Source organism: Streptomyces sp. NPDC042102 (assembly GCF_055582305.1).
In genome coordinates this window covers 964,894-1,080,236 of the sequence record NZ_JBVJDL010000003.1, presented here as the reverse complement: position 1 = coordinate 1,080,236, position 115,343 = coordinate 964,894, and the positions used below count along the sequence as shown (strand labels likewise).

Below are 115,343 nucleotides of genomic sequence, written 5' to 3'. Positions count from 1 at the left end.
TGCCCAGCGAGCGGAAGGCGAGCAGCAGGAGCACGCAGCCGAGGGTGACGACGACGCCGACGAAGAGCGGCAGCTTGCCGATGATCACCTCGGCGAAGTCGTCGTAGCCGGCGGTCGCCCCGCCGACGTGGACCCGCATCGTGCTGCCCTGCTCGGCGCGCGGGATGACGTCGTGGCGCAGCCGGTCGACGAGTTCGCTGGTGGCCCGGGACTGCGGGGAGGATGCGGGGACCACGGTCAGGACGGCGGTGTCGCCGCCGCGGTTGACGGTCGCGGGGCCGGCGCCGGCGACCCCGGCGGTGCTGCGCAGGCGCTCGCCGAGCCGGTCCAGGGCGACCCGGTCGCCCGGGTCCTGGAGGCGGGCGACGAGCGTGAGCGGGCCGTTGGTGCCGGGCCCGAAGCCCGCGCCGGAGCCGCCGTCCCGGGAGGTGTCGGCGGCCAGCAGGTCGTAGGCCTTGCGCGTGGTGGAGTGCGCGGGGTTGTTGCCCTGGTCGGAGGTGCCCAGGTGGAGGGAGAGGGTGGGCAGGGCGAGGAGCACCATGACGAGGGTGGCGAGGAGGCCGAGCAGCTTGGGGTGGCGTTCGACGAAGGCGGACCAGCGGGCGGCGAACCCGGTGGGCCGCTCGGGCAGCGGGCCCTCCTCGGCGAGCCTGCGGCGTTCGCGGCGGGAGAGGGCGCGCATGCCGATGAAGGACAGGAGGGCGGGGAGCAGGGTCACCGAGGCGGCGACCGTGAGGACCACGGTGAGGCAGGCGGCCAGCGCCACGCCGTCCAGGAAGTCCAGCCGCAGCACCAGCATGCCGAGCAGGGCGATGCAGACCGTCGCGCCGGCGAAGACGACGGCGCGGCCGGTGGTGGCGACGGCGTTCCGGGCGGCGTCCTCGACCGTCAGGCCCTGTGTGAGGCCGGTGCGGTGCCGGGTGACGATGAACAGCGCGTAGTCGATGCCCACGCCGAGGCCGATGAGCGTGCCGAGCATGGGCGCGAAGTCGGCGACCGGCATGGCGTGGCCGAGCAGCGTGATGCCGGCGTACGCGGTGCCCACGCTGACCAGGGCGGTGGCGATCGGCAGCAGGCTCGCGGCGAGCGAGCCGAAGGCGAGGAAGAGGACGACGGCGGCCACGACCACGCCGATGGCCTCGGCGAGGTGGGCGCCGGGCGCCTCGGTGAGGCCGATGGCGCGCCCGCCGAGTTCGACCTGGAGGCCGCCCTGCTCGGTGCCGGCGTTCTTGGCGGCGTCGACGACCGCCCGGGCCTGCGCCCTGGGCACGGCGTCGGCCGGCCGGTCGAAGGTGACGACGGCGTACGCGGTGCGTCCGTCGCCGCTGATCCGGTCGGCGCCCTCGGGGCCGTAGGGGCTGACGACCGAGGCGACGCCGGGAAGTCCGGCGATGGTGTCCAGGGCCCGGCTCATGCGCTGCTCCACCGCGGGGGTGCGGGCGCTCTCGTGGGCGGGGGTGCGCCACACGACGGTGCCGCTGTCGCCGCCCTGCCCGGGGAAGCCCTCGCGCAGGAGCGCGTGCGCCCGGCCGGACTCGGTGCCGGGGACCTCGTAGTCGTTGGAGAACGCGGTGCCGGCCGTGGCGGCCGCGGCGGCGGTCGCGCCGAGGGCGAGCAGCCAGATCAGGACGGCGACGAGACGGTGCCGCAGGCACCACCGTGCGATTGCTGCCAACGGACGAGCTCCCTGGTGGTTCGGATCTTCACCGGGATACGGCCCGACGCAAAGAACGCATGAACGCTTGACCGGCGCCTGAGGGGGGTCGCCCCGGGACGGTCCACAGGGCCACCTTTGCAGCGTTTCGTGATCGTTGGCCCGTTTCGTGGGCACCGTCACAGGCCATCGGGCCGCGTGAGGACCTTCGGCCCCGACCGACGTCACCCCGGCGGCGCCGTCACAGGTGGTCGACGCGGTAGCCGGGGACGGAGGGCCAGCGGACCGTGAGGACCACGGCCTCCTCCTCCGCCTCCCAGGAATGGTCCACTCCGCGTCCCCAGATCACGTAGTCGCCCTGCTCGGCGAGGACGACGTCGCGGCCCGGGAACTCCATCCGGAAGCGGCCGCTGATCAGCACCAGCAGCGCGGTGCGGTCCTCGCCGCGCACCCACTGCGCGCGCCGCTCCCCCTTGGGGTGGACGCCCCACTTGATCTCGACGTCCTTGCTGTGCCGGGGATCGTCCGGCTCCTTGAAGTGGCCGAGCAGCCAGCCGCGGTCGACGGCGGCCTCGGGACCGGCCTTGCCGACGTACACGCCGTCGCTCGCGCCGGGGGAGGCGCCGGTGGTCGCGTTCTCGTTCATACGGCGGCAGATTAATGCAGTTGCGGCGCCGCACGACGCCTGCTGAGCTGCGGCAATGACAGATGCAGTGAACGTACGGGACGTGTACGACGCCCAGGAGCGCCGAGGAGCCGTCGCGGACGCGCCGGGGGCCCTGGTCGAACGGGTGGGGGACGTCGTACGGCAGACCGCGCTCGCCGACGGCTGGAACGGCGTGCTCTGGTCGCGGCTGACGGCGGACACGGCGGACGCCGAGATCGCGGCGCAGGTGGCGCACTTCGCGGGGGCGGGGGCCGAGGACTTCGAGTGGAAGCTGTACGACCACGACGGCCCGGCGGACCTCGCCGCCCGGCTGACGGCGGCCGGGTTCGTCCCGGAGCCGCCGGAGACCCTGATGGTGGCGCGGGTGGCGGAGGTGGCGGCGGAGCCGGTCGTACCGGAGGGGATCACGCTGGTTCCGGTCACGGACGAGGCGGGCGTGGACCTGATGATGGAGGTCCACCGCCAGGCGTTCGAGGTGACGCGGCCGCGTATCCGGGCCCAGCTGCTGACCCGTCTGACCGAGGCCCCCGAGACGATCACGGCCGTCGTGGCGATGGCGGGCGACCGCCCGGTGAGCGCGGCCCGGATGGAGATGCGCGCGGGCAGCTCGTTCGCGGGCCTGTGGGGCGGTGGCACCGTCCGGGAGTGGCGGGGCCGGGGCATCTACCGGTCGCTGATCTCGCACCGGGCGCGCGAGGCGGCCGCCCGGGGCATCCCGTACCTGCAGGTGGACGCCTCCGACAACAGCCGGCCGATCCTGGAGCGGCTGGGCTTCGAGGTCCTGGGCGTCACGACGCCGTACGTGTGGTCCGCGGGCCGGTAAGGGGATACGGAGGGTGCTGCTGGCCTGGATAGCGGAGATCGGGGACGCGCCGGTCGTACTGGATCCCGCCGACCGGTTGGCCGAGGCCGCCAACACCTGGTGGCTGAGCGCGGACCTGGCGGACCGGGGGTCCCGGTCCGTCCGCGAGGTGGTGACCGCCTTCGAGCGCACGGCGGGGGCGGTGCGGGCCCGGGTGCGGGAGCAGGGCTTCCGGGGGCCCGCGACGTTCTACGTGTGGCACGACGAACAGGCCGGCCAGCTGCGCTGCTCGACCCGCTCGGTCGGCGCGGAGGCGCTGCCGTTCAGCGCCCCGTACACGGCCACGGACGATCTCGGGCCCATCGTCGAAGCGTTCCTCGGGGGCGGGGCCGAGGGCAGGGCAGCCGAGGACAGGGACGCGGACAAGGCCGCGGGCGCGGGCGGGGCGGGGGACGGCGACGGCCGCGGGCCGCGCCGCCGCCGCGGACCCTTCCCGGTCTGGGTCAGCCGGGTCGGGTGAGGCAGGATCGGCGCATGGACGAACGCATCGGACCACCGCTGACCGGCGACGAGCGAGCGACCCTGCGCGGGTTCCTCGACTACCACCGCGCCACGCTCGCCATGAAGTGCGAGGGACTGACGGACGAACAGCTGCGGCGACGATCGATGCCGCCGTCGACGCTGTCCCTGCTGGGCCTGGTCCGGCACATGGCCGAGGTCGAACGCCAGTGGTTCCGCCGGGTCATCGGCGGCGAGGTGGACCTGCCGCACGTCTGGTCCGACACCCACGACTTCCAGGCGGCGTACGACGCTTCGGAATCGACCCGCGCGCAGGCCTTCCCGGCCTGGGAGGCGGAGGTCGCCCACGCCCGCCGCATCGAGGAGGCGGCGCCGTCGCTGGAGGTGACGGCGTACGTCCCGAAGTGGGAGGCGGACGTCTCGCTGCGCCTGGTGATGCTGCACCTGATCCACGAGTACGCCCGCCACAACGGCCACGCCGACTTCCTGCGCGAGGGCATCGACGGCGTGGTGGGTGCCTGAGGAGGTGTTCCGGTGGGGCCGCCCCCGGGACGGGGCGGCCCCACCGGAACATCCCCGGGGTCTAGGCCGCGCGCCAGTACCCCAGCGCGTTCACCCGCTGCTTGGGCAGGGCCAGGTCCTTGCGCAGGTACGACGTCAGCGTGCGCGTCGTCGCCGCGTCGCAGGCCAGCCAGACGTACGCCGACGCCGGGTCCGTGACCAGGGCCGGCAGCTGGGCCTTGACCTCCTCGACCAGGGCCGCGCCGCCGCCGGTGCGGCCGACGCGGCGGATGTCGTGGCGCGCGCCGTCGCTGCGCAGCGGAAGGTCGGCGTCCGAGTCGTGCTGGGTCTCGAACCAGATCGTCGCCGGGGTCTCGGGGTAGGCGTCCAGCAGCGAGTTGATGGCCGGCAGCGACGCCGGGTCACCGATCACCAGCAGCCGCTCGGGCGTCGGCGCGGGCGCCGTGAAGCCCGTCCCCTGGACGGTGGCCTCGATCGTGTCGCCCACCTCGGCGCCCCGCGCCCAGTTGCTCGCGACCCCGTCGTGCAGCGCGAACTCCAGGGAGAAGGTGCCGGCGGCCGGGTCCGGGTCGACGAGGGTGTAGGCGCGCTGGTGCGGCTTGCCGTCGTCCTCGAACCACAGGCGCACCCACATCGTCGGGTGCAGCGAGTCCCCCGCCGCCGCCAGCAGACCACCGTCCTCCAGGTGCACGCGACGGTAGTTCTCCGTCACGTCCTCCGCGCCCGTCACCGTGAACGTGAAGTCCTTGCCCCGCAGCAGTTTGAGGACCACGCCCTCCCAGCCCTTGACCGCGGCCATGTCCACCCCTTTCCCATCAACCTCTATAGTTAGGCCAGCCTAACCTAATGCACCTGGGGAGCAGTGTGACCAGCACAGTCAACGATGCGCGTACCGCGGAGCACGAGGTCTACCGGGACGCCTGGGGCGTCCCCCATCTTCGCGCATCCGGCCACCTGCCGCTCTCGTACGCCCAGGGCCGGACCACCGCCCGGGACCGGGCCTGGCAGTTGGAGGTGGAGCGGCACCGCTCGCAGGGCTCCACCGCCGCCTTCCTCGGCCCCGACGCCGTGGCATGGGACCGCTTCGCCCGCCAGGTACGCCTCGACGACACCGCCCGCCGCTGCTTCGAGGCGCTCGACGCCGACACCGCGGCCTGGGTGCGGGCGTACGTCGACGGGGTCAACGACGGGCTCACCGCCGGCGCCGCGCGTGACGCGCGCTTCGCCGCCGCGGGGCTCGTGCCCACCCCCTGGGAGCCGTGGGTGCCGCTGGGCATCTGGCTCTCGACCCACATCCTCTTCGCCGGCTTCCCGACGAAGCTGTGGCGCGACCGGGTCGCCGACGCCCTCGGCGACGAGGCCATCACCCTCTTCGCCACCGACGGCCCGGGCACCTCCGGCAGCAACGGCTGGCTGGTCCCCGGCGACCGGACGGCCACCGGTTCGGCGATCATCGCGGGCGACCCGCACCGGTTCATCGAGGACCCGGGCGTGTACCAGCAGATCCGGCTGGCCTGCCCCGAGTACGACGTCGTCGGCCTCGCCGTCCCCGGCGTCCCGGGCCTGGCGCACTTCGGCCACACCGGCACCGCCGCCTGGGCGATCACCAACGCGATGGCCGACTACCAGGACCTGTACGTCGAGCGGATCCGCCGGGACGAGGCCACGGACGGGACGGACGGGACGGGCGGGACCACCGCCCTCGGTCCCGACGGCCACTGGCACCCGGTCCGCCGCCACACCGAGACCATCGCGGTCGCCGGCGCCGACGACGTCACCGTCGAGGTCCTGGAGACCGACCGCGGCCCGGTCATCATCGACACCCCTGAGCGGACCATCAGCCTCCGCTACCCGCCCCGGGTCCGCTCCGAGCTCGGTTTCGCCGTCCTGCCCGCCCTGCTGCGCGCCCGTACCGTCGCCGACGTCGACCGGGCCGTCGACGGCTGGGCCGAGCCGGTCAACGTCGTCCACGCCGCCGACACCGAGGGCGGCCTCCTGCACCGGGTCGCGGGCGCCGTCCCCGAACGCGACCGCACCAACCGGCTGCGCCCGGTGCCCGCCTGGGAGGAGCGGTACGCCTGGCAGGGCTGGGCGCCGACCCCCACGGAGCCGGTACAGGGCTTCGCCGTCATGGCCAACGCCCGCGGCATCGCCTCCCCGCTGGGCGTGGAGTTCGCGCCCCCGCACCGCGCCAACCGGATCCGCGCGCTGCTCAGCGGCTCCGCGGACTGGACGCCCCAGCGGATGGCGGAGGTCCACACCGACACCCATCTGGCCTCCGCCGAGCCGGTCCTGGCCCTCCTGGCCACCCTCGACGGCCTCTCCCCCGCCGCCTCCGCGCTGCGCACCCGGCTGCTGGCCTGGGACCGCCGCATGGACGCCGACAGCACCGACGCCGCCGCGTTCGCCGCCCTGCGCACCGCGCTCGCCCGCCGCCTGGCCGCCGACCCGGCCTTCGCGGCGCTCGGCGACGCGCCCACCGGCCCCGAGGTGTTCCACCCCTGGCTCTACCTGCTGCCGCGCGTCGGCTACGCCATCGAGGGCCTGCTCACCACCGCGCTGCTACCCGGCCTGGACCGCGCGGCCCATCTGCGGGCGGCTCTGGAGGACGTCGCCGGGGACGCGCACGACACCCCGTGGGCGGAGCTCCACCGGCTGGCCCCCTGGCAGGCGGTCCCCGACCCCGACGCCACCTGGCCGGGGCTGGCGGGCGACCACGACTGCGTGAACGCCTCCTCCTCCGTGCCCGGGGTCACCGACCTCTGCGCCCGCGGCTCGGCCGCCCGGTACGTCTGGGACCTGGCCCGCCGCGAGGACAGCCTGTGGGTGGTCCCGCTCGGCGCGGACGGCGTCACCGGCACCCCGCACCACCACGATCAGCTCCCGCTCTGGACGCGGGGCGACCTCGTCCCCGTGGTCACCGACTGGACCGAGCTCACCAAGGAGTCGATATGACCGCCCCCGTGTCCGCCAGGACGCCGGTCCACAGCCAGCACGTCGACGGCTTCGGCACCGTCACCCTCACCCCCCTCGACCCGGCGGTCGACGCGCCCCTGCTGCACGGCTGGGTCAGCCAGGAGCGGGCCCGCTTCTGGGGGATGAACGGCGCGAGCCGGGAACTCGTGCGCGAGATCTACGAGGACGTCGACCGGCGCACCACCCACCACGCCTACCTGGTACGGCTCGACGGCGAACCGGCCGCGCTCTTCCAGACGTACGACTGCGCCGAGGACCGGGTCTGCGAGGTCTACGAGGTCCGCCCCGGCGACATCGGCGCCCATCTGTTCATCGCGCCCTGCGAGGGGGAGCCGCGGCCCGGCTTCAGCGGCGCGCTGATGGAGGTGTTCATCGGCTACGTCTTCTCCCTGCCGGGCACCCGCCGGGTGGTCGCCGAACCGGACGCCGCCAACGCCAAGGCCATCGCCCGGCTGGAGCGCTCCGGCTTCGTCCTCGGCCCGGAGGTCGTCCTCCCCGAGATCGACCTGCCCGAGGTCCAGCTGCCGGCCAAGCGCGCCCGCCTGGCCTTCCTCGACGCCCCGGGGGCCGCGGCCGGAAGCCGCTGAACACGGCTGCCCCGTCCGGCCGGAGGGTTCCGGCGGGACGGGGCCGTCGCGGGTGCGCCCGTGTCGTGCGTACGGGCGCGGGGCGCCGTCAGACGGCGTGCAGGTGCCGCGGGGCCGGGAGGACGGCGGGGCGGTCGAGGAAGGCGAGCACCGCCCGCTTCTCGGGCAGGTACACCTCCGGCAGGTCGATCTCGGGCAGGGCGATCTCCCCGTGCGCGACGAAGCCGAGGCGGTTCAGCAGCGCGAGGGCCTTGTCGTTGCGGGCGTCGGGCTCACCGACGGCGCGCAGGACGGCCGGGTCGCGGAAGGTGAAGCGGATCAGGGACCCGGTCAGGGTGCGGCTGAACCCCGGACGCGGCCGCCCGGCGATCGGGGCCAGCATCAGGTGGACACCGATGTCGCCCTCCCGGACCTCGTAGCACTCGCTGACGCGGTCCTCGGCCGGCTGGTACGTCTGGAAGAGCGCCACCGGCTCGCCGTCGAGCCGCACCATGAAGGCGTGGTGGGTGTCGCGGCGGTCCACGTCCTCGTAGATCTCCTGGACCAGTTCACGGCTGGCGCCGTTCATGCCCCAGAACTCCGCCCGCTCCTCGACGACCCAGGCGTGCAGCACGGCGGAGTCCGTGGCGGGGTCGACGGGGGTGAAGCGGAGGGTGCCGAAACCTTCGACGGTCTCGGTGAACACGTCCGCCCGCGGGGAAACGAGGTCGGTGGAGTCGGGTCTCATACGCTTCTGCACTCCTCAACTTAGGTATGGCTTGCCTAACTATAGAGCCTCGTGGGCTCTTTCCGGCCACACGTCACGTGCATTCAGGCCGGTTCCGGGTTCCCGGGCAGCACAGCGGCCCCGCACCACCCGTCGGGCGGTGCGGGGCCGCGAGCAGGAGCCGCCGGCGTTACTCCGAGACGCCCAGCTTCTCCAGGATGAGCTCCTTGACGCGGGCCGCGTCGGCCTGGCCGCGCGTGGTCTTCATGACCGCGCCGACCAGCGCGCCGACCGCGGCCACCTTGCCGCCGCGGATCTTGTCCGCGATGGCGGCGTTGCCCGCGATGGCCTCGTCCACGGCCGCGCCCAGCGCGCCCTCGTCCGAGACGACCTTCAGACCGCGCTTGTCGACGACCTCGTCCGGGGTGCCCTCGCCCGCGAGGACGCCCTCCAGGACCTGGCGCGCCAGCTTGTCGTTGAGCGAGCCCTCCGCGACCAGGGCCGCGACCCGGGCGACCTGCGCCGGGGTGATGCCCAGCTCGTCCAGGCCCTTGCCCTGCTCGTTGGCGCTGCGCGCCAGCTCGCCCATCCACCACTTGCGGGCGGCCGCCGTGTCGGCGCCCTCCTCGATCGTGGCGACGATGAGGTCGACGGCGCCCGCGTTGAGGATCGACTGCATGTCGTGCTCGCCGACGCCCCACTCCTCGCGGAGGCGGTTGCGGCGCACGCGCGGCATCTCGGGCAGGGCGGCGCGCAGCTCCTCGACCCACGCGCGCGCGGGGGCGACGGGGACCAGGTCGGGCTCCGGGAAGTACCGGTAGTCCTCGGCGTTGTCCTTGATGCGGCCGGAGGTGGTGGAGCCGTCGTCCTCGTGGAAGTGACGGGTCTCCTGCACGATCGTGCCGCCGGACTGCAGGACGGCCGCGTGGCGCTGGATCTCGAAGCGGGCGGCACGCTCGACCGAACGCAGCGAGTTGACGTTCTTGGTCTCGCTGCGGGTGCCGAACGTCTTCGTGCCGTGCGGGCGCAGCGACAGGTTCACGTCGCAGCGCATCTGGCCCTTGTCCATCCGGGCCTCGGACACACCGAGGGCCCTGATGACCTCGCGCAGCTCGGCGACGTACGCCTTGGCGACCTCGGGGGCCCGCTCGCCCGCGCCCTCGATCGGCTTGGTGACGATCTCGATGAGCGGGATGCCGGCGCGGTTGTAGTCCAGCAGGGAGTGGGACGCGCCGTGGATACGGCCGGTGGCGCCGCCGACGTGGGTCGACTTGCCGGTGTCCTCCTCCATGTGGGCGCGCTCGATCTCGACGCGGAAGACCTCGCCGTCCTCCAGTTGGACGTCCAGGTAGCCGTTGAAGGCGATCGGCTCGTCGTACTGGGAGGTCTGGAAGTTCTTCGGCATGTCCGGATAGAAGTAGTTCTTCCGGGCGAAGCGGCACCACTCGGCGATCTCGCAGTTCAGCGCGAGACCGATCTTGATGGCCGACTCGACGCCGATCGCGTTGACGACCGGGAGCGAGCCGGGCAGACCGAGACAGGTGGGGCAGGTCTGCGAGTTGGGCTCGGCGCCCAGCTCGGTGGAGCAGCCGCAGAACATCTTGGTCCGGGTACCGAGCTCGACATGGACCTCGAGGCCCATGACGGGGTCGTACGTCGCGAGAGCCGCGTCGTACGACAGGAGTTCAGTGACGGTCACGGTGAAACTTTCCCTCTCAGCCCAGCAGGACGTCGTCGTCGCCCAGGCGCTTCAGCTCGCGGTACAGGATCGCGAGGCCGGTGACGATGGCGGCGGCGGACACAACGGCGTCGACCAGCTGCAGCGTGTCGTGCTCCGTGCGGGCCTTGCGGGCCTGCTTGATCACGCTGATGGCACCGAACGCGGTGGTGCCGATCGACAGGTAGGTACCGGACTTGGACTTCTTGAAGCCCTTGGCCTTGGACAGTGCGCTCACAGCGACGGTGCCTCCTCGAGCAGCGGGTGACCCCAGCGGGCGACGAAGGCGGCCTCGACGGCCGCACCGACCTTGTACAGGCGGTCGTCCTTCATCGCCGGGGCGATGATCTGCAGACCGACCGGCAGGCCGTCCTCCGGGGCCAGGCCGCAGGGCAGCGACATGGCGGAGTTGCCGGCCAGGTTGGTCGGGATGGTGCACAGGTCCGCGAGGTACATCGCCATCGGGTCGTCGGCGCGCTCGCCGATCGGGAAGGCGGTGGTGGGCGTCGTCGGGGAGACGATGACGTCGACCTGCTCGAAGGCCTTCTCGAAGTCCTTCGTGATGAGCGTGCGGACCTTCTGGGCGGAGCCGTAGTACGCGTCGTAGTAGCCGGAGCTGAGCGCGTACGTGCCGAGGATGATGCGGCGCTTGACCTCGTCGCCGAAGCCGGCCTCACGGGTCAGGGCGGTGACGTCCTCGGCGGACTTGGTGCCGTCGTCGCCGACGCGCAGGCCGTAGCGCATGGCGTCGAACCGGGCCAGGTTCGAGGAGCACTCGGACGGCGCGATCAGGTAGTACGCGGCGAGCGCCAGGTCGAAGGACGGGCAGTCCAGCTCGACGATCTCGGCGCCCAGCTCCTTGAGGAGCTCGACGGACTCGTCGAAGCGCTGCACGACGCCGGCCTGGTAGCCCTCACCGCGGAACTGCTTGACCACACCGACGCGCATGCCGGCGACCGAGCCGTTGCGGGCGGCCTCGACGACCGGCGGGACCGGGGCGTCGATGGAGGTGGAGTCCAGCGGGTCGTGGCCGCCGATGACCTCGTGCAGCAGGGCCGCGTCCAGGACCGTACGGGCGCACGGGCCGCCCTGGTCGAGGCTGGAGGAGAAGGCCACCATGCCGTAGCGGGAGACACCGCCGTAGGTGGGCTTCACGCCGACGGTCGCGGTGACGGCGGCGGGCTGGCGGATGGAACCGCCGGTGTCCGTGCCGATGGCGAGGGGGGCCTCGTACGCGGCGAGGGCCGCGGAGGAACCGCCGCCGGAGCCGCCGGGGATCCGGGTGAGGTCCCAGGGGTTGCCGGTGGGGCCGTAGGCGCTGTTCTCGGTGGAGGACCCCATGGCGAACTCGTCCATGTTGGTCTTGCCGAGGATGACGACGTCGGCCTCCTTGAGCTTGCGCGTCAGGGTGGCGTCGTACGGCGGGATCCAGCCCTCGAGGATCTTCGATCCGACGGTGGTGGGGATGCCCTTGGTGGTGAAGATGTCCTTCAGCGCGAGCGGTACGCCGGCCAGCGGGCCGAGCTTCTCGCCGGCGGCGCGCTTGGCGTCCACGGCGCGCGCCTGGGCGAGCGCGCCCTCGCGGTCCACGTGCAGGAAGGCGTGGACCTTCTCGTCCACGGCCTCGATGCGGGCCAGGTGGGCCTCGGTGACCTCGACGGCCGTGAGCTCGCCGGAGGCGATCTTCTCGGCGATCTCGGCGGCGGTGAGCTTGATGATGTTGCTCATGGTGATTAGTCCTCCCCCAGGATCTGCGGCACCTTGAAACGCTGCTGCTCCTGTGCCGGGGCGCCGGAGAGCGCCTGCTCGGGGGTGAGCGACGGTCGGACCTCGTCCGCGCGCATGACGTTGGTCAGCGGCAGCGGGTGGGAGGTCGGCGGGACGTCTTGGTCGGCGACCTCGGCGACGCGGGCGACCGCGCCGATGATGTCGTCGAGCTGTCCGGCGAAGTGCACGAGCTCTTCGTCGGCGAGTTCCAGACGCGCCAGCCGAGCGAGGTGGGCGACCTCCTCGCGCGTGATGCCAGGCATGCAGCGATCCTCTGGGGGTGGTGAGTGTGTAGTTTCGGGCCCAATCCTAGGGGGCTGGCCCCACGCACCACGAAACGGATAACACCCCCGGGCCCTGTCCGGGGCCCCGGGGGGAGGGGAGCTCTACGTCACCGGGGCGTCGGCTTCGGCCGCCGCCAGGTCCGCCGGGCGGCGCCAGCCGCGTTCGCCGCGGGCCAGGAGCCAGGCGGTGGCCTCCTGCGGCGGCATCGCGGCGGCGACCAGCCAGCCCTGGACGGCGTCGCAGCCCAGGTCGCGCAGGCGCTCCCAGGTCTCGTCGTCCTCCACGCCCTCGGCGACGACCAGCAGGCCGAGGGAGTGGGCCAGGTCGACGGTGCAGCGGACGATCTCCGCGTCCTGCGCGTCCACCGCCAGCCGGGCCACGAACGAGCGGTCGATCTTCAGCTCGCTGACCGGCAGCCGCCGCAGGTGCACCAGGGAGGAGTAGCCCGTGCCGAAGTCGTCCAGGGACATCTTCACGCCGTGGCCCGTCAGGCCCGCCATGGTGTCGGCCGCCCGCTGCGGGTCCTCCAGCAGCACGTGTTCCGTTATCTCCAGCTGCAGGCCGCTCGCCGGGACCCCGTGCCGGGCCAGCCGCGCGGCGACCGCGCCCGCGAACCCGGGGGTGTGCACGTCGCGCGGCGAGACGTTCACGGCGACCGGCACCTTCAGGCCCTGCGCGCGCCACCGCGCGACCTGGGCCAGGGCGGTCTCGAGGACGTACTCGGTCAGGTGGGGCATCAGGCCGGAGGTCTCGGCGATCGCGATGAACTCGTCCGGCGAGACCCGCCCCCGCTCCGGGTGGACCCAGCGGACCAGGGCCTCCAGTCCCGCCACGTGTCCGTCGAAGCGCACCTTCGGCTGGTAGTGGAGCTCGACCTCGCCCGCGTCGAGCGCCCGCCGCAGGTCGCCGAGGAGCCCCAGCCGGTCGGGGGTGTTGCTGTCGCGCTTGGACTCGTAGACCTCGACGCCCGTGCGGTCCCGCTTCGCCTGGTACATGGCGACGTCGGCCCGCCGCAGCAGGCCCTCCGCGTCCAGGGCGTGGTCGGGGTAGACCGCCAGGCCCGCGCTGGCCTCCAGGACCAGGGTGAGTCCGTCGAGGTCGAGGGGGGAGCTGAGCTCGGCCACCAGGTTGCGGGCCACCCGCTGGGCGCTGGTCTGCGAGTCGGCGACGGGCAGCAGGACGGCGAACTCGTCGCCGCCGAGCCGGGCGGCCTCGGCGTCCTCGGGCAGGGCCTGGCGCAGCCGGTCGGCGATCTGGAGCAGCAGGCGGTCGCCCGCCAGATGGCCCAGCGTGTCGTTGACGGCGCGGAACCGGTCCAGGTCGATCAGCACAAGAGCTGACCGGGTGCCCAAACGTTCAGCCTCGTCCAGCGCGGTCCACGCCCGCTCCAGCAGCCACTGCCGGTTCGGCAGTCCGGTCAGCGGGTCGCGCAGCTGTTCCTCGGCCCGCGCCCGGGCGATCCACAGCGTGGAGTCGAGGGCGATGAGGGGGACGGCGAACAGCGGCAGCAGGACGGGCACGGTGACGGCGACGACGCAGATCAGGGGGGCGATGCCCAGCAGGGCGACGGCGACCAGGCCCTGCCGCAGCAGGGCCGTGCGGGCCACCGTCGGCAGTCCGCCGCCCCGCGGGGACAGCGCCAGCCACAGCAGCACCCGGGTGACCGCGAGGTACGTGACCGCCACCAGCGCGACCTGGGGGGCCGCCTCCAGCGTCCAGCCGGTCGGCCTCCAGGGGGTCTCCACCGAGGGGTTCTCGCCGAGCGCGGCGAGCAGCAGCGCCGCCGCTCCGATGCCGAGGATGTCGACGGAGCCGTGCAGCAGCCCCTGTCGCCAGCGGTGCCGGCGGGCGGCCCCGACCAGGGAGACCACCGCCAGCGAGACCAGGCCGGCGGGCAGCCAGCCGTACAGGAGCAGAACCCCGAGGGTGAGGGCGGCGCCCGAGCCGGTGCCGCCCCACCAGCGGTCGCGGCCGAGCGCGACGAGGTGGCCGACGATGATGCCGGTGAGCAGGGCCAGCGCCCAGCCCACGCTGCCGCCGGGGAACAGGGCCTGACGCTCGCTCAGTGCGCGGACGAGGCCGAGGGCGAGGACGAGGACGGACAGGCCCACGACAACCAGGGGCAGCACGGGGCGCGGTCCCGCTCCCTGCGCCCCCGTGCCGGTGTCGAGCGGGTGCGTCTGTGGAGCTCTGGTGCCCAGAATCCCGAACCGGCCCGTCCGCCACGACGGAACGTCCCCGCCGACATCAGGTGACGGGTCGGCGCTTTCGGTGGGTTTCATGCCCGTCCCTCTCACAGCCGGCGATGCCGATGTCACGCGATGGCCCCGATGTCATGCCATCACGACTCCGAAGCGCATCACGCAGCCGTGCACGACAGGCGCACCCCTCAACAGTAGGCCGCAGGAGGCTCCCAGGGGCAGCGGTCGGCGGCGGTTGCCCGAATGTGCCCCAGCCATCGTCATCAGTACGGTATCCGCCGAACGGGTGAGTTCGGACCGGGACCCCCCTGTCACCCATCCGATGATCCGACAGCTCACCGCCCTGCGGCTAGCCCCCGGCCGGCCCTTTGCGACCGGGTGCCGCGCCGGGCGTGCGCCCGCCCGTACGGCCGCACGCCACGCATCCGTTCGCCTTCGCTACTCCCCCGCGGGCGCCTTCGGCTCCTCCTCGGCCGCGCCCTCCACCGGAAGGGCGGCCGCGCGCGCCGCGTCCGGGCCCTGCTCCAGCAGGACCTCGAATCCGGCGTCGTCGAGGATGGCCAGCTTCAGCTGCACGGCCTTGTCGTACTTGGAACCGGGGTTGTCGCCGACCACGACGAAGGAGGTCTTCTTGGACACGGAGCCGGTGACCTTCGCGCCGCGGCTCTGCAGGGCGTCCTTGGCGCCGTCCCGGGTGTGGTTCTGCAAAGTGCCGGTGACGACCACGGTCAGCCCCTCCAGCGGGCGCGGGCCGACCTCCTCGCCGGAACCCTCCTCCTCCATCCGGACCCCGGCCGCGCGCCACTTGCGCAGGATCTCCTGGTGCCAGTCGACGGCGAACCATTCCTTGAGCGAGGCGGCGATGATCGCGCCGACGCCCTCAGTGGCGGTGAGCTCCTCCTCGCTGGCCTGCTCGATGCGCTCGATGGACCGGAACTCGCGGGCCAGCGCCTCCGCGGCCACCGGGCCGACATGACGGATCGACAGACCGTTGATGACGCGGGCGAGCGGGCGGTCCTTGGCGGCCTCGATGTTCGCCAGCATGGACAGCGTGTTCTTCTTCGGCTCGCCGTCCTGGTTGGCGAAGACGGTGACGACCTTCTCCTCGCCGGTCTTCGGGTCGCGCTTGGGCAGGCCGCTGTCGGCGTCGCGGACGTACGCCTTGATGGGCAGCAGCTGCTCGACGGTCAGCGCGAACAGGTCGCCCTCGTCGAGCATCGGCGGCCGGGCGGGCTCCAGCGGGTTGGTGAGCGCGGCCGCGGCCACCGCGCCGAAGTTCTCGATGTCCAGGCACTGCCGGCCGGCCAGGTAGAACAGCCGCTCGCGCAACTGCGCCGGGCAGGTCTGGCCGTTGGGGCAGCGCAGGTCGATGTCGCCCTCCTTCATCGCCCGCAGCGGGGTGGCGCACTCCGGGCACTCGGCGGGCATCACGAACTCCCGCTCGGTGCCGTCGCGCAGGTCGACGACCGGGCCGAGGATCTCGGGGATGACGTCGCCCGCCTTGCGCAGCACCACGGTGTCGCCGATGAGCACGCCCTTGGCCTTGACCACCTCCTGGTTGTGCAGGGTGGCGAACTCCACCTCGGAACCGGCCACCTTCACCGGCTCCACCTGCGCGTACGGGGTGACCCGGCCGGTGCGGCCGACGCCGACCTTGATGTCGACGAGCTTGGTGTTGACCTCCTCCGGCGCGTACTTCCAGGCGATGGCCCAGCGCGGGGCGCGCGCGGTGGAGCCGAGCCGGCCCTGCAGCGGGATCTCGTCCAGCTTGACGACCACGCCGTCGATCTCGTGCTCGACGGAGTGCCGCTGGTCACCGAAGTGGCGGATGAACCGGCGGACTTCGTCGAGCGTGGAGACCACCTTGTTGTGCTGGGCGGTGGGCAGGCCCCACCGGCGCAGCAGCTCGTAGGCCTGCGAGAGGCGGTCGATCTCCAGGCCCTCGCGGGCGCCGATGCCGTGCACCACCATGTGCAGCGGGCGGGTGGCGGTGACCTTCGGGTCCTTCTGGCGCAGCGATCCGGCGGCCGCGTTGCGCGGGTTGGCGAAGGGCTTGTCGCCCGCCTCGACGAGGCGGGCGTTGAGCTCCTCGAACTTCTCCATCGGGAAGAAGACCTCGCCGCGGATCTCCACGAGCGCGGGGACGTCCGGCCCCGCCAGCCGGTCGGGGATCTCGGCGATGGTGCGCACGTTGGGCGTGATGTCCTCGCCGGTGCGGCCGTCGCCGCGGGTGGCGGCGCGGGTGAGGCGGCCGTGCTCGTAGGTGAGGTTGACGGCGAGGCCGTCCACCTTGAGCTCGCACAGGTAGTGGTACGCGGCGGTGCCGGTGTCCCGGGCCACCCGCTCGGCCCAGGCCGCCAGCTCCTCGTCGTCGAAGGCGTTGTCGAGCGACATCATGCGCTCGCGGTGCTCGACGGAGGCGAAGTCCGTCTCGTACGCCCCGGCGACCTTCTGGGTGGGCGAATCGGGCGTGCGCAGCTCCGGGTACTGCTCCTCCAGTGCCTCCAGCGAGCGCAGCAGCTGGTCGAACTCGGCGTCGCTGACGACCGGCTGGTCGTTGACGTAGTACCGGAAGCGGTGCTCCTCGACCTGCTCGGCGAGCAGGGCGTGCTGCTCACGCGCCGCCGTCGGTACTGCCGTGTCCTGCTGTTCGGCTGCCATGCCGTGTCCTCCCGTGGCCCGTCCGGTCCGTCACTCAGGGTTGTCGGCGAGCGACTTCGCCGCCCTGACGCAGTGCGCCTGCACCGCGCGGGCGTAGCCGGGCGAAGCGCCCGCCAGTCCGCACGACGGGGTGACCACGACGGACTCCTCCAGAGCCCCCGGGGCCAGCCCCAGCCTGCGCCAAAGCTTCCTGACACCCATGACGCTACCGGCCGGGTCCGACAACGGACCGTCGGTGCCCGCCACCACTCCGGTGAAGAGCTTCGTCCCGCCCTCGACGGCCTCGCCCAGGGCGTCGTCCTCGCGCTCCGTGAGCAGCGAGAAATCGAACGACACGCCCGTGACGCCGGCCCGGCGCAGCAGGGCGAAGGGGACGGCGGGCGCGCAGGAGTGCACGATCACGTCCCCGTCGTGGACGGCGAACAGCTCGCGCAGGGCGGCCTCCACGACCTGGCGGTCCACGGCCCGGTAGGTGCGGTAGCCGCTGGCGGTCCGCACCCGCCCGCTGAGCACGGCGGTCAGCGACGGCTCGTCGAACTGGAGCACGACCTCGGCGCCGGGGATCCGTTTGCGCACGTCGGCCAGGTGCGCGCGCAGTCCCTCGGCGAGCGATCCGGCCAGGTCCCGGCAGGCGCCGGGGTCCTGGAGCAGTGCCTCGCCGCCGCGCAGCTCCAGGGCGGCGGCGAGCGTCCACGGGCCGACGGCCTGGACCTTCAGCTTCCCCTCGTACCCCTGGGTGAACTCCTCCAGCGCGTCGAGGTCCTCCCCGAGCCAGGAGCGGGCCCGCTTGGTGTCGCGGCCCGGCCGGTCGCTGATCCGCCAGCCGCTGGGCTCCACGTGCGCGTACATGTCGACGAGCAGGCCGAGCGAGCGGCCGATCATGTCGGCGCCGGGGCCGCGGGCGGGCAGCTCGGGCAGGTACGGGAAGTCCTCGAAGGTGCCGGTGACGACCTTCGCGGCCTCCCGGGCGTCACCGCCGGGCAGGGAGCCGACTCCGGTCGCGGTCATCGGCCCGGCCGCACGGTCAGGTCGTTGACCTCGGCGTCGCGCGGCAGGTCGACGGCCATCAGGACGGTCGTGGCGACGGAGGCGGGGTCGATCCAGGCGGCGGGGTCGTACTGCTTGCCCTCCTGGGAGTGGACCTTGGCCTGCATGGGGGTGGCGGTACGGCCGGGGTAGACGGACGTCACGCGGATCCCGTTCGGCTTCTCCTCCGCCCGCAGGGAGTCGGCCAGGGCCTTGAGGCCGTGCTTGGAGGCGGCGTACGCGCCCCACTCGGCGTGGGCGGTCAGGCCGGCGCCGGAGTTGACGAAGACGACCTGGCCCTGGGCGGCGCGCAGCGAGGGCAGCAGCAGCCGGGTGATCTCGGCGGGCGCGATCAGGTTCACGTTGAGCTGCTGGTGCCAGGTCCTGGGGCGCAGTTCGCCGACGGGACCGAGGTCGACGATCCCGGCGACGTGCAGCAGGGAGTCGAGCCGGTCGGGCAGCGCCTGGTGGGAGAAGGCCCAGGAGATCCGGTCGGGGTCGGCGAGGTCGGCGACGAGCGCGCGCGAACCGGGGTAGCGGGAGGTGAGCTCCTTGCCCCGGGCGGCGTCCCGGGCCAGCAGGACGAGCTCGTCGCCGCGGGCGTGGAGGCGGTCGGCGACGGCGGCGCCGATGCCGGAACCGGCACCGGTGATGAGGTGAGTAGCCATGCCGACCATGCTCGCACCCCGCCCGGGCCCGGCCGTGGCGAACCCCGGCGCGGAGCCGACGGCCCCGGCCGGTCCGGCCGGTGGCCCCGGCCCGCGCGGGCCGGGGCCACCGGCGGTCCGTCAGAGGCCGGCCTCGGTGCGCAGCCGGGCGGCGGTCTTCCCGGCCTCGTACCCGGCGGGGACGCCCTCGACGAGGACGACCTCGCCCTCCATGTGGCGGGTGCGCAGCGGCAGGATGGCCTGGTAGGGCTCGGAGGCGTACCAGGCGCGGGCGGCCTCCATGCCGGGGAAGGCGATCATCACCACCGTGCCGGGGAAGGGCCCTTCGAGGACCTCGACCTCGGCGCCGTGGACGAGGAACCGGCCGCCGAAGGGGTCCAGGGTCGCCTGGATGGCCTCGAGGTACGTGAGGATGTCCTCGTTCAGCTGCGTGGGGCGGATGTGGGCGATGGCGTACGCGGTCATGGCGAGTGCTCCCTCGGAGTACGTGGACTGCTTCGCGGAAACGATCCTGCCGGGCGGTGGCCCCGGAGGCGATGACCTCCGGGGTCATGGACCGGCCCTCAGTCCGTCAGGTATGCGCGGATCACGCTCACCTCCGAGCGGTTGCCCGCCGTGTCGGTCACGACGCCGCGCAGCGAGACCGCGCCGCCCCGCGCCGGGTTCTTCACCTGCGCCGCGCCGTCCTTCACGGTCAGCGGCAGCCACGTGTAGCCGTCGTCGTACGACGCGTACACGCTCAGCGAGCGCACCCCCGTGTCCGCCGCCGGCCCCTGGACGGTGACCGGGACCCGCACCGTGCGGCTCGCCGGAAGGGTGCCGGACAGGGAGGTCCGCGGCGTGAAGCGGACCGTGGAGGCGGGCAGCCGGGTGCGCTCCGCGCTCTCCTGCGAGCGGAAGGTCCAGCTCGCCAGGATCCGCGTGGAGGTCCCGCCCAGCGCCGGGTCGTGGTCCATCCGCGTCGTCAGCCGGTACGTCGCGGACGCGCCCGGGTCCGGCGGGACGGCCAGGGAGCCGCTCAGCGGCAGCGGGCGGTCGGTGCGCGCGGCCACGACACCGTTGCGGTAGAGGACGGTGTCACCGGTGACGCCGTACAGCTCGCCGATGTGGCCCTCGCCGTCGGCCAGCAGCGGCAGACCGGCGCCCGTGATCGTGTTCCCGGTGCGGTGGATCCCGAGGGCGCCGTCGGACCGCGGACCGAAGACGGCCGTGTTGAACCGCTCGCGGTAGTGGCGGCCGCCCTCGAAGGTGCGCGGGGCGTCCAGGGCGTAGAGGCTGCGGATCCGCGGGAAGCCGTTCTCGTCCACGCCGTCGGCCTGCTCGAAGGTCATCTCCCAGCGCACCCGGTCCACGGTGGAGAGCCGCAGCGTCGCCGTCGTGGGCAGCGGCCGCGGCGCCCAGGACCCGCTGGCGCCGTCCTCGGAGGGCAGCCAGCCCAGGACCGTCAGGATGCCCTGCTGGCCGGCGGCCGAACTGCCCTGTTCCACGGCCACGGTGGCCAGGTCGCGCGGGCGCAGGTGGCGGGTGTAGCCGGTGCCGAGGCGGTCCACCGGGCCGCCGAGGGCCACGTGGTACTCCTCCTGCGGGCCGTCCGACCAGTGGGCGTCCCACTGCTGGTTGAGCGTGCCGGGAGCGGCGTCGGGGCCCAGGTGCCGGGTGCGCAGGGCGGCGTAGGAGTCCAGGAGCCAGGAGAAGCCGTAGCGCGGGCCCGCGGTGCGCAGGGTGTAGCTGGGGACGGCGAAGCCCTGGACGGCGGTGGCCGAGGGGACGGTGATGTCCACCGGCCGCGCGGTGCGCGCGTCCACGGTCACCGTGGTGTCGCCGGTGATCTCCAGGCGGGGCTGGGCGATCCAGTCGACGCCCTTGTTCTGGTCGGCGGGGTCCGCGGCCAGGTTGGCGTTGAGCAGGTAGCCGCCGCGCGGGACGCGCACGGTGACGGTGCCGGAGGCGTCGTAGGGCTGGAAGCGGCGGCCGGCGGCGGCGCCCTCGGTGCCCTGGACGGTGGTCCGGTAGGCGCCGGGCGGGGCCCCGTCGCGGCCGAGGTGGCGGATCGTCAGGTCGTACGACTCGGGCTCGCGGTCGGCGGCGACGGCCGTCCGCACGCTCTGCCCGCCGCCGGTCGCGACGACGTACGCGTGGTAGGTGCCGTCCTGCGTGCCGCCGAGCCGGGTGTCCACGGTCAGCCCGACGCTCGCGCTGCCGCCCGCCGGTACGGTCACCCGCGCGGCGTCGAGCCCGAAGAAGCCGGCCGGGGCGGGCGCGCCGCCGGGCGCGGTGCCCTCGACGGCGAGGTCGAGGGTGACGGGGGTGTCGCCCAGGTTGCGGTAGGCGACCTGCCGGGTCTGCGGGGTGTCGTCGTGGTGCGGCCACGGCTGGACGCCGAACACCGCCGACACCGGCTCGGCCACGACGCTCTGGCCGAGCGCCCGGTCCACGGCGATACGGCCGCTGCCCTGCTGGAAGGGCGTGTGGGAGCCGGCGCGGGCGGATCCGGTGAGGACCCCCTTGAAGTCGGCGCCCGTCCACCGCGGGTGCTGCTGCTTGAGCAGCGCGGCGGCGCCGGCGGCGTGCGGGGCGGCCATGGAGGTGCCGGAGATGGTCAGGTACCCGGGCGGGTTCTGGCCGACCTCGCGGTCGATGACGCTGCCGGGGGCGGCGGCCGCGGTGATGTCCACGCCGGGGGCGGTGACATCGGGCTTGACCGCGCCGTCGCCGGTGCGCGGGCCGCGGCTGGAGAAGGGGGCGAGGACGTCGGCGTCGTCGACGGCTCCGACGGTGAGGGCGGCGTCGGCGCTGCCGGGCGAGGAGATGGAGCCCGCGCCGCGGGCTCCGCTGTTGCCCGCGGAGACGGCGAAGAGGATGCCGCGCTCGGCGGAGAGCCTGTTCACGGCCGCTTCGAGCGGGTCGGTCTGCGGGGTGTCGGGGCCGCCGAGGCTGAGGTTGACGATGTCGGCGCCCTGGGCGGCGGCCCACTCCATGCCGGCGAGGATGCCGGACTCGTAGCCGCCGCCGGCCTGGTTGAGCACCTTGCCGTCGAGGAGCGTGGCGCCGGGTGCGACGCCCTTGAAGGCGCCGCCGGAGCGGGCGCCGCTGCCCACGGCGATGGACGCGACGTGCGTGCCGTGGCCGACGTGGTCGAGGGGGTCGGCGTCGGTGGAGAAGTTCTGGGCGGCGGCGACCTTGCCGGCCAGGTCGGCGTGGGTGGCGTCGATCCCGGTGTCGAGGACCGCGATCTTCACGCCGGTGCCGTCGTACCCGGCGGCCCAGGCCCGGTCGGCGCCGATCTGCCGGGTGCTGCGGTCCAGCCGGGCGGTGCGGACGCCGTCCAGCCAGACGGTGGCGATCCCGGGGGCGGTGGTGCGCCGGCCCGGGCCTCCCGCGGCGGACGGGGTGAGGTCGGTGAGGGCTTCCCAGACGGCGGCCGCGTCGCGCGGGGCCGCGCTGACGGCGTCGGCGGCCAGGGTGTCGTACGCATGGGAGACCCGCAGGCCGGGGGTGGCGCGTACGCCGGCCCGGGCGGACGGGGCGGCCCGCGCGGCCGGGGCGGCGCTCTCGTAGCCGATGATCAGCTGGAGGTCGTCGCCGCGCCGGAGGTGCTCCGGGCGGCGCAGCTCCGTGAGGTCGAAGAGGCGGGCGTCGAGGCGGCCCTCGGCGATCAGGCGCTGGGCGTCGAGCGGGACGACGCTGATGCGGTCGCCCTGCCGCTCGGTGACGAACGGGACGTGTTCGCGGCCCCTGGCGCGTTCGATGCCGACGGGCCGGCCCGCGGCGTCGGTCGTCACCCGGTCCCCGGTGATGAGGGTGATGCGGGCCGGTCCCTGGCCCGTGGCCTGGCCGGCGGTCTGCCCGGCGGTCTGCCCGCCGGCCGGTAACGGGCGGGGCGGGGCGGCGCCGGCCGGGGTGGTCAGCCCCGCCAGCAGTGCCGCGGCGGCTGCGGCGGCGATGACCGCCGCACCCGCCCTGTTCGCTGTTCTGCGCACGGTTTCCCCCTGGGTGAGAGGTGGTCGTGTGCAGTATGAACACAGGGCTGACGGATGCTCAACTATGCGTCACAAGAAGAGAATTGGGTCGACTTGGCTGAAAGGTGCGGCGATAGGCGATCGGTGACACGCCGATGGCCGCCCGCATGTGCTGGCGCAGCGAGTTCGCGGAGCCGAACCCGGCGCGGTGTGCGACCAGGTCCACGGACAGATCGGTGGTCTCCAGCAACTGGCGGGCCAGCTCCAGGCGTTGCGCGGTCAGCCACTGGACCGGGGTCATGCCGACCTCGTCGCGGAAGCGGCGGGTGAAGGTCCGCAGGCTCATCCGGGCGTGCTCGGCGAGCTCGCCCAGCGAGATCGGCTGGTCGAGCCGTTCCTGGGCCCAGGCCCGGGTGGCGGTGGTGGTGGCGACGGTGGGCTCGGGCACCGGGCGGTCGATGTACTGCGCCTGGCCGCCGTCGCGCCAGGGCGGCACGACGCACAGCCGGGCGACGCGGTTGGCGGCGGCGCTGCCGTGGTCCTGGCGTACGAGGTAGAGGCAGAGGTCGACGCCGGCGGCCACGCCCGCGGAGGTGAGGATGTCGCCGTCGTCGACGAACAGGACGTCCTCGTCGAGCTTCACGCGGGGGAAGGCGCGGCGGAACTCCAGGGCGCTCTGCCAGTGGGTGGTGGCGGGGCGGCCGTCGAGCATCCCGGCCGCGGCGAGCACGTACGACCCGGTGCAGATGGACACCAGCCGGGTGCCCGGCCGGATCCGGGCGATCGCGGCGGCGAGGTCCGGCGGGAGCGGGGCGCCCTGGGCCAGCTCGGCCATGGCGTGGGTGGGCGGGATGATCACCGTGTCGGCGCCGTCGAGCGCCTCGGGGCCCGCGGTGACGGCCACCTGGAACCCCGCGTCGCTGGTCACGGGCTGCCCGTCGGCCGTGCAGACGGTGACCTCGTACAGCGGGCGGCCCTCGTCGTCGCGGGCGTTGCCGAAGACACGCGGGGGGATCCCGAGCTCGAACGGGGGCACGCCTTCGAGGGCGAGGACGGCGACGCGGTGGACCGGGCGACTGGAGGGCATGGCCAGATTCTGTCACATGGTGGCCGTCTGGCCATCGCCGTGCGGTGGCGTCCACGTCGATGCTGGTCACAGCCGCCGGTCAGGTCCGGCGGCGTACGTGAGCCAACGTCGAACCAAGAGGAGATCCCGATATGCGTGCCATCGTCGTCAGCGAGTGGGGCGGTCCCGAGGTGCTCGTCGAGCGCGAGATCGAGCGCCCGGAGCCGGGCGTGGCCGAGATCCTGGTGCGGGTGCACGCCACCGGCGTGAACCCGGTGGACTGGAAGACCCGGGCCAGCGGCGCCTTCATCCCGTGGCAGGAGGTCCCGGTGGTGGGCTGGGACGTCTCGGGCGTGGTGGAGGCCGTCGGCGGGGGCGTGACGCTGTTCCAGCCGGGCGACGAGGTCTTCGGCATGCCGCGCTTCCCGCACCAGGCGAGCGCGTACGCCGAGTACGTCACCGGGCCTGCCCGGCACTTCGTCCGCAAGCCGGCGGACATCGACCACGTCGCGGCCGCGGCCCTGCCGCTGGCGGCGCTCACGGCCTGGCAGGCACTGGTGGACACGGCGGACGTACGGCCGGGGCAGCGGGTGCTGGTGCACGCGGCGGCGGGCGGGGTCGGCCACCTGGCCGTCCAGATCGCCAAGGCGCGCGGTGCGTACGTGATCGGCACCGCGAGCGCGGGCAAGCACGAGCTGCTGCGCTCGCTGGGCGCGGACGAGCTGATCGACTACCGGGAGCAGGACTTCTCGGAGGTCCTCTCCGACGTGGACGTCGTCCTGGACGGCATCGGCGGCGACTACGGGCGGCGCTCGCTGAAGGTCCTGCGGCCCGGCGGCCACCTGGTGTCCCTGCTCGGCCTGGACGACGTCCCGGCGGACGCGGCGGGCTTCCGCACCGACTGGCTGATCGTGGAGCCGGACCACCAGGGCATGAAGGAGATCGCGGCGCTGGTCGAGCGGGGGCTGCTGAAGCCCGAGATCGACACGGTGCTGCCGCTGTCGGAAGCGGCGAAGGCGCACGAGATCGGCGAGCGCGGCAGGACGACGGGAAAGATCGTCCTGACGGTCGCATAACCAGTGGCAGCGCACTGCCCACCGGTCTGTACTGTGAGCGCACATTCGAGATCCACTCGAATGTTCGACAACACATGGGGGGCCGGTGCGTAGTCGCCGACTCGTTTTTTCCGCTGCCGCGATCGCGATCGCGGCCGGCGCCGGGATCATGCCGGGGGGCATGGCCCAGGCCGCGGGACCGTCCACCGACGGCGTCCACGGCGTGAAGTCCGCGGGTGACCCGTACAAGGCCGCCGCGAACGCCTACACCTTCAGCAGCCCTGCCGACCGTACGGCACGGCAGACCCCGCCGGCCGCGAAGAACAAGGCGGCGGGCGCCCCGCAGGCGACCGGCGCCACGGCCGGTGCCGAGCTCAAGGTCGGCCTCAGCGGCAAGGGCATCACCGCCCACGCCATCGAGCTGAAGTCCGAGATCACCAGCAACGTGGCCACGCCACTCACGGTCGTGATCGAGTGGGGCGACGGCAAGACCAGCACCGAGTACGCGAACGGCACCGAGACCAAGACCTCGCAGCACACGTACGCCGAGGTCGGCAGCTACAAGGTCAAGGTCACCGTGACCGACGGCGCGGGCGGCACGCCGGCGACCAACGAGGTCACGGTGGTCACCCCCGGATCCGACTTCGTCCCGCACGGCCCCAGCCGCATGCTGGACACCCGGGACGGCACGGGCGCGGCCCAGGCCGCACAGGTACCGGCGTGGGGCGAGGCCCGCGTGAAGATCGCCGGGAACAACGGCATCCCGGCCGGCGTGACCGCCGTGGTCCTCAACGTCACGGTCACCAACACCAAGACCGCCGGTCACATCCGCGCCTACGCCGACGGCTCCGAGCGTCCGACCACGTCGAACGTGAACTACGCGGCCGGCGACTCGGTGCCCAACCTCGTCATCGTGCCGGTCCGTGAGAACGGCTATGTGAACCTGTACAACCACGGCGGCCAGGGCGTCGACCTGATCGCCGACGTGACGGGGTACTTCACCCGGTCCTCGGCCAACGGCTACACGCCCGTGGACCCGACCCGCTTCGTCGACACCCGCGAGGGCCTGGGCACGTCCAAGGGCATGGTCCCCGGGCGCGGCCAGTTCGGCGTCCAGGTCGCCGGCACCCGGGGCGTCCCGGCCGGCGCCAAGGCCGTGGCGCTCAACGTGACGGTCACCAACCCGTGGGCGGCCGGTCACCTGACCGTGTTCCCGAACGGCCAGATCACGCCGAACACGTCCAACGTGAACTTCAGCGGCGGCCAGACGATCGCCAACTCGGTGATCGTGCCGGTCGGCGCGGACGGCAAGATCATCGTCCGCAACGGCAGCGTGTCCCCGGCCGACGTGATCGTCGACGTCGTGGGCTACTACAGCCCGGACGGCCGCAGCGCCTACCTCCCGGTCCGCCCGAGCCGGTGGCTCGACACCCGCGACTCCTCGCAATGGTCCTACGGTCCGCTGGAGGGCGACACCTACATCTACTCGAAGTTCGCCCCGGGTGACCCCGCGGTCACCGGCATGGTGCTGAACACCACGGTCACCAACACCAGCGGCGCCGGGCATCTCACGGTCTTCCCGGACCCGAACTCCGAGTGGCAGTACGACAACGACCAGGACATCTGGCCGACTCCGCCGAACTCCTCGGTCCTGAACTGGACGGCCGGCAAGACCGTGCCGAACCTGGTCCAGGCCAGCACCGGCGCCAACGGCATCGTCGACTTCTACAACCGCAGCGGAAGGAACATCGACCTCGTCGTCGACATCTTCGGCTACTACGACCAGGGCTGACCGGCGCACGACGCCGCGAGCCACAGCGCCCCGGGTACGGCCTTCGCGGCCGCGCCCGGGGCGCTCGTCGTACCGGGGTACGGGGCTAGACGGCCGCCGTCGCCCGGATCGTCGAGGCGATGGTGGCCGAGCCGACGACGCGGGTGCCGTCGTACAGGACGATCGCCTGGCCCGGGGCGACGCCGCGGACCGGCTCGGTGAAGGTGACCTTCAGCTCGCCGTCCACGACCTCCGCGAAGACCTCGGTCTCGCCGCCGTGGGCGCGCAGCTGCGCGGTGTACGTCGCCGGGCCCGCCGGGGGCGTACCGCACCAGCGGGGCCTGATCGCGGTGAGGCCGCTGACGTCGAGGGACGCGGCCGGGCCCACGGTGACCGTGTTGTTCACCGGGGAGATGTCCAGGACGTAGCGCGGCTTGCCGTCGGCGGCGGGGTGGCCGATCCGCAGGCCCTTGCGCTGGCCGATGGTGAAGCCGTAGGCGCCCTCGTGGGTGCCGAGCTTCGCGCCGGACTCGTCGACGATGTCGCCCTCGGCCCGGCCCAGCCGCTGGGCGAGGAAGCCCTGGGTGTCGCCGTCGGCGATGAAGCAGATGTCGTGGCTGTCGGGCTTCTTGGCGACCGCCAGGCCACGGGCCTCCGCCTCGGCGCGGATCTCCTCCTTGGTGGTGATCGTGTCACCGAGGGGGAACAGCGCGTGGGCGAGCTGCTTCTCGTCGAGGACGCCGAGGACGTAGCTCTGGTCCTTGGCCATGTCGCTGGCCCGGTGCAGCTCGCGGGTGCCGTCCTCGTTCACCACGACCGTGGCGTAGTGGCCGGTGCAGACGGCGTCGAAGCCGAGCGCGAGCGCCTTGTCCAGCAGCGCCGCGAACTTGATCTTCTCGTTGCAGCGCAGGCAGGGGTTCGGGGTGCGGCCGGCCTCGTACTCGGCGATGAAGTCCTCGACCACGTCCTCGCGGAAGCGGTCGGCGAGGTCCCAGCAGTAGAAGGGGATGCCGATGACGTCCGCGGCGCGGCGGGCGTCACGGGAGTCCTCGATGGTGCAGCAGCCGCGGGCGCCGGTGCGGAACGACTGCGGGTTCGCGGAGAGCGCGAGGTGGACGCCGGTCACGTCGTGCCCGGCTTCGACGGCGCGGGCGGCGGCGACGGCGGAGTCGACGCCGCCGGACATGGCGGCCAGGACGCGAAGCGGGCGGGGGCGCGGCAGGTTCTCAGTCATAGCGCCTTCCAGGGTACGGGGAACCGGGCGGGGTCACAGCGCGTTATCGGCAGCAGGGGGTGATCCACGTGACAGGCACGGGGGACGGCGGCGGTACGGCGGCCAAGGGCGACGCGTCCGGCAAGGCCGGCAAGCGCGGCAGAACGCGCCGGGCGGTGCTGTTCACGGGGCTCGGGGTGTTCGCGGCGGCCGCGGTGATCGGCCGCGAGGAGATCGCGCGCGGCTGGTGGCTGCTGCCGGGGGTGCGCAAGCCGCGCAAGGAGGGCGAGATCGACCACGTGGGGGCGAGCTGGACGGCCGCCTCCCCGGCGAACTGGCGGATGGCGGACCGGCCCGACGACTACCGGGTGGACCGGATCGTGGTCCATGTCACACAGGGTGGCTTCCAGTCGTCGGTGGACGCCTTCAAGAACCCCTGGCACAAGGCGTCGGCGCACTACATCGTGCGCCAGGACGGCCACATAGAGCAGATGGTGCGCGAGCTCGACGTGGCCTTCCACGCGGCCAACCGCTCCATGAACGAGCGCAGTATCGGCATCGAGCACGTGGGCTTCGTGCACCGGCCGCAGGACTTCACGGACGCGATGTACGCGGCCTCGGCGCGACTGGCGGCCGACATATGCAAGCGGCACGGGATACCCGTCGACCGCCGGCACTTCGTGGGCCACTCCGAGATCCCGGGCGCCGACCACACCGACCCCGGGGAGCACTGGGACTGGAACCGCTACCTGGGCCTGGTCCGCGAGGCCCTGAAGGCCGCGGGCTAGGCCCCGGGCCGCCCTCCCTAGACGAGTCCGGCGGTACGGGCGCGCTCGACGGCGGGGCCGATGGCGGCCGCGACCGCGGCCACGTCCTCGTGGGTGGAGGTGTGGCCCAGGGAGAAGCGCAGGGTGCCGCGGGCGAGATCGGGGTCGGTGCCGGTGGCGAGCACCACGTGGCTGGGCTGGGCGACGCCGGCGGTGCAGGCGGAGCCGGTGGAGCACTCGATGCCCTGGGCGTCCAGCAGCAGGAGCAGCGAGTCGCCCTCGCAGCCGGGGAAGCTGAAGTGGGCGTTGGCGGGCAGCCGGTCGTCGGGGTCGCCGCCGAGGACGGCGTCGGGCACGGCCGAGCGGACGGCCGTGATCAGCTCGTCGCGCAGGGCGCCGATGTCACGGGCGAACGCCTCGCGCCGCTCGGCGGCGAGCTGCGCGGCGACCGCGAAGGCGGCGATGGCGGGCACGTCGAGGGTGCCGGAGCGCACGTGCCGCTCCTGCCCGCCGCCGTGCAGGACGGGCACGGGGCTCTGGTCGCGGCCGAGCAGCAGCGCGCCGATGCCGTACGGGCCGCCGATCTTGTGGCCGCTGACGGTCATGGCGGCGAGGCGGGAGTCGGCGAAGGAGACGTCGAGCTGACCGACGGCCTGGACCGCGTCGGCGTGCAGGGGTACCTCGAACTCGCGGGCGACATCGGCGAGTTCACGCACCGGCATGACGGTGCCGATCTCGTTGTTCGCCCACATGACGGTGGCGAGGGCCACGTCGGCGGGATTGTGGGAGAGGGCTTCGCGGAAGGCCTCGGGGTGCACGCGGCCGTAGCGGTCGACGGGCAGGTACTCGACGGTGGCGCCCTCGTGCTCGGCGAGCCAGTGGACCGCGTCGAGGACGGCGTGGTGCTCGACGGGGCTGGCGAGGATCCGGGTACGGGCGGGGTCGGCGTCCCGCCGGGCCCAGTAGAGGCCCTTGACGGCGAGGTTGTCGGCCTCGGTGCCGCCGGCGGTGAACACCACCTCGCTCGGCCGGGCCCCCAGCGCGTCGGCGAGGGCCTCACGGGCCTCCTCGACGGTGCGTCGGGCCCGCCGTCCGGCGGCGTGCAGGGAGGACGCGTTACCCGTCGTGGCGAACTGCGCGGTCATCGCCGCGACGGCCTCCGGGAGCATCGGAGTGGTGGCGGCGTGGTCGAGGTAGGCCATGGTGAGCCGATTCTATGGGGCCCCCGTCCTCCCGCTGCCGCCGCGTCTCCCGATCCGGCCGCGACGCACGGGGCGGCGGGCCCGAAGACCTGCCCGGACCGACCCGTGCACCCACCGGCCCACCCGGCCCCGAAGGCCGGGACCGGCCAGGCGACGGGTGGCCGGCTACGAGCGGGGGGAGCGGGCGAGCTGGCGGGACTGGGCCACCAGGCGGTCGGCGCTGTCCCAGACCTCGGCGTCCTCTTCCAGGAAGCCGCCCGCCAGGTTGCGCGTGGTGATCGAGACCCGCAGCGGGCCCGGGGCCGGGCGGTGGCGGATATGCGTGGTGAGTTCCACGGTCGGCGCCCAGCCGATCAGGCCGAGGTCGAACGCGGTCGGCGGCAGCGCGTCCACCGCGAGCAGCAGGGACAGCGGGTCCGCGTCCCGGCCGTCGGCCAGTTCGAACCAGGCCCGCATCTCGCCCTTGCCGGAGGGCGCTCCCAGCGCCCAGCCGGCGGTGGCCGGGTCCAGGCGCAGCCGCAGCCGGTCGACGATCTCGGAGCTGCCCGGGATCGGGGCGGGTCCGGCGTCGGCGCCGATGCAGTCCTCGTACGCGGGCATGGCGGGGACCGTGGCCGTGGTGCGGACGTCGTCCGGCAGGGCGGACAGGTCGCCGTAGGAGGCCAGGACCCGGATCCGCTCGACCTCGGTGCCGTGCTCGTCGTACTGCAGGAGCGAGGCCTGCCCGGTGGAGAGGGTGCGGCCGATCCGGACCACCTCGGTGCGGATCACGGCGGGGCCGGGAACCGAGGCGCTCAGGTAGTGCGCGGAGACGGTGAAGGGGTCCGGGTGCGGCAGGGCCGCCGACAGGGCCCGGCCGACCAGGGCCAGCAGGTAGCCGCCGTTGACGGCGGTGATGATCGTCCAGCCGGCGGAGAGCTCCGCGTCGTACACCCCCGGCTCCCCCGCGCGCGGGGTGACGGTGGTGTCGCGGTCGAACTCGCTGTCGCCGATGGGTGCCTTGGCTGCTGCGTGTGACATGGCTCGAAACTACACCTCGTAGCTACTAAGCGGTAGCTTTTTCGAGGTGCAGCGCCCCACCCGCAGCCCTACGGCTCCTCGGCCACCGAGGAGCGCCGGTTCCAGGCCAGCGGCGCCCGCAGGTGGTACCGGATCGCCAGCAGCCGCAGCACGAAGGCCGTGACCACCGCGAATCCGCTGGTCATCGGGTTGAGCACGCCCAGGCCGATGAAGACGGCCACCATGGAGGCGCCGACCATCGCGGGGACGGCGTACATCTCGCGGTCGCGCAGCAGCGAGGGCACCTCGTTGGCGAGGACGTCGCGCAGCACACCGCCGCCGACCGCCGTCACCACGCCGAGCGCGGCGGACGCGGTCAGGCCGAGCCCGTACTCGTAGGCCTTGGTCGTGCCGGTGACGCAGAACAGGCCGAGCCCGGCCGCGTCGAAGACGTTGATCGCGCGGTTGATCCGCTGCACCTCGGGGTGGAGGAAGAAGACGAGCGCGGCGGCGATCAGCGGGGTGACGAAGAAGCTCAGCTCGCCGAAGGCGGCCGGCGGGACCGCCCCGATGACCAGGTCGCGGAAGAGTCCGCCCCCGAGGGCGGTGGCCAGCGCGAGCACCGCGATGCCGAAGACGTCGAAGTTCTTGCGTACGGCGAGCAGCGCGCCGGCCGTGGCGAAGACGAAGATGCCCGCGAGGTCCAGCGCGTGCTGGATTTCGGGCGGGAAGAGATCGTGGAGCACCCGGCCATTGTGACCGGTCACGCCCGGCGCACCCGCACGGGCGTGCGGGCGTGCACCCGCGCGGGTACACCGGCGCGGACGCCGACGGGCACGGACACCGACCGGCACGGACGCCGGCGGGCGCGGACGCCACCCGGCGACCACGCCCGCTCCCGGCCCGCACGGACCCGTGGACCCACAGGGGTCCGAAGGCCCGCGATGCGCAGCGGCTAGTCGGTGACCACCGCCGCCGCCTGCGCGGCCTCCGGCAGCGCCGTGTCCCCCGGCGCCTGGTCGGGCGCGTTCTCCGGGTGGTGGCAGGCCACCTGGTGGCCCGTCTTCAGTTCCAGCATCGGCGGCTCCTGCGTGGTGCAGATCTGCGTGGCCTTCCAGCACCGCGTGTGGAAGCGGCAGCCGCTGGGCGGAGAGATCGGCGAGGGCACGTCGCCCTTGAGCAGGATCCGGCCGCTCTTGGCACCGCGCCGGCGCGGGTCCGGCACCGGTACGGCCGAGAGCAGGGCCTTGGTGTACGGGTGCATCGGCGTCGAGTAGAGCGACGTACGGTCGGTGAGCTCGACGATCTTCCCGAGGTACATGACCGCGATCCGGTCCGACACGTGCCGGATGACCGACAGGTCGTGCGCGATGATCACGTACGTGAGGCCGAGCTCCTCCTGCAGGTCGTCGAGCAGGTTGACCACCTGCGCCTGGATGGAGACGTCCAGCGCCGAGACCGGCTCGTCGGCGACGACCAGCTTCGGCTTGAGCGCGAGCGCGCGGGCGATGCCGATGCGCTGGCGCTGGCCGCCGGAGAACTCGTGCGGGTAGCGGTTGTAGTGCTCGGGGTTGAGGCCCACGAGCGACAGCAGCCGCTGCACCTCGGCCTTCAGACCGCCCTCCGGGGTGACCCCCTGGAGCTTGAACGGGGCGCTGACGATCGCGCCGACCGTGTGCCGCGGGTTCAGGGAGCCGTACGGGTCCTGGAAGATCATCTGGACGTCGCGGCGCAGCGGACGCATGGCCGAGACACCCAGGTGCGTGATGTCCCGGCCCTCGAACTCGACGGTGCCGCCCGTCGGTTCGAGCAGCCGCGTGATCAGCCGGCCCATGGTCGACTTGCCGCAGCCGGACTCGCCGACGACGCCGAGGGTCTCACCGCGGCGGACGTCGAAGTCGATGCCGTCGACGGCCTTGACCGCCCCGGCCTGGCGCCGGAGCAGCCCCTTGTTGATGGGGAAGTGCTTGACCAGGCCGGTGACCTTGAGCAGCGGTTCGGCGGTGCGGGCCGCCTGTGCGGGGACGGCCGCGGCCGTCTTGTTCATGTCGGTCACAGCTTCGGCGCAATCTCTTCGGTCCAGATCCGGGTCCGCTCCTCCTGCGACATGTGGCACGCGGACCAGTGCTCGGCACCGCCCCGCCCCTCGTCCACGAGCGTCAGCTCGGGCCGCTGGGTGCGGGTGATGCCGCCCTTGGGGACGTCGGCGTACGGGCAGCGCGGGTGGAAGGCGCAGCCGCCGGGGATGTTGATGAGGCTGGGCGGCGAGCCCTTGACCGGGATGAGGCGGTCGGTCTGCTCGCGGTCGATGCGGGGCATCGAGCCGAGCAGGCCCCAGGTGTACGGGTGGCGGGGTTCGTAGAAGACCTTCTCGGCCGAGCCGCGCTCGACGCACCGGCCGCCGTACATCACCAGGATGTCGTCGGCCATCTCCGCGACGACCCCGAGGTCGTGCGTGATCATGATGACCGCGGAGCCGAACTCCTTCTGCAGGTCGCGGATCAGGTCGAGGATCTGCGCCTGGACGGTGACGTCGAGGGCGGTCGTCGGCTCGTCCGCGATGAGCAGCTCGGGGTTGTTGACCAGGGCCATCGCGATCATCGCGCGCTGGCGCATACCGCCGGAGAACTCGTGCGGGTAGGCGTCGACGCGCTTGGCGGGCTCGGGGATGCCGACCCGGTCGAGCATCTCGACGGCCCGGACGCGGGCCTTCTTCTTGTCGACGTCCTGGTGGTTGCGGTAGGCCTCGATGATCTGGTGGCCGACCGTGTAGTAGGGGTGCATCGCCGAGAGCGGGTCCTGGAAGACCATGGCCATCTTGCGGCCGCGCAGCTTGCGCACGTGGTCGGCGTCGGCGCGGACGAGGTCCTCGCCGTCGAGCACCACCTCGCCGCTGATCCGCGGGCGGCTGCGGGCGTGACCGGTGCGGTGCAGGCCCATGATGGCGAGCGAGGTGACGGACTTGCCCGAGCCGGACTCGCCGACGATGCCGAGCGTCTTGCCCCGCTCGAGGTCGAAGGAGAGCCCGTCCACGGACTTGACGATGCCGTCGTCGGTCGGGAAGTGCACCTTGAGGTCGCGCACGGAGAGGAAGGCCTCGGACCGCGGTGCCCCGGCCTGCTCGGGTACGAAGGTGGGGGTGTCGGTCACGTCAGCCTCACGCGCGGGTCGATGACGGCGTACAGCATGTCCACGATCAGGTTGGCCATGACCACGAAGAGCGCGGCCAGCAGGGTGATGCCCATGATCACGGGGAGGTCGCCGGCGCCGATCGCCCCCACCGCCGCCGTGCCCAGGCCCTGGAAGCTGAAGGTGGTCTCGGTCAGCACCGCGCCGCCCAGGAGGCCGCCGAAGTCCAGGCCGAACATGGTGACGAGCGGGGTCAGGGTGGAGCGCAGCGCGTGCTTGCGGATGACCACGCGCTCGGTGAGTCCCTTGGCGCGCGCGGTGCGGATGTAGTCCTCCCCCATGACCTCCAGCATCGTGGCGCGGGTGATGCGGGCGTAGGTGGCGGCGAAGAGGAAGGCCAGCGTGATCCAGGGCAGGATCATGGCGTTGAGCCAGGCCCCGGGATCCTCGGTCAGGGGTTTGTAGTTGGAGACGTCCAGCCAGCCCAGCCCGTAGACGAAGACCGCCGGGGCGACCATGCCGGTGAAGAAGATGGGGAGCGAGACGCCGGCGAGCGCACCGACCATCACGGTGCGGTCGATGGCCGTACGTCTCTTGAGGGCGGAGACCACACCGGTGGCCACGCCCGCGATGACCCAGATGACGGCGGCGCCCAGGGCGAGCGAGAGCGTGACGGGGATGCGCTCCATCATCAGCTCCCACACCGGCTTCTCGCTCTTGAACGAGTAGCCGAAGCACGGTGCCGGGCAGTGGGTCTTGTCGACGCCGGTTTCGTAGTCGCGGCCCGCGACGATGCCCTTGACGAAGATCAGGTACTGCTCGGATATGGGCTTGTCGAAGCCCATCTTCACGCGGATGCCCGCCAGGGCGGTCTCATTGGTCTCGCGGCCGGCGTACATCAGCGCGGGATCGGCCCCGGTGATCTTCGGCACGGCGAAGAAGATGCCGAAGGTGACCACGGAGACCACCAGCAGCGTGGCGACGACGTTGAACAGCCGCCGGATGAGGTAGACGAGCACTGCAGTCGGCCGCTCGGGCGGGCGGCCGCCGCCCCTCGTGGGGACGGCAGCCGCCGCCTGCGGCCTTCACCTGCCCTTCGGACTAGCGCATGTGCGGTGAAGGCGTATGCCTGCTGTTACTTCTCGACACCCACGGTGGCGAGGTCGATCTTGCCCATGGAGTCGTTGAAGTAGACGTTCGTCAGCCGCGGGTTGTGGTAGACGAAGGCCTTGTCGAAGTTGATCGGCAGGTAGAGCGCCTTCTCCATGACCTTCTTGTTGATGTCCGTGTAGAACGGCGCGGCGGCCTCGGGAGTCGCGGCGCTGGCGGCCTTGTCGAACAGCCCGTTGATCTCCGGGTCGTTGACCTCGGTGTAGTTGTTGTTGCCGTTCGGCAGGATGAACGAGCCGTCCACCAGCGGCTGCAGGAAGCCCGAGCCGGAGTTGTAGTCGGCGCCCCAGCCCATGACGATGATGCCGTAGCCCTTCTTCTTCACGTTCTCGGGCGAACCGATCGTGGAGGAGGAGAGCTTGCCGTCGTACTGGTCGATCTTGGCCTTGATGCCGACCTTGTCGAGCGCCGCCTGCAGCGACTCGGCGGTCTTCACCTCGGGGGCGCGGTTGTTGCGCACCGCGATGGTGGTCTCGAAGCCGTCCGGCTTGCCACAGGCCGCCAGCGCCGCCTTGGCCTTGTCGATCTGCGGCTCGCCCTTCGTCAGCCCGAACGGGTCGAAGGACTTGTCGGAGCCGGGGATGCCGGGCGGCAGCATGTTGGCGCCGAGGTCACCGCTGGTCGGGCCGCCGCGGCCGGTCTGCAGGGACTTCGGGTCGGCCGCGTAGATGACGGCCTTGCGGCACTCGATGTTGTCGAACGGCGCGACCGTCTGCGGGAAGGCGAAGTAGCGGATGTAGCCCGTGAAGGGGTTGTCCGCGTTCTTCTTGAGGTTCTCGTCCTTGAGGACCTTGTTCTTCGCGGCCTGCTGCAGGCCGGTGCCGTCCACCGCGAGGTCGATGTCGCCGGACAGCAGTCGGGCGTCCATGTCGTCGGCGTTGGTGGTCACGGTGAAGGAGACCTTGTCCGGCAGACCCTTGCGGATCGTGTCGGTCTTCGGGTCCCAGTTCTCGTTGCGGACGAAGGTGGCGCCCTTGCCGGCGGAGAAGCTCTCGACCTTGTACGGGCCCGTGGCGACCGGCTTGTTGGTGTACGTGGCGCCGGTGTCCTTGCCCTGCGGCACCGGCGAGGAGGACGGCATCGCCAGCAGGTAGGAGAAGTCCGAGTTGGCGCTGGCCAGGTTGAAGACGATCGTCTTGTCGTCCGGGGTCTCGACGGACTTCAGACCCATCTTGTTGGGGTCGGTGTCCTTGTACGGGCCGGGGTACTTCTGGCCCTGGTCGAGCAGGTCGATCAGGTACGTCGGGCCGCCGGACAGCACGTCCTGCGCGAAGACGCGCTCGATGCCGTACTTGACGTCCTTCGAGGTGATCGGCGTGCCGTCCTCGAACTTGACGCCGTCCTTGAGCTTGAGCGTGTAGGTCTTGCCGTCGTTGCTGAGCACCGGCAGGGCCTCGGCGAGGTCCGGGACCAGCTTGGTGCCCGCCTCGCCCGGCTTGCTGTCGTACGCGAGCAGCTGACGCACGAACAGGCGGTGCATGTTCCACACGAAGCCGTAGTAGGCACGCGCCGGGTCGAGGTAGTCGACGTCCTGCGGCGACCAGAGCTTGAGCTCGCCGCCCTTCTTGTCCGACGGGTTGACGACGCCCTTGGTGGCGGCGTTGAACTCCGCGGCGGAGCCCGAACCGCCCTTCGCGTCGTCGCCCTTGTCACCGCACGCGGCGGTCAGGGACAGAGCGGCGATCACGGCGGTGATCGCGAGGGCCTGCTTTCTGCGGATCACGTTGGTCCAACCTCCAGAGTGATAGCGGTGAAACGGTTCAGCTGCCCTTGGGGTCGAGTGCGTCGCGCAGCCCGTCCCCGAAGAGGTTGAACGCCAGGACGGTGATGAAGATCGCGAGACCGGGAACCACCATGTACATGGGGTCGTCCTGGTAGATGGGGACGGCGTCGGACAGCATCTTTCCCCAGGAGGCGGTCGGCGGCTTGACGCCGGCACCGAGGAAGCTGAGGGCTGCCTCCGTCAGGATGTTGGTCGGGATGATGAGGGTCGCGTAGACGAGGATCGGCGCGATCAGGTTGGGCAGCAGTTCCTTGATCAGGATGTAGCCGCGGCCGGCCCCGAGGCTGCGCGCGGCCTCGACGTACTCGCGCTCGCGCAGGGAGATGGTCTGGCCGCGCACGATCCGGCCGATGTACGGCCAGCCGAAGAAGCCGATCACGAGGACCAGTACGCCCATCCGGACACCCGTGCCCTCGAACCCCCACAGGGAGTCCGGGACCACCGAGACCAGCGCGATGGTGAACAGCAGCTGCGGGAACGCCAGCAGCAGGTCCATCGTCCGGCTGATCAGGCCGTCGACCCAGCCGCCGAGGAAGCCGGCCAGGGCGCCGAGCAGGCTGCCGAGGACGACCGACACGAAGGCGGCGAGGAAGGCCACGGTCAGGGAGATCCGGGCGCCGTAGACGATCCGGCTGAACACGTCACGCCCGTTGGTCGGTTCGACGCCCAGCAGGAAGTCGGAGCTGATGCCGCCGAAGGAGCCGATCGGCGTACCGAGGTCCGGGTCGATCAGGTCTTCGTGGAACTCGTTGGGCGGGTGGCCCAGCAGGCTCACGATCTGCGGTGCGAAGACGGCCACCAGGATCAGGAAGATCACGACGATGCCGCCGGTCAGTGCGACCTTGTCACGCTTGAGCCGCATCCAGGCGATACGGCCTGGCGAGCGGCCTTCGATGGCCTTGGCAGGGACGTCGGCCGTGACAACGGGTGCGGGTGTCTCCGCGCTCGTGTCATGCAGTGGTGCCGTCATCGTGGTGGGGACCCCTCTCGGCCGACCGGTGGGTCGGCCCATGCCCGCCGCTGTGGCGGCGTTGGTGCGGAGTGGCGCTGGTAAATGCGGTTGACGAACCGGCGATCGGCAGGACTGACCTGCTCTTGGTGGGGGAGTCTTCATCGGTCGCTCGATCAGCCGCCAGCCCCGCAGATGAATGGATGCGCAACCGTGATGTGACGGTCCGGTTCCCGTTATCCGGACTGTGTTGACGGCTCAGCGGAGCAAGACCGTCCGTTCGGTACGGAACCGGACATCATGCCCAAGTACCGTCACCCGCATGCTCTTTGGGCATCCGAGACGGGTTAAATCCGGACAACGCGAAGGCCGCACGGAACAGTTGTTCCGTGCGGCCTCGTCCGCGATGCGGTCGGTCTGTCTCGCTCCGTGGTCAGTAGGCGGGGGCGTGTCCCTCGCGGTCGTAGAACGGGCGCGTCTGGGCGCGCAGCCACATCGCGACCGGGTCGTGCTCGTCCGCCAGCGCGACGGTGCACACCGGGACGCCCTCGGGGACCGTGCCCACCGACTGGCGCATCATCTCGCGCACCGCCTCCAGCGCGGCGGGCGAGGTGTCGTACAGGTCGAGGCCGACCGCGAGGTACGGCGTCCCGACGGCCGGCTGCACCCAGCAGCGGCGCAGCGAGCGGACCGCGGGGGTGCGGTGGGCGTGCTGGGTGAGCAGTCCGTAGAACTGCGGCAGCTCCAGGGCGGGCTCGGACAGCCGCAGCGGACCGGCCGGCATCCGGTCCAGACCGGTGGCGATCCGGCGCAGGTCGGCCCAGGGGATGCCCAGTCCCCCGCCCTGGGCGTGCGGGTTGAGCCACAGGCCCCAGCGGTCGGGGTAGAGGGCGCGGGCGACGTCCCGGCCCGTGACGACCTCGTACCCGCGGTTCCAGCCGCTGGCGGCGAGCTCCTGCGGGGAGGTCACGCAGGGCGCGTACCCGAGGCCGTCGACCTCCATGCCGCCGTACTGGGCGTCGGGGGACCCCGGCTGCCCGTGCCACAGCAGCATCCACAGCCGGCCCTCGGCGAGCGAGTGCAGCAAGGACTCGTAACTGTCGTAGCGCCCGGGGGTCACCTGGCGCATCATGTGCTCGACCTGCCCGGCCGCGGCCGTGCCTGACGCACTCACCCGGAACCCCTCTTCGCCTCTTCGTCCGCCCTCGCCACGCAATGAAACCAGCTTAAGCCGAGCTAGGGAGTGTAGAAGGGGCGCACGCGTGTCCGGAGGTAGTCGACGACCGGGTCGTCGGCCGCGTCGAGGAGGATCAACTGCACCGGCCAGGGCGGGCGGACGCGGTTCAGGGCGCGGCCGAGGGCGTCCATCGGCGCGTTGCGCGTGTCGGGATCCCAGCCCAGCATGCGGACACCGATGTAGAGCTCGGGCTCCCCGCCCTCGACGCTGGCGAGGCATCGGTGTGCGGCGGCGACCGCGCCGCTGGCGCGGAACTCCTCGGCGGCGGCGGCCAGGAAGTCCACCGGGTCCTCCTGCCAGTCGGGCTCGAAGAGCCGTACCCGGCCACCGGTGGCCGGCCCGTCCAGCGGGGTCCGGCCGCGGCGGCACAGCTCCGCGACGGCGGGCGGGGGCAGCGGGACCCCGACGGCGCCCTCGGGATTGACGGCGATGCCCAGCTGCGGGGGCAGGCCCCGGGCGAACTCGACGGCGGGGGCGACGGCGAAGTCCATGGCGGTGCCGACGCAGACCTGGAACTGCGCCTGGGAGCTGTAGACGGGCACGTACGCGGCGCCGCCGATGTCCATCGTCGCCAGGGTCAGGTCGGGGCTGTCCGGACCACCGCCCGCGGGCAGCGGGATCCACAGCCGGCTGCGGCCGAGCACCTCCAGGATCCGCCCGCCGGCGTCCGGGACGCCGAGCGAGGCGCCGAGCACCTCTTCCAGCTCGTTGGCCGGCCAGCCGTTGCCCTGCCCGTGCATCGCGTTGCCCTCCGTGCGCCCGTCCGCCTGTCCGTGCCCGTGTCACGGTCCCTGCCAGGCCGAGGTTAGTGGGTACGCGCCGCCTCCCGCGCCGCGGGGACGGGTCGGCCCCGCTCCCGCCCGCCGCGCCCCGCCCAGCGCCCAGTGCCCCGCGCCCAGGGCTCAGCGCTCCGGGGCGAACGCGATCCGGTCGATACGGGACGCGGCCGCCCGGTCCAGCAGGACCGCCGAGGCGCAGCCGGCCGGGAGCCGGCCCGATTCCGCCGCGCGCAGCAGCCGGGTGGCCGCGCCGCGGTGCCGGGCGAAGGCGTACGCCGAGACGCCCCGGCCCCGGGCGGCCTGCCCGGCGAGGGCCTCCTCGGGCGTGGCGTCGAGCAGGAGCAGGTGCAGGGCGCGGCCGCGGCGCCGCGCGGCCCGGGTGAGCAGGGCCCGGACCCATGCCTGGGTCCCGCAGTCGTGGACCACGACCGAGGCGCCCGAGCGGGCCGCCCGCCACAGGCCCGCGTAGTGCGCGACGCGGACCGCGGGGCGGTAGACGGCGTAGGGCAGGAAGGCGGGCATCCGGGCCTCCCAGCGCTCCCGGACGTCCTGGGAGTCGATGCCGCCGCCGGGGACCGCCCGCTTGATCAGCGTGCTCTTGCCGCCGCCGGGCAGCCCGGAGACCACGACGATGTCGCCACCGGCGAAGGTGAGCCGCGCGGGCCCGCGGGCGCCGCGGCCGTGACCGTGCCCGCGCAGGTCGCGCACGGCCGGACGGACACCGGCGGCCGCACCGGCCGTGCCGGCGTGACCGGCGGCTCCGGCGGCTGCCGCACCGGCCGTGGCGGCGGCTCCGGCGGCGACGGCGCGCGCACGGGCGCCGGGCGGCAGCGCCCGGAGCGCTTCGCGCTCACCGCGCGCGGGCTGCACGGGCACGCCGCCGGCGGCCGCGACGGGCCTTCCGCGCGTCTCCGCGAGTCCGAATCTCCACACAGTGATCGCCTCCCCGGGTCGGGTCCCTGGACCCCATGCCCACTGAGTGTAAAGAGACGGTAATCCGGACCGTCCCGGTTCCGGACGGGAGCGTACGGATCCGCGACGGCGGACCCGTACTCCTTTTCGGACCCGGACCCCCATTCCCACCCGTCCCGTGCAATGATGTGCGCCATCTGGACACCAACTGCATACAGGCCGCTTGAATCCGCGCGGGAGAGTCCCGTCGGGCCGTACGGCAGGCGGGCGCCGAAGGAGCAAGAACCTCCCTTGAATCTCTCAGGCCCCGTACCGCGTGGATGAGGCAGATCTGAAAAGCGGGCCACGCCGTCGTCGGACGGTCCGGGCCCCACCCAAGGTGCAAGCCGGAAATCCGCCACGCGCGGATTCCGGCGAACCTCTCAGGTTCCGATGACAGATGGGGAGGATCGTCCTCGTCATGTCATGTCGATGTCCTGTCGATGCCCCCCTGGGACCCTGGGAGCCGAACCGATGAGCAATGCCCCCCGTCTGACCGCCCTCGATGCGCTGCACCGCTCGCTCGGTGCGACCATGACCGACTTCGCGGGCTGGGACATGCCGCTGCGGTACGGCAGTGAGCGCGACGAGCACAACGCCGTCCGCACCAAGGCCGGCCTCTTCGACCTCTCGCACATGGGCGAGATCACGCTGACCGGCCCGGAGGCCGTCAAGGCCCTCGACCACGCGCTGGTGGGCAACATCTCCACCGTGGGCGTCGGCCGCGCCCGCTACACGCACATCTGCCAGGAGGACGGCGGCATCCTGGACGACCTGATCGTCTACCGCCTCGCCGAGACCGAGTACATGGTCGTCGCCAACGCCTCCAACGCCCAGGTGGTCCTCGACGCGCTGACCGAGCGGGCGGCGGGCTTCGACACCGAGGTCCGCGACGACCGCGACGCGTACGCCCTGATCGCGGTGCAGGGCCCGGAGTCCCCCGGCATCCTGGCCTCGCTCACCGACGCCGACCTGGACGGCCTGAAGTACTACGCCGGCCTGCCCGGCACCGTCGCCGGCGTGCCCGCGCTGATCGCGCGCACCGGCTACACCGGCGAGGACGGCTTCGAGCTGTTCGTCTCCCCCGAGCACGCGGTGGAGCTGTGGCAGGCGCTGACCAAGGCGGGCGAGGGCGTGGGCCTGGTGCCGTGCGGGCTGTCCTGCCGCGACACGCTGCGCCTGGAGGCCGGCATGCCGCTGTACGGCCACGAGCTGACCACCGCGCTGACCCCGTTCGACGCGGGTCTGGGCCGGGTCGTGAAGTTCGAGAAGGAGGGCGACTTCGTCGGGCGCGCCGCCCTGGAGGCCGCCGCCGAGCGCGCGCGGTCCACGGCCCCCCGCAAGCTGGTCGGCCTGATCGCCGAGGGCCGCCGGGTCCCGCGCGCCGGCTTCCCGGTCGTCTTCGGCGGCGAGGTCGTCGGCGAGGTCACCTCGGGCGCCCCCTCGCCGACCCTGGGCAAGCCGATCGCGATGGCGTACGTGGACGCGGAGCACGCCGCGCCCGGCACCTCCGGCGTCGGCGTGGACATTCGCGGTACGCATGAGTCGTACGAGGTCGTGGCTCTGCCCTTCTACAAGCGGCAGAAGTGACGATTTCCCCGCCGGGACCCGTCCGTCACTCCGTCTCACTCCGCAAGACCACTGTTCATCAGCACTCCCCCGCATCCAGGAGAATCAGGTCATGAGCAACCCCCAGCAGCTGCGTTACAGCAAGGAGCACGAGTGGCTGTCGGCCGCCGAGGACGGCGTCGCGACGGTCGGCATCACCGAGTTCGCGGCCACCGCGCTCGGTGACGTCGTCTACGCCCAGCTCCCCGAGGTCGGCGACACCGTGACCGCGGGCGAGACCTGTGGCGAGCTGGAGTCGACCAAGTCGGTCAGCGACCTGTACTCCCCGGTCACCGGCGAGGTCGTCGAGGCCAACCAGGACGTCGTGGACGACCCGGCGCTGGTCAACTCCGCCCCGTTCGAGGGCGGCTGGCTGTTCAAGGTGCGTATCGCGGAGGAGCCGGCCGACCTGCTCTCCGCCGAGGAGTACGCCGACCTGACCAAGTCCGGCAACTGACACCAGGGGACCGAAGATGTCTGTACTGAACACCCCTCTCCACGAGCTCGACCCGGACGTCGCCGCCGCCGTCGACGCCGAACTCGTGCGCCAGCAGTCGACCCTGGAAATGATCGCGTCGGAGAACTTCGCTCCGGTCGCCGTCATGGAGGCCCAGGGCTCGGTCCTGACGAACAAGTACGCCGAGGGCTACCCCGGCCGCCGCTACTACGGCGGCTGCGAGCACGTCGACGTGGTCGAGCAGATCGCGATCGACCGCATCAAGGCGCTGTTCGGCGCCGAGGCCGCCAACGTGCAGCCACACTCGGGTGCGCAGGCGAACGCCGCCGCGATGTTCGCGCTGCTCAAGCCGGGCGACACGATCATGGGCCTGAACCTGGCCCACGGTGGTCACCTGACCCACGGCATGAAGATCAACTTCTCGGGCAAGCTCTACAACGTGGTCCCGTACCACGTCGACGAGACCGGCCAGGTGGACATGGCCGAGGTCGAGCGCCTGGCCAAGGAGTCCAAGCCGCAGCTGATCGTCGCCGGCTGGTCGGCGTACCCGCGCCAGCTGGACTTCGCCGCCTTCCGCCGCATCGCGGACGAGGTCGGCGCGTACCTGATGGTCGACATGGCGCACTTCGCCGGCCTGGTCGCCGCGGGTCTGCACCCGAACCCGGTGCCGCACGCCCACGTCGTGACCACCACCACGCACAAGACCCTCGGCGGTCCGCGCGGCGGTGTGATCCTGTCCACGCAGGAGCTCGCCAAGAAGATCAACTCGGCGGTCTTCCCGGGTCAGCAGGGCGGTCCGCTGGAGCACGTGATCGCGGCCAAGGCCGTCTCCTTCAAGGTCGCGGCCTCGCCGGAGTTCAAGGAGCGCCAGGAGCGCACCCTGACCGGCGCGAAGATCATCGCCGAGCGCCTGGTCCAGGACGACGTCAAGGCCGTGGGCGTGGACGTCCTCTCCGGCGGCACCGACGTGCACCTGGTCCTGGTCGACCTGCGCAACTCCGAGCTGGACGGGCAGCAGGCCGAGGACCGCCTCCACGAGGTCGGCATCACGGTCAACCGCAACGCCATCCCGAACGACCCGCGGCCGCCGATGGTCACCTCGGGTCTGCGGATCGGTACGCCGGCGCTGGCCACCCGCGGGTTCCAGGCGGAGGACTTCACCGAGGTCGCCGAGATCATCGCGCAGGCGCTGAAGCCGTCGTACGACAGCGAGTCGCTCAAGGCCCGCGTCTCGGCGCTGGCGGCGAAGCACCCGCTGTACCCGTCGCTGTAGGCACCGCCGCCGGCGGCCGCGCCGGTGCCCGCGCGGGCACCGGCGCGGGTGCCGCCGAGCGCGAGCCGACCGACGGCACCCGCACCGCACCCGAGAAAGGCCCGGCCTTCCCTTCCGCAGGCCGGGCCTTTCTCATGCCCGACCTCCCTGGGTCACTTTTCGGCGGCAATGGTGTTCACCCGGCCGCGATAAGCTCGTCTGTCGGACAAAATCCGTACTAATCACCCTCATAAGATCACTTCCGCTCCTCCCGCCCCTCCCGCACCGCCTCCCACCCCTCTGCCGCACCGCGCCCCGCCCTCCTCCCACCCACGAGCAGACATAGGAGTCCGCAACCGTGGCCATCTCCGTCTTCGACCTCTTCTCCATCGGCATCGGCCCGTCCTCCTCCCACACCGTCGGTCCGATGCGGGCCGCCCGTATGTTCGTGAACCGGCTGAAGAAGGACGGTGTGCTCGCGCAGACCGCCTCCGTGCGGGCCGAGCTGTACGGCTCCCTCGGCGCGACCGGCCACGGCCACGGCACGCCCAAGGCCGTCCTGCTGGGCCTGGAGGGCCACTCACCGCGCACGGTGAACGTGGAGACGGCCGACGACGAGGTGGAGCGCATCCGGCAGAGCGGCCGGCTGCGGCTGCTCGGGACCGAGATAGGCGATGTCCACGAGATCGCGTTCGACGAGCCGAGCCAGCTGATCCTGCACCGGCGCCGGTCACTGCCGTACCACGCCAACGGCATGACCCTCTTCGCGTACGACGAGAGCGGCGCGCCGCTGCTGGAGAAGACCTACTACTCGGTCGGCGGCGGCTTCGTCGTGGACGAGGACGCGGTCGGCGAGGACCGGATCAAGCTCGACGACACGGTGCTGAAGTACCCCTTCCGCAGTGGTGACGAGATGCTCCGCCTGGCCAAGGAGACCGGCCTGTCGATCTCCTCCCTGATGCTGGAGAACGAGAAGGCCTGGCGCACGGAGGAGGAGATCCGCGAGGGCCTGCTGGAGATCTGGCGGGTCATGCAGGCCTGTGTCGCGCGCGGCATGTCGCGCGAGGGCATCCTGCCGGGCGGCCTGCGCGTCAAGCGGCGGGCCGCGTCCACGGCGCGCCAGCTGCGCACCGAGGGCGACCCGATGATGCACCGCAGCGAGTGGACGACGATCTACGCGATGGCGGTCAACGAGGAGAACGCGGCGGGCGGCCGCGTCGTCACCGCGCCCACGAACGGCGCGGCGGGCGTGCTGCCGGCGGTCCTGCACTACTACGTGAACTTCGTGCCCGGCGCGGACGAGGACGGCGTGGTCCGCTTCCTCCTCGCCGCGGGCGCGATCGGCATGCTCTTCAAGGAGAACGCCTCGATCTCCGGCGCCGAGGTCGGCTGCCAGGGCGAGGTCGGCTCGGCCTGCTCGATGGCGGCGGGCGCCCTCGCCGAGGTCCTCGGCGGCACCCCGGAGCAGGTGGAGAACGCGGCCGAGATCGGCATGGAGCACAACCTGGGCCTGACCTGCGACCCGGTCGGCGGCCTGGTGCAGATCCCGTGCATCGAGCGCAACGGCATGGCGGCGGTCAAGGCCGTGACGGCGGCGAAGATGGCGATGCGCGGCGACGGCAGCCACAAGGTGTCCCTGGACAAGGTCATCAAGACCATGAAGGAGACGGGCGCCGACATGAAGATCAAGTACAAGGAGACCGCCCGTGGCGGTCTCGCGGTGAACGTCATCGAGTGCTGACCGGTACGGCCGGCGCCTGACGCCGGCCACCCCCGCTCCCGCGGCCCGGACCCGACCCCGTCGGCTCCGGGCCGCGGCGCGTCACCACCCCTTCGGGGCCGGGGCAGGGGCAGGGCCGGGGCGGGGCCGCGGCGTGTCGCCACGCCCGGGCTCAGGCCGCGGCGATCCAGCCGCGGATCCGCGCCTGCCGCCGCAGCTCGACCAGCTCGGCCGAGCAGTGCCCGGGCTGCCGCCAGTACGGATGCCCGTACAGCGCCCGCAGCACCTCGACCAGCTCCCGCCGCAGCCGGGTCGCCCCGGCCCCGGCGGGCAGCCGGTCGAGCGCGGCGTAGATCCGGATCACGCGGATCTGCAGGTCGAGCAGGTCTTCGGGAAACTCGGTTCGCGCCATGCCCCGATTAGCCCATGTGTTCGATTTCCGGCGCAACTCGCACCGCCCGCGATCCCCCGTGAGGGTGAGGGAGAGTCCCCGTGACCACCGGGCACCCAGCCGTGACCCGGAGGAATCACCCGGGCACCGTGCGTGCAAGATCGGGCCCGCTGGGGAAGAGTGGGTACGCCGGCCTCGATCGAGCCGGTGCGAGCGGCACCCCGTGCCGAGATCTGGTGAAGGATTCGCGCAGATGGCAACAGGCAAAGTGAAGTGGTTCAACGCGGACAAGGGCTTCGGGTTCATCGCCCAGGACGACGGCGGGCCGGACGTGTTCGTCCACTTCTCCGCCATCCAGACCACCGGCTTCAAGGAGCTGCACGAGGACGACCGCGTCTCGTACGACGTCACGCAGGGCCCCAAGGGCCCGCAGGCGGAGAACGTGGTGGTGGAGCGCTAGGCCCTGGCGGCTCCCCCGCAGGCCCCGCCCTTCCGGGCCGGGGCCTGCCGGCTCCCCGCCACCGAAAATGCTTCGCGCGGGCCGTGGGAGCGTCGTTACGATCACCGCGATGACCACTCATTCCTTTGACAGTTGGGGGGTCCCGTTCGCGCAAGGTGAGTGCTGATGCTCACCGACACCGCGACGGGGGATCCCCGCCTTTCCTTCTGGCGGCGGGTGCGCGAGTACGCCGTGCCGCCCTCCATGATCGAGACCGCGACCGCCCGCCGGCGTACCGGGGACTGGGCCGGGGCGTGCGCCGCCGCAGGCATCGACGTCGATCTCCGGCTGCGTTCCGTGGCCCGTGCCCATGGCCGGGAACTGGCTGCCGGGGTCCGGGACGACCTCCGGCACCTGGCTCCCGACCTGCTGCGCTGGCACCTGCCGAGGATCGCTCCCGACGGGCTGCTGCGCCCGGGACTGACCATCGCCCTGGCCCGGTACGGCGCCGTGCGCCTCGTCGTACGGACCCCGCCCGCGTGGGCGGACGCCGGGCAGCGGATCAGCCTCGCGCTGTGGGACGGACGCCCCGACGGCCCCGGTGCGGTGGCCGCCCGACGGCATCCCCATCCGCACCCCCACCCGCGCTTCCGGCTCGACCTGCACCGCCACCTGTGGGACGCGCGGCGGGCCCCCGAGCTGCGGGCCCGGTCCGGAGCCGACGTACCGGACCACGTACCGCCGGAGCTCGGTCCGCCCGAGCTCGTACCGCGCGGACTCGGCTGTGCCGTGGACCGGTGGGCGGCCGAGGCGGCGATCCTGCTGCGCGCCGAGGGGCGGGCCGCCGGCACCGTCACCGTGCGGCTCGGCGGCCGGCACCGGCTGGACCTGGACATCGGGCCGCACGGGGGCCGGATCGTGGCGCCCGCCGCGCGGCGCGCTCCCGGGGCGACGCCGGTCCTGCCCGACGCGGCGACCTGGGTCCTGCCCGACCTCGAACTGCTCCGGTCCGGCCTGCTCGGGGCCGACCGGCTGCACCCGCTGGTCGCCGCGGCCCTCGCACCGGACCGTCCGCCGTCCGCCCCGCCCCCGGCCGCGGACCCCGCCGCCGGCCCGGCCGGGCAACCGCGCATCGTGGAGTGCCGGGGAGCCCGGCACCGCATCGCCCTGGTCGACGGGGTGCTGGCCCCGCTGGACCACGACCCCGCGGAGATCCGGCGCGAGGAGCTCCTGGTCGCGCTGAGCGGGACTCCCCTGCCCTGCCTGCGGGTGATCGACGAGGCACACCGCCGTCCGGACTGCCTCACCGGCGTCCGCGAACGGCTCGACCACGGCGACATCGCCGGTGCGCTGGCCGTCGTCGAGGGTCTGCTGGGCCCCGACGCCGTGCTGCGCGGCGGCCCGCTGCGCGACGCGCTGGAGGCGGCCGCGCAGCGCCGGATCACGTACGGGCTCTTCCGGGCCGGCCTGCTCGGCCCCGCCCCCGGGTCCGGGCGCAGCCTCCCGGGCCCACGACGCCACCGTGACCGCCGCTCCCACCCGCGCCACACGACCCGCCGCTGAACCGGCACCGGAATCCGGGCCGGGCCGGCCCAGGCCCAGGCCCAGGCCGGCCGCAGCATCCGGCCGCCCGCCGCTCCTCGAACCCCGAAGGTGATCGAACATGCCCATGACCCTCCCCCCGTCCCCCCTCGACGTCGCCGGCACCCTGCTGGCCCTGCTGCGCGACACGACCACCGAGCCGCGTCCCGACATCCAGCTGGAGGCCCTCACGCTGGCCGTGACCGCCGACCTGCCCGTCCTGCTCTGGGGCGAGCCGGGCATCGGCAAGACGGCCGCCCTGACCCGGCTCGCCGAGGAGCTGGACGTTCCGCTGACCACCGTCATCGCGAGCGTGCACGAACCGTCCGACTTCTCGGGCCTGCCCGTCGTCGGCGACGACCCCGCGGAACAAGGGGTGCCGATGGCCCCGCCGGACTGGGCCGTACGCCTGGTGCGGGCCGGCCGCGGGCTGCTGTTCCTGGACGAGCTGTCCACCGCGCCCCCGGCCGTCCAGGCCGCCCTGCTCCGCCTCGTCCTCGAACGGCGGATCGGCTCCCTGCGGCTTCCGCCCGGGGTCCGGATCGTCGCGGCCGCCAACCCGCGTTCCTCGGCCGCCGACGGCTGGGAGCTCAGCCCGCCGCTGGCCAACCGGTTCGTGCACCTGCAGTGGACCCACGACCACGAGGTCGTCGTCCGCGGGCTGGGCGGGACCTGGCCCCGGGCGACCCTGCCGCGGCTGGACCCGGAACGGCTGCCGCAGGCCGTGGACCTCGCCCGCCGGGCGGTGTGCGGGCTGCTCGCCGCCCGTCCCGCGCTCGTCCACCGGCTGCCCAGCGCCGAGACGCGCCGGGGCGGGGCCTGGCCGTCGCCCCGCAGCTGGGAGATGACGCTGTGCCTGATCGCCTTCGCGACCGCGGCCGGTTCCTCCCGGGACGTGCTGTCCCTGCTGGTCAGGGGCACGGTGGGGGACGGTCCCGGGCTGGAGCTGCTGGCCGCCCTGGACCGGATGGACCTCCCCGACCCCGAGGAGCTGCTCGCCGATCCGGCGGCCGCCGACCTGCCCGAGCGCGGGGACCTGCGCCAGGCGGCGCTCGACGGCGTGGTGGCGGCGGTACGCGCCCGGCCGGACCGGGCCCGCTGGGACGCGGCGTGGGCCCTGCTGGTCCGGGCGGTGGAGACGGGACCCCCGGACCTGGTGGTCGTCCCGGCGACCACGCTGGCCTCGCTGCGCCGCGCGGACTGGGACGTTCCGGAGTCGATCGAGCGGCTCGCCGGCGCGGTGGACCTCTCCCGGCGGGCGGACCGTGCGACCGCCCGTGCCACGGCCGCCACGGCGGCCGCGCGGGGCGGCCGGTGACCGGGGAGGGCGCCCGGAAGGACGCCGGAGCGGGCACCGGGGAGGGCGCCGGGGCGCTGGACCGTGACAAGCTCTTCGCCGCCCGGCTGCACGCCGCCCGGGTCCGGCCGTACCTGGCGACGGCGCTGTTCGCCCTGCACGCCGTGGAGTCCCGACGGGTGCCGACGATGGGCGTCGACCGGTACTGGCGGGTCTACGTCTCGCCCGCCTTCGTGGCCCGCACACCGGTGGAGGAGCTGGCCGGCGTATGGGTGCACGAGGTGTCGCACCTGCTGCGCGACCACCACGGGCGCAGTGACCGGTTCGCGAAGGAACGCGGGCTGACCGGGGCGGCGGAGCGGTTGCGGATGAACATCGCGGCGGACTGCGAGATCAACGACGACGTGTTCGGCGACGGGCTGGTGCGGCCCGGCGGCGCGGTCGACCCGGTCGCGCTGGCGCTGCCCGAGGGCCGGCTCATGGAGGACTACCTGGGGCTGTTCCGGCTCGGGCCCCGGATGCACCACCTGGCCTGGCTGGACTGCGGCAGCGGCGCCGACGGCCTGGACCGCGCGTGGGAGCTGGGGCCGGACGGCGCGCACGGCCTGAGCGCGCGGGAACGGGACGCGGTGCGGTTCCGGGTGGCGCAGGGCATCATCGGCCGCCCGGGCGACGCCCCGCGGGGCTGGCAGCGGTGGGCGAAGGAGGCGTTCCATCCGCCGCAGCCGTGGCGGGAACTGCTGGGAGCCGCGGTCCGCTCGGCGACCTCCGGCTCCGGCGCGGGCGAGGACTACACGTACGGCCGGCCCGCGCGGCGCTCGGCCGGGCTGCCGGGCGTGGTCCTGCCGAGCCTGCGGCGCAGGCCGCCCCGGGTCAGCGTGATCATCGATACGTCCGGGTCGGTGAGCGACGAGGAACTGGGCAGCGCCCTGCTGGAGGTCGCCGCGATCTCCCGCGCGGTGGGCGGCCGCCGGGACCTGGTCACCGTGGTGCCGTGCGACGCGGCGGCGCGGACCGTGCACACCCTGTGCCGGGCGGAGGGGATACCGCTGCTGGGCGGCGGGGGCACGGATCTGCGGACGGGCTTCGCCGCGGCGCTGCGGGCGGGTTCCCGGCCCGACGTGATCGTGGCCCTGACCGACGGGCAGACGCCCTGGCCGGCCACCCGGCCGCCGTGCCGGACGGTGGTGGGCCTGTTCTCCCGGCCGTGGGCGGAGCCTTCGTGGGACGAGGACGATCCCGACTACGTGCCGGACACCCCGCCCGACTGGGCGCACGTGGTCACGATCGGCACAGCTCCCCCGACCCCGTGAGCCCGCGCCGCCCGGCCCGGCGCGGGGGCGACCCTACCCGCGGCCGCTCCGGGGCGGGGCGGGGCGGGGCCGGATGGTCCCGGTCCGGGGTCAGGCGCGGGGGTCGCTCTGCCGCTCCGCGGCGCGGGCGGCGTCCTGCTCGTGCTTCGCCTTGATCCGGACCGCTTCCTTGCGGACCTCCGCCTGGGTGGCGCGCTCCTTCTGCAGCCACTCGGGGTTCTCGGTCTTCAGGGCGTCGATCTGCTCGGTGGTGAGGGCCTCGGTGACGCCGCCGCGGGCCAGGCCCGCGATGGAGACGCCCAGCTTGGCCGCGACGACCGGGCGGGGGTGCGGGCCGTTGCGTCGCAGATCCTGGAGCCACTGCGGCGGGTCGGTCTGCAGGGCGTTCAGTTCGGCGCGCGAGACGACGCCCTCCTGGAACTCGGCGGGGGTGGCCTCGAGGTACACACCCAGCTTCTTCGCCGCGGTCGCGGGCTTCATCGTCTGGGTGGTCTGGTGCGACGTCATGGTGCCAAGGGTATCGAGCATGTGAGCTAGGTCCGACCACGGCCGGTAACCTGGCCGGGTGACAGGCTCGGATGCATCTCCTTCGTTCCGGCTCGCGTACGTCCCGGGAGTGACGCCCAGCAAGTGGGTGCGGATCTGGAACGAGCGGCTGCCCGACGTCCCCCTGGCCCTGGTCCAGGTGACCGCGGCCGAGTCCTTCGGCGTGCTGCGCGACGGCGGCGCCGACGCGGCCTTCGTCCGGCTGCCGGTCGACGGTGCGGACCTGAGCGCGATCCCCCTCTACACCGAGACCACGGTCGTGGTGATCCCCAAGGACCACGTGCTGATGGCGGCCGAGGAGGTGTCCGCGGCGGACCTGGCCGACGAGATCGTGCTGCATCCCCTCGACGACACCCTCGACTGGGAGCGTCCGCCGGGCCGGCCCGCCTTCGAGCGGCCCGCCAGCACGGCCGACGCCGTCGAGCTGGTGGCGGCGGGCGTGGGCGTGCTCGTCGTACCGCAGTCGCTGGCCCGTCTGCACCACCGCAAGGACCTCACCTACCGGCCGCTGACGGACGTCCCCGCCTCGCGCGTCGCGCTGTCGTGGCCGGAGGAGAAGACCACCGACCTGGTGGAGGACTTCATCGGGATCGTGCGCGGGCGCACGGTCAACAGTTCCCGGGGGCGCAGGCCGGAGCAGGGCAAGGAACAGGCCAAGGAGCAGCCGAAGGCCAAGGCCAAGGCGCAGCCGGGCCGGGGACGGGCGAAGGACGGGCGGGGCGCCGCAGCGGGCAAGGGGGCCGCGCAGGGCGGTGGCCGTGGTGGTTCCGGCGCGCCCAAGGGTGCCAAGGGCGCCAAGGGGGCCAGGCCCGCCAAGCGCGGCAAGCCCCGCCGCCCGTAGTCGTCCGGGCGGACGGCCTCCGGGGCCCCGGCAGGCGTAGAGCCCGCCCTTCCGCGTTCGGGTGGCACGGAAAGGCGGGCCCGCCGCATGCGCCCGTCCGGAAAAGGGGAAATTCGGGCTTCCGGACCGGGCGGTGTTCCCCCGTGCGTCCATGGTGCCGCCGGTCACCGGGGTGAACACGGTCCGGCCACATGTACGAATGTAATCTGCACAGTTGTGAAGCATGTCGAAGCCGGTACACGTGCGTGCGAATGCGACAACTCGGCCGAGGGGAAGCCCTGTTCCCGGGCCATGCGCGGCTACGAGCGGCTCCTGGCCGCCGGTTCGCTGCCGGCCGCGGACGTGCCCCCGTGCCTGTGGGACCTGCACCTGGTCACCGAGGACGCCACCGCGCCGGGACAGGCCGTGCCCGTCCCGCCCGAGGTCGCGTCGTTCTCGGCGCTGCACGCGATGGAGAGCCGAATCGCGGCGCAGCAGCGCACCCTGTGGTCGACGCGGGCCACCCTGGCCGCCTTCCGGGAGACGTACGAGCACAGCCGCCGCCGGGAGCAGGGACAGCTGACCCTGCTGAACGGTGACGAGGTGATCGACAACGCGCTGGCCGCAGCGGTCGACGGCTGCCGCGAGGAACTGCTGACCGCGCACCCCGGCGGCACCCGGCCCGAGAACACGCTGCGGGCGGCGGTGGCACGGGACGTACGGATGCTGCGGCGCGGCGTGTCGCAGCGGACGATCTACCAGCACACCATCCGCGGCCACCAGCCGACACTCGCCTACATCGAGCGGGTCACCGAGGCCGGGGCGCAGGTACGGACCCTGACCGAGGTCTTCGAGCGGATGATCATCGCGGACCGGGAGACGGCGTTCATCCCGGGGGACGAGACCGACAGGCGCAGCTCCGCCCTCCAGATCCGGGACCCGCACGTGGTGCGGTTCCTGGTCGCCACGTTCGAGAACGCCTGGGCGCGGGCGACGGAGGTGCGCCCCGCCACCGCCCCGGCCCGGCAGCCCGCCGTCACCTCCGAGTTGCAGCTGGCGATCCTCCAGGCCGTCGTCGGCGGCGAGACGGACGACTCGATCGCCCGTCGCCTGGGCATGAGCCGGCGCACCGTCGCCGAGCACATCCGCAAGGTCTCCGTCCAGCTCGGCAGCGGCAGCCGCGCCCAGCTGGGCTTTCTGCTGGCGACCTCCGAGCTGCTGCGGCCGCCGGCCGACGGCGTCTGACATCCGTCCGGCCGGGCGTGCAACCGTTCGGGCCCGCCACGTGTCTTCCCCGATGTCACCACTGTCCCGATATCTGCCCATCGGGGGACGTCATGCATCGTCGTCTACGTCGTCAGCAGCTCGTGGCACTGACCACGGGCGCCCTTCTCACCGCCGGCCTCGCGCTCGCCGTGCCGGCCTCGGCGGCACCCGCCGCCAGGGCCTCGACCACCCCCCTGGTGGTCAACGCGCGCTGGGGCACGCACTGCACGTTCGACCGGGTCGTCATCGACATCCAGGGCACCATCCCGGAGACCACCGTCACCGAGGTGCCCGAACTGGTCTACGACGGGTCCGGCCACCCGGTCCCGCTGCCCGGGAAGTACTTCCTGGAGATCCGCCTGCACCCCGCCGCCGCGCACAACGACGCGGGGCAGTCCGTCTACAAGGGCCCGCATCTGATCAAGCTCAACCTGCCCAAGCTCAAGGGCCTGGCCATGACCGGCGACTACGAGGGGTACGTCACCTTCGGCACCGCCTTCGCCACCAAGCCCCAGTTCAGCACGTTCAAGCTGCACAACCCCGAGCGCTTCGTGGTCGACGTCGCGCACCCGAACACCTGCTGAGCCGTCCGCGCATCGGAGGGCCCGGGGTGTCGCACACCCCGGGCCTCTCTCCCGTCAGGCCGGCCGGATCCGCATCATGGTCGGGTCCCCGTTCCCGAACCAGTCCTGCGCGCAGGAGTAGCGGCCGGGTGCGGCCGCGCCGACCAGGCCGAGGCAGGCCGCCATGGCCCGCTGCCCGTAGGCGTTGGGGTGCATGGACTCCTCCAGCGTCCCCTGGGTGTCGGCGTGGTCCAGGAAGCGGAACCATTCCGCGCGGCGCGGGTCGGGTCCGCCCTGCCCCACCTGTGCCACGCCGAGCGAGCACACCTCGTGGCCGGCGAGCGCGTCCCGCAGGTCGAGGAAGTCCGTACCGCGGGCGGTGGCCACCGACTTGACCAGGTCGCCGATCCGCGGGACGACCGCGTCCTGCTTCTTCCAGCACAGCCGGGAGAAGTACCAGTCGTACGCGCAGTCGCCGATGATCGTGCCGAAGCCGAGGTCGTTGCCGCCGACGGCGCCGCTCGCGCCGTAGACCCGGCCCGGGTCGTAGCCGGATCCGGTCCAGGCCCGGTCGGTGCCGTTGCGGGAGGCGGCGTACCGGTCGGTGTTGCCGAGCCAGCGGCCGCCCTCGCCGGAGATGAAGCTGTCGCCCATGGCGACGGCGACGGCCGGCCCGCCGGGCACGGCGGCCCCGGAGGAGCCGGGGGGTGCCGTGATCGCGGCCGGGCCGGGCGCGCGGCCGGCGTGGGCGTCGGGTGCCGTCAGCCCGGCCAGGCCGAGCAGCGCGACGGTCAGCAGCGCGGCGCCCCGGGAGGCGGTGCGCGTGCGGGTACGCATGGGGGTCGTCCTCTCGTCCGTGCGGGGTGGGAAGGGGCGCCGTTCCACCCGGGGAGGCCGGCGGGGCCGGGACCCGGCCACCCCCGCGTCCCCCGTGCGCCCGGCGCCCCGCGACGACGGCGAGGAGTGTGGAGGAACCCCTGCGCCGGCCGCGTGGAAGGACGTTACGATCGGCGCCCACCGGCAGCCCGTCCGCCGGCCACTCGTCCGCCACGGAGTGCGCCATGCCCTTGGTCTTCGCCCTGCTGGGTCCGGTCCAGGTGACCCTGGACGGGCGGCCGTTGCCGCTCGGCGGGCCGCGCGGCCGACGGGTGCTGGCGGCGCTGCTGCTGGAGGCCGGGCGGGCGGTCCCAGTGGCGGGACTCGCACGGGCGGTGTGGGACGACGCGCCCGCCACGGCCCGCGAGCAGCTGCACAACGTCGCCGCGTCGCTGCGCCGGCTGCTGGCGGGTACGGGTGCCACGGTGACCCGCTCGGAGGCGGGCCTCACCCTGGAGCCGGGCCCGGCGGTGCTGGACGTACGGGAGTTCGCCCGGCTGCGGGCGGCGGCCGGGACGGCGCCCGCGGCCGAGGCCCGGCCGCTGCTCGCCGGAGCCCTGGAGCTGTGGCGGGGCCCGGCGCTGGGCGGGCTGGCCGGGCGGCTGTTCGAGGCCGCCGCGGCCCGGCTGGAGGAGGAGCGGCTCGACTGTCTGGAACGGCGCCTGGCCGCCGACCTGGAGCTGGGCCGGCACGCCGAGGTGTGCGGCGAACTCGCCTCCCTCACCGCCGAACACCCGCTGCGCGAACGCCTGGTGGAGCTGCGCATGCTGGCCCTGTACCGGTCGGGCCGGCGCGGCGAGGCGCTCGACTGCTTCACCCGGGCCCGGCGCAGCCTCGCGGACGCGACGGGACTCGACCCGCGGCCCGAACTCCACGCCCTGTACGGCGCGTTACTGGCGGACGCCCCGCCCCCGCACCCCGCCCCGGACCCGCCGCCCGGGCCGCCGCCGCCCGCGCCGCTCGGCGCGGTCGTGGCCCCCGTCCCGCCGGCACCCGTCGCCCCTGTGCCCGCCCAACTGCCGCCCGCGACCGAGGCCTTCGTCGGACGCGTCGTGGAGGCCGCCGCCCTGGTGCCCGCCCTGCGCGCGGCCGGCGGCGGCGTGTGCGTGGTCACCGGGCAGGCCGGGATCGGGAAGACCGCACTCGCGGTCGAGGTCGCCCGGGGCGTGCGCGAGGACTTCCCCGACGGGCAGCTGTTCGTCGATCTGCGCGGGGCGGACCAGGGGGCCGCCGACCCCGCCGAGGTGCTGGCCGGGTTCCTGCGCGGGCTCGGCGTGGACGGGGCGTGCGTGCCCGCCGGAGCCGGGGAGCGGGCCGCGCTCTACCGGAGCCTGCTGGCCGGCCGGCGGGTGCTGGTCGTCCTCGACAACGCCGCCGGGGAGGAGCAGGTACGGGCGCTGCTGCCGGGCCCCGCCGGTTCGGGCTGCGCGGTGCTGGTCACCAGCCGGCACCGGCTGACCGGGCTGGACCGGCGCCTCGCGCTCACCCTGCCGGTGCTGGCCGAGGCCGACGCCCTCGGTCTGCTGGGCCGGGTCGTGGGGCACCGGCGGGTCGCCGGGGAGACCGGGGCGGCGCGCGAACTGGTCGCGCTGTGCGGCCGGCTGCCGCTGGCCCTGCGCGTGGTCGCCGCCCGGCTCGCCGCCGCCCCGCACCGCGAACTGGCGCGCCTGGCGGCGCGGCTGCGCGACGAGCGCGGGCGGCTGGACGAGCTCGCGCACCACGGGGCCGACGTCCGGGCCGGGCTGCGGCTGAGCTACCGGGCGCTGCCCGCCGAGGCCCGCGCCCTGCTGCGCGCGCTGGCCGTGCTGGACGCGCCGGACTGTGCCGGCTGGGTCGCCGCCGCCCTCCTCGACCGGCCCCCGGCGCGCGCCGAGGAGGCCCTGGACGCCCTGGTCGGCGCCCATCTGCTGGAGGTCGCCGGGCGGGACGAGGCCGGGCAGCTGCGCTACCGCCTGCACGACCTGGTCCGCGCCTTCGGCCGCGAACTGGCCGCCCCCGGACCGGCGGACGCGGCGCTGCGCCGGGCGCTCGGCTGCTGGGTCGCCCTGGTCCGCGCGGGCCGCCGGGCCCACCAGGGGCTGGACTACCCGGGCCTGGGCCGCATGGCCGCCGGGTGGGAGCCCGAGCCGGGCGTGCTGGCGCTGGTCCGGGCGGAGCCGGTGCGCTGGCTGGGGGCCGAGCGGGAGGCGCTGGTGGCGACCGTACGGCAGGCGGCCGCCGTCGATCCGTACGCCTGCCGGGAGCTGGCCGCCGCCGGGGAGTACCTCTTCGACCTGCGCAGCGACCTGACGGGGTGGCAGACGGTGCAGGAGAGCGCGCTCGCCGCCGCGCTGGCGGCCGGTGACCGGACCGGTCAGGCCCTGATGCTGGTGGGACTGGGCCGGCTGCGGGCCTGCCGGGTGGAGTGGGGGCCGGCGCGCGAGACGGTCGCGGCCGGGGAGCGCCTGTTCGAGGAGCTGGGGGACGCGCACGGGGCGGCGTACGCGGGCTGGGTGCTGGCGTACCTGGACCGGGTGCAGGGCCGGCTCCCCGAGGCGCTGGAGCGCTGCCGGAGGATCGCCCCCGTCTTCGAGGCGGCCGGCGACCGGTACGGGCACGCGCACGCGCTGCGCGGGATCGGCCAGGTGCTGCTCGCCGGGGGCGACAGCGCCCGCGCCCTCGACGTGCTGCGCGAGGCCCTGGCCGTCGCGGTGCGCGGCGGCGCCGCCTGGCCCCGGATGTGCATGCTGCGCTGGGTCGCCGACGCGCAGCTCGTACGCGGCCGGCTGGCGGAGGCGGCGGCCGGTTTCCGGGAGGTGCTGGCCCATACGGAGGGCTCCGGCGACCTCGCCGGGCAGTCGGCGGCCCGGATCGGGCTCGGCCGGATCGCCCTGGAGCGGGGCGACACGGCGCAGGCGCTGCGGCAGCTGCGGGCCGCGGACGAGCTGGGCCGGCGCTCCGGGCAGACCCTGGTGCACGCCCTCGCCGTACCGCCGCTGGCCCGGGCGCTGCTCGCGGCGGGCGAGACGGCCGCCGCGCGGGCCCTGCTGGAGGAGGCCCAGGAGGGCTGCCGCCGGATGAACGCACGGCCGTTGCTCGAGCAACTGCGGGCGGCGCTGGCCGCGGTGCCGTCCGTGCCGTAGGGTCAACAGGCCTTGGTGTTCGGGAAACCGGTGGAAAACCGGTGCGGCCCTCGCCACTGTGATCGGGAAGTCCGGCTCCTCCCCCTGCCCGCGGCAGGGGACCCCCCAGCGGGAAGCCACTGGGCGGCGGCGGGATGATCCGCACCGCCTGGGAAGGCGGAGCCAGGGCATCAGTACCCGTGAGCCAGGAGACCGGCCGGGGTGCGTTGTCCATCCACGAGGTGCTGGAGAGGTCTCCCGCTCATGCATATAGCCGAGGGGTTCCTGCCCCCTTTGCACGCGGCCGCCTGGGGCGCCGCGTCCGCTCCCTTCGTCGTCCACGGCGTCCGCGCGCTGACCCGTGAAGTGAAGGCGAACCCGGAGAGCACCCTGCTCCTCGGCGCGTCCGGGGCCTTCACTTTCGTCCTGTCCGCGCTGAAGATCCCGTCCGTCACGGGCAGTTGCTCGCACCCGACCGGGACGGGGCTCGGCGCGATCCTCTTCCGGCCACCGGTCATGGCGGTGCTCGGGACGATCACCCTGCTCTTCCAGGCACTGCTGCTGGCGCACGGCGGCCTGACCACGCTCGGCGCGAACGTCTTCTCGATGGCGATCGCCGGCCCGTGGGCGGGGTACGCGGTCTACCGGCTGCTGCGCAGGTCCGGCGTCCCGCTCATGGTGACCGTCTTCTTCGGCGCGTTCTTCGCCGACCTGGTCACGTACTGCGTCACCAGCGTGCAGCTGGCGCTGGCGTTCCCCGACCCGGGCTCCGGTTTCGCGGGCGCGCTCGCGAAGTTCGGGGGGATCTTCGCGGTGACGCAGATCCCGCTGGCGGTCAGCGAGGGCCTGCTGACGGTGCTGGTGATGCGGCTGCTGATGCGGTCCAGCAAGGCGGACCTGATCCGGCTGGGCGTCGCGAAGCTCACCGGGTCGAAGTCGAAGCAGGAGGCGGCGGTCTGATGTCGAGGAACGCGAAGATCAACACCCTGCTGCTGCTCCTGGTGGCGGCGCTGGCCGTGCTCCCGCTCGCGCTGGGGCTGGGCGAGGGCAAGGAGGAGCCGTTCACGGGCGCGGACGCGCAGGCGGAGGCGGCGATCACCGAGCTGAAGCCGGATTACGAGCCGTGGTTCTCGCCGCTGTACGAACCCCCGTCCGCGGAGATCGAGTCGGCGCTGTTCGCCCTCCAGGCGGCGATCGGCGCGGGCGTGCTCGCGTACTACTTCGGGCTGCGCAAGGGCCGCCGCCAGGGCGCGGCGGAGGCGGCCGGTACGACGGGGACGGCGGGCGCCGGGGAGAGCGCCGCCGTGACCGCGGCGGCCGGGTCCGCGGAGTCCTGAGCCCGTGCTCCCCATCGACGCCGCCGCGCACAGCAGCCGCTGGCGGGGCCGTCACCCGTTGGAGAAGGCCCTGCTGGGGCTGGGTCTGACGGTGACGGCCGTCTGCCTGCCGCCGTGGCCCGGCGCCCCGCTGGTGGGCGCGGCCACCCTGGCCGTGCTGCTGGGCCCGGCGGGGGTGGGCCGGCGGCAGCTGTGGCGGGCCTTCCGCATTCCGCTGGGCTTCTGCTGCACGGGCGCCGTGCCGCTGCTGTTCGCGGTGGGCGGCCCGGCGGGCTGGGTCGCGCCGGCCCCGGACGGGCCGCGGCTGGCCGCGGAGTTGCTGCTGCGCACCTCGGCGGCCTCGCTCGGCGTGCTGCTGTTCGCCTTCACCACACCGATGTCGGACGTGCTGCCGCGGCTGGTACGGGCGGGGGTGCCGGCGCCGGTCGTGGACGTGGCGCTGGTGATGTACCGGATCGCCTTCCTGCTCCTGGACTCGCTGGCCAAGGTGCGCCGGGCGCAGGCCGCCCGGCTGGGGCACACCCACCGGGCGGCGGTGTGGCGTTCGCTGGCCGGACTGGCGGCGACCTCCTTCGTCCGGGCCTTCGACCGCGCCGCGCGGCTCCAGGACGGGCTGGCGGGCCGGGGGTACGACGGGACGCTGCGCGTCCTGGTGCCGCCGGCCACCCTGTCGTGGCGGTTCCTGGCCGCGTCGGGGGCGCTGCTGAGCGTGGTGGTGGCCACGACGTACGTACTGAAAGGGCTGTATCTGTGACGCCGTTGGTGGAACTGTCGGGCGCGGGGTTCGCGTACGAGGACGGGCCGCCGGTGCTCAGCGGCGTCGGCCTCGCGCTGCGCGAGGGCCGGGCGCTGGCCCTGCTGGGCCGCAACGGCAGCGGCAAGACCACGCTGATGCGGCTGCTGAGCGGCGGGCTGCGTCCGGCGTCGGGCGCGCTGTCCCTGGACGGTGTGCCGGTCTCCTACGACCGGGCGGGCCTGACGCGGCTGCGCACGTCGGTGCAGCTGGTGGTCCAGGACCCCGACGACCAGCTGTTCGCGGCGTCGGTGGAACAGGACGTGTCGTTCGGGCCGATGAACCTGGGGCTGCCCCGGGAAGAGGTCCGGGCGCGGGTCGAGGCCGCCCTGGCGGCCCTGGACATCACGCACCTGCGGGACCGCCCCACCCATCTGCTCTCCTTCGGCCAGCGCAAGCGGGCGGCGATCGCGGGGGCGGTGGCGATGCGGCCGCGCGTCCTGATCCTGGACGAGCCGACGGCCGGGCTGGACCCGGACGGCCAGGAGCGGCTGCTGGACACCCTCGGCGCGCTGTCCGGCACCACGGTGGTGATGGCCACGCACGACGTGGACCTCGCGGTGCGCTGGGCCGACGACGCGGCCGTCCTGACCCCGGCGGGCCTGCGGCTGGGGCCGGCCGCCGACCTGCTGTGCGACCCGGAGCTGCTGACGGCCGCGGGCCTGCGCCAGGCCTGGTCGCCGGCGGTCACCGTGTTCCTGCGCGCCCACGGCCTGCTGGCGCCCGGCGCACCGGGCCCGCGGACCCCGCAGGCCCTGACGGCACTCCTGGGCGGCCGGGCGCATCCCTAGGATGGCGGCATGTCGCTGCCGCACGCCATCCTCACCGCCCTGCTGGAGAAGCCGTCGTCCGGGCTGGAGCTGACCCGGCGGTTCGACAAGTCGATCGGGTACTTCTGGTCCGCGACGCACCAGCAGATCTACCGCGAGCTGGGCAGGCTGGAGGAGGCCGGGCTGATCCGGGCGCTGCCGAGCGCGCAGCCCGCGCGCGGACAGAAGAAGGAGTTCGAGGTGCTGCCGGCCGGGTCGGCGGAGCTGGCGCGGTGGGTCGGCGAGAGCCAGGACCCCAAGTCGATCCGGGATCCGCTGCTGCTGCGGATGCGGGCCGCGGCGGTGGTGGGGCCGCAAGGGCTCGCGCGGGAGCTGCGCCGCCACCTGGAACTGCACCGGCGCCAGCTCGCGGTGTACGAGGCCATCGAGGCCAAGGACTTCCCCCCGGAGCGCGACGCCGACGAGGACCGGCTGCGCCGGCTCGTCCTGCACGGCGGTACCGGGCTGGAGACGTTCTGGCTGCGGTGGCTGGAAGAGGCCCTCGCCGAGGTCGAGGACATGACCCGGGAGGACGGCGGCTGAGGGGCTGCCCCGGCCGCCGTCCTCCCGGGCGGTGTGCCTACTTGTTCAGGGAGTCCCAGAACTCGTCGAAGCTGAGCAGCTTGTCGCCGTTGCTGTCCTTGGCGGCTATCACGGCCTCCGCGACCGGGCCGGTCACGGCGAAGTCGCCCATCGCGGCCATGGCCTCGCGGTACTCGTCGGCGGTGACGAAGCCGTCGCCGTCCTTGTCGAAGCGACCGAACGTCGCCTTGGCGCTGTCGATGTCCGCCACTGGGTCCACCCCTTCTTGGTGCGTGTTGACCGGCTCAGCGTAGCGGCCCTCCGACACACCCGGCGGCCTCGGGGCCCGGTCGAGCGGCAGACAGAAATTCCATTCCCCTTCCCGCTCATTGCCGGAGCCGTTCCGGCATGCCTTCCGCAGCCCTTCCAAGGGCCTTCCGCAATGCGGAAGCTATAATTCCAGCCAACAATTCGGACCTGCACTTGTCACGCTCCGGGGCCACCGCATAACGTACGGGCACAGCCGCCACACCGGGAGCGCAGGGCTCCCAGGGACAAGCGGCTCCAAGGGCGATCACATAGGTGACGATCACAGCTGAGACATCATTCGAAGTCCTGCCCTTCACCCGCGCTTGCCGCCATATCTGGGAAGACGGCGACCATGTGCTCATCGGCGTGAGTCCCGGAAACAGCTACTTCAGCGCCGACCGCATCGCAGGCCTGGCCCAGTGGGCCACCACCCGGTTCGCGCAGGTGGACTTCGTGTACGCCGACCTCCACGTGGACCGGATGTTCGCCGCGTTCGGCTATACCCCGGAACACGCGGACAAGCGCGCCACCAAGGAGATCAAGGCGGTTCGCCGACGGATTCTCAAAGGCATCGAGGAATCCGGACCCCCGCAGGCCGAGATCCGCGTGAGGGCCCTCTCCGAGTTCGCGGAGAATCCCGTCTATCAGTTGCTGCACCGGCGGGTGCTGCATTTCCTGGAGACCGACGACGAATTCCGTAAGGGCTGCGAACAGATGGCCCTGCACTTTGTCGGCTCGAAGTTGCCCGAAGGTGAATCCATCACAGACGGACAGTTGCAGGTCTGTTTCGACTACATGGCCGCGGAACTTCCGTTCTTCGTGGACACCCCGAGCATTCTGGACGTCCCGTCCTCCGTCGCCGCGTACCACGTGAAGATGCCGCTGACCGACGTGCTCTACGCACGCGGCGGGGGCCTGCGCGCCACCCGGAACCAGGCATATGCCGTCGTAAGGCCCGAAAGGAACGTCGTTGAGTACCGAGCAGCTTGAGAGCCCCGCGAGCCAGGAGCCACAGCCGCAGCCGCTTCTCGACTTCCCGCTCTCGCGCCGCGGTGACGTCCTGCCCCAGGAGTGCTCCTGGCTGCGCGAGAAGGCCCCGGTCGCCCGGGTCCGCACCCTCACCGGGGACACCGGCTGGCTGGTGAGCAGCTACGCGCTGGCCAAGCAGGTGCTGGAGGACGAGCGGTTCAGCCTGAAGGACACGGCCGACGCCGGCGCTCCCCGCCAGTACGCGCTGACGATCCCGCCCGAGGTCGTCAACAACATGGGCAACATCAACAGCGCGGGCCTGCGCAACGCGGTCATGAAGGCGCTGAACCCCCGCCAGAAGGGCCTGCGGGAGCAGCTGCGCGCCCGGGCGGACGAACTGATCGACGCCATCGTCGCCGAGGGCGCCCCGGCCGACCTCCGGGCGGGGTTCGCCGACCCCTTCTCGGCGGCGCTGCACTGCGAGGTGCTGGGGGTCCCGTACGAGGACTGGCGGCGCCTGATGTCGGGGCTGGACGTCGCGTTCATGACCGCACGCGAACCGTTCGCCGACTCGGCCCTCAACTGGTACAAGGACGTGGCCTACTTCGCCGGGCAGCTCCACCACCAGCTCGCACGCGAGCCCGAGGAGCGTACGGGGCTCCTCGGGAGGTTCGCCGGGCTGAAGGAGGCCGACCCGGAGTCGGCGCACCTGACCGACGACATGTTCGCGACCGTCGCCGTCTCGCTCTTCGGCGCCGGCGCCGTCTCGACCTCCGCCTTCCTGGTGCTGGCCGTGCTCGCGCTGCTCCAGCGGCCCGAGCTGATCGGCTACCTGCGCGCCCACCCCGAGCGCATGGGGAAGGCCGTGGACGAACTGCTGCGGTGGAACCTGTCGGTGGGCGACGGCCTGCCGCGCATCGCCCTGGCCGACATCGAGCTCGGTGACGTCACGGTGCGCGAGGGCGAGCTGGTCCTGGTCCTGCTGGAGGGCGCCAACTTCGACCCGGCGGCCTTCGAGAACCCGGACGTGCTCGACCTGGAGCGGGAGAGCGCCAACGCCCACCTCGCCTTCGGCGGCGGCCGGCACTTCTGCCCGGCCTCGGCGCTGGGGCGGACCCACGCCGAGATCGCCCTGGAGGCGCTGGTCGAGCGGCTGCCCGGGCTGCGCCTGGCGGTTCCCGCCGAGAACCTGGTGTGGCGTACGGGCTTCATCAAGCGGCTCCCGGAGCGGCTGCCGGTCGCCTGGTAGCCGCCCGCCCGGCCACGGGGCGGTGCTCCGGGGATCCCGTCCGGTCCCCCGCCACCGCCCCGTCCGTCACGGCGGCCGGGCCACGCCGAGCCACGCCGAGCCCGCCGTCAGCGGAAGATGCCGGTGTGCCCCAGCGAGTAGCGGCCGGGCTGCGGGTAGACCGCGAGGCCGTGCGGGCCGCCGCCGACCGGGATCCGGGCCAGCTGCTGCCCCGTGGTGGTGTCGATGGCGTAGACCTCGTTGTCGTAACGGCCCGAGAGCCACAGCACCTTGCCGTCGGCCGAGACCCCGCCCATGTCGGGGCTGCCGCCGTCCGGCAGCTCCCACTTCTTGGTGAGCCTGTTCTGCCGGAAGTCGAAGACGGAGACGGTGCCCTCGCCGCGGTTGGAGACGTACATCTCGCGCGAGTCGCGGCTGACGTACAGCCCGTGGCAGCCCTTGCCGGTGGGCAGCAGCTTGGGCGTCTCGAACTTCTCGCCGCTGAGCACCCACATGCCGTCGGCCATCATGTCGGCGACGTAGAAGGTCCTGCCGTCGGGCGAGATCTTCACGTCCTGCGGCATCGCGCCCTCGAACGGCAGCTTCTGCTGGCCGACGACCTCCATCTTCTCGGTGTCGACCTTGAGGAGTTCGCCGGAGAACTCGCAGCTGACGATGAAGTAGCGGCCGTCGGCGGAGAAGTCCGCGTGGTTGACGCCGAAGCAGCTCACCGGGACGGTCTTGACGCGGTCCATGGTGTGCGGGTCGCGGAAGACCAGCTCCCGGTCGAGCGAGGCCATCACCACCGCGTACTTGCCGTTCGGCGTGAAGTACAGGTTGTACGGGTCGTGCACCTCGACGGCCTCGCCGGCCTCGCCGGTGGCGGGGTTGATGGGGGTCAGCGTGTGCCCGCGGTTGTTGTTGACCCACAGGGTCTTCATGTCCCAGGACGGGACCACGTGCTGCGGCTGCACCCCCACCGGGATGGTGTCGATGACCTTGTACGTCGCGGGGTCGATGACGGACACCGTGTTGGAGTTGGTGTTCGGCACGTACACCCGGGACGGGAAGTCCTTGACCACCGGCGACAGCCGGCCCGGCCGGTCGGCGGCGTACACGTCGTGCGGGTCGAGGAGCGGCGGCATCCCGGGCAGGCCGGGCGGGGCGGCGGGCACGGCCTTCTCGGCCCGGCCCACGCCCTTGGATCCGAGCGCCTCGGGCCGGGAGGCGTCCCCGGCCCCGCAGCCGGCCAGGGCGGCGAGGACCAGACCGGCGAGCAGCACGGTGGCCTTCCGGGGAAGGCGGGTGGTCGTCATGGGGTCAGCAGCTCCGTGGTGGTCACGGCGCGCAGGTTGCGGCGCGCGAGTTCTTCGAGGAGGGGCGGCATCGCGTCGACCGTGTCCGCGTAGCCGAAGTGCAGGCTCACCACCGATCCGCTGCGGATCGTCCCGGTGACGTTGCGGATGACGGCCGCGGCGCCGGGCAAGGTGAAGTCGAGGGAGTCCACGTCGTACGACAGGACGTGCGGGTAGCCGGCCCGCTGCGCGAGGCGCTGGACGAGCGGGGTGGCGTACTGGCCCTGGGAGTGGCGGAACCAGGAGCCGATCGATCCGGTGAGCCGTTTCAGGCGCTGCGCGCAGCCGGTGATCTCGGCGTACGCCTCGTCCTCGGGCAGCGCGTTGATGTCCAGGTGGTGCAGGGTGTGGTTGCCCAGTTCGTGGCCGCCGTCGAGGATCCGGCGGGCCAGGTCCGGGTGGGCGTCCAGCCAGGTGCCCACCGCGAGGACGGTGACGTGCGCGCCGGCCTTCTCGGCCTCGGCCAGGACCGAACGGGCGGTGGCGGGGTCGCCGTTGCCGTGGAACGTGAGCGCGACGCGGGGCCGCTCGCGCGGGCCGTGGTCGATCTGGGCCGGCAGGCCGGCGAACCGGCGCGGCGCGGGAGCCGCCGCAGGCTCGCGCGCGGGCGGCTCGCGGCCGGGGGGCGGGGCGGCCGGCGCGGCGGGGGGTGTACGGGCAGCCGTGCCGCAGCCGGCGGCGAGGAGCCCGGAGGCGGCCGCGACCCCGACGCGAAGGGCCGTGCGACGGCCGGGATAACTGAGCACCTGCCCATTTAAGGGGCGGGAAGCCCGAAAGGTAATGATTGACCCAATTCGGGACGTCCGTCGACACCGGACGGACACCTATCGTTCCGCTCTGCGATCAACGATTTACGCACGGCGGTCGATAGTTATTCATGGATTGCGAGGCAGGTGGCCCATCTCACCTAGGATTCAACGCGAAACTCTTCCGATATACACACTTATGTCCGACTCGGGACTTTTGGTGATCGAGCGGTTGTCTGCCATAGTCGGAACCACGACTTCCCCATTGACCCGAGCGAAGTCATCGACGCCGAGGATCACACCCCCTTCGATCCTCGGCCCACCATGAAGCCCTCGCAGCGCCCCACACCGGCGACCGGGGGCTTCAGGCGTTCTTCAGCGGTCCGCCACCCGCATCTCGAACCAGGTGGTCTTGCCGCGCGGCAGCAGATCGGCGCCCCAGCGGTCGGAGAGCTTGTCGACGAGGAAGAGCCCCCGCCCCGTGGTGTCCATCTCGTGGACCGGCATCAGACAGGGCAGCCCGCGCGAGGGATCGCGCACCTCGACGCGGATCCAGCCGCGCCGGCGCAGCAGCCGCAGTCCGAAGGAGCGCGCGCCGGTGTGCCGGACGGCGTTGCCCACCAACTCGGAGACGAGCAGCACGGCGTGCTCGGCGATCTGCGGCGACAGACCCCAGAGCCGCACCACCACGCACTGGGTGAGCCGGCGCGCGGTGCTCGCGGACTCGGGCAGGGACGGCAGCGTCACTTCCGCCTCGGCCGGGTTCCCGTACAACTCCAGTGCCTTCAGGCCCTGTTCGTCCTCAACAGCCGCCGTCGGTCGTAAGGCGGCAGCGCCGCTGCGCTGCCGCGGTTGTTCCACACCTTCCAGGCCCGCCATGAACCCATCATGGACGGCGCGGGTGCCCGTACGTGCCGTTCCGCGCGAAAAGACCCCCCGCACCCCTCGCCCCGCGCGGGCCGCCACGGCATATGACACGGGCACTCATGATGCTGCTATGCCCGGCCTGACCTGCGGTGACGGAGCGGAGGGCGACCATCACCGTGAGTGGATCTTCCGGCGCGCTTAAGGCTGTCTTAAGGCCTGGCTAATCCACCCACAGGGATGATCGCGGGTCGTGACGGGCGGTGAACTCAGACGAACTTCGCCTTGCCGGGGCCCTCTTCGACGAAGCTCCGCATCCCGCGCTCGCGGTCCTCGGTGGCGAACAGGCCCGCGAACCAGGTGCGTTCGATGGCGAGCCCGGTGTCGATGTCGGCTTCCAGACCGGCGTCCACGCACTCCTTGGCGGCCCGCAGTGCGATCGCCGGACCCTGGGCCAGCTTCGAGGCCCACGCGTGCGCCTCGGCGTACACCTGGTCCGCGGCCACGACCCGGTCCACCAGGCCGAGGGCGAGCGCCTCGTCGGCCTTGACCATCCGGCCGGTGAAGATGAGGTCCTTGGCCCGCGACGGCCCGATCAGCCGGGACAGCCGCTGGGTGCCGCCGGCGCCCGGGATCAGCCCGAGCAGGATCTCGGGCTGCCCGAGCCGGGCGTTCTCGGCGGCGATCCGGTAGTCCGCGCACAGCGCGAGCTCGCAGCCGCCGCCCAGCGCGTAGCCGGTGACGGCCGCGACGACCGGCTTGGGGATACGGGCCACGGCGGTGAAGGAGTCCTGCAGGGCGCGGGAGCGCGCGACCATCGCCGCGTGGTCCATGGCCTGCATCTCCTTGATGTCCGCGCCGGCCGCGAACACCTTCTCGCCGCCGTAGAGGATCACCGCCCGGACGTCGGCCCGGTCCGTCGCCTCCACCGCCAGCTCGCGCAGGCGGTCCTGGGTGGCGATGTCCAGGGCGTTCATGGGCGGCCGGTCCAAGCGGATGGTGCCGACGCCTTCGGAGACTTCGAGAGAGAGGGTCATACGGGGAAGGTTAGCGGCGGTTAACGCGAAGTGGCCCGGTGCTGTGGGTCACAGCACCGGGCCACGCGCGGCCGTCCGCGCCGGCTACTTGATCCACTCCGCCCAGGGCATGTTCCAGCCGTTGAGGCCGTTGTCCGGGGCGATCTGCTTGTCCTTGGAGTTCTTCACGACCACCACGTCGCCGATGATCGAGTTGTTGAAGAACCAGGCCGCCGGGGCCTCGTCGTCGTACGCGCCGCGCACGTCGCGCAGACCGATGCAGCCGTGGCTGACGTTCTGGGAACCGAAGGTGCTCGCGGAGGCCCAGTAGTTGCCGTGGACGAAGGTGCCCGACTGCGACAGGCGCATCGCGTGCGGCACGTCGGAGATGTCGTACTCGCCGCCGAAGCCGACGGTCGCGCCGTTCATCCGGGTGACCTTGTACTTCTCGCTGATCACCATCTGGCCGTTGTACGTGGTCGTCGCCGGGGCGCCCGCGGTGATCGGGACGTTCTTGATGACCTGGCCGTCCCGGACGACCTCCATCTGGTGGCTGCTCGCGTCGACCGTGGCGACCTGCGAGCGCCCGATGTTGAACGTGAAGGTACGGGTCTGCTTGCCGTAGACGCCGGGCCGGCCCTCGACGCCGTCGAGGCCCAGCTTGACCGTCACCTTGGTGTTCGGGGCCCAGTAGTTCTCGGGGCGGAAGTCCAGGCGGTCGTTGCCGAACCAGTGGCCCTCGATCTGCACGGGCGGCTCGGCCGTGACCTGGATGGCCTTCTCGACGGCCTCGGGGTTGGTGATGCCGCGGCTGAAGTTGATCGAGACCGGCATGCCCACGCCGACGGTCGCGCCGTCCTCGGGCTGGTAGTGGCCGACGAAGGTGTTCTTCGGGGTGAGCGTCGTGAAGGTGATGTCCTTGGCCGACTCCCGGCCGGCGCCGTCCTTGGCGACGGCGTGCACCTTGTACTCCGTGGCGGCACCGAGGTGGCGGACGGGCTCCCAGCTGCTGCCGTCGGCGGCCAGCTTGCCCTCGACGGCGTTGCCCTTGGTGTCGGCCACGGTCACGGTGGTGAGCTTGCCCCCCGTGCTGGATATCTTCAGGACGCCGCTGGTCTCCACTTCCTTGGCGCCGTCGTCCGGCTTGATGCTCACGACGGCCTGCGAGGCCTCGTTGCCGGTGCGGGCGGCGCCGCTCGCACCGCTGCCCCCGCCCTTGCTGTCACTGCCGGCGGCGCCACCGCTGCATGCGGTGGTGACCAGCAGCGCCGCCCCCAGCAGCAGTGCCGACAGGCCGGTACGGATGCGTCCGTGAGGCTGCACCTTCACGCTCTTCTCCCCATGTCCCCCGCGCGCATACAGACCGCGCGCATGACGACAGGTAATCACATGGGGGGATCACGAAGAGAAACGGTCATGTCACCATTCCGTCCCAAGTGGTCGCAGCGCCGTGCGCCGGCACGGCGGGGTTCACCGCACCGGCGCACCGGCGATGCGTCAAAACCGGGCGGAATCAGGCGTGTGCGCGCCTGCCGGAACCCTTGCCGGAACCCTTTCCGGAGCCCTTGCCGGGCCGCTTGGCACCCGCCTTGGCGGGGGCCTTCCGGGCGGCCTTCGCGGCCTTCGCGGCCTTCGCGGCCTTGGCGGCCTTGGCGGGCGCCTTGCGGGGCGCCGTACCGGGCGGCTCGCCCTGCGGCTTGGCCTGCGGCTTGGCGTGCGCCTTCGCGTCCGGCCCCATGCCCGGCAGGTACGGCAGCGCGGGGTGGTCGCCGTGCTCACCGTGCTCGTCGCGGCCGCCCTCGGCCCGCTTGTTGTAGACCTCCACCACCCGCTCGTGGTCCGGGGTGCGGCCGTCCAGCTGGAGCGGTCCGGTCACCGGCTCCTCCGGCAGGACGTACCCTTCGGGGGCCTCCGTCTCGCGCAGGTAGTACCAGCCCTCGGCCAGGTTCCAGAACTCGCAGACCCCGTGCCGGTTGGTCTCGCACTCGGGCCCGATCCGCTCGTCGGGGTTGCTGCCGGCGGTCTGCAGGCCCCGGACGCGGTTGGTCTCCCGCCACAGCTCGAACACCGTGCCGCGCAGCGGGCGCTTCTCCTTCGGGTCCTTCTTGACCACGACGATCTTCCCGTGGAAGCGGGTGTTGACGGCGCCCACCGAGACGCCCTGGGCCGCGTTCTCGGCGGTCAGCACCAGCGGACCGGCCACCGGGTTCGCGGGCAGGACGTACCCCGGCGGCGGGGTGATCTCCCGCCAGTAGTACGTGCCCGGCTCGACGGTACGCGCGCACGTGGCCGCCGGCAGCGAGGTGACGCAGTCGTCGCCCACCTTGGTGTCGGGGGTGTCGCCCCCGGTCTCCAGCGTGGTGTTCCCGTTGGTCTCCCGCCACAGCTCGAAGACCGCGCCCGCCAGCGGGGCGCCGTCGGGGCTGGTCTTGCGTACGGAGACGCTACCGGGCACCGGCGGCGGCACCGGGCGGTTCACGGCCGTGATCCCCACCCCCTGTCCGGCGTTGGCGGCGGTCAGCGTGAGCGGCCCGAACACGGGGTTCACCGGCAGCTGGAAGCCGGGCGGGGGTGTGACCTCCCGCCAGTAGTACGTGCCCGGCTCGACCGTGCGCGCGCAGGTGCCCGCGGGCAGCTCGGTCGTGCAGGTGTCACCCACCCTGGTGTCGGGCGCGTCCCCCGCCACCTGGAGCCCCCCGACGCGGTTGGTCTCGCGCCACAGCTCGAAGACCGCACCCGCCAGCGGGGTGCCGCCGGCCCCGTCGGTCTTCAGGACCCGGACCTCGCCGCGCACCGGGGTGTTCACGGCCCGCACCAGCACGCCCTGGGCCGCGTTCTCGGCCGTCAGCACCAGCGGACCGGCCACCGGGTTCGCGGGCAGGGCGTACCCCGGCGGCGGGGTGATCTCCCGCCAGTAGTACGTGCCCGGCTCGACCGCGCGGCCGCAGATGCCCGCGGGCAGCGCGGTCGTGCAGTCGCCGCCCACCTTGGTGTCGGGCGCGTCCCCCGTCACCTGGAGCCCGTCGACGCGGTTGGTCTCGTGCCACAGCTCGAAGACCGCGCCCGCCAGCCGGTTGCCCTGCCCGTCGACCTTGCGGACCGCGACCTCACCGGTCACCGGGACCGCTCCGCACGCGGGCAGGTCGCCGGTGAAGGGGTAGGCGTGGAACTCCTGGCCGCCGCCCCCGGTGGCGGTGCTGGTGTGGGTGAGCGAGCCGGTGCTGAAGAACCGGCCGTTGAAGCCCGGCAGGGTGACCGTGGTCTGCGAGGCCGGGTTGCCGACCAGGACGGCACCCTGGAGCTGGCCGCTGCCGTGCAGGCCCACGGTGGTGGCGTCGGGGAAGTTCCACAGCAGCCGCTGCCGGTAGGTCTGCTCGCCGCTGAAGGTGACCACCGCCCGGTCGGCGCCCAGGACGTTGACCAGGATCGTGGCGTTCGGCGGAATGCTCGCGAACCGGATGCCCTGGGCGACGCGGCCGGGGGCGGCGATGTCGGCGTCGAGGTTGAAGACCTGGAGCGGCGAGCGGCCGTCACCGGTGAAGAGGGTCTCGAAGCGGTTCTGGGTGACCGTGCCGGTGGCGGGCCGCGGCGCCCCCTCGGAGCGGGCGTAGCACTGGCTGGCCGTGGCGAGCTCGGCGCGCAGGTGCGCGTACGGGGCGGCCGCGGCGGGGTCCTGGACCACCCGCGTGGCACTGACGGCGCCGGTGCCGGTACGCGGCCCGGCGTGCCGGACGACGCCGCCGTCGGCGATCAGGGTCTCGCCGTCCGCGACGGCGAGAGCGCCGCCGGTGGTCAGGAAGTCGGACCGCAGCGGCGGCTGCACCTGGGAACCGGCGCCGACGATGCCGACGTTGTAGACGCGGGAGAACCCGTCCGCCTTGTCCTGGTCGAAGGAGCCGAGGACGACGACCCGGCCCTCGGCCTCGGCGGCGCGCTCGCGGACCTGGAAGTCGCCGCCGACGAAGATGTTGATCCCCGCGTCCCGGCCGAGGGCCGGTCCGGTGTGGACGTCCTCGTAGCTGTCCGGGCACTCGGGTCCCACGCACGGGCCGAGCCCGCCCGGGAGCGGGGCGCGTACCGCGGCGGCCCACGCGGGAGCGGTGTCCGCCGCGTCCGCGGGCACGGCGGACACCAGCACCGCCGCCGTCGCCGCGAGGCCGAGACCCAGGCGGGTGCGCCTGGTCCTCACGGCCGTCCTTGCTGTCATGACACTCCGTCCGTCGCCTGCCAGTGGTGCTCCGACAGGCTGGCGGGAGCGTCGTACGCAAGTGCGCGAGGCGCACCCCGTACTACGGCATTCCGATCACACCGATCACCCTCACGTGAGCGCGGAGCCGGCGATCCAGTCCACCCAGGACAGGTTCCAGCCGCCCAGTCCGTTGTTCGCGGCGACCGTCTTGTCCTGCGAGTTCACCACCTCCACGACGTCGCCGACGAGGGTGCGGTCGAAGAACCAGCCGGCCGGGGTGTCCGAGCCGCCGCCCTTGTCGTCGCGCAGGCCCACGCAGCCGTGGCTGACGTTCTCGGAGCCGAAGGTGGCGGGGGCGGCCCAGTAATTGCCGTGCAGGAAGGTCCCGGAGGCGGTCAGCCGCATGGCGTGCGGGACGTCGGGGATGTCGTACTCGCCCTTGCCCGCGTCGTTCTTGAAGCCGACGGTGGCCCCGTTCATCCGGGTCACGTCGAACATCTCCATGACCACCATCTTGCCGTTGTACGTCGTCGTCTTCGGCGCGCCCGCGGTCACGGGGAGGGTCGAGAGCAGCTCGCCGCCCCGCCGGACCTCCATGGTGTGGGCGGCGGCGTCGACGGTGGAGACCTGGTGCCGGCCGACGGTGAAGCGGACCTTCTTGCTCTGGATGCCGTAGGAGCCGCGGGCGCCCTCGACGTCGCGCAGCTTCATGTCGATGGTGACCTCGGTGCCCGGCTTCCAGTACTCCTTGGGCCGGAAGTCGAGGCGGTCGTCGCCGAACCAGTGGCCCGCGACCTCGACCTTCGGCTCGGCGGTGATGGTGATGGCGCGTTCGACGGCGGCGCGCTGCTCGATGGAGCGGTTGAACCGGAACGAGATGATCATTCCGGTGCCGACGGTGGAGCGGTTCTCGGGCTTGAAGTAGCCGATGAAGCGCTCCTCGGGCACGAAGGTGGTGAAGGTGGTGTGCCGGGCCTGGCGCCGGTCGTGCCCGTCGACGGCGACCGCGTCGACCGTGTACTTGGCGGCGAGCGCCAGCTTTCCGTACTCCGGGTCAGGACTCCAGCTGAGGCCGTCCTCGGCGACGGCGCCGGGCACCTCCTCCGCTTGCGCGTCCTCCACCTTGGTGACCTTCACCCGCTCCAGCCGGCCCTCGGGCACCGACACGCTCAGCGGGCCCTCGGCCGGCACGCCCTTGGCGTTGTCCTCGGGGCTGATCCGGATGGCCTCCTCCGGGGAGCGGGGTTTGCCGGGCAGCTGGATCTCGACGGGGGACCGGCCGTCCCCCGTGCACCCCGACAGGCCGCCCAGCAGGCCCGCCCACGCCGCCACCGCGGCCAGGGCGGCACGCCGCCGCCCCGCCGCCCGCCTCGACATCACAAGTCTCACGCCCGTCCAACGACAGCGCCCCTCCAGGGGAAACGTGAGTGCGGCCCAGGTTCCGGGCAGAACAGTGGGAAGGACCAGACGGGGGCGGGCCCGGGGCCGGGACGCCCGGGGGCCGCACATCCCTCCCCCGCCGGGCCTGGAGAAAGCCGTGGAGGCGGGCAGGTGTCGAGCGCAGCCGAGCAGGAGGCGGTGGAAACCGTCGTGGAAGCGGTACGGAGCGGTGAGGCCGCACCCGTACCGCACGTCAACGGGCACGCCCGTACGGTCCCCCGCCAGGGACCGGCGGTGTGGCCGGGGTCCTCGCACCCGCTGGGGGCCCGCTACCGCAGCGGGCCCGACGGGGTGGAGGGCACGAACTTCGCGCTGTGGGCGCAGGGCGCGGAGGCGGTGGAGCTGTGCCTGTACGACGAGCGGGGCTCGGCGGCGTCGGAGACGCGGTGCGCGCTGACGGAGCTGACGCACGAGATCTGGCACGGCTTCGTGCCCGGCGTGCGGCCCGGCCGGCGCTACGGCTTCCGGGTGCACGGGCGCTGGGACCCGTGGACGGGGGCCCGCTACAACCCGGCGAAGCTGCTGCTGGACCCGTACGCGCGGGCGGTGGACGGCGACTTCACGCTGCCGCCCGAGGTGTACGGGCACGTGCGGGACTGGCCGCAGCAGTACATCGCGGACACCGTGCGCGACGACCGGGACTCGGCGCCGTACGTGCCGAAGGGCGTGGTCGTCCACGATGACGACGACTGGGCCGACGACGTACGGCCCAAGACGCCGTGGGCGGACTCGGTCATCTACGAGCTGCACGTGCGCGGGTTCACGATGCGGCATCCCGGGATCCCGCCCCGGCTGCGGGGCACGTACGCGGGGCTGGCCCATCCGGCGGCGATCGAGCACCTGCGCACCCTGGGGGTGACGGCGGTGGAGCTGCTGCCGGTGCACCAGTTCGCGCACGAGGACCACCTGCTGCGCCGCGGGCTGCGCAACTACTGGGGCTACAACTCCATCGGCTATTTCGCGCCGCACGCCGCCTACTCCTCCTCGGGGACGGGCGGGCAGCAGGTCGGCGAGTTCAAGCGGATGGTGCGGGCGCTGCACGCGGCCGGGATCGAGGTGATCCTGGACGTGGTCTACAACCACACGGCGGAGGCGGGCGAGCTGGGCCCGACGCTGTCGCTGCGCGGGATCGACAACCGGGGCTATTACCGGCTGCAGTCCGACCAGCGCCGGTACGCGGACTACACGGGCTGCGGCAACACCCTGCACGCCGGGCGGCCGCACGTGCTGCGCCTGATCACGGACTCGCTGCGGTACTGGGTGACGGAGATGGGCGTGGACGGCTTCCGCTTCGACCTGGCGGCGGCGCTGGCCCGTTCGATGCACGACGTGGACATGCTCTCGCCGTTCCTGGCGGTCATCGCGCAGGACCCGGTGCTGCGCCGGGTGAAGCTGATCGCGGAGCCGTGGGACGTGGGGGCGGGCGGCTACCAGGTGGGGGCCTTCCCGCCGCTGTGGACGGAGTGGAACGACCGGTACCGGGACGCGGTGCGGGACTTCTGGCGGGGCGCGCTGCCGGACGTACGGGACCTGGGGTACCGGCTGTCGGGCTCCAGCGACCTGTACGCCTGGGGCGGGCGGCGGCCGTACGCGTCGGTGAACTTCGTGACCGCGCACGACGGGTTCACGCTGCGGGACCTGGTGAGCTACGAGCGCAAGCACAACGAGGCCAACGGGGAGGAGAACCGGGACGGGACCAACGACAACCGGTCGTGGAACTGCGGGGTGGAGGGCGAGCCGCCCGGCGGCACGGACCCGCGGGTGGCCGCGCTGCGCCGCCGCCAGCTGCGCAACCTGGTGACCACGCTGCTGCTGTCCACGGGGGTGCCGATGCTGGTGGCGGGCGACGAGTTCGGGCGCACCCAGGGCGGCAACAACAACGCGTACTGCCAGGACAACGAGACGGGCTGGGTGGACTGGTCGCTGCTGTCCGAGCCCTCGTGGCGGGAGCTGTTCACGCTGACCTCGCGGCTGCTGGCGCTGCGCCGGGAGCATCCGGTGCTGCGGCGGCGGGCGTTCTTCTCGGGGCGCCCGCAGGGGGCGGACGGGCTGCGGGACCTGGCGTGGTTCACGCCGGACGGCACGGAGATGACGGAGCGGGACTGGTACGCGCCGGCGGCGGCGCTGGGCCTGTACCTGTCCGGCCGCGACATCCCCGGGCGCGACGAGCGGGGCCGGGCGGTGACGGACGACAGCTTCCTGGCGCTGCTGCACGCAGGGGACCGGCCGGTTCCGTGGGTGCTGCCGGACGCTCCGTGGGCCTCGGCGTACGAGCTGGTGGTGGACACCTCGAGGGAGGAGCAGGAGGGCGCGCCCGGGGTCCGGTACCGGGGCGGGGAGCGGATCACGGTCCCGGCGCGGTCGGTGCTGCTGCTGCGGGTGGCCGGCTAGCGGGTGTGCTTCGGCTCAGCCCTGTTCGACGTGGAGCAGCATCCGCTTGAGCAGGGCGGCGAGCTGGTCGGTCTCGGCGGCGTCGAACGGCGCCAGCATGGCCGTCTCGGCGGCGCCGCGCAGCAGCATGGCCGCCGACCAGCGCCGGTGGCCCTCTTCGGTGAGCTCGACGTCGACCCGCCGCCGGTCGTCGGTGTCGCGCAGCCGCCGGACCAGGCCGGCCTTCTCCAGGGTGTCGAGGCGGCCGGTCGTCCCGGCCGGGGAGAGGAGGAGCTCGGCGGCCAGCTCGGAGGGGGTGGCCCGCCAGGGCCGCCCGCGCGAGGCCAGCCGGTGCAGGGTCTCGAACTCGAAGGGCTGCAGGCCGGTCTCGGCCAGCGCGCGCTCCTTGGCCTGCATCACGTGCTTGGCGAGCAGCTGGACGCGGGTGATGACGGCCTCGGTGGGTACGTCGAAGGGCACCTTGCCGCGCCAGCGGGCGATGTGCCGGTCCACCGAGTCCTCGTCCATCCCCGCATTATCGCCCGGTCATGTGCCGTGCCACCGTGCCCCACCGCCGCCAAGTACTTCGTTGACGAATGTTTCGTTGGCGAAATATCTTCGCCTTCATGACACCGCTCCTGTGGCGGCTGCTCGCCGGCCGCTCCTTCGCCGCGTTCGCCACCGCGCTGATCCCCACCACCTTGACCCTGGCCGTCGTCGGCACCGGATCCGCCGCCGACCTCGGCATCGTGCTGGCCTGCGAGCTGCTGCCGATGCTGGTCCTGCTGCCGGTGGCGGGGGTGGCCGCGGACCGGTTCCCCGCCCGGCGCGTGGTGCTCGCCGCCGATCTGGTGCGGGCCGCGGCCCAGGCGGCCACCGGCGCGGTCCTGCTGACCGGCGGGGTACGGGTGCCCGAACTGGCCGCGCTCGCCGCGGTCACCGGGGCCGCCGTGGCCTTCGGGACCCCCTCGGCGCGGACCCTCGTCGCCGCCGTGACCGCCGAGCACGAGCTGCTGCGCGTCAACGCCCGGCTCGGCGTGGCGAACGGTCTCGCGCAGATCGCCGGACCGGCCGCCGCCGGCACGCTGACGCTGGCCGTCGGGGCCGGCTGGTCCTCGCTGCTGACGGCCGCCCTGTTCACGCTGTCCGCCCTCACCCTCGGCGGGCTGCCGGTGCGCACCGCTCCCCCGGCGGCCCGCGCGCCGTTCGGCGGCGAACTGCGGGCCGGCTGGCGCGAGATGCGGCGCCACCCGTGGTTCATGGCCAACGTGGCCGCGCACGCCGTGTGGCACCTCGCCGCCGGTCTGCTGCTGACGCTGGGCCCGCTGATCGCCGTGGAGAGCCTGGGCGGGGAGCGCTCCTGGGTGATCGTCGCGCAGACCGGTACGGTCGCGATGCTCGTCGGGGTGTGGGCGGCCGGACGGCTGCCCGTGCGGCGGCCGCTGCACGCCGTGGGGATCGGCGCGGCGGCGCAGGCGCTGGCCCTGACCGCGTTCGCGCTGCGGCTGCCGCTGCCGGTGACGGCGGCCGCCTTCGGCTGCGCCATGTTCGGGCTGGGGGTGCTCAGTCCGCTGTGGGAGACCGAGATGCAGCGCCGGATCCCGCGGGAGGCGCTGGGCCGGGTCTCCTCCTTCGACCTCCTCATCTCCTTCGCCGCCCGGCCGGCCGGTCTGGCGCTGGCCGCCCCGCTGGCCGGGGTCACCGGGACCACCGCGCCGCTGCTGGTGGCGGCCGCGCTGACGGCGGGCGCCAATCTCGGCGTCCTGCTGCTCCCGGACGTCCGCGCGGTTGCGGAGCGGCGGGCTCCCGCCGCCCTGCAATGATGTGCTCATCACACTTATCAAGGGGGCTGTAGCGGATGGCGAGTGTCGGGACCGCGCTGCGGGAGCTGCGCGGGGCGCAGAAGTCGGCGAAGGGGGTCTCGCTCTATTCGCGCTTCGTGAACCGGCCCGCCGGCCGGTACCTGGCCGCCGTCGGACACGCGCTGGGGCTGACCCCGAACCAGGTGACGCTGATCAGCGCCGCGTTCAGCTTCGCCGCCGTCGCCGCGGTGGCCCTGCGCGCGCCGTCCTGGGGGCTGGGGGTGGCCGTGTGGGCCGCGCTCGCCCTCGGATTCGCCTTCGACTCGGCCGACGGACAGCTGGCCCGGCTGCGCGGCGGGGGCAGCGCGGCCGGCGAGTGGCTCGACCACGTGGTGGACTGCGCCAAGCTCACGGCGCTGCACACCTGCGTCCTGATCGCCTTCCACCGCTTCCCCGAGGCGTACGGGACCACGTCCGACGCCTGGCTGCTGGTACCGCTGGGCTTCCAGTTCGCCGCCGTCGTGACCTTCTTCGGGGGGCTGCTGACCGAGAAGCTCAAGCCCCGGCCGGCCCCCGGCAGCCCGGCCGCCGCGCCCTCGACGGTGCGCGCGGTGGCCCTGCTGCCGGTGGACTACGGCGTGTTCTGCCTGGTGTTCCTGCTGCTGGGCGGTGGGGAGCTGTTCCGGTGGGCGTACGCGGGCCTGGGTGCGGTGGCCGCCCTGTTCCTGGTGGCCTTCCTGGCCAAGTGGTTCCGCGAGCTCAGCGCCGTTCGACGGTGACGGCGTCGGGAAGAATCGGTTCTGCAAGAGCGTCGAGCGCCCGGCGCAGCTGCGTGCTCGAGGTGTGCACGGTGTACGGGAAGTAGACGACGTCGACGCCGACGGCGGCGAAGTCGCTCTCCAGCTTGTCGCCCTTGGGGGTGCCCCGCCAGTCGTCGCCCTTGAAGAGCACGTCGAAGCGGACCTGCCGCCAGGTCTCCACCTTGTCGGGCACCGTCTCGACGAACGCCGCGTCGACGTACTTGACGCTGCGGACGATTTCCAGCCGTTCCACGAGCGGGATCATCGGCCGCCGGCCCTTGGCGCGTTCGGCCATCTCGTCGGAGACCACTCCGGCGACCAGGTAGTCGCACTGGCTCCGCGCGTGGCGCAGGATGTTCAAGTGTCCGATATGGAACAAATCATACGCACCCGGTGCGTACCCGACGCGATACGGCCTGCGCGCAGGCTCGCGAAGGTCGGACATGCCCTGCTCCGTCATCTCTTACCCCCCAGCAACCGCGCCCCCCGGCGCGGCGGATTAGCAGACAATAGCGCGCGCGTTCCGAGGCGTGCGGGTGAACGATTAGTGTGTGCAGCGCATCATCCAGGGGGGAAGGGGACGTTCAGTGTCCACATCCGGCCACCGGCGCCTGTTGCTGGTTTCCACCAATTACGCTCCCGAGCACACGGGCATCGGCCCCTACGCCACCCAGATCGCGGAGCACTGGGCGGAACTCGGCCACGACACACACGTGTTCGCCGGAATGCCGCACTATCCGTCGTGGTCGCTGGAGCCGGAGTACAAGGGCGCGCTGCGGCGCACCGAACGACGCGCCGGGGTCACCGTGCACCGGCGCGCGCACACCGTGCCGGCCCGGCAGACCGCCGTGAAGCGGGCCCTGTACGAAGGATCGATTCTGCTGCACGGCTCGGTGGCCCCGCCTCGGATGCCGAAGCCGCACGCGGTCCTCGCCCAGATGCCGAGCCTGGCCGGGGGCGTCCTGGCCGCCCGGCTCGCCGCGCGCTGGAAGGTGCCCTTCGTTCCCGTCGTCCAGGACCTGATGGGCGCCGCGGCCGCGCAGAGCGGGATCAGCGGCGGCGACAAGGCGGCCGCGGTCGTCGCCCGCGCCGAGGCGTACGCCCTCAAGCGCGCGGCCCTCGTCGGCGTGATCCACGAGACCTTCGTCGACCGGGTGGTCGGCATGGGCGTCGATCCGGAGCGGATCCGCCTGGTGCCCAACTGGTCGCACGTGCCCTCCCCCACCAAGCCGCGCGCCGAGACCCGCCACCACCTGGGCTGGGCGCCCCACCAGACGGTGGTCCTGCACTCCGGGAACATGGGCCTCAAGCAGGGCCTGGAGGTCCTCGTCGGGGCGGCCCGGCTGGACCCGAGCGTCCGGTTCGTCCTCATGGGCGACGGCAGCCAGCGCGCGGCCCTCGCCGGCCTCTCGGCCGACGTACCGAACCTCGACATCATCCCCCCTGCCGCCGACGGCGAGTTCCCGGATATCCTCGCCGCGGCGGACGTGCTCGCCGTCACGCAGCACGCCGCCGTGCTGGACATGAGCGTGCCCTCGAAGCTGACCTCCTACTTCGCCGCCGGCCGGCCCGTCGTCGCGTCCGTCGCGGCCCGGGGCGGCACCGCCCAGGAGGTGGAGCGTTCGGGTGCCGGCGTGCTCGTGCCGCCGGAGGACCCGGAGGCGCTGCTGAAGACCGTGCGGGCGCTGGCGGAGGACCCGGAGGGCGCGGACGCGCTGGGAGCCGCCGGTCCCCGGCACGTGGCGGCGCATCTGAGCCGCCGGGCGGGCCTGGCCCGTATCGACGCATTGATCGACGAAGCACTTGGGGGTCCCCGGCAGTGATCGAGACGCACCGCGCCACCACCGCGGCACCGGCCGAGGACGAACCCGACCTCCTCAGGGACCAGTTCCGCCAGCTCCTGCGGTACCGGGGGCTCATCGGCGCGGGCGTCGGCATCGGCCTGCTCGGCGGTGCCTACCTCGGCATATCGACCCTCGACACGTACGTCGCCAGCGCCGACGTCGTGCTGCGCGCCCCGACCATCGACCCCTTCGACCCGAACATCGCGGCCGACAAGGCCGTCAACATCGGCTCGGAGCGGCAGACGGCGCTCAGCAGCTCGGTCGCCGAGGAGGCGGGCAAGAAGCTCGGCCTGCCCGCCTCGGGCATCCCCGCCCTGCGGACCGGGCTGCAGGTCACCAACCCGCCGCAGTCGATGGTGCTGCGCTTCACCTACACCTCGGACACCGCGAAGGCGGCCGCCCAGCGGGCCAACGCGATGACCGACGCCTACCTCGCGCGCCGTCAGGCGGCGCTCGAGGACACCCGCGACAAGATGATCAAGTCCTACAAGGACCAGCGGGACCCGGTGGCCAAGCAGCTCGACGAGCTGGCCAAGCAGGTCACCTCGCTGCCCGCCGGCCCCGGACGCGACGCGGCGTACTCCTCCAAGACCGACCTGCAGAGCAAGGTCAACAACTTCAACGGCCAGATCGCCAAGCTCGAGGCGCTCGACATGTCGCCGGGCCGGGTCACCAGCGTCGCGGCCCCGCCGACCGGCGCCGACGGCCCCGGCATCCCCATGTCGCTCGCGATCGGCGTGGCCGTCGGCCTCGCGCTCGGCCTGCTCGGCGCCTGGGTGCGGCTGGTCTTCGACCCGGCGCCGCGCTCCGACGGCGACGTCTCGCGCGCCCTGCGCGCCCCCGTGCTCGGCACCCTGCCGCGCGACAAGACCGGCGGCGGGCCGCTGCTGGCGGCCGGCGAGACCGACCCGCGGCTCGCGGAGGAGTACCGCTCGGTCGCCTTCCGCCTCGCGTACGACGCCCGGTTCGCCGACCGGCGCCGGCTGCTCGTGGTCGCGCCGCGCGGCAGCAGCGAGATCGCCGCCGCGGTCGCGGTGAACCTGGCCGCGTCCTTCGCCGAGACCGGCAAGGACGTCCTGCTCATGGAGGCGGACCTGCGCACCCCGGTGCTCGCCAGCCAGCTGCCCACCGACGCCGGCGGCCGGCCGCGCTGGAGCCAGCAGCCGGGCGGTTCCGCCACCGGTACGACCGAGGCGGAGTGGCCGGACGGGCGCCAGCTCGTCGTGGACGCCGGCGAGTCCGGCAGCTTCGACCTCATCCCCGGCGACCGGGTGCGCAACGTACCGCGCGCCCTGACCTCGCCGCGCGCCACCCGCCTGGTCTCCGAGGCCGACTCGCCCAACTCGACGGTCGTCGTGCTCGCGCCGCCGGTGCTCTCGTACGCCGACGCGCTCGCGCTCGTCGACCGCGTCGACGGCGTACTGGTGGTCTGCGACCCGCGCGCGGTGCACCGCGCCGACCTGGCCCGGATCCGCGAGCTGATCAGCGGCGCCGGCGGCACGGTGCTGGGCGCGGTCCTGCACGGGCCGCTGCCCGGCGAGAAGCGCGGCGGCAAGGGGAGCAAGGACAAGGGCGCCGCGGACACCGCCGCGCCGGCCCCGGCCCCCGCCGCCCGGCCGCTGCCCGGGCCCGACGAGCCCGTCGCGGGCGACGGCAGCGACACGGTCGCCCTGCGTACGGTCCGCTCGGGCCGGCGGTGAGCCGGCGCGGCATCGCCGCCGTCGCCTCCGTCCTGGACCAGGCCGCCTCCAGCGCCACCAACATCCTGGTCCTGGTGCTGGCGGCGCGGCTGTCCTCGGCGCCCGGATTCGCCGCGTTCTCCCTGGTGTACGTGGCGTTCAGCGTGCTCCTCGGGCTGAGCACGGCGTACGTCGGCCAGAGCCTGGTCCTGGAGCGCGGCGAGCGGCTGGGCGCGATGTGCCGCGGCGCCGTCGCGTTCACGGGCGCGGCCGCGGCGGCGGTGGGCGTGGCCCTGGCGGTGGTGGGCGCGGCGCTGCCCGGCCCCACCGGGTGGGCCTTCCTGGCCCTGGGCCTGGTCCTGCCGGTCGTCCTCGTCCAGGACGCGCTGCGGTACTGCTTCTCGGCGCTGCGCCTGCCGCAGCGGGCACTGGCGGCGGACACGCTGCGGCTGGTGTGCGTGGTCGCCGCGCTGCTCGCCCAGCCGCCGGGCGCCTCACCGGGCCGCCTGGTGCTGGCCTGGGGCGTCTCGGCGCTGCCCGCCCTGGCCCTGGGGCTGTGGCTGCTGCGCCGTGACGTCGCGGGCGCCCGCGCGGACCTGCGCCCGTACCTGCGGCGCGGTCATCTGGGGCAGCGGTTCGTGGTCGAGTTCGCGGTGGGCAACGGCTCCAGCCAGCTCGCCGTCCTGGGCCTCGGTGTCCTCGCGACCCCGCTGGCGGTCGGCGCCCTGCGGGGCGCCAGCACGCTCTTCGGCCCGTTGAACGTCCTGTTCACCTCGGCGAACGCGTTCGGCCCGCCGATGCTGAACCGGCTCTCCGGCAAGCGGGCGGTGATCCGGGGCACGCTGGGCCTGGCGCTGGCCCTGTCGGCGCTCGCCGCCGGTGTCGCAGCGGGCCTGTACGCCCTGCCGGACCGGTGGGGCCGTGAACTCCTGGGCGACACCTGGCCGGCCACCGCCGCCCTGCTGCCGGCGACCGGCACCCAGTACGCGGTGATGGCCCTGGGCACCTGCGCCCTGCTGACCCTGCGGGTCCTGTCCCCGCGGGCCACCCTCTCGGTGCAGGTGGTCTTCTCCCTGCTCTCGGTGGCCTTCCTGGTCGTCGGCTACGCCCTGGCGGGCGTGGTGGGCGCGGCCTGGGGACTGGCCCTGGGCTCCGCCCTCAAGGCCGCGGCCGCCTGGTGGCGCGTCACGCGGCTGCCGGCGCCGGAGCCCGTCCCGGCCTGAGCGTCCCCGCCCTGGCACCTGCCACCGCATGCGGTTTCGCGTGTGCGGTGGAAGAGTGGTGAGCGGGTGCGAGACACCCCAGGGGGACACGAGCGGCCGCCCCGCCCCGTACGCGCGGGCCGGTGGGACCGCGGGGGTACTGACGCACGAAAGCACGAAAGGGGAAACCCATGCGGCGGAAGACCATGTCAGCGGGCGTCGCGACGGTGGTGGCGTTCGGTGGCTGGACCGGTGTCACCATGACGACGGCCGACGCGGCGCAGAACGTCCTGCCCGACGCGACCTGCACGGTGGTCCAAGGCCCCAACAACAGGGTCGGGCTCTCGGGAACCGGATTCGCCCCGGGCTCTGCGATCCGCGTCTTCCGGGTCGCCGACGGACAGAGCCGCCAAATCGCGGTCACCAGGGCGCTCCCGAACGGGTTCTTCGAATACACCTGGCTGCAGCCGGGAACCTACCGGCTCCGTTCCACCATCGACGGCCAGGCCCGCATCACGTCCTGCGCGTCGTCCTCCACGGCCGAGGAGGACGAGGCAGCCGCGATCAAGTGCACCGTCACCAAAGGCCCCGGACAGACCTACGGCGTCTCCGGCCGGGGGTTCCCGGTCGCCGAGACCGTCACGCTGAAGAACTCCCAGGGCGCCGTCGTGAACACCACGCAGACCATCAACGACGGCTTCTTCGAGTTCACCGGGGTGCCCAACGACACCTACACCGTCACCTCGAAGTTCGCCAAGGTGACCTGCCCGAAGGCCGCCGAGCAGCCGCCGGACGGCGGGTAGCCGCTCAGCGCAGCGACGTCGCCCGGTCCGTGCGGTAGGTGGCGACCAGCGCCAGGCACAGCGCCGCGATCGCGACCCGCCCCGACGCCTGGAGCAGCGGCCCCCGCAGCAGGATGAACGAGTAGCCCGCGACCAGCGGCACGACCACGGAGATCAGGCTGCCCGGCGGGGTGCGGCGGGTGGCGCGCCGGGCGTAGCGGCGGTCGACGCGGGCGGAGGCGTACCCCATGACCAGCAGGCCCGCGCCCATGCCCAGCGGGCCGAAGTCGAGCCACAGCTCGGCCCAGATGGGCGAGGACAGGTTCGTGTTGACCGTGCCCATCCACTGACCGACCATCACGCCCGTGTCCTTCGGCTTGTCCGGCCACACCGACCGGGGCACCGCGAAGAGGACCGATCCGGCCAGCTGGCGGCCGTACAGGTGGCCGGGGCCGGACTCGGAGTAGGTGATCGTGTTCGCGAACATGCCGATCTGGTCGTAGTCCTTGAGCGCCATCGGCTCCAGGAACGACGTCGTCTCCACCGGCTTGTAGTTCTTCTCGTCGTAGCGGAAGCGGTCCGCGAACGGGAAGACCAGCAGCGCCACCACCACGGCCATGGACAGGGCCACCCGGTACATCGCCGCGCTCACCGGGAACACGGCGAACAGCAGCGAGAACATCACGGTGAGGAACCAGTACCGCGGGTTCGAGACCGGGTTGTTGACCACCAGGTTGAGTACGGCCAGGGCGCCCCACGTGAGGAGCACCGACACCTTGCGCCGGGCGTACGTCGACGTCACCAGCCAGCGCGTGTACAGCAGCAGCGCCAGCAGGGCCGGGACCGTGCCGAAGCCGCGCAGGAGGGCCTGCCCCGCCTGGCCGTCGCCGTTGGAGACGCCGGCCTCCTGGATGCCCGCGATGATCTCCTGGCGGCTGCTGAAGAACACGGCCGGACCGCCGAGTTTGACCACGAACGCCGTGCTCGCCAGGAACGCGATGAGCGTCAGCAGCTGGAGCCGCCGGTGATGCGTCATCACCGGCCGCGGCTCCTTCGGGGAGCCGCCGGCGCGGCCCGCCGGCCGGTGCCGGGCCAGCAGCGCGCCGACGTCGTAGGCCGTGCAGCCCAGCAGCACCAGCGCGATGGCCCAGGTGAGGTCGGAGCGCGGCCCGACGACGGGCGTGGGGACCTGGCCGAGCACGGCCTGTGCCAGCGGGGCCACGCCCATCGCCATGTAGACGAACAGCCAGAAGGACCCCTGGAGCAGCTTGCGGCGGCTGGTGAGCACCATCGCCGACAGCCGCGCGCCCGCGTACATGGTGAGGGCGAGCTGGAGCCAGTACGCCGCGTCGTGCACGCCCGCACCCGGCTGGACGGCGACGAACAGCGGCAGGAAGACGGTGAAACCCAGCGCCAGCGGCACCGACAGGGCCCGGGACAGGAGCGTGCGGGGGGTGGTGACCCTCCCCCACAGGGACTCGTCCTCCTGCGGCAGGAGGGGCGGCGGAGGTGTGCGTACGTCCGTGACCACTGTGCCCCCACCCACCCCTGTGCGCATTCCGCGCGCAGTCTAGTCTGAGCCGACGGCACCCGGGGAGGCGCCGGGTGGGGGTGTATCGATGCGTGATCTCCCGGCCTTCACACTGGCCGGCTACGACAAGGGGCGCGGGCTGCTGACCCAGGCGCTCTGGTTCGCCGTGATGAACCTGCTGTTCATGGCCTGGTTCTGCCCGGCCCGGCTGCGGGTGGCGCTGCTGCGCGCGTTCGGCGCGCGGATCGGCGAGGGCGTGCTGATCCGGCACCGGGTGCGCGTGCTGTGGCCGTGGAAGCTGACGATCGGTGACCACACGTGGATCGGTGAGGGCGCCTGGCTGCTGAACCTGGAGCCGGTGACCATCGGTGCGAACGTGTGCGTGTCGCAGGAGGCGCTGCTGTGCACCGGCTCGCACGACCACCGGGCGGCCGACTTCCGCTACCGCAACGCCCCGATCGTCGTCGAGGACGGCGCGTGGGTGGCCGTACGGGCGACCGTGCTGGCCGGGGTGACGGTGGGGCGGCACGCGGTGGCGGGCGCGGGGGCCGTGGTGCACCGCGACCTTCCCGAACTGACCCTGCAGACGGCCGACGGCACGCGCCGCCCCGTGGAGGAGCCGAAGTGAAGGTCCTGCACGCGGTGACGCTGCATTCCCCGACGCACGCCTTCGGCGGGCCGGTGCGGGTGGCGCTGAACCTGTCCCAGGGCCTGCGGGCGCGTGGTCACGAGGCCGGGCTGGTGGCGCTGGGCGAGGGCTTCGGGGACCCGTGGCCGCGCGAGGTCGAGGGGGTGCCGGCCCGGCTGTTCCCGGCCCGCCGGCTGCTGCCGCTGGGCTTCAGCGGGATGACCTCGCCGGCGCTGCTGGCCGCGGCGGGCCGGCTGGTGCGCGACGCCGACGTGGTCCACGTGCACCTGGCCCGCGACCTGGTGACGCTGCCGGTGGCGCTGGCCGCGCTGCGCGCGGGCCGGCCGCTGGTGCTCCAGACCCACGGGATGGTCGACCCGAGCGGGAGGCTGCTCGCCAAGGTGCTGGACACGGTGGCCGTACGGCGGCTGCTGCGCGGGGCGGGCGCGGTGCTGTACCTGACGCCGCACGAGCGGGCCGGGCTGGACGCGGTCGTGGGCGGCGAGCCGCTGGCCAACGCGGTGCGGCTGGTCAACGGGACGCCGGCGCAGGAGGCAAGGCCGCCGCTGTCGGGGCCCCCGCGGGTGCTGTACGCGGCGCGGCTCCAGGCCCGCAAGCGGCCGGTGGACTTCGTGGACGCGGTCCCCGCGGTCCTGGCGGCGCACCCGGACGCGGAGTTCGTGGTGGCGGGACCGGACGAGGGCGAGCGGGACGCCGTACTGCGGCGGATCGCGGAGCTGGGACTGACCGGCCGCGTGCGGGTGCCGGGGCCGCTGAGCGGGCGGGACGTGCTGGACGAGCTGCGCCGGTCCCACGTGTACGTCCTGCCGTCGGTGGACGAGCCGTTCCCCATGTCGGTGCTGGAGGCGCTGTCGGTGGGCGTGCCGCCGGTGGTGACGCACTCCAACGGCCTGGCCCGCGACATCGCGGCCGCCGGGGCCGGCGCGGCGGTGGAGCCGGGCCCGGCCGGGGTCGCGCGGGCCGTGCTGGACCTGCTGGACCCGGCCGCGAACACCGCGGCCTCCGCGGCGGCCCGGCAGCTGGCGGCGCGGTCGTACTCCCTCGACGCGGTCGTGGAGGACCTGCTCACGGTGTACGCGTCCCTGCGCTAGGGAGTGTCGTCCAAGTGGCGCCGGAGATCTTGGCCTGCTGGGTGCCTGACGCTGTCGGGGATCTTGGCGATGACGGTCGGCCATGCCCTGGACATCTCAGTCTCCAAGATCCCCGACCTCGTCACCCGCGATCAGCCCTGCGTCTCCTCGCGGCGTCCGATAGCGGCCGTATCGGGTACGACGAGCAGCTTGCCGGTGGTACGCCGAGCCTCCAGATCGCTGTGGGCCTGGGCGGCCTCGGACAATGCGTAGCGGCCCGTCACGGTGACCTCAAGCGCCTTGGAGCGCACCCACTCGAACACATCGGCGGCCCGTCGGAGCAGTTCGGACCGATCGGCGATGAAGTCCCCGAGGCTGGGCCGGATCAGGGTCAGCGAACCGCCGTGGGCGAGCCGCATCGGATCAAACGGCGGCACGGCACCACTTGCCGCGCCGAAGAGCACGAGATGGCCGCGGGTTCGCAGGCTGGCGAGGCTCGCATCGAAGGTGTACGCGCCGACGCCGTCGAAGACAACCGGCAGTCCCTGACCGCCGTTGAGCCGCCTCACCTCGGCTGCGAGATCGTCGACTGCGGAGGAAAGGATCACCTCAGCGGCCCCGGCACGCTTCGCCAGCTCGGCCTTCGCCGTGGTCGACGTCGTGCCGATCACCCTGCCGCCTAGATGGGTGATGAGCTGGGTCAAGAGCAGCCCCATGCCACCAGCAGCCGCATGCACGAGCACCGTGTCGCCCCCCTGAACCGGGTAGGCGTCCTTGACGAGATAGTGCGCGGTCATGCCTTGGAGGAGCACGGCGGCGGCTGTCTCGAAGCCGATGTCGTCGGGCAGCGGCACCAGCCGGGAGGAGTCCACGACGGCCCGCTCGGCATACGTGCCGGGAATCTCCACCCAACCGACCCGGTCCCCGACTGCGACGTCAGCGACGCCGGGTCCGACTTCGACGACCGTGCCGGCGCCCTCAGCGCCCGGGGTGAAGGGAAGCGGGAGGCTGTACCGGCCTTCGCGGTGGTAGACGTCGAGGAAGTTGACCCCGGATGCGGCGACCTCCACGATCGCCTCGCCCGGACCCGGCCGCGGCTGGTCCACCTCGGCCTCCTGCAGCACCTCGGGACCGCCCACTTCGTACACCTGAATCGCTCGCATGACCCTCCAATTAACGGCTCATCCCCCACCAACCCCGTTGATGGCGATCCGATTCCCGGCAAGCAGACCAGCCCGCCGCTTCCGCACCGCCGTACGGCGGGCCACCATGACCGGCGTAGCCTCCGGCAGCTCCACCGCGCAGCGCACGAAATCGACCACCGCCTCCGGATACTCCTCCGGCCTCGGGAACCGGCCCATCCGCTGGTACGACTGGATCGAAGCCATCCCCACGCCCCGCAAGATCCGGCAGCCAACGACGTTCCAGGCACCCGCGCCGCATCGTGCCGCCCGAGATGCCGGCCCCGGACCAACAGCAAGGTCGAACGCTTCAACCGCACCCTGCTCGACGAATGGGCCTACACCCGCCCCTACCGGCAGACATCGAACGCCGCGAAGCGTTCCCCGGCCCTGGCGGGGTCGCTACGCCGGGATCCAGGCGTAGCAGCCCGTCGACTCGAACTCCGCCGTCCCCGCCGGGATCGTGGCGGTGAGCTTGTCGCCCGCCTTCGCCGGGGATTCCGGGCCGGAGGCCAGGACGGCGCCGTCCTTGCTGCGCGCCTGCCAGACGCACCGGCCCGGTTCCTGGGTCAGCGCCCGGTAGGTGCCGGCGGCGGGCGTGGCGCGGGTGCCGTCGCCGATGCCCTTCTCGGCGGCGGCCAGCAGCGGCTTCTGCTCCGGGCACAGGTGCGTGATCGCGTCCTTGGCGCCCCTGACCTCGCCCGCCACGATGGACCCGATCGCCGCGTCCTTGTCCCGCTTGGCGGTGCGGCCGACGCGGTCGCAGGCCTCCTGGCCGGTCTGGAGGACCGCGGCCGGGTCCATCTTCTCCGGCACGCGGCCGCTCAGGTACTTCTTCTCGTTGTCCTTGAACGTGCCCGTGGCCGGCGTCAGCTTCGCGTCCGGCAGGACCGGCCCGGTCGGCTTGGCGTCCGGTGAACCCGCCGGTGCGGGACCGGCGTCGGCCGGGTCGGGGGCCGCCGACGAGGCCGGCGGCTTCGCGGGCGCGGCGCTCCCGGCGGCGTCGGACTTTCCGCTCCCCGAGCTGCACGCGGTCAGCGTCAGGGCGGCGGCCAGCAGGACGGCGGCCGCTGCCGGGCGTCGGCGTCGGTACATCACAGGGCTCCCATGGTGCGGGGATCGCGGAGGAACGCGGGAATCGCGCGGATACGGGGGCGCCGGACGGGATCCGCCCGGCGCCCCCGGGGGACTACTTCGGGCCGAACGTGAGGACCAGCTGCGGAGTGCCCTCCGCCGCCGTCGCCTCGGACGACCACAGCCACAGCGGGTCCGTGCCCGTGCTGGTCAGCGCCATGCTGTAGCCGGTGCCCAGGGCCGCGGAGACCGCGGCCTTGTCCAGTTCGACGTTGTGGACCGCCGAGCCGTCCGGGACGCCGGAGATGGAGCCGAGCGGGGTGGTGCCCAGGGTGGGCTTGGTGTTGAACGTCGTGCCCGCACCGCTCCACGTGCCGGTGACCGGGACCACCGAGACGGTGTCGGCCGTACCGGCGCCCGCCTGCGTGGTGGTCTTGATCTGGAGCGAGGCCGACTTCAGGACCTGGCCGGCCGGGGCGGCCGGCAGGCTGAAGCGCAGGTACGTCTCGTACGCCGAGGTGCCGCGCACCGCCAGCGAGCTGGAGGTGCCGTACGCGGTGCTCGGCGCGCCCTGGTTGATGTAGGTGTCCTCGGACGCGGCGACCTTGGTGACCGTGTCGGGGACCGCGCTGGCCAGGTCGAAGTGCTTCTTGACCTGGGCCGCGGTGAGCGCCGTCGGGTAGACGGCCGTCTCGTCGATCTGACCGGCGAAGAAGTTGCTGGTCGGACGGGTCGGCCAGCCGGCCAGGCTGTCGCCGCCTACGTGCCAGAAGCCCGTGTAGGTCTGGGCGGAGGCGGCGTTCAGGGTGCCCTTGTTCACGCCGTCGACGTAGAGCGTCATGCCGCCGGGGCCCTGGGTGGCGGCCACGTGGTGCCACTTGTTGTCGTTGTAGGTGTCGAACAGGCCGGTGGACACGGTCCGCATCGAGCCGTCGTGGACACCGAAGACGAGCCGGCCGGTGTTGGTCATGTAGACGTGCCGGTCGGCCAGGCCGCTGTTGCGGGTGGTGTTGTTGCCGAACCCGATCAGCTTGCCGCCGCGCGTGGTGTTCGTCTTGAACCAGGTCTCCAGCGTGTAGCTGCTGCCGACCGTCTGGCGGTGGTCGCTGTGGACCTGCTGGCTGGTGCCGTTGAAGCCCATGGCCGTGCTGCCGCCGGCGACCGCGCCGGGCGTCTGGCGCAGGGCCGGGGTGTTGATCTGGACGCCGCTGGTGTTGCCGTTCACGGAGGAGTCGGCGACGAACGGGCTGACGGTGTCGTCGTAGCGCCAGTACAGGCCGGCGCCGTCGGCGCGGACCTGGTCCGGGTAGGACTGGACCGAGGTGGGCACGGTCACCGGGGCGGTGGCCGACAGGGCGCTGGTGTTGCCGGCCGCGTCGGTCGCGGTCACCCGGTAGGTGTAGGCGAGACCCGCCTTGACGGTGGTGTCGGTCCAGGAGGCCTGCGGGCGCTCCCACTCCAGGGAGTCGGCGGACACGGTGGCGACCGGGGTGGCCGAGCCGTTGCGGTAGACGCGGTACGTCAGCTTGCTGTCGTCGGCGTCGTAGCTGGTGCGCCAGCGGACCTGGACCTCGCCCGGCTTGACGCTGGCGGCGCTGACGACCGGGACGGTCGGGGCGCCGACATCGCCGGTGGAGGCGAAGCGGGTCAGGCCCTGCTGCGCGGTGCCGTTGATGAGGGTGAACTCACCGCCGACCCACATGTACCGGGTGTCGTTCTTCTCCGACACGGCCATGACGCGCGGGCCGATGCCCTCGCCGATGCCGTCGTTGGCGGTGGGGTGCCAGCCGAGCTTGCCCGGGCCGCGCACGAAGCCGTCCACGGGCGCGGGGGCGGCGCCGGCGTGCTGGGTCGGCTGGGCCAGCAGATAGTGCCGCTTGCCGTCGGGGAACTCGTTCTCGGTGGAGCAGTCGTGCGCGTGCGAGGAGCTGTAGAGCACGCCGTCGTACGGCAGCACGAACTGGGTGGCGCCCAGGCAGCGGTCCCGCCACTTCTCGCTGAAGTCGGTCAGGCTGACGCTCATGCGGCCGTCGAAGACGCCGCCGCCGGAGCCCTCGGCGCCGGCGTAGATGCCGCCCGCGTCGATGGCGATGTCCTTGATCACCGAGTTCGACGGGATGTTGGCGTAGGTCTTCTTGACCGCGCCGGTGGTGGCGTCCACGACGGCCAGGGCGTGCGTGTCGGTCCCGTTGATCTGGAAGAAGTCGCCGCCGAGCACGACGTTCTTGCCGTCGGGGGTGACCTCGATCGCGCGGCCGGGCTCGTCGGAGTTCGCCGTGAAGGGCTTCAGGGCGCCGGTGGCGGCGTCGACCGCGGCGAAGCGCTCGCGGGTCTGGCCGCCGACCGCGGCGAAGTCGCCGGCCGCGTAGAGGGTGTCGTCGGTGACGGCGAGGGCGCGCACGGTGGCCGGGAAGGCGGGGCGGAAGTCGGCCTTCGGCGTGCAGCTCGCGATGTCGATCGCGGCGACGCTGCTGACCGGGGTGCCGTTGACGGCGCCGAAGTAGCCGGCGGCGTACAGGGTCTTCTTGTCCTTCGAGACGACCAGGGCCCGCACGGTGGCGGTGCCGTCGGCGATGGTGAAGGAGAGCGCGCAGTCCGTGGGGGCGCCGGTGGCGGCGTCCAGCGCCACGAAGTTCAGCGCCTCCCGCTCGGCGCCGCCGTCCCCCTCCGGCGGACGTACGGCGGAGAAGGTGCCGCCGGCGAAGACGGTGCCGTTCGCCTCGGCCATCGCCCAGACGACACCGTTGGGCTGCCAGGTGGGCAACTGGTCGGCGGTGAAGGCCACCGGGGCCGTGACGGCGGACGCCTGCGGCATCAGCACCAGGCCTATACCGGTGCCGGCACCGGCCAGTGACAGGACGAGGGCAGCAGTCAGCCCTCTGGATCTACGCATGAGCCCCCCAGGGCATCGCCCGGTTTGAATGGCTGAAACTATCCGGACAGCCATATGTACGGGCGCAGACTAGAGCTCGCGTGAACACCCGGTCACGCCCCTTGACCCATTGCATACCAACTTGGAATCAACGGGCCCGGCCGGCTTGGGTGCACTCCGGACATACGGCTGGTTTGCCCCGGTCACGACCTGTCAGTCATGGCCGGGACACGGCAAATCGTAGGGGAAATATATGCCCTAGCGATCGATGCGGACGTTCGCTCCGGCCAGTTGGTCCTCGACCTGGCGGATGTCCGCCTCGACCATGATCTTCGCGAGTTCGCCGACCAGCACCGTCGGCTTCCAGCCGAGCAGTTCCTGGGCCTTGCTGCTGTCGCCGATCAGGGCGTCGACCTCGCTGGGGCGCTCGTACTTGGGGTCGTAGCGCACGTGCTCGTTCCAGTCGAGACCGGCGTGGCCGAAGGAGGCCTCCACGAACTCGCGGACCGTGGCGGCGACGCCGGTGGCGACCACGTAGTCGGTCGGCTCGTCCTGCTGGAGCATCCGCCACATCGCGTCCACGTACTCGGGCGCGTAGCCCCAGTCGCGCACGGCGTCGAGGTTGCCGAGGTAGAGCCGGTCCTGGAGGCCCGCCTTGATACGGGCCACCGCGCGGGTGATCTTGCGGGTCACGAAGGTCTCGCCGCGGCGCGGGGACTCGTGGTTGAAGAGGATCCCGTTGACGGCGAACATGCCGTACGCCTCGCGGTAGTTCACCGTGGTCCAGTACGCGAACACCTTGGCGGCGCCGTACGGGCTGCGGGGGTGGAACGGGGTCTGCTCGTTCTGCGGCGGCGGGGTCGCGCCGAACATCTCCGAGGACGAGGCCTGGTAGATGCGGGTGTCGACACCGCTGGCCCGGATGGCCTCCAGCAGCCGCAACGCGCCGAGGCCGGTCACGTCACCGGTGTAGAGCGGGGCGTCGAAGGAGACGCGCACGTGCGACTGGGCGCCCAGGTTGTAGACCTCGTCGGGCTGGATGTCACGCAGCAGGTTCACCAGCGCGACACCGTCGGAGAGGTCCGCGTGGTGCAGCACGAAGGAACGGTTCGCCGTCTGCGGGTCCTGGTAGATGTGGTCGATCCGCTCGGTGTTGAAGCTGGACGACCGCCGCACGAGCCCGTGCACCGTGTAGCCCTTGGAGAGCAACAGCTCGGCGAGGTACGAGCCGTCCTGCCCGGTGACTCCGGTGATCAATGCGGTCTTGCTCATACGGGTTCCCCCCGGGGTTCGTTGCGGTTCGTGATGTGCTGCCGGGGCCGGTCTCCGGGGGATTCCCCGTCCCCCCGGCCGCCACCGTGCCTGCGGGTCCCCGCATCGTACGCGCGTCCGGCGCGGGATCCGGGCCGGGGACGGGGGGACCGGGGGCGGTGGCCCGGCGCCCGTCCGGCCCGGGCGGCTGGCATCATCGCCGGTATGACAACTTCGCTGCCCCTCCTGCCCGCGCACGCCCGGATCTTCGTCGCGGGGCACCGCGGCCTCGTCGGGTCCGCGGTCGCCCGGCGGCTCACCGCCGACGGACACGAGGTCATCACCCGGGGCCGCGAGGAGCTCGACCTGCGGGACGGCGCCGCGACGGAGGCCTATCTGAAGGACGCCCGCCCGGACGCGGTGGTGCTGGCCGCCGCCAAGGTCGGCGGGATCATGGCGAACAGCACCTACCCGGTGCAGTTCCTCGAGGACAACCTGAAGATCCAGCTCAGCGTCGTCGCGGGCGCGCACGCCGCCGGCGTGGGGCGGCTGCTGTTCCTCGGGTCCTCCTGCATCTACCCCAAGCTGGCCCCGCAGCCGATCAGCGAGGACGCCCTGCTGACCGGGCCGCTGGAGCCCACCAACGAGGCGTACGCCCTCGCCAAGATCGCCGGCATCGTGCAGGTGCAGTCGTACCGCAGGCAGTACGGCGCCTCGTACATCTCGGCCATGCCGACCAATCTCTACGGCCCCGGCGACAACTTCGACCTGGAGACCTCGCACGTCCTGCCCGCCCTCGTCCGCCGCTTCCACGAGGCGGCGGCCGAGGGCCGCGAGGAGGTCGTGCTGTGGGGCTCGGGCACCCCGCGCCGGGAGTTCCTGCACGTCGACGACCTCGCGGCCGCCTGCGCGGTCCTGCTGGAGCGCTACGACGGGGACGAGCCCGTCAACATCGGCTGCGGCGAGGACCTCACCATCCGCGAGCTGGCCGAGACGGTCGCCGAGGTCACCGGTTTCACCGGCCGGATCTCCTGGGACACCACCAAGCCCGACGGCACCCCGCGCAAGCTGCTGGACGTCGGCCGGCTGACCTCGCTCGGCTGGAAGCCCGGCATCGGGCTGCGGGACGGCATCGCGGCCACCTACCGGTGGTGGCGCGAGCAGGGCTGATCCGGCCGGCACCGCTCAGTACGCTCCGCGCCCGTCGACCACGGCGCGGAACGTACGGGCGACCACGTCGACGTCGCTGGTGAAGGACCAGTTGTCGACGTAGCTCAGGTCGAGCTGGATCGTCTCGTCCCAGGACAGGTCCGAGCGCCCGCTGATCTGCCACAGCCCCGTCATCCCCGGCCGTACCGTGAGCCGGCGCAGTTCGACCTCGTCGTACTGCGCGACTTCCTCCGGGAGCGGCGGGCGCGGGCCGACCAGCGACATGTCGCCGGCCAGGACGTTGATGAGCTGCGGCAGTTCGTCCAGCGAGGTGCGGCGCAGCATCCGCCCCACCCGGGTCACGCGCGGGTCGCGGCGCATCTTGAACATCAGGCCGTCGTTCTCGTTGGCCGCCGACAGCTCGGCCTTGAGCCGGTCCGCGTCCGTCACCATGGTGCGGAACTTCCACATGGTGAAGGGGACCCCGTCGCGCCCGATCCGCCGCTGGCGGTAGAAGGCCGGGCCGCGGCTGCCGCCCCGGATCGCCAGGACCAGGGCGAGGAACACGGGAGCGAGCAGCAGCAGTCCGACCGCCGCCCCGGTACGGTCCAGCACCGACTTGAGCACGGGCTGGACGCCCCGGCGCACCGGCGGGGCGACGCGCAGCACGGCGAGCCCGCCCGCCGACAGCGTCTCCAGCCGCTTGACGGAGACCTCGACCAGGCCGGGGAAGACGGCGAGTTCCAGACCCGCGTCGTGCAGGCCCCACGCCACCCGGCGCAGCCGCTCGCCGGCGATCCGCGCACCGGGGGCGACGAGGACCAGGTCGGCGTGATGGCTGTGCACGGCGCCGAGCACGGCCGCCCAGTCGCCGGCCGGCTCCTCGGGCATCTCGGCGTCCAGCCGCGCCGCGACCGGCACCCCGCTGGCGAGCGGTCCGGCGCCCACGGGTACGACGCCCACGACGACGTACGGATGGTCGGTACGGGCGGCCAGGTGCGCGATGACGTCCTCGGCGGCGCCGGGCTCGCCGATCACCAGGACCCGGCTGACGGCCTGCGCCTCGCGGCGGGCGGCGGAGAGGTGGCGGTAGGTCAGCTTGTGCACGGCGACGGTGATCAGCAGGGCGGGCACCAGCGCGCCGAGCGCGGACAGCCGGGGCGTGCTCTCGCCGGTCGCCGCGCGGGCGACCGCCAGCACACCGATCAGAATCAGCCAGTCGTGGACGACGGGAAGGACACCGCGGGACTCCCCCAGGGCCCGCGCGGTGTAGCGGCGGCGCAGCGTCTGCACGCCGACCCAGGCGAGGGCGGCGCCGAGCGCGCAGTACACGGGACGTGCCTGCTGGGCGGCTTCGAAGACCAGGCCGACGGGGACGGCGGCGCCGATGACGTCGGCGGTCAGCGCAGCGGGCAGGTACCAGCGGGCCTTGTCCCGGAGTCGGCGGGGCGGCGCGGCCGCGCCGACGGCCGCTGCGGCCACTCTTTGCGCAGGAAAACGGACATGCCTCATGGGCCCCCCTGGCACGTGGTCTATGTCGGTGCCGCACGTCCGTGGCTTCCCCTGGCTACGAACATCTGCCGCACCGGGAAACAGTACGACAAACGCCCGTACGGTAAATGCGGTTTGCCTGAACGGGACCCCTTGTTGCTCAAGCGTTAGCAACCGGTATCTCCCGATCCGCTTACCCCATCCGCAGGTACCGCACGAAGGTGAATGGTTCGTATAGCGGACGCGCCTGATCGGTCAACGAACCATTTCCGGCCAATCATTTGACGCGGCCCTGACATTGGCCGTGGTAGGTGGCACGCTTCGATCCGTTCTTCGCACAGCTCTTCGCACAGCCCATGCACGGATCCCGCACAGCGCTGTTCTGCCCGGAGGCCCACCCAAGCCGTCCGGAACCCCCATTGCAGAAGGAGTCTGCGTTGAGTCCCACCCCCCACCGGCGCGCCACCGCGACCGGCGCACTCATAGCCGCGGCCGCGTTGCTCGCCGTCGGCATCCAAGCCGGAACCGCGACCGCCGACGCCACCGCGTCGCAGGCCGCCTCGGTCGCCCAGGCCAACCCGGGCGCGGCCACCCTCAAGCTCAGCCCCTCGGAGCGTGCGACGCTCATCGCCGACGCCAACTCCACGACCGCGCAGGCGGCTCGGGCCCTCGGCCTCGGCGACCAGGAGAAGCTGATCGTCCGCGACGTCGTCAAGGACGCGGACGGCACCACCCACACCACCTACGAGCGGACCTTCGCCGGCCTGCCCGTGCACGGTGGTGACCTCACGGTGCACGCCAAGGGCGGCGTCACCAAGAGCGTGACCAAGGCGACCAACGCCGACATCAGGGTGGCCGACACCGAGGCCTCCGTGACCCCGGCCGCCGCCGAGGGCCAGGCGCTCTCCGCGGCCTCCGCCGAGGGCTCCAAGGAGGTCAAGCCCTCCAAGAACGCCCGCAAGGTGATCTGGGCGGCCGAGGGCGCGCCCGTCCTCGCGTACGAGACCGTCGTCGGCGGCCTCCAGCACGACGGCACGCCGAACGAGCTGCACGTGATCACCGACGCCAGGACCGGCGCCAAGATCACCGAGTGGCAGGCCATCGAGACCGGCACCGGCAACACCATGTACAGCGGTCAGGTCACCCTGGGCACCTCCCAGTCGGGCAGCACCTACAACATGACCGACGCCACCCGCGGCAACCACAAGACGTACAACCTCAACCGCGGCTCCTCCGGCACCGGCACGCTCTTCTCCGGCCCGGACGACGTCTGGGGCAACGGCCAGCCCGCCAACCTGGAGACCGCCGCCGCCGACGCCCACTACGGCGCCGCCGTCACGTGGGACTACTTCAAGAACGTGCACGGCCGCAACGGCCTGCGCAACGACGGGGTCTCCCCGTACACCCGCGTCCACTACGGCAACGCGTACGTCAACGCGTTCTGGGACGACAGCTGCTTCTGCATGACGTACGGCGACGGCGAGGGCAACGCCAAGCCGCTGACCTCCACGGACGTCGCCGCGCACGAGATGACCCACGGCCTCACCTCGGTCACCGGCAACATGACCTACAGCGGTGAGCCGGGCGGTCTGAACGAGGCCACCTCCGACATCATGGCGGCGGCGGTCGAGTTCTACGCCAACAACGCGAGCGACGTCGGCGACTACCTGGTCGGCGAGAAGATCGACATCAACGGCGACGGCACCCCGCTGCGCTACATGGACAAGCCGAGCAAGGACGGCTCCTCCAAGGACGCCTGGTACTCGGGTCTGGGCGGCATCGACGTCCACTACTCCTCGGGCCCGGCCAACCACTGGTACTACCTGGCCTCCGAGGGCTCCGGCCCCAAGGTCGTCAACGGCGTGAGCTACGACTCGCCGACCTCCGACGGCCAGCCGGTCACCCCGATCGGCCGGGACGCCGCGTCGAAGATCTGGTTCCGCGCCCTGACCGTCGGCTACTTCAAGTCGAACACCAACTACGCGGCCGCCCGCACGGCCACCCTGCAGGCCGCCGCCGACCTGTACGGCCAGGGCTCGACCACGTACAACAACGTGGCCAACGCCTGGGCCGGCGTCAACGTCGGCGCCCGCATCATCTCCGGCGTCTCGGTGACCCCGATCGCCAACCAGACCACCCAGATCAACACGGCGGTCAACCTCCAGGTCCAGGCGACCAGCACCAACCCCGGCGCCCTGAGCTACGCGGCGACCGGCCTGCCGGCCGGCCTGTCGATCAACTCCTCGACCGGCCTGATCTCGGGTACGGCCACCACCGCGGGCACGTCCAACGTGACCGTCACCGTGACCGACTCGGCGAGCAAGACCGGCACGGCGTCCTTCACCTGGACGGTCGGCACCGCCCAGCAGAACGTGTTCGAGAACACGGCCGACTACCAGATCCGGGACAACGCCACGGTCGAGTCCCCGATCACCGTGACCCGCACGGGCAACGCCCCGAGCACCCTCAAGGTGGACGTCAACATCGTCCACACCTACGTCGGTGACCTGCGGGTCGACCTGGTCGCCCCCGACGGCACCGTCTACAACCTGCGCAACCGCACCGGCGGCAGCGCGGACAACATCGTCCAGCAGTTCACCGTGAACGCCTCCTCCGAGGTCGCCCAGGGTGTCTGGAAGCTGCGGGTCGCTGACCTCGCCAGCATCGACACCGGCTACATCAACAGCTGGAAGCTCACCTTCTGATCCCCTCGGGGCAGGTGAGAGGCACCGGCTGACACAACGCGGGGCCGTCCGGGAGTGACCCTCCCGGACGGCCCTGTTCCACGTGTACCGGCTGTGTCAGCCGATGGCGCGGAAGATGGTGCGGAAGACGTCGTCGTCCTCCTCGTCCTCCGCGACGTCGTCGGAGACGTCGTCGGCGTCCTCGTCGGCCATGTCGGCCTGGTCGGCCTTGCCCGGGGTCACCGTCTCCTCCGCCTTGCCGGGCTCCTTCTGCTCCGCCTGCTCGAAGCGGACGGAGCCGGCCTTGAAGTCGCCGTTCTCCTCGTTCGGGCCGGCGGCCACGACCGGCTCGCCCGAGCAGTCCTTGCCGGCGAACAGCAGGGCGACCGAGTCGGTCTCGTTGGCGACCTCCAGGCTCTGGTCGGCGGAGGCCTCGTGCAGCGGCAGGCACTTGCCGTCGGCGAGGTCCTTGATCTGCGCGGCATGTTCCTTGCCGCTCTCGTCCACGAAGCGGTAGTTGAAGGCCTTGCCGTCGTCGGCGAGCGCCTGGGCCCCGGTGGGGAGGACGAGTGCGAGGGCGCCGACGAAGGCGGCCGCGGTGATGCGAAGACGCATGAGGGGGGTTCCGTTCTTCCACGTCGTGATGCCGGTCCGGTTGGCATCCCGTCGGGGAGCCTAAGAGCGCACCCCCGTGCTGAAACCTTTCTCCCCGGAGCGCCGTTCACAGGTTCACCCGGCCTGCCCTGGCCGGTGAGGTGAATGGGGGGATCGGACCCGCGATCGCGCCGGCGCGGAACACGGGCTGACCCCGGACCCTCGTCACCGAGGACCCGGGGTCAGCCGCCCCGCCCGACGCACCTCGTCTCACCTCAGCGCAGCGCCACCCCCGGACCCGCCCCCGCCCCCGTCGCCCCGCCGGCGGCGCCGTCCGCCGGGGCCGCCAGGAGGCCGAGTTCCGCGGGGGTCGCCAGCAGGCGGTGGGACGGCAGGATGCGGACCGTGTAGCCGAACGGTCCGGTGCGGTCCAGCGCCAGCGGGCCCTCGTACAGCCAGCTGCCGTCCAGATCCGGCCCGGCCGCCGGCTTCAGCGGGAAGGCCCGGCCGTCCCTGATGACATCCTCCGCGTCGACCCGCCCGGCGACGGCCTGGACCTCGACGTCCTCCGGCGTCAGCGTGTCCAGCGCGACCTGGACGCGCAGCGTCAGGGTCGCCCCGAGCTCGGCGGTGCCGTTGACCGGGGTGGCGGCCAGCGCCTCGACGTGGCCCACACCGACCCGCGGCCAGGCCGACCGTACCCGGGCCTTCCACTCGGCCAGGCCCCGGGCGGCCTCCGGGGTCAGGGCGCGGTGCGCGGCCGCGGCCGGGGCGTAGAGCCGCTCGACGTACTCGCGCACCATCCGGCCCGCGAGCACCTTCGGCCCCAGGGAGACCAGGGTGCGCCGGACCATCTCGATCCACCGCACGGGCAGCCCGCCGCGCTCCGCGCGGTCGTAGAAGCGGGGCGCGACGCGCTGCTCGATCAGTTCGTAGAGGGCGGCCGCCTCCAGGTCGTCGCGCCGGTCCTCGTCCGTCGCGTCGCCGTCGGCGGTCGGGATGGCCCAGCCGAAGTCCGGCTCGAACCACTCGTCCCACCAGCCGTCCAGGACGGACAGGTTCAGGCAGCCGTTCAGCGCGGCCTTCATCCCGCTGGTTCCGCACGCCTCCAGCGGGCGGAGCGGGTTGTTCAGCCACACGTCGCAGCCCGGGTAGAGCTTCTGGGCCATCGCCATGCCGTAGTCGGGCAGGAAGACGATCCGGTGCCGCACCCGCGGGTCGTCGGCGAACCGGACGAGTTCCTGGACCAGCCGCTTGCCGCCGTCGTCCGCCGGGTGGGCCTTGCCCGCGACCACGATCTGTACGGGGCGTTCCGGGTCCAGCAGGAGCCGGCGCAGCCGCTCGGCGTCGCGGAGCATGAGGGTCAGCCGCTTGTACGAGGGCACGCGGCGCGCGAAGCCGATGGTGAGCACGTCCGGGTCCAGGACGGAGTCCACCCAGCCGAGTTCGGCGGCGCCCGCGCCGCGCTGGCGCCACGAGACGCGCAGCCGGTCGCGCACCTCCTGGACGAGCTGCTCGCGCAGGCCCCGCCGCAGGTCCCAGATGTCCTGGTCGGAGATCTCGGCGACGGCGTCCCAGCGCTGCGAGCCGCCGACGGACAGGGCGTCCTCGGTGCGGCCGGCGCCGATCTGGCGGACGCCGAGGCGTACGACCTCGGGGGCGACCCAGGTCGGGGCGTGCACGCCGTTGGTGACGGAGGTGATGGGGACGTCGGCGGGGTCGAAGCCGGGCCACAGGCCGGCGAACATCTCGCGGGAGACCGCCCCGTGCAGGGTGGAGACGCCGTTGGCGCGCTGGGCCAGGCGCAGGCCCATGACGGCCATGTTGAAGACGCCGGGGTCGCCGCCGGGGTAGGTCTCGGCGCCGAGTTCGAGGATGCGGTCGACGGGGATGCCGTCGAGTTCGGCGCCGTGGCCGAAGTGGCGGGCGACCAGTCCGCGCTCGAAGCGGTCGATGCCGGCGGGGACGGGGGTGTGGGTGGTGAACAGGGTGCCGGCCCGGACGGCTTCGACGGCGGCGTCGAAGGCGAGGCCGTGTTCCCCGGCGAGTTCCCTTATGCGTTCGAGGCCGAGGAAACCGGCGTGGCCCTCGTTGGTGTGGAAGACCTCGGGTGCGGGGTGGCCGGTCAGGTCGCAGTAGAGGCGTACGGCGCGGACGCCGCCGATGCCGAGCAGCATCTCCTGGAGCAGCCGGTGGTCGCTGCCGCCGCCGTAGAGCCGGTCGGTCACCTCGCGGGCGCCGGCGTCGTTGTCCTCGACGTCGGAGTCGAGGAGCAGCAGCGGGACCCGGCCCACCCGGGCCTGCCAGATGTGCGCGTGCAGGGCGCGGCCGCCGGGGAGGGTGAGCGTGACGCGGGCGGCGGAGCCGTCCGCGGCGCGCAGCAGGCTCACCGGGAGCTCGTTGGGGTCGAGGACGGGGTAGTGCTCCTGCTGCCAGCCGTCCCGGGAGAGGGTCTGGCGGAAGTAGCCGTGGCGGTAGAGGAGCCCGACGCCGATGAGGGGGACGCCGAGGTCGCTGGCGGCCTTGAGGTGGTCGCCCGCGAGGATGCCGAGGCCGCCGGAGTACTGGGGCAGGGCGGCGGTGATGCCGAACTCGGGCGAGAAGTAGGCGATACCGGCGGGCAGGGCGCTGTCCGCGCCCTGGGCCTGGTACCACCGTTCTCCCTTCAGATAGTCGTCGAGATCGGCGGCGGCGGCGCCGAGGCGGCGCAGGAACCTCCGATCGCCGGACAGTTCTTCCAGGCGCGCGGCGGAGACGGATCCCAGCAGCCGGACGGGATCGCCGCCGGCGGCCTGCCAGCCCTCGGGGTCGACGGTGTGGAAGAGTTCCCGGGTTTCCGCATGCCATGACCAGCGCAGATTGCGCGCGAGGCCGGCGAGGGGGGAGAGGGGTACGGGCAGGACGGGGCGCACGGTGAATCGACGGATAGCCTTCACGTGTTCCACCTTCGCAGGGGATTACGGATCGAAGCGGACGCACCACGCTGTGCACCCGAGCATCACCCCCGGAAGGCTAGCGCCGCCCCGCACCGGCGACCATGCCGCCTCGAGCACCCCTCCGGCACCGGCCGCCGGCCCCGGGGGGTCGTGTTCCGGCCGGATTTACGGCGGGGCGCCGGGGCGTCCCCCGGGCGGCCGGCGCCGCCACCCTTCGCACGGGGTTGCGTCAACACGCCTCCCGCGTATCCCCCGACCCGCGCGTCACCCCCGTGACGACCATCACCCGGCGTGCGTACAAGTGGAGTTGACGAAGAGCCGCTCGATGTCGGGTCGAGGACAACCCTTGCGTGCGCGCCTACGTACGAGTAGTTAACCAAGCGCGCGGATTGTGCGGCCGAGGAGTGGGAAGGGCTCCCGCGTACAGCTCACGGCGCACACGCCCCCCACCTCTCCCGCCACCCGAGTGAACGCGGACAGGAGCGGCCATGCCCGCAGCGCAGCCGTCGACGGAGCGGCTAGAAACAGAGCGAACAGAGCGTGCACAACCGGCCGGAGCACCGGCCGGATCGTTGTCACCGATTCCCGCGAACTGCCCCCAGGTGATCCCATCATGATCGGTCGCATTCCCGTGCTGGACGTCCGCCCCGCCGTCGACTGCGGCGCCAGACCCGCCAAGGCGGTCGTGGGCGAGGTGTTCGAGATCTCCGCCACCGTGTTCCGCGAGGGGCACGAGGCGGTGGCCGCCCACGTCGTGCTGCGCGACCCCAAGGGCCGGGTCCGGCCCGCGGTGCCGCTGCGCGAGCTCGCCCCCGGGACCGACCGGTGGGGCGCCTCGGTCTCGGCCGAGACCGAGGGGAGGTGGACGTACACCGTCGAGGCGTGGAGCGACCCGGTCGCGACCTGGCGGGCGCACGCGGCGATCAAGATCCCGGCCGGGATCGACACGGAGCTGGTGTGCCTGGAGGGCGCGGAACTGTACGAGCGGGCGGCGGCCAGGATCCCCAAGAAGGACGGGCGCGAGGCCGTGCTGGCCGCGGCCGACGCGCTGCGCGACGAGGGCCGGCCGGCCGAGGTGCGGCTGCGGGCGGCGCTCGCGGAGCCGGTGGACGCGGCGCTGGCCCGCAAGCCGTACCGCGAGCTGGTGAGCGCCTCGAAGCCGGTGCCGGTCCTGGTGGAGCGCAAGCGGGCGCTGTTCGGCTCCTGGTACGAGCTGTTCCCGCGCTCGGAGGGGGCGGTGCTCACCCCGGGTGCGCCGCCGGTCAGCGGGACGTTCCGGACGGCCGCGGAGCGGCTGACCGCCGTCGCCGCCATGGGCTTCGACGTGGTCTACCTGCCGCCGGTCCACCCGATCGGCATGCGCTTCCGCAAGGGGGCGAACAACACCCTGTCGGCCGGGGACGGGGACCCGGGCGTGCCGTGGGCGATCGGCTCGCCGGAGGGCGGGCACGACGCGGTCCACCCCGACCTCGGCACGATCGAGGACTTCGACCACTTCGTGGCGCGCGCCCGTGAGCTGCGCCTGGAGGTGGCGCTCGACTTCGCGCTGCAGTGCTCCCCGGACCACCCGTGGGTGGAGAAGCACCCGGAGTGGTTCCGCCACCGGGCGGACGGGACGATCGCGTACGCCGAGAACCCGCCGAAGAAGTACCAGGACATCTATCCGCTGCACTTCGACACGGACATGGCCGGCATCGTCGAGGAGACGGAGCGGGTGCTGCGGTTCTGGATGGAGCACGGGGTCCGGATCTTCCGGGTGGACAACCCGCACACCAAGCCGGTGGTCTTCTGGGAGAAGGTGATCGGCCGGATCAACAAGACCGACCCGGACGTGATCTTCCTGGCGGAGGCGTTCACCCGGCCGGCCATGATGCGCACCCTGGCCGCCGTCGGCTTCCAGCAGTCGTACACGTACTTCACCTGGCGCAACACCAAGCAGGAGCTGACCGACTATCTGACGGAGCTGTCGGGTCCGGAGTCGGCGGCCGTGATGCGCCCGAACTTCTTCGTGAACACCCCGGACATCCTGCACGCCTACCTCCAGCACGGCGGCCGTCCCGCCTTCGAGGTCCGTGCGGTGCTCGCCGCGACCCTCTCGCCGACCTGGGGCGTCTACGCCGGCTACGAGCTGTGCGAGAACACCCCGCTGAGGGAGGGCGGCGAGGAGTACCTGGATTCGGAGAAGTACCAGTTCAAGCCGCGCGACTGGGCGGCGGCCGACCGCGAGGGCCGCACGATCGCCCCGCTGATCACCACGCTGAACCGGCTGCGCCGCCGTCACCCGGCCCTCCAGCAGCTGCGCGACCTGCATTTCCACCAGACCGACAACGACCAGGTGATCGCCTATTCCAAGCACAGTGGCGGCAATTCCGTACTGGTGGTCGTCAACCTCGATCCGCACCACACCCAGGAGGCCACGGTCTCGTTGGACATGCCGGTACTCGGCCTCGACTGGCACGGGTCCCTCGCGGTGCGCGACGAGCTCACCGGCGAGACCTATCACTGGGGCAGGGCGAACTACGTGCGCCTGGAGCCGGGCCGAACGCCCGCGCACGTGCTTGCGGCTCTGCGACCGTCCCCGCCCACCGGAGGGTCACCCACCACATGATGATCAACGATCCCGTACCCGACACCTTCGAGGACACCCCCGCCAAGGACCGCGATCCCGACTGGTTCAAGCGCGCGGTGTTCTACGAGGTCCTCGTCCGCTCGTTCCACGACAGCAACGGGGACGGAGTCGGCGACCTCAAGGGCCTGACGGCCAAGCTGGACTACCTCCAGTGGCTCGGCGTGGACTGCCTGTGGCTGCCGCCCTTCTTCGCCTCGCCGCTGCGGGACGGCGGCTACGACGTCTCCGACTACACCTCCGTCCTCCCCGAATTCGGCGACCTCGCCGACTTCGTCGAATTCGTGGACGCCGCGCACCAGCGCGGCATGCGGGTGATCATCGACTTCGTCATGAACCACACGAGCGATCAGCACGAGTGGTTCCAGCAGTCCCGCAAGGACCCGGACGGGCCGTACGGCGACTACTACATGTGGGCCGACAACGACAAGCAGTACCAGGACGCCCGGATCATCTTCGTCGACACCGAGACCTCGAACTGGACGTACGACCCGGTACGCAAGCAGTACTACTGGCACCGCTTCTTCTCGCACCAGCCGGACCTCAACTACGAGAACCCGGCCGTGGTGGAGGAGATCGTCTCGGCGCTGCGCTTCTGGCTGGACCTCGGCATCGACGGCTTCCGCCTGGACGCCGTGCCCTACCTGTACGCCGAGGAGGGCACCAACTGCGAGAACCTCCCGCGCACCCACCAGCTCCTGAAGCGGGTGCGGGCGGAGATCGACGCGCACTACCCGGACACCGTGCTGCTCGCGGAGGCCAATCAGTGGCCCGAGGACGTGGTCGACTACTTCGGCGACTACGCGGCCGGCGGCGACGAGTGCCACATGGCGTTCCACTTCCCGGTCATGCCGCGCATCTTCATGGCGGTCCGAAGAGAGTCGCGCTACCCGGTCTCGGAGATCCTGGCCAAGACGCCGCAGATCCCGGACCGCTGCCAGTGGGGCATCTTCCTGCGCAACCACGACGAGCTCACCCTCGAGATGGTCACGGACGAAGAGCGCGACTACATGTACGCCGAGTACGCCAAGGACCCGCGGATGCGGGCCAACATCGGCATCCGGCGGCGGCTGGCCCCGCTCCTGGACAACGACCGGCACCAGATCGAGCTGTTCACCGCGCTGCTGCTGTCCCTGCCCGGCTCGCCGATCCTGTACTACGGCGACGAGATCGGGATGGGCGACAACATCTGGCTCGGCGACCGCGACGGGGTGCGCACGCCGATGCAGTGGACCCCGGACCGCAACGCCGGTTTCTCCTCGTGCGATCCGGGCAGGCTGAACCTGCCGGTCATCATGGACCCGGTCTACGGGTACCAGGTCACCAATGTCGAAGCCGCCATGTCCTCGCCCTCGTCGCTGCTGCACTGGACCCGCCGGCTGATCGAGGTCCGCAAGGCGAACCCCGCCTTCGGCCTCGGCTCGTACACCGAACTGCCGTCGTCGAACCCGGCGGTGCTCGCGTTCCTGCGGGAGTACGGGGACGACCTCGTCCTGTGCGTGCACAACTTCTCGCGCTTCGCGCAGCCGACGGAACTGGACCTGCGGTCGTTCAACGGACGGGTCCCGGTGGAGCTCACGGGTGACGTGCGCTTCCCGCCGATCGGCGAGTGGCCGTACCTGCTGACGCTGGCCGGGCACGGCTTCTACTGGTTCCGGCTGCGCACCGAGTAGCCGGGCGGTATGGGGCGGGCGGCGCGAACGGGTCAATCGCCCGCCCTGTACGGATCATCCTGACCCGACACTCGCACACCACCGGAGAAGCACTGCCGCGATCCGGGACACTCTGCGGATTCTGCGCATTTCGTGACGGCCCGGGGAAAGGACGCGACGCCATGTCGGAGGCTGCATCCGCCGGGACCGGGACCACGGGCGCGACGGCACTCGGCCCCCTGGAGCCGATGCTGCGCGCCTGGCTCCCCGCCCAGCGATGGTTCGCAGGAAAGGGCCGGGAGATCGGCCGGCTGCGGATGATCTCGGCGGCCGAACTGCTGCCGCCGGGTTCCTCTCCCGGCCTGCTGCACCTGTTGCTCGACGTGGACGGCGACTGCTACCAGCTGCTGCTGGGCGTCCGTCCCGCCCTGCCGCCGGCCCTCGGGCCCGTGCGGATCGGGCGCGCCGAGGAGGGACCGTACGCCGGCCAGATCGTCTACGAGGGCCTGGGCGACCCCAGACTGGCGGCGCTGCTGCTGGAACGGTTGCGCACGCCCGGGAGCCTGGGCCCGCTGCGGTTCGACCGCGACCCGCTGACCCTGATCCCGGCCGCCCTCACCCCCCGGCCGCTGTCCGGGGAGCAGACCAACTCCTCGCTGATCTACGGGGACGCCTACATCCTGAAGGTCTTCCGCAGGGTGGGCCCGGGCGTCAACCCGGACCTGGAGCTGCCGCGGGCGCTGGCCGCGGCCGGCTGCGCCCGGGTACCCGCACCGGTCGCCTGGTACGAGGCGGAGCTGCCCGGGGGCGAGCCGCTCACCCTCGGTGTGCTCCAGCCGTACCTGCGCGGGTCCGACGACGGCTGGCAGCTGGCGCTGCGCCGGCTGGGCGCGGGCGCCGACTTCACCGCCGAGGCGCACGCGCTGGGCCGGGCCACCGCCGAGGTGCACAGCGCGCTCGCGGACGCCCTGCCCACCCTGGCGCTGGGCCCCGAGCAGACCGCCCGGCTCGCCGCCGGGATGACCGCGCGGCTCGCCGCGACCGTCCGCGAGGTCCCGGCACTGCGCCCCTTCGAGGCCGGGCTGCGCCAGGCCTTCGACGCGCTGGCCGCCTCCCGGGCGCTGACCGTGCCCGCCCAGCGGATCCACGGGGACCTGCACCTGGGGCAGACGCTGCGCACCGCCGACGGCAGCTGGACGCTGATCGACTTCGAGGGCGAGCCGGCCCGGCCGCTCGCCGACCGCCGCCGTCCCGAACCGGCCGTCCGCGACATCGCCGGGATACTGCGCTCCTTCGACTACGCCGCCCGCTCCCACCGCCCGTTCGCCCCGGCCTGGGCGGACGCCTGCCGTGCCGCGTTCTGCGCGGGCTACGCGGTCACCACCGGCCGCGACCCGCGCGAGGACCCGGTGCTGCTGCGCGCGTACGAGACGGACAAGGCGGTCTACGAGGCCCGCTACGAGTCCCGGCACCGCCCCGACTGGATGCACGTGCCCATGGCCGCGATCCGCCGGCTCGCCGCGGGCGCGGCTCCCCCGACCTCTCCTCCTCCCCCCACCCCCACCTCACCGCCGCCAAGGAGGCCGCACCCGTGAGCGCCGCCCGACAGCCGTCCACGACCGTCAGCGCCGAGGCCCCCGCCGAGACCGCGCGCCCACCCCGCACCCCCCGTACACCGCGGGCCCGCAGGGCCGCCCCGGCGCACGGGGTCCGTCCCGCGCCCGCGCTCGACGCGGACACCCGGCAGCGGCTGCTGGAGGGCCGGCACCACGATCCGCACGCGGTGCTGGGCGCCCGTACCCTGCGGGGCGGGGTGGAGTTCCGGGCGCTGCGCCCGTACGCCAAGGCGGTGACCGTCGTGGCCAAGGGGCTGCGGGCGGAGCTGCACGACGACGGCGACGGGCTGTTCTCCGCCCTGCTGCCGATGACGGCCGTGCCCGACTACCGGCTGCTGGTGACGTACGACGGCGACGAGGTGGAGATCCACGACCCCTACCGGTTCCTGCCGGCGCTGGGCGAGCTGGACCTGCACCTGATCGGCGAGGGCCGGCACGAGGAGCTGTGGACCGCGCTGGGCGCGCGGCCGATGGAGCACCAGGGCGTGGCCGGCACCCGGTTCACGGTGTGGGCGCCGAACGCGCAGGGCGTGCGGGTCACCGGCGACTTCTCGTACTGGGACGCGGGGGCGTACCCGATGCGGTCGCTGGGCGCGAGCGGGGTGTGGGAGCTGTTCGTGCCGGGGATCGGCGAGGGCGCCCTGTACAAGTACGACATCGCCCGCCCGGACGGCTCGCACACGGTGCGCGCGGACCCGATGGCGCGGCGGACCGAGGTACCGCCGGCGACCGCCTCGATCGTGACGGCCTCGCACCACGTGTGGCAGGACGAGGAGTGGATGGCGGGCCGCGGCGCCCGCCCGGTGCACCGGGCGCCGTTCTCGGTGTACGAGCTGCACCTGGCGTCGTGGCGGCCGGGCCTGAGCTACCGGCAGCTGGCCGAGCAGCTGCCGGGGTACGTGAAGGAACTGGGCTTCACGCACGTGGAGTTCATGCCGGTCGCCGAGCACCCCTTCGGCGGCTCGTGGGGCTACCAGGTCACCGGCTTCTACGCGCCGACCTCGCGGCTGGGCACCCCGGACGACTTCCGCTTCCTCGTCGACGCCCTGCACCGGGCCGGGATCGGGGTGATCGTCGACTGGGTGCCGGCGCACTTCCCGCGCGACGACTGGGCGCTGGCCGAGTTCGACGGGCGGCCGCTGTACGAGCACCACGACCCGCGCCGGGCCGCGCATCCGGACTGGGGGACGCTGGAGTTCGACTACGGGCGCAAGGAGGTCCGCAACTTCCTGGTGGCGAACGCCGTGTACTGGTGCCAGGAGTTCCACGTGGACGGCATCCGGGTGGACGCGGTGGCCTCGATGCTCTACCTCGACTACTCGCGCGAGGAGGGCGAGTGGGCGCCGAACGAGCACGGCGGCCGGGAGAACTGGGACGCGGTGGCGATGCTCCAGGAGATGAACGCGACCGTGTACCGGCGCTGTCCGGGAGTGGTGACGATCGCGGAGGAGTCCACGGCCTGGGACGGGGTGACGCGGCCGACGGACTCCGGGGGCCTGGGCTTCGGGCTGAAGTGGAACATGGGCTGGATGCACGACACGCTGCGGTACGTGTCGAAGGAGCCGGTGCACCGCAAGTACCACCACCACGACATGACGTTCGGGATGGTGTACGCGTACAGCGAGAACTACGTGCTGCCGATCTCGCACGACGAGGTGGTGCACGGCAAGCGGTCGCTGGTGTCCAAGATGCCGGGCGACTGGTGGCAGCAGCGGGCCACGCACCGCGCGTACCTGGGCTACATGTGGGCGCACCCGGGCAAGCAGCTGCTCTTCATGGGGCAGGAGTTCGCGCAGGGCTCCGAGTGGGCGGAGTCCCACGGCCCGGACTGGTGGCTGCTGGACCCCTCGTACACGGCCGCCGACGACCACCGCGGGGTGCGCGAGCTGGTACGGGACCTGAACCTGACGTACGCGGCGACGCCCGCGCTGTGGGAGCGCGACGCGGTGCCGGAAGGGTTCGCCTGGGTGGAGGGGGACGCGGCCGACGACAACGTGTTCGCGTTCCTGCGGTACGCGGCGGACGGCTCGCCGCTGCTGGCGGTCTCGAACTTCTCTCCGGTGGTGCGGCACGACTACCGGGTCGGGGTGCCCGAGGACGTCCCCGTCTGGCGGGAGGTCCTCAACACCGACGACCCGCGCTACGGCGGCAGCGGTGTGCGCAACGCGCTCCGGCTGAAGCCGCAGCGCCGGCCGGCCCAGGGGCGGCCGCGGAGCCTGCGCATGACGCTGCCGCCGCTGACGACGCTCTGGCTCGTGCCGTAGCGGCCGCCGGCCCCGCGGCTGCGCGGGGCCGGCCGGATGTCTTGACGTGCGGGTCGGGACAGGTGATCGTTCGGCGGGGGCCCTCGCCACCCCCGTCGGGGAGGGCCCCCTACAAGGGATCACGGGTGCGCGGAGGGGACGGTTCACCCTGCCTGGTCCGATTACCGGACAGTCGCCGGGAAAGCGGCCGAAAGTGCCGCACATCCTAGGACTTTCCTACGAGTTGTGACCTTGGGCGAACAACCTGTAGTCGGATGACCCTGCCAACTCCTACGGTGTGCCTCGTGCACCAGAGCCCCCCCTTCAACGCCCCCGCCGCCCGCCGCCTGCGGGCCGCGCTGGGCATGGCGCCCGGCCACGTCGCGTACGGACTGCGCGCCCAGTACGGAGTCCTCGTCGAACCCGAGACCGTCATGGCCTGGGAGCGCGGCGAGATCTCGCCGAGCCAGACGGAGCTGACCGCGCTGGCCGGCGTGCTGTGGTGCTCCCCCGGGGAGCTGCTCGCCGAACCGGTCACCCTGCGCGAGCACCGTGTCGCGCGGGGGCTGGCCCCCGACGAACTGGCCCGGCGGCTGGGCCTGGACGCGAACTCCTACCAGAAGATGGAGGACACCGGCCGCTGGAAGGGCAACGAGCGCCAGTCGGCGGCGCTGGCGACCGTCCTTCAGCTGACCCTGCCGCAGTTCGTGGCCGCCACCGGCAAGCAGGAGGAGCTCGCCGGACTGCTGCGCAGTGCGGTCACCACCCGCTGGCAGGCGTACGTCAAACCGCTCGCCAAGCTGCTGCCGGTGCCGCGCCCCCACCTGGAGCGGGTGCTCGGCAGGCTCCACGACGAGTACCAGGCGCGGATGGTGGCGACGCTCAGCTGGGGCGGCGCGGCCGGGGACGCCGGCAGCGGGGACGCGGGGCGGGAGTTCCTGGCCGGCATCGTGGACCGGTTCTGGGCGCTGGCGCGCTCGGCGGAGTGAGAGGACGGCCCCGGCCGGTCCGCGGCGGGAACCGAGCGGGGCCGAACGGCCGCGGGAAAAGGGGGCCAGGTTCGCCGGCTCCCGGCCCCCGCGCCCGCCGTACCGGTCAGAAGACCGATTCGGCCTCGAACATCCGCGACTCCGGGACGGTCTTGAGCTCGGTGACGGCCTCGGCCAGCGGCGCCATCACGATGTCGGTGCCGCGCAGGGCGGTCATGTTCCCGAAGTCGCCGCGGTGGACGGCCTCCACCGCGTGCCAGCCGAAGCGGGTGGCGAGCACCCGGTCGTACGCGGTCGGCGTGCCGCCGCGCTGGACGTGGCCGAGGATGACCGGGCGGGCCTCCTTGCCCAGGCGCCGCTCCAGCTCGACGGCGAGCCGGTTGCCGATGCCGGCGAAGCGCTCGTGACCGTACGCGTCGATCGCGCCCCGCTCGTACGGCATGGAGCCCTCGGCCGGGTGCGCGCCCTCGGCGACGCAGATGACGGCGAACTTCTTGCCGCGCGAGAAGCGCTCCTCGACCATCTTGACCAGGTCGTCCACCTCGAAGAGGCGCTCGGGCAGACAGATGCCGTGGGCGCCGCCGGCCATGCCGGACTCCAGGGCGATCCAGCCGGCGTGCCGGCCCATGACCTCGACGACCATCACGCGCTGGTGGGACTCGGCGGTGGTCTTCAGGCGGTCTATGGCCTCGGTGGCGACCGTGACGGCGGTGTCGAAGCCGAAGGTGCGGTCGGTGGAGGAGATGTCGTTGTCGATGGTCTTGGGCACGCCCACGACCGGCATGCCGGCGTCGGAGAGCATCCGGGCGGCCGTCAGGGTGCCCTCGCCGCCGATCGGGATCAGGGCGTCGATGCCGTAGCGCGTGGCCAGTTCCTGGGCGTTCTCGGCGGCTTCGTGCAGCCGGGCACGCTCCATGCGGGCGGAGCCCAGAATCGTTCCGCCACGGGCCAGGATCCCGCTGACCTCGTTGATGCCGAGGGGGCGGTAGTGCCCGTCGAGCAGGCCCTTGAAGCCGTCCTCGAAGCCGATGACCTCGTCGCCGTGGCCCACGAGCGCACGGTGGACGACCGAGCGGATGACAGCGTTGAGGCCCGGGCAGTCGCCGCCCGCGGTGAGAACTCCGATACGCATCGTGCTGTGTCTCCTGCTCCTGGTCGTGGGGCTTTCGGCCCACGCTCGCGGGCCCTTTTTCCTGGCGGGCGCACTATCCATCCGCAAGGGTATTGTCAAGAGGTCAAGCCCACCTTAACTGGGAATTTCGACTCGTGAGCACGGACGGAGAGCACGCGTGACGCGCAGCGTGTACGTGACCGGTATCGACCGGGGGGACGGCCGGCAGGTCGTCGAGCTGGGAATCATGGAAATGCTGACCCGCCAGACCGGCCGCGTCGGTGTCTACCGGCCACTGCTGCACGATGCGCCGGACCGGCTCTTCGACCTGCTCAAGGCCCGCTACCGGCTGGAGCAGGACGCCTCGACGGCGTTCGGCATGGACTACCACGACGCCTCGGTGATCCTGGCCGAGAAGGGCACCGACGAGCTGGTCTCCCAGCTGGTCGACCGCTTCCACCGGGCCGCCCGCGACTACGAGGTCATGCTGGTCCTCGGCACCGACTACGCCGAGACCAACCTCCCCGACGAGCTCGCGCTCAACGCGCGGCTGGCCAACGAGCTCGGCGCGGTCGTCGTCCCCGTGGTCGGCGGCACCAAGCAGTCCGCCGAGGCCGTGCGCGCCGAGGCCCGCAACGCCTACCGCGCCTACGAGAGCCTGGGCTGCGAGGTCGTCGCCATGGTGGTCAACCGGGTGGCCGCCGAGGACCGCGAGGTCATAGCCGGGCGGCTCGCCGCCCGGCTGCCCGTGCCCTGCTACGTGCTGCCGGACGACAAGTCGCTCTCCGCCCCGACGGTCGCCCAGATCACCCGCGCGCTCGGCGGCGAGGTGCTGCTCGGCGACGAGGCGGGCCTGGCCCGGGACGCGCTGGACTTCGTCTTCGGCGGCGCGATGCTGCCGAACTTCCTCAACGCCCTGACCCCCGGCTGCCTGGTCGTCACCCCCGGCGACCGCTCCGACCTGGTGGTCGGCGCGCTGGCCGCGCACACCTCCGGCACCCCGGCCATCGCGGGCGTGCTGCTCACCCTGAACGAGCGCCCGGCCCCGCACATCCTGGACATGGCCTCGAAGCTGGCGCCCGGCACCCCGGTGGTCTCGGTGGCCGGCAACAGCTTCCCGACGGCCGCCGAACTCTTCTCGCTGCAGAGCCGGCTGAACTCCGCCACCCCGCGCAAGCTGGAGACCGCGCTGGGCCTGTTCGAACGGCACGTGGACACCGGCGAGCTGCGCGACCTGCTGTCGGTGGCCCGCTCCGAGCGCGTCACGCCGATGATGTTCGAGCACGAGCTGCTGGAGCGGGCCCGGTCCGACCGGCGCCGGGTCGTGCTGCCCGAGGGCACCGAGGAGCGGGTGCTGCGCGCCGCGGACGTGGTGCTGCGCCGGGGGGTGTGCGACCTGACCCTGCTCGGCGAGGAGCAGGCGATCCTGAAGAAGGCCGCCGACCTGGGCGTCGACGTCTCCGGTGCGCAGCTGATCGACCCGGCCACCTCCCGGCTGCGGGAACGGTTCGCCGAGTACTACGCCCAGGCCCGTGCCCACAAGGGCATGACGGTCGAGCTGGCCGCCGACGTGGTCACCGACGTCAACTACTTCGGCACGCTGATGGTCCAGATGGGCCTGGCCGACGGCATGGTCTCCGGTTCGGTGCACTCCACGGCCGCGACCATCCGGCCGGCCTTCGAGATCATCAAGACCAAGCCGGAGGCAGCGATCGTCTCCTCGGTCTTCTTCATGTGCCTGGCCGACAAGGTCCTCGTCTACGGCGACTGCGCGGTCAACCCGGACCCGGACGCCGAGCAGCTCGCGGACATCGCCGTCCAGTCGGCCGCCACCGCCGCCGCCTTCGGCGTCGAGCCCCGGATCGCGATGCTGTCGTACTCCACCGGCACCTCCGGCTCGGGCGCGGACGTGGACAAGGTGCGCAAGGCCACCGAGATCGTCCGCGAGCAGCGGCCCGACCTGCTGATCGAGGGCCCGATCCAGTACGACGCGGCCGTGGAGCCGTCGGTGGCGGCGACCAAGCTGCCGGGCTCCGAGGTGGCCGGGCGGGCGACCGTACTGATCTTCCCGGACCTCAACACGGGCAACAACACGTACAAGGCCGTGCAGCGCTCCGCGGGCGCGGTCGCGGTCGGGCCGGTGCTGCAGGGTCTGCGCAAGCCGGTCAACGACCTCTCGCGCGGGGCGCTGGTGCAGGACATCGTCACCACGGTGGCGATCACCGCCATCCAGTCCCAGGCCCCGGCGCCGTCCCTCTAGCCCGCCCCGCCCACCCCTCCCCCACCGCCAGCGAAGGAAAGACCCTGATCGTGACCGCCGTGACCGCCTCGCGCGTACTCGTCCTCAACTCCGGCTCCTCGTCCCTGAAGTACCAGCTGCTCGACATGGCCGACGGCTCCCGGCCGGCCGCCGGCCTGGTGGAGCGGATCGGGGAGGAGAGCTCCCGGCTGGTGCACGAGCCGGCGGGCGGCGCGAAGCGCGAGCAGCTCGGCCCGATCGCGGACCACGACGCGGCGCTGAAGGCGGTCGCGGCGGAGCTGGCCGCCGAC

94 protein-coding genes, 1 pseudogene and 2 riboswitches (2 of these 97 only partly in view) are annotated in these 115,343 nt (G+C 72.9%); of the genes and pseudogenes, 46 read left to right on the top strand and 49 right to left on the bottom strand.

Going from position 1 to position 115,343, the window contains the following annotated elements:
• On the bottom strand, positions 1-1,675 hold the 5' portion of the coding sequence (locus ACZ6KO_RS18205) for an MMPL family transporter (protein ID WP_469304934.1). Its footprint begins 581 nt before the window's first position; the window shows 1,675 of its 2,256 coding nt (coding positions 1-1,675); its start codon is at positions 1,673-1,675; the stop codon falls past the left edge of the window.
• Positions 1,676-1,895: 220 nt separating this feature from the next.
• A complete protein-coding gene (locus ACZ6KO_RS18200) occupies positions 1,896-2,300 on the bottom strand; it encodes a cupin domain-containing protein (RefSeq protein WP_469304933.1) in 405 nt (134 codons plus the stop codon).
• Between the two features lie 55 nt (positions 2,301-2,355).
• Between ACZ6KO_RS18200 and ACZ6KO_RS18195 the strand changes: the two genes are divergently transcribed.
• The 3 genes from ACZ6KO_RS18195 to ACZ6KO_RS18185 are packed head-to-tail and all read left to right on the top strand — an operon-like array spanning position 2,356 to position 4,164.
• A complete protein-coding gene (locus ACZ6KO_RS18195; RefSeq protein WP_469304932.1) occupies positions 2,356-3,144 on the top strand; it encodes a GNAT family N-acetyltransferase in 789 nt (262 codons plus the stop codon).
• 13 nt (positions 3,145-3,157) lie between these two features.
• Positions 3,158-3,643 (top strand): hypothetical protein, encoded by a 486-nt coding sequence (locus ACZ6KO_RS18190; protein ID WP_469304931.1) that lies wholly within the window; start codon positions 3,158-3,160, stop codon positions 3,641-3,643.
• Positions 3,644-3,657: 14 nt separating this feature from the next.
• Positions 3,658-4,164, top strand: coding sequence for a DinB family protein (locus ACZ6KO_RS18185; protein ID WP_469304930.1), 507 nt, complete (start codon positions 3,658-3,660; stop codon positions 4,162-4,164).
• Between the two features lie 61 nt (positions 4,165-4,225).
• Here the strand turns inward: ACZ6KO_RS18185 and ACZ6KO_RS18180 are convergent, their stop codons facing one another.
• Positions 4,226-4,963, bottom strand: a complete 738-nt coding sequence (locus ACZ6KO_RS18180) for a siderophore-interacting protein (protein WP_469304929.1) — start codon at positions 4,961-4,963, stop codon at positions 4,226-4,228.
• A gap of 65 nt (positions 4,964-5,028) precedes the next feature.
• On the opposite strand from ACZ6KO_RS18180, the gene ACZ6KO_RS18175 reads away from it, so the two are divergent.
• The gene (locus tag ACZ6KO_RS18175) at positions 5,029-7,119 is read left to right on the top strand and encodes a penicillin acylase family protein (RefSeq protein ID WP_469304928.1); all 2,091 of its coding nucleotides are present in this window, start codon (positions 5,029-5,031) and stop codon (positions 7,117-7,119) included.
• On the top strand, positions 7,116-7,727 hold the full coding sequence (locus tag ACZ6KO_RS18170) for a GNAT family N-acetyltransferase (protein WP_469304927.1): 612 nt from the start codon (positions 7,116-7,118) through the stop codon (positions 7,725-7,727). Before ACZ6KO_RS18175 ends, ACZ6KO_RS18170 begins: the two co-directional genes overlap by 4 nt.
• Positions 7,728-7,815: 88 nt before the next feature.
• Here ACZ6KO_RS18170 and ACZ6KO_RS18165 read toward each other — a convergent pair whose 3' ends face one another.
• The 12 genes from ACZ6KO_RS18165 to ACZ6KO_RS18110 form a co-directional block, all read right to left on the bottom strand.
• Positions 7,816-8,454, bottom strand: coding sequence for a GNAT family N-acetyltransferase (locus tag ACZ6KO_RS18165; protein WP_469304926.1), 639 nt, complete (start codon positions 8,452-8,454; stop codon positions 7,816-7,818).
• A gap of 169 nt (positions 8,455-8,623) precedes the next feature.
• Positions 8,624-10,132, bottom strand: a complete 1,509-nt coding sequence (gatB, locus tag ACZ6KO_RS18160) for an Asp-tRNA(Asn)/Glu-tRNA(Gln) amidotransferase subunit GatB (RefSeq protein WP_469304925.1) — start codon at positions 10,130-10,132, stop codon at positions 8,624-8,626.
• A gap of 16 nt (positions 10,133-10,148) precedes the next feature.
• Entirely contained in the window at positions 10,149-10,388 is a 240-nt protein-coding gene (locus tag ACZ6KO_RS18155) for a hypothetical protein (protein WP_401452720.1), read from the bottom strand.
• On the bottom strand, positions 10,385-11,878 hold the full coding sequence (gene gatA, locus ACZ6KO_RS18150; protein WP_469304924.1) for an Asp-tRNA(Asn)/Glu-tRNA(Gln) amidotransferase subunit GatA: 1,494 nt from the start codon (positions 11,876-11,878) through the stop codon (positions 10,385-10,387). Before gatA ends, ACZ6KO_RS18155 begins: the two co-directional genes overlap by 4 nt.
• Before the next feature lie 5 nt (positions 11,879-11,883).
• Positions 11,884-12,180 (bottom strand): Asp-tRNA(Asn)/Glu-tRNA(Gln) amidotransferase subunit GatC, encoded by a 297-nt coding sequence (gene gatC / locus ACZ6KO_RS18145; RefSeq protein WP_401452716.1) that lies wholly within the window; start codon positions 12,178-12,180, stop codon positions 11,884-11,886.
• A gap of 123 nt (positions 12,181-12,303) precedes the next feature.
• The gene (locus tag ACZ6KO_RS18140) at positions 12,304-14,328 is read right to left on the bottom strand and encodes a putative bifunctional diguanylate cyclase/phosphodiesterase (RefSeq protein WP_469305015.1); all 2,025 of its coding nucleotides are present in this window, start codon (positions 14,326-14,328) and stop codon (positions 12,304-12,306) included.
• A 513-nt stretch (positions 14,329-14,841) separates the two neighbouring features.
• Complete coding sequence (gene ligA, locus ACZ6KO_RS18135) at positions 14,842-17,064, bottom strand: NAD-dependent DNA ligase LigA (protein ID WP_469304923.1); 2,223 nt, start codon at positions 17,062-17,064, stop codon at positions 14,842-14,844.
• Positions 17,065-17,094: 30 nt separating this feature from the next.
• Positions 17,095-18,072, bottom strand: coding sequence for a methionine synthase (locus ACZ6KO_RS18130; RefSeq protein WP_469304922.1), 978 nt, complete (start codon positions 18,070-18,072; stop codon positions 17,095-17,097).
• Positions 18,069-18,758 carry an SDR family oxidoreductase gene (locus tag ACZ6KO_RS18125; protein WP_469304921.1) on the bottom strand — a complete coding sequence of 230 codons (690 nt, stop codon included), beginning with the start codon at positions 18,756-18,758 and terminating at the stop codon, positions 18,069-18,071. The genes ACZ6KO_RS18130 and ACZ6KO_RS18125 overlap by 4 nt, the downstream gene beginning before the upstream one ends.
• A gap of 120 nt (positions 18,759-18,878) precedes the next feature.
• Complete coding sequence (locus ACZ6KO_RS18120) at positions 18,879-19,223, bottom strand: DUF1330 domain-containing protein (RefSeq protein ID WP_469304920.1); 345 nt, start codon at positions 19,221-19,223, stop codon at positions 18,879-18,881.
• A 98-nt stretch (positions 19,224-19,321) separates the two neighbouring features.
• Positions 19,322-22,738 (bottom strand): S8 family peptidase, encoded by a 3,417-nt coding sequence (locus tag ACZ6KO_RS18115; RefSeq protein WP_469304919.1) that lies wholly within the window; start codon positions 22,736-22,738, stop codon positions 19,322-19,324.
• Positions 22,739-22,796: 58 nt separating this feature from the next.
• Positions 22,797-23,804 (bottom strand): GlxA family transcriptional regulator, encoded by a 1,008-nt coding sequence (locus tag ACZ6KO_RS18110; protein WP_469304918.1) that lies wholly within the window; start codon positions 23,802-23,804, stop codon positions 22,797-22,799.
• 131 nt (positions 23,805-23,935) lie between these two features.
• Between ACZ6KO_RS18110 and ACZ6KO_RS18105 the strand changes: the two genes are divergently transcribed.
• Together ACZ6KO_RS18105 and ACZ6KO_RS18100 are read left to right on the top strand one after the other, a co-directional pair.
• Entirely contained in the window at positions 23,936-24,859 is a 924-nt protein-coding gene (locus ACZ6KO_RS18105) for an NADP-dependent oxidoreductase (protein WP_469304917.1), read from the top strand.
• A gap of 85 nt (positions 24,860-24,944) precedes the next feature.
• The gene (locus tag ACZ6KO_RS18100; RefSeq protein ID WP_469304916.1) at positions 24,945-26,630 is read left to right on the top strand and encodes a PKD domain-containing protein; all 1,686 of its coding nucleotides are present in this window, start codon (positions 24,945-24,947) and stop codon (positions 26,628-26,630) included.
• Between the two features lie 85 nt (positions 26,631-26,715).
• On the opposite strand, the gene mnmA is transcribed toward ACZ6KO_RS18100, so the two are convergent.
• Complete coding sequence (gene mnmA, locus ACZ6KO_RS18095; RefSeq protein ID WP_469304915.1) at positions 26,716-27,843, bottom strand: tRNA 2-thiouridine(34) synthase MnmA; 1,128 nt, start codon at positions 27,841-27,843, stop codon at positions 26,716-26,718.
• A 68-nt stretch (positions 27,844-27,911) separates the two neighbouring features.
• Here mnmA and ACZ6KO_RS18090 point away from each other — a divergent pair, with 68 nt between their 5' ends.
• Complete coding sequence (locus ACZ6KO_RS18090; protein WP_469304914.1) at positions 27,912-28,610, top strand: N-acetylmuramoyl-L-alanine amidase; 699 nt, start codon at positions 27,912-27,914, stop codon at positions 28,608-28,610.
• Between the two features lie 17 nt (positions 28,611-28,627).
• Here ACZ6KO_RS18090 and ACZ6KO_RS18085 read toward each other — a convergent pair whose 3' ends face one another.
• The 11 genes from ACZ6KO_RS18085 to ACZ6KO_RS18035 all read right to left on the bottom strand — a co-directional run bounded on the left by ACZ6KO_RS18085 (position 28,628) and on the right by ACZ6KO_RS18035 (position 40,668).
• Positions 28,628-29,791: a cysteine desulfurase family protein gene (locus ACZ6KO_RS18085; RefSeq protein WP_469304913.1), complete on the bottom strand. Its 1,164-nt coding sequence runs from the start codon at positions 29,789-29,791 to the stop codon at positions 28,628-28,630.
• 165 nt (positions 29,792-29,956) lie between these two features.
• Positions 29,957-30,811: a thioesterase family protein gene (locus ACZ6KO_RS18080; RefSeq protein ID WP_469304912.1), complete on the bottom strand. Its 855-nt coding sequence runs from the start codon at positions 30,809-30,811 to the stop codon at positions 29,957-29,959.
• 68 nt (positions 30,812-30,879) lie between these two features.
• The gene (locus ACZ6KO_RS18075; RefSeq protein WP_469304911.1) at positions 30,880-31,536 is read right to left on the bottom strand and encodes a trimeric intracellular cation channel family protein; all 657 of its coding nucleotides are present in this window, start codon (positions 31,534-31,536) and stop codon (positions 30,880-30,882) included.
• A 209-nt stretch (positions 31,537-31,745) separates the two neighbouring features.
• Positions 31,746-32,837, bottom strand: coding sequence for an ABC transporter ATP-binding protein (locus tag ACZ6KO_RS18070; RefSeq protein WP_469304910.1), 1,092 nt, complete (start codon positions 32,835-32,837; stop codon positions 31,746-31,748).
• A gap of 5 nt (positions 32,838-32,842) precedes the next feature.
• Positions 32,843-33,940 carry an ABC transporter ATP-binding protein gene (locus ACZ6KO_RS18065; protein ID WP_469304909.1) on the bottom strand — a complete coding sequence of 366 codons (1,098 nt, stop codon included), beginning with the start codon at positions 33,938-33,940 and terminating at the stop codon, positions 32,843-32,845.
• On the bottom strand, positions 33,937-34,938 hold the full coding sequence (locus ACZ6KO_RS18060) for an ABC transporter permease (protein WP_469304908.1): 1,002 nt from the start codon (positions 34,936-34,938) through the stop codon (positions 33,937-33,939). The genes ACZ6KO_RS18065 and ACZ6KO_RS18060 overlap by 4 nt, the downstream gene beginning before the upstream one ends.
• A gap of 116 nt (positions 34,939-35,054) precedes the next feature.
• Positions 35,055-36,812 (bottom strand): ABC transporter substrate-binding protein, encoded by a 1,758-nt coding sequence (locus ACZ6KO_RS18055; RefSeq protein WP_469304907.1) that lies wholly within the window; start codon positions 36,810-36,812, stop codon positions 35,055-35,057.
• Between the two features lie 37 nt (positions 36,813-36,849).
• Positions 36,850-37,842 carry an ABC transporter permease gene (locus ACZ6KO_RS18050; protein WP_469304906.1) on the bottom strand — a complete coding sequence of 331 codons (993 nt, stop codon included), beginning with the start codon at positions 37,840-37,842 and terminating at the stop codon, positions 36,850-36,852.
• Between the two features lie 412 nt (positions 37,843-38,254).
• Complete coding sequence (locus ACZ6KO_RS18045; RefSeq protein ID WP_401452679.1) at positions 38,255-38,995, bottom strand: enhanced serine sensitivity protein SseB C-terminal domain-containing protein; 741 nt, start codon at positions 38,993-38,995, stop codon at positions 38,255-38,257.
• A 62-nt stretch (positions 38,996-39,057) separates the two neighbouring features.
• Complete coding sequence (locus ACZ6KO_RS18040; RefSeq protein ID WP_469304905.1) at positions 39,058-39,798, bottom strand: enhanced serine sensitivity protein SseB; 741 nt, start codon at positions 39,796-39,798, stop codon at positions 39,058-39,060.
• Positions 39,799-39,960: 162 nt separating this feature from the next.
• On the bottom strand, positions 39,961-40,668 hold the full coding sequence (locus ACZ6KO_RS18035; protein WP_469305014.1) for an AAA family ATPase: 708 nt from the start codon (positions 40,666-40,668) through the stop codon (positions 39,961-39,963).
• 305 nt (positions 40,669-40,973) lie between these two features.
• A riboswitch (glycine riboswitch) is annotated at positions 40,974-41,074 on the top strand.
• 188 nt (positions 41,075-41,262) lie between these two features.
• Here ACZ6KO_RS18035 and gcvT point away from each other — a divergent pair.
• The 4 genes from gcvT (at position 41,263) to ACZ6KO_RS18015 (ending at position 45,846) form a co-directional block, all read left to right on the top strand.
• Complete coding sequence (gene gcvT / locus ACZ6KO_RS18030; RefSeq protein ID WP_469304904.1) at positions 41,263-42,378, top strand: glycine cleavage system aminomethyltransferase GcvT; 1,116 nt, start codon at positions 41,263-41,265, stop codon at positions 42,376-42,378.
• Positions 42,379-42,469: 91 nt separating this feature from the next.
• Positions 42,470-42,853 (top strand): glycine cleavage system protein GcvH, encoded by a 384-nt coding sequence (gene gcvH, locus ACZ6KO_RS18025; protein WP_469304903.1) that lies wholly within the window; start codon positions 42,470-42,472, stop codon positions 42,851-42,853.
• 16 nt (positions 42,854-42,869) lie between these two features.
• Positions 42,870-44,126, top strand: a complete 1,257-nt coding sequence (gene glyA, locus ACZ6KO_RS18020; protein WP_469304902.1) for a serine hydroxymethyltransferase — start codon at positions 42,870-42,872, stop codon at positions 44,124-44,126.
• A 337-nt stretch (positions 44,127-44,463) separates the two neighbouring features.
• Complete coding sequence (locus tag ACZ6KO_RS18015) at positions 44,464-45,846, top strand: L-serine ammonia-lyase (protein ID WP_469304901.1); 1,383 nt, start codon at positions 44,464-44,466, stop codon at positions 45,844-45,846.
• A 151-nt stretch (positions 45,847-45,997) separates the two neighbouring features.
• On the opposite strand, the gene ACZ6KO_RS18010 is transcribed toward ACZ6KO_RS18015, so the two are convergent.
• Positions 45,998-46,237 carry a hypothetical protein gene (locus ACZ6KO_RS18010; protein ID WP_401452668.1) on the bottom strand — a complete coding sequence of 80 codons (240 nt, stop codon included), beginning with the start codon at positions 46,235-46,237 and terminating at the stop codon, positions 45,998-46,000.
• A 232-nt stretch (positions 46,238-46,469) separates the two neighbouring features.
• Between ACZ6KO_RS18010 and ACZ6KO_RS18005 the strand changes: the two genes are divergently transcribed.
• From ACZ6KO_RS18005 to ACZ6KO_RS17990, 4 genes are all read left to right on the top strand, one after another.
• Positions 46,470-46,676, top strand: coding sequence for a cold-shock protein (locus ACZ6KO_RS18005; RefSeq protein WP_469304900.1), 207 nt, complete (start codon positions 46,470-46,472; stop codon positions 46,674-46,676).
• 165 nt (positions 46,677-46,841) lie between these two features.
• A complete protein-coding gene (locus tag ACZ6KO_RS18000) occupies positions 46,842-48,218 on the top strand; it encodes a hypothetical protein (RefSeq protein WP_469304899.1) in 1,377 nt (458 codons plus the stop codon).
• A 100-nt stretch (positions 48,219-48,318) separates the two neighbouring features.
• The gene (locus ACZ6KO_RS17995; RefSeq protein ID WP_469304898.1) at positions 48,319-49,554 is read left to right on the top strand and encodes an AAA family ATPase; all 1,236 of its coding nucleotides are present in this window, start codon (positions 48,319-48,321) and stop codon (positions 49,552-49,554) included.
• A complete protein-coding gene (locus tag ACZ6KO_RS17990) occupies positions 49,551-50,846 on the top strand; it encodes a vWA domain-containing protein (protein ID WP_469304897.1) in 1,296 nt (431 codons plus the stop codon). The genes ACZ6KO_RS17995 and ACZ6KO_RS17990 overlap by 4 nt, the downstream gene beginning before the upstream one ends.
• Before the next feature lie 90 nt (positions 50,847-50,936).
• Here ACZ6KO_RS17990 and ACZ6KO_RS17985 read toward each other — a convergent pair whose 3' ends face one another.
• Positions 50,937-51,353 carry a DUF5997 family protein gene (locus ACZ6KO_RS17985; protein ID WP_469304896.1) on the bottom strand — a complete coding sequence of 139 codons (417 nt, stop codon included), beginning with the start codon at positions 51,351-51,353 and terminating at the stop codon, positions 50,937-50,939.
• Between the two features lie 58 nt (positions 51,354-51,411).
• Here ACZ6KO_RS17985 and ACZ6KO_RS17980 point away from each other — a divergent pair, with 58 nt between their 5' ends.
• The 3 genes from ACZ6KO_RS17980 to ACZ6KO_RS17970 all read left to right on the top strand — a co-directional run bounded on the left by ACZ6KO_RS17980 (position 51,412) and on the right by ACZ6KO_RS17970 (position 54,062).
• Positions 51,412-52,233, top strand: a complete 822-nt coding sequence (locus tag ACZ6KO_RS17980) for a LysR substrate-binding domain-containing protein (RefSeq protein WP_469304895.1) — start codon at positions 51,412-51,414, stop codon at positions 52,231-52,233.
• 291 nt (positions 52,234-52,524) lie between these two features.
• On the top strand, positions 52,525-53,457 hold the full coding sequence (locus ACZ6KO_RS17975) for a LuxR C-terminal-related transcriptional regulator (protein WP_469304894.1): 933 nt from the start codon (positions 52,525-52,527) through the stop codon (positions 53,455-53,457).
• A gap of 92 nt (positions 53,458-53,549) precedes the next feature.
• The gene (locus tag ACZ6KO_RS17970) at positions 53,550-54,062 is read left to right on the top strand and encodes an AMIN-like domain-containing (lipo)protein (RefSeq protein WP_469304893.1); all 513 of its coding nucleotides are present in this window, start codon (positions 53,550-53,552) and stop codon (positions 54,060-54,062) included.
• A gap of 54 nt (positions 54,063-54,116) precedes the next feature.
• Here ACZ6KO_RS17970 and ACZ6KO_RS17965 read toward each other — a convergent pair whose 3' ends face one another.
• Positions 54,117-54,878: a hypothetical protein gene (locus ACZ6KO_RS17965; RefSeq protein ID WP_469304892.1), complete on the bottom strand. Its 762-nt coding sequence runs from the start codon at positions 54,876-54,878 to the stop codon at positions 54,117-54,119.
• Between the two features lie 224 nt (positions 54,879-55,102).
• Here ACZ6KO_RS17965 and ACZ6KO_RS17960 point away from each other — a divergent pair, with 224 nt between their 5' ends.
• From ACZ6KO_RS17960 to ACZ6KO_RS17935, 6 genes are all read left to right on the top strand, one after another.
• The gene (locus ACZ6KO_RS17960) at positions 55,103-58,039 is read left to right on the top strand and encodes an AfsR/SARP family transcriptional regulator (RefSeq protein WP_469304891.1); all 2,937 of its coding nucleotides are present in this window, start codon (positions 55,103-55,105) and stop codon (positions 58,037-58,039) included.
• Positions 58,036-58,254, top strand: a riboswitch (cobalamin riboswitch). Its footprint overlaps the gene before it by 4 nt.
• Positions 58,255-58,282: 28 nt before the next feature.
• The gene (locus ACZ6KO_RS17955) at positions 58,283-58,978 is read left to right on the top strand and encodes an energy-coupling factor ABC transporter permease (RefSeq protein WP_469304890.1); all 696 of its coding nucleotides are present in this window, start codon (positions 58,283-58,285) and stop codon (positions 58,976-58,978) included.
• The gene (locus ACZ6KO_RS17950; protein WP_469304889.1) at positions 58,978-59,355 is read left to right on the top strand and encodes an energy-coupling factor ABC transporter substrate-binding protein; all 378 of its coding nucleotides are present in this window, start codon (positions 58,978-58,980) and stop codon (positions 59,353-59,355) included. Before ACZ6KO_RS17955 ends, ACZ6KO_RS17950 begins: the two co-directional genes overlap by 1 nt.
• Before the next feature lie 4 nt (positions 59,356-59,359).
• Complete coding sequence (gene cbiQ / locus ACZ6KO_RS17945) at positions 59,360-60,109, top strand: cobalt ECF transporter T component CbiQ (protein WP_469304888.1); 750 nt, start codon at positions 59,360-59,362, stop codon at positions 60,107-60,109.
• Positions 60,106-60,939 carry an energy-coupling factor ABC transporter ATP-binding protein gene (locus ACZ6KO_RS17940; protein ID WP_469304887.1) on the top strand — a complete coding sequence of 278 codons (834 nt, stop codon included), beginning with the start codon at positions 60,106-60,108 and terminating at the stop codon, positions 60,937-60,939. Before cbiQ ends, ACZ6KO_RS17940 begins: the two co-directional genes overlap by 4 nt.
• Before the next feature lie 9 nt (positions 60,940-60,948).
• Positions 60,949-61,500 carry a PadR family transcriptional regulator gene (locus ACZ6KO_RS17935; protein WP_469304886.1) on the top strand — a complete coding sequence of 184 codons (552 nt, stop codon included), beginning with the start codon at positions 60,949-60,951 and terminating at the stop codon, positions 61,498-61,500.
• 37 nt (positions 61,501-61,537) lie between these two features.
• On the opposite strand, the gene ACZ6KO_RS17930 is transcribed toward ACZ6KO_RS17935, so the two are convergent.
• Positions 61,538-61,750: an EF-hand domain-containing protein gene (locus tag ACZ6KO_RS17930; protein ID WP_469304885.1), complete on the bottom strand. Its 213-nt coding sequence runs from the start codon at positions 61,748-61,750 to the stop codon at positions 61,538-61,540.
• A 311-nt stretch (positions 61,751-62,061) separates the two neighbouring features.
• On the opposite strand from ACZ6KO_RS17930, the gene ACZ6KO_RS17925 reads away from it, so the two are divergent.
• Together ACZ6KO_RS17925 and ACZ6KO_RS17920 are read left to right on the top strand one after the other, a co-directional pair.
• A complete protein-coding gene (locus tag ACZ6KO_RS17925) occupies positions 62,062-62,778 on the top strand; it encodes a tRNA-dependent cyclodipeptide synthase (RefSeq protein ID WP_469304884.1) in 717 nt (238 codons plus the stop codon).
• Complete coding sequence (locus ACZ6KO_RS17920; protein ID WP_469304883.1) at positions 62,759-64,006, top strand: cytochrome P450; 1,248 nt, start codon at positions 62,759-62,761, stop codon at positions 64,004-64,006. The genes ACZ6KO_RS17925 and ACZ6KO_RS17920 overlap by 20 nt, the downstream gene beginning before the upstream one ends.
• A gap of 107 nt (positions 64,007-64,113) precedes the next feature.
• Here the strand turns inward: ACZ6KO_RS17920 and ACZ6KO_RS17915 are convergent, their stop codons facing one another.
• The 7 genes from ACZ6KO_RS17915 to ACZ6KO_RS17885 form a co-directional block, all read right to left on the bottom strand.
• On the bottom strand, positions 64,114-65,301 hold the full coding sequence (locus ACZ6KO_RS17915; RefSeq protein ID WP_469304882.1) for a YncE family protein: 1,188 nt from the start codon (positions 65,299-65,301) through the stop codon (positions 64,114-64,116).
• On the bottom strand, positions 65,298-66,086 hold the full coding sequence (locus ACZ6KO_RS17910; RefSeq protein WP_469304881.1) for a polysaccharide deacetylase family protein: 789 nt from the start codon (positions 66,084-66,086) through the stop codon (positions 65,298-65,300). The genes ACZ6KO_RS17915 and ACZ6KO_RS17910 overlap by 4 nt, the downstream gene beginning before the upstream one ends.
• Before the next feature lie 375 nt (positions 66,087-66,461).
• Complete coding sequence (locus tag ACZ6KO_RS17905; protein ID WP_401452634.1) at positions 66,462-66,965, bottom strand: ATP-binding protein; 504 nt, start codon at positions 66,963-66,965, stop codon at positions 66,462-66,464.
• A 254-nt stretch (positions 66,966-67,219) separates the two neighbouring features.
• Positions 67,220-67,987 (bottom strand): enoyl-CoA hydratase/isomerase family protein, encoded by a 768-nt coding sequence (locus ACZ6KO_RS17900; RefSeq protein WP_469304880.1) that lies wholly within the window; start codon positions 67,985-67,987, stop codon positions 67,220-67,222.
• A gap of 84 nt (positions 67,988-68,071) precedes the next feature.
• A complete protein-coding gene (locus ACZ6KO_RS17895) occupies positions 68,072-69,289 on the bottom strand; it encodes a L,D-transpeptidase (RefSeq protein WP_469305013.1) in 1,218 nt (405 codons plus the stop codon).
• A 190-nt stretch (positions 69,290-69,479) separates the two neighbouring features.
• Entirely contained in the window at positions 69,480-72,155 is a 2,676-nt protein-coding gene (locus ACZ6KO_RS17890; protein WP_469304879.1) for a choice-of-anchor A family protein, read from the bottom strand.
• A gap of 129 nt (positions 72,156-72,284) precedes the next feature.
• Complete coding sequence (locus tag ACZ6KO_RS17885; protein ID WP_469304878.1) at positions 72,285-73,532, bottom strand: L,D-transpeptidase; 1,248 nt, start codon at positions 73,530-73,532, stop codon at positions 72,285-72,287.
• A 174-nt stretch (positions 73,533-73,706) separates the two neighbouring features.
• Between ACZ6KO_RS17885 and glgX the strand changes: the two genes are divergently transcribed.
• A complete protein-coding gene (gene glgX, locus ACZ6KO_RS17880; protein ID WP_469304877.1) occupies positions 73,707-75,986 on the top strand; it encodes a glycogen debranching protein GlgX in 2,280 nt (759 codons plus the stop codon).
• Positions 75,987-76,001: 15 nt separating this feature from the next.
• On the opposite strand, the gene ACZ6KO_RS17875 is transcribed toward glgX, so the two are convergent.
• Positions 76,002-76,493: a MarR family winged helix-turn-helix transcriptional regulator gene (locus ACZ6KO_RS17875; RefSeq protein WP_469304876.1), complete on the bottom strand. Its 492-nt coding sequence runs from the start codon at positions 76,491-76,493 to the stop codon at positions 76,002-76,004.
• 98 nt (positions 76,494-76,591) lie between these two features.
• On the opposite strand from ACZ6KO_RS17875, the gene ACZ6KO_RS17870 reads away from it, so the two are divergent.
• Both ACZ6KO_RS17870 and ACZ6KO_RS17865 read left to right on the top strand, forming a co-directional pair.
• A complete protein-coding gene (locus ACZ6KO_RS17870; RefSeq protein WP_469304875.1) occupies positions 76,592-77,788 on the top strand; it encodes an MFS transporter in 1,197 nt (398 codons plus the stop codon).
• A 35-nt stretch (positions 77,789-77,823) separates the two neighbouring features.
• Positions 77,824-78,546, top strand: coding sequence for a CDP-alcohol phosphatidyltransferase family protein (locus ACZ6KO_RS17865; RefSeq protein WP_469304874.1), 723 nt, complete (start codon positions 77,824-77,826; stop codon positions 78,544-78,546).
• Here ACZ6KO_RS17865 and ACZ6KO_RS17860 read toward each other — a convergent pair.
• Positions 78,527-79,012: an FAD synthase family protein gene (locus ACZ6KO_RS17860; RefSeq protein WP_469304873.1), complete on the bottom strand. Its 486-nt coding sequence runs from the start codon at positions 79,010-79,012 to the stop codon at positions 78,527-78,529. The genes ACZ6KO_RS17865 and ACZ6KO_RS17860 overlap by 20 nt on opposite strands.
• Positions 79,013-79,184: 172 nt before the next feature.
• On the opposite strand from ACZ6KO_RS17860, the gene ACZ6KO_RS17855 reads away from it, so the two are divergent.
• The 4 genes from ACZ6KO_RS17855 to ACZ6KO_RS17840 all read left to right on the top strand — a co-directional run bounded on the left by ACZ6KO_RS17855 (position 79,185) and on the right by ACZ6KO_RS17840 (position 84,095).
• Positions 79,185-80,390 carry a glycosyltransferase gene (locus ACZ6KO_RS17855; protein WP_469305012.1) on the top strand — a complete coding sequence of 402 codons (1,206 nt, stop codon included), beginning with the start codon at positions 79,185-79,187 and terminating at the stop codon, positions 80,388-80,390.
• Positions 80,387-82,111: a lipopolysaccharide biosynthesis protein gene (locus ACZ6KO_RS17850; protein WP_469304872.1), complete on the top strand. Its 1,725-nt coding sequence runs from the start codon at positions 80,387-80,389 to the stop codon at positions 82,109-82,111. The genes ACZ6KO_RS17855 and ACZ6KO_RS17850 overlap by 4 nt, the downstream gene beginning before the upstream one ends.
• A complete protein-coding gene (locus tag ACZ6KO_RS17845) occupies positions 82,108-83,313 on the top strand; it encodes an MATE family efflux transporter (protein ID WP_469304871.1) in 1,206 nt (401 codons plus the stop codon). The genes ACZ6KO_RS17850 and ACZ6KO_RS17845 overlap by 4 nt, the downstream gene beginning before the upstream one ends.
• A gap of 170 nt (positions 83,314-83,483) precedes the next feature.
• Complete coding sequence (locus ACZ6KO_RS17840) at positions 83,484-84,095, top strand: hypothetical protein (RefSeq protein WP_469304870.1); 612 nt, start codon at positions 83,484-83,486, stop codon at positions 84,093-84,095.
• Positions 84,096-84,099: 4 nt separating this feature from the next.
• Here the strand turns inward: ACZ6KO_RS17840 and ACZ6KO_RS17835 are convergent, their stop codons facing one another.
• Complete coding sequence (locus ACZ6KO_RS17835; RefSeq protein WP_469304869.1) at positions 84,100-85,632, bottom strand: hypothetical protein; 1,533 nt, start codon at positions 85,630-85,632, stop codon at positions 84,100-84,102.
• A 61-nt stretch (positions 85,633-85,693) separates the two neighbouring features.
• Between ACZ6KO_RS17835 and ACZ6KO_RS17830 the strand changes: the two genes are divergently transcribed.
• Positions 85,694-86,233: a WcaF family extracellular polysaccharide biosynthesis acetyltransferase gene (locus ACZ6KO_RS17830; protein WP_469304868.1), complete on the top strand. Its 540-nt coding sequence runs from the start codon at positions 85,694-85,696 to the stop codon at positions 86,231-86,233.
• On the top strand, positions 86,230-87,345 hold the full coding sequence (locus tag ACZ6KO_RS17825; RefSeq protein WP_469304867.1) for a glycosyltransferase: 1,116 nt from the start codon (positions 86,230-86,232) through the stop codon (positions 87,343-87,345). Before ACZ6KO_RS17830 ends, ACZ6KO_RS17825 begins: the two co-directional genes overlap by 4 nt.
• Before the next feature lie 131 nt (positions 87,346-87,476).
• Here ACZ6KO_RS17825 and ACZ6KO_RS17820 read toward each other — a convergent pair whose 3' ends face one another.
• Complete coding sequence (locus tag ACZ6KO_RS17820) at positions 87,477-88,487, bottom strand: quinone oxidoreductase family protein (RefSeq protein ID WP_469304866.1); 1,011 nt, start codon at positions 88,485-88,487, stop codon at positions 87,477-87,479.
• A 297-nt stretch (positions 88,488-88,784) separates the two neighbouring features.
• Here ACZ6KO_RS17820 and ACZ6KO_RS17815 point away from each other — a divergent pair.
• A pseudogene (locus ACZ6KO_RS17815) lies at positions 88,785-88,888 on the top strand (IS481 family transposase); the annotation flags it as partial.
• Between the two features lie 19 nt (positions 88,889-88,907).
• Here ACZ6KO_RS17815 and ACZ6KO_RS17810 read toward each other — a convergent pair.
• The 3 genes from ACZ6KO_RS17810 to gmd all read right to left on the bottom strand — a co-directional run bounded on the left by ACZ6KO_RS17810 (position 88,908) and on the right by gmd (position 93,723).
• On the bottom strand, positions 88,908-89,600 hold the full coding sequence (locus ACZ6KO_RS17810) for a hypothetical protein (RefSeq protein ID WP_469304865.1): 693 nt from the start codon (positions 89,598-89,600) through the stop codon (positions 88,908-88,910).
• Between the two features lie 94 nt (positions 89,601-89,694).
• Positions 89,695-92,472: a CBM96 family carbohydrate-binding protein gene (locus ACZ6KO_RS17805; protein ID WP_469304864.1), complete on the bottom strand. Its 2,778-nt coding sequence runs from the start codon at positions 92,470-92,472 to the stop codon at positions 89,695-89,697.
• Between the two features lie 237 nt (positions 92,473-92,709).
• Entirely contained in the window at positions 92,710-93,723 is a 1,014-nt protein-coding gene (gene gmd, locus ACZ6KO_RS17800) for a GDP-mannose 4,6-dehydratase (protein WP_469304863.1), read from the bottom strand.
• Between the two features lie 204 nt (positions 93,724-93,927).
• Here gmd and ACZ6KO_RS17795 point away from each other — a divergent pair, with 204 nt between their 5' ends.
• A complete protein-coding gene (locus ACZ6KO_RS17795; RefSeq protein ID WP_469304862.1) occupies positions 93,928-94,872 on the top strand; it encodes a GDP-L-fucose synthase family protein in 945 nt (314 codons plus the stop codon).
• A gap of 15 nt (positions 94,873-94,887) precedes the next feature.
• On the opposite strand, the gene ACZ6KO_RS17790 is transcribed toward ACZ6KO_RS17795, so the two are convergent.
• Positions 94,888-96,363, bottom strand: coding sequence for a sugar transferase (locus ACZ6KO_RS17790; RefSeq protein WP_469304861.1), 1,476 nt, complete (start codon positions 96,361-96,363; stop codon positions 94,888-94,890).
• Between the two features lie 416 nt (positions 96,364-96,779).
• On the opposite strand from ACZ6KO_RS17790, the gene ACZ6KO_RS17785 reads away from it, so the two are divergent.
• Positions 96,780-99,047, top strand: coding sequence for a M4 family metallopeptidase (locus ACZ6KO_RS17785; protein WP_469304860.1), 2,268 nt, complete (start codon positions 96,780-96,782; stop codon positions 99,045-99,047).
• 96 nt (positions 99,048-99,143) lie between these two features.
• Here ACZ6KO_RS17785 and ACZ6KO_RS17780 read toward each other — a convergent pair whose 3' ends face one another.
• On the bottom strand, positions 99,144-99,641 hold the full coding sequence (locus ACZ6KO_RS17780; RefSeq protein WP_469304859.1) for a hypothetical protein: 498 nt from the start codon (positions 99,639-99,641) through the stop codon (positions 99,144-99,146).
• A gap of 254 nt (positions 99,642-99,895) precedes the next feature.
• Complete coding sequence (gene glgP, locus ACZ6KO_RS17775) at positions 99,896-102,556, bottom strand: alpha-glucan family phosphorylase (RefSeq protein ID WP_469304858.1); 2,661 nt, start codon at positions 102,554-102,556, stop codon at positions 99,896-99,898.
• Between the two features lie 613 nt (positions 102,557-103,169).
• Here glgP and ACZ6KO_RS17770 point away from each other — a divergent pair.
• The 5 genes from ACZ6KO_RS17770 (at position 103,170) to ACZ6KO_RS17750 (ending at position 111,682) form a co-directional block, all read left to right on the top strand.
• Positions 103,170-105,164 (top strand): alpha-1,4-glucan--maltose-1-phosphate maltosyltransferase, encoded by a 1,995-nt coding sequence (locus ACZ6KO_RS17770; protein ID WP_469304857.1) that lies wholly within the window; start codon positions 103,170-103,172, stop codon positions 105,162-105,164.
• Positions 105,161-106,855 carry a maltose alpha-D-glucosyltransferase gene (gene treS, locus ACZ6KO_RS17765; RefSeq protein ID WP_469304856.1) on the top strand — a complete coding sequence of 565 codons (1,695 nt, stop codon included), beginning with the start codon at positions 105,161-105,163 and terminating at the stop codon, positions 106,853-106,855. Before ACZ6KO_RS17770 ends, treS begins: the two co-directional genes overlap by 4 nt.
• 161 nt (positions 106,856-107,016) lie before the next feature.
• Positions 107,017-108,429, top strand: coding sequence for a maltokinase N-terminal cap-like domain-containing protein (locus ACZ6KO_RS17760; RefSeq protein WP_469304855.1), 1,413 nt, complete (start codon positions 107,017-107,019; stop codon positions 108,427-108,429).
• Positions 108,426-110,714: a 1,4-alpha-glucan branching enzyme gene (gene glgB / locus ACZ6KO_RS17755; protein ID WP_469304854.1), complete on the top strand. Its 2,289-nt coding sequence runs from the start codon at positions 108,426-108,428 to the stop codon at positions 110,712-110,714. The genes ACZ6KO_RS17760 and glgB overlap by 4 nt, the downstream gene beginning before the upstream one ends.
• Before the next feature lie 254 nt (positions 110,715-110,968).
• Positions 110,969-111,682 (top strand): helix-turn-helix domain-containing protein, encoded by a 714-nt coding sequence (locus ACZ6KO_RS17750; protein WP_469304853.1) that lies wholly within the window; start codon positions 110,969-110,971, stop codon positions 111,680-111,682.
• A 106-nt stretch (positions 111,683-111,788) separates the two neighbouring features.
• On the opposite strand, the gene ACZ6KO_RS17745 is transcribed toward ACZ6KO_RS17750, so the two are convergent.
• Positions 111,789-112,814: an ATP-dependent 6-phosphofructokinase gene (locus ACZ6KO_RS17745; RefSeq protein ID WP_469304852.1), complete on the bottom strand. Its 1,026-nt coding sequence runs from the start codon at positions 112,812-112,814 to the stop codon at positions 111,789-111,791.
• 157 nt (positions 112,815-112,971) lie between these two features.
• Here ACZ6KO_RS17745 and pta point away from each other — a divergent pair, with 157 nt between their 5' ends.
• Positions 112,972-115,053, top strand: a complete 2,082-nt coding sequence (pta, locus tag ACZ6KO_RS17740; RefSeq protein WP_469304851.1) for a phosphate acetyltransferase — start codon at positions 112,972-112,974, stop codon at positions 115,051-115,053.
• 59 nt (positions 115,054-115,112) lie between these two features.
• Positions 115,113-115,343 carry the beginning of an acetate kinase gene (locus ACZ6KO_RS17735; RefSeq protein ID WP_469305011.1) on the top strand. It continues 969 nt past the right edge of the window, so 231 of the gene's 1,200 nt are visible here — the first part of the coding sequence; the start codon lies at positions 115,113-115,115; its stop codon lies beyond the right edge, outside the window.

Bases quoted from the DNA above. Each gene is read 5' to 3' on its own strand.
- ACZ6KO_RS18200 (WP_469304933.1), bottom strand. From the start codon at position 2,300: ATGAACGAGAACGCGACCACCGGCGCCTCCCCCGGCGCGAGCGACGGC.
- ACZ6KO_RS18195 (WP_469304932.1), top strand. From the start codon at position 2,356: ATGACAGATGCAGTGAACGTACGGGACGTGTACGACGCCCAGGAGCGC.
- ACZ6KO_RS18185 (WP_469304930.1), top strand. From the start codon at position 3,658: ATGGACGAACGCATCGGACCACCGCTGACCGGCGACGAGCGAGCGACC.
- ACZ6KO_RS18180 (WP_469304929.1), bottom strand. From the start codon at position 4,963: ATGGCCGCGGTCAAGGGCTGGGAGGGCGTGGTCCTCAAACTGCTGCGG.
- ACZ6KO_RS18170 (WP_469304927.1), top strand. From the start codon at position 7,116: ATGACCGCCCCCGTGTCCGCCAGGACGCCGGTCCACAGCCAGCACGTC.
- ACZ6KO_RS18165 (WP_469304926.1), bottom strand. From the start codon at position 8,454: ATGAGACCCGACTCCACCGACCTCGTTTCCCCGCGGGCGGACGTGTTC.
- gatA (WP_469304924.1), bottom strand. From the start codon at position 11,878: ATGAGCAACATCATCAAGCTCACCGCCGCCGAGATCGCCGAGAAGATC.
- gatC (WP_401452716.1), bottom strand. From the start codon at position 12,180: ATGCCTGGCATCACGCGCGAGGAGGTCGCCCACCTCGCTCGGCTGGCG.
- ligA (WP_469304923.1), bottom strand. From the start codon at position 17,064: ATGGCAGCCGAACAGCAGGACACGGCAGTACCGACGGCGGCGCGTGAG.
- ACZ6KO_RS18130 (WP_469304922.1), bottom strand. From the start codon at position 18,072: ATGACCGCGACCGGAGTCGGCTCCCTGCCCGGCGGTGACGCCCGGGAG.
- ACZ6KO_RS18125 (WP_469304921.1), bottom strand. From the start codon at position 18,758: ATGGCTACTCACCTCATCACCGGTGCCGGTTCCGGCATCGGCGCCGCC.
- ACZ6KO_RS18120 (WP_469304920.1), bottom strand. From the start codon at position 19,223: ATGACCGCGTACGCCATCGCCCACATCCGCCCCACGCAGCTGAACGAG.
- ACZ6KO_RS18110 (WP_469304918.1), bottom strand. From the start codon at position 23,804: ATGCCCTCCAGTCGCCCGGTCCACCGCGTCGCCGTCCTCGCCCTCGAA.
- ACZ6KO_RS18105 (WP_469304917.1), top strand. From the start codon at position 23,936: ATGCGTGCCATCGTCGTCAGCGAGTGGGGCGGTCCCGAGGTGCTCGTC.
- mnmA (WP_469304915.1), bottom strand. From the start codon at position 27,843: ATGACTGAGAACCTGCCGCGCCCCCGCCCGCTTCGCGTCCTGGCCGCC.
- ACZ6KO_RS18085 (WP_469304913.1), bottom strand. From the start codon at position 29,791: ATGGCCTACCTCGACCACGCCGCCACCACTCCGATGCTCCCGGAGGCC.
- ACZ6KO_RS18080 (WP_469304912.1), bottom strand. From the start codon at position 30,811: ATGTCACACGCAGCAGCCAAGGCACCCATCGGCGACAGCGAGTTCGAC.
- ACZ6KO_RS18070 (WP_469304910.1), bottom strand. From the start codon at position 32,837: ATGAACAAGACGGCCGCGGCCGTCCCCGCACAGGCGGCCCGCACCGCC.
- ACZ6KO_RS18050 (WP_469304906.1), bottom strand. From the start codon at position 37,842: ATGACGGCACCACTGCATGACACGAGCGCGGAGACACCCGCACCCGTT.
- ACZ6KO_RS18040 (WP_469304905.1), bottom strand. From the start codon at position 39,798: ATGCACGGGCAGGGCAACGGCTGGCCGGCCAACGAGCTGGAAGAGGTG.
- gcvT (WP_469304904.1), top strand. From the start codon at position 41,263: ATGAGCAATGCCCCCCGTCTGACCGCCCTCGATGCGCTGCACCGCTCG.
- gcvH (WP_469304903.1), top strand. From the start codon at position 42,470: ATGAGCAACCCCCAGCAGCTGCGTTACAGCAAGGAGCACGAGTGGCTG.
- glyA (WP_469304902.1), top strand. From the start codon at position 42,870: ATGTCTGTACTGAACACCCCTCTCCACGAGCTCGACCCGGACGTCGCC.
- ACZ6KO_RS18010 (WP_401452668.1), bottom strand. From the start codon at position 46,237: ATGGCGCGAACCGAGTTTCCCGAAGACCTGCTCGACCTGCAGATCCGC.
- ACZ6KO_RS18005 (WP_469304900.1), top strand. From the start codon at position 46,470: ATGGCAACAGGCAAAGTGAAGTGGTTCAACGCGGACAAGGGCTTCGGG.
- ACZ6KO_RS18000 (WP_469304899.1), top strand. From the start codon at position 46,842: ATGCTCACCGACACCGCGACGGGGGATCCCCGCCTTTCCTTCTGGCGG.
- ACZ6KO_RS17995 (WP_469304898.1), top strand. From the start codon at position 48,319: ATGCCCATGACCCTCCCCCCGTCCCCCCTCGACGTCGCCGGCACCCTG.
- ACZ6KO_RS17985 (WP_469304896.1), bottom strand. From the start codon at position 51,353: ATGACGTCGCACCAGACCACCCAGACGATGAAGCCCGCGACCGCGGCG.
- ACZ6KO_RS17975 (WP_469304894.1), top strand. From the start codon at position 52,525: ATGCGCGGCTACGAGCGGCTCCTGGCCGCCGGTTCGCTGCCGGCCGCG.
- ACZ6KO_RS17970 (WP_469304893.1), top strand. From the start codon at position 53,550: ATGCATCGTCGTCTACGTCGTCAGCAGCTCGTGGCACTGACCACGGGC.
- ACZ6KO_RS17965 (WP_469304892.1), bottom strand. From the start codon at position 54,878: ATGCGTACCCGCACGCGCACCGCCTCCCGGGGCGCCGCGCTGCTGACC.
- ACZ6KO_RS17960 (WP_469304891.1), top strand. From the start codon at position 55,103: ATGCCCTTGGTCTTCGCCCTGCTGGGTCCGGTCCAGGTGACCCTGGAC.
- ACZ6KO_RS17955 (WP_469304890.1), top strand. From the start codon at position 58,283: ATGCATATAGCCGAGGGGTTCCTGCCCCCTTTGCACGCGGCCGCCTGG.
- ACZ6KO_RS17950 (WP_469304889.1), top strand. From the start codon at position 58,978: ATGTCGAGGAACGCGAAGATCAACACCCTGCTGCTGCTCCTGGTGGCG.
- ACZ6KO_RS17935 (WP_469304886.1), top strand. From the start codon at position 60,949: ATGTCGCTGCCGCACGCCATCCTCACCGCCCTGCTGGAGAAGCCGTCG.
- ACZ6KO_RS17915 (WP_469304882.1), bottom strand. From the start codon at position 65,301: ATGACGACCACCCGCCTTCCCCGGAAGGCCACCGTGCTGCTCGCCGGT.
- ACZ6KO_RS17905 (WP_401452634.1), bottom strand. From the start codon at position 66,965: ATGGCGGGCCTGGAAGGTGTGGAACAACCGCGGCAGCGCAGCGGCGCT.
- ACZ6KO_RS17900 (WP_469304880.1), bottom strand. From the start codon at position 67,987: ATGACCCTCTCTCTCGAAGTCTCCGAAGGCGTCGGCACCATCCGCTTG.
- ACZ6KO_RS17885 (WP_469304878.1), bottom strand. From the start codon at position 73,532: ATGTCGAGGCGGGCGGCGGGGCGGCGGCGTGCCGCCCTGGCCGCGGTG.
- ACZ6KO_RS17875 (WP_469304876.1), bottom strand. From the start codon at position 76,493: ATGGACGAGGACTCGGTGGACCGGCACATCGCCCGCTGGCGCGGCAAG.
- ACZ6KO_RS17870 (WP_469304875.1), top strand. From the start codon at position 76,592: ATGACACCGCTCCTGTGGCGGCTGCTCGCCGGCCGCTCCTTCGCCGCG.
- ACZ6KO_RS17865 (WP_469304874.1), top strand. From the start codon at position 77,824: ATGGCGAGTGTCGGGACCGCGCTGCGGGAGCTGCGCGGGGCGCAGAAG.
- ACZ6KO_RS17860 (WP_469304873.1), bottom strand. From the start codon at position 79,012: ATGTCCGACCTTCGCGAGCCTGCGCGCAGGCCGTATCGCGTCGGGTAC.
- ACZ6KO_RS17840 (WP_469304870.1), top strand. From the start codon at position 83,484: ATGCGGCGGAAGACCATGTCAGCGGGCGTCGCGACGGTGGTGGCGTTC.
- ACZ6KO_RS17835 (WP_469304869.1), bottom strand. From the start codon at position 85,632: ATGCGCACAGGGGTGGGTGGGGGCACAGTGGTCACGGACGTACGCACA.
- ACZ6KO_RS17830 (WP_469304868.1), top strand. From the start codon at position 85,694: ATGCGTGATCTCCCGGCCTTCACACTGGCCGGCTACGACAAGGGGCGC.
- ACZ6KO_RS17820 (WP_469304866.1), bottom strand. From the start codon at position 88,487: ATGCGAGCGATTCAGGTGTACGAAGTGGGCGGTCCCGAGGTGCTGCAG.
- ACZ6KO_RS17810 (WP_469304865.1), bottom strand. From the start codon at position 89,600: ATGTACCGACGCCGACGCCCGGCAGCGGCCGCCGTCCTGCTGGCCGCC.
- ACZ6KO_RS17805 (WP_469304864.1), bottom strand. From the start codon at position 92,472: ATGCGTAGATCCAGAGGGCTGACTGCTGCCCTCGTCCTGTCACTGGCC.
- gmd (WP_469304863.1), bottom strand. From the start codon at position 93,723: ATGAGCAAGACCGCATTGATCACCGGAGTCACCGGGCAGGACGGCTCG.
- ACZ6KO_RS17795 (WP_469304862.1), top strand. From the start codon at position 93,928: ATGACAACTTCGCTGCCCCTCCTGCCCGCGCACGCCCGGATCTTCGTC.
- ACZ6KO_RS17790 (WP_469304861.1), bottom strand. From the start codon at position 96,363: ATGAGGCATGTCCGTTTTCCTGCGCAAAGAGTGGCCGCAGCGGCCGTC.
- ACZ6KO_RS17780 (WP_469304859.1), bottom strand. From the start codon at position 99,641: ATGCGTCTTCGCATCACCGCGGCCGCCTTCGTCGGCGCCCTCGCACTC.
- ACZ6KO_RS17770 (WP_469304857.1), top strand. From the start codon at position 103,170: ATGATCGGTCGCATTCCCGTGCTGGACGTCCGCCCCGCCGTCGACTGC.
- treS (WP_469304856.1), top strand. From the start codon at position 105,161: ATGATGATCAACGATCCCGTACCCGACACCTTCGAGGACACCCCCGCC.
- ACZ6KO_RS17760 (WP_469304855.1), top strand. From the start codon at position 107,017: ATGTCGGAGGCTGCATCCGCCGGGACCGGGACCACGGGCGCGACGGCA.
- ACZ6KO_RS17750 (WP_469304853.1), top strand. From the start codon at position 110,969: ATGACCCTGCCAACTCCTACGGTGTGCCTCGTGCACCAGAGCCCCCCC.
- ACZ6KO_RS17745 (WP_469304852.1), bottom strand. From the start codon at position 112,814: ATGCGTATCGGAGTTCTCACCGCGGGCGGCGACTGCCCGGGCCTCAAC.